This window comes from Clostridium sp., assembly GCF_047718555.1.
Lineage (GTDB): Bacteria > Bacillota > Clostridia > Clostridiales > Clostridiaceae > Clostridium_I.
In genome coordinates, this window is the sequence record NZ_JBDNRK010000007.1 from 1 (window position 1) to 115,343 (window position 115,343).

Below are 115,343 nucleotides of genomic sequence, written 5' to 3' on the forward strand. Positions count from 1 at the left end.
GAAAAGCAGAGAACCAAAATCTTCGATTTTGTGTGAATCGCTTTCACTGTGTGCGATGGGAGTATTACAGATGGTAGTCATCGGATAAATGTGCAATATTGACATTTATAAAAAGCTATGATATATTTTCACTAATATATTTATGTTTTAAACAAATGCTGACTGGAAAACCAGAGGCTTTGTGCGGAATGTTATAATTCTGCCCAAAGCCTTTTTTTATTTCTAAAATTCAATGTAGTAAGATTATATTTTAAAATGCAGAAAGGGAGAAAGAAGATATGAGTATTAATTTAAATGATACTGCAGCACCCCTTAGAGAAAAGAGATTGGGTTCTGTTTCAGGATACAGTGGAAATGCTGAGGAATTATATAAAAAATCTCATGATGGCAGCTTAAAGGATACAGATAGATCATTTTCTCAGTGTACCTCCTGCAGTGCAAATCAAGTTAAAAATCAGCTTGTGTACATACAAGATGCAGCTGTGGTAGAGCACGGTCCTGCAGGCTGCAGTGGAGATATACCAAATAGAAATATGGTTGGGAGATCAGGAAGAAAGAAAAGGAGACTTCCTATTAGAAATTTACACTATATAAATACAAATTTAACTGAAAAAGATACAATATACGGAGGAGCTAAGAAATTAGAACTTTCAATAAAAGAGGCTAAAAGGAGATTTAATCCTAAAGCAATTTTTGTAACTACTACCTGTGCATCGGGAATAATTGGAGATGATGTGGAAGCTATATGTAATAAGGTAGAAAGAGAAATAGGCATACCTGTTATTACTATAGTTTGTGAAGGCTTTAGATCTAAAATTTGGGCATTGGGGTTTGATGCAGCTTATCATGGAATACTTAGAAAAATAGTAAAGCCTGCTGTAAGGAGAAGGAATGACTTAGTCAATATAATTAACTTTCAAGGAAAGGATATTTTCACAGAACTTTTGGAAGATTGGGACTTAAGGTAAACTATCTTGTTCCCTACACCACTATTGAGCAGCTATCGCATATTTCTGAAGCGGCTGCTACGGTGCAGATATGTGCTACACTGGGTACTTATTTTGCAGCAGGACTTGAAGAGCATTTTGGAGTACCAGAAGTAAAGTCACCACCACCTTATGGAATAGCTGGTACAGATGCTTGGTTTAGAGAACTTGGAAAAGTAGTTCATAAGGAAGAAGAAGTGGAAAAGTTAATAGCGGAGGAGAAGGAGAGAATAGCTCCTAAACTCGCAGAATTAAAAGAAAAATTAAAGGGAAAGAAAGTATATATAGGTGCTGGAGCTGCACATGGGCATGGGATGATGTCTATTGTTAAGGAACTTGGCATGGAACTTGTAGGAGGCTGTACCTGGCATCATGATGCTAAATTTGACAATGGTGACGATAGAGCTGATAGTCTTAAACATGTTGTAGAGAATTATGGTAATTTTAAATTGTCAATTTGTAATAAACAATCCTTTGAATTGGTCAATACATTGTATAATTTAAAACCAGATTTATTTATAACTAGGCACGCCAGCACTATATGGGCAAGCAAATTGGGTATTCCCTCTTTGGAAATGGGAGATGAGCATTTTGCCATAGGCTATCAGGGTTTACTAAATTATGGAGAGGTTATTTTGGATACTATAAGTAATCCTATGTTTGTAAAAAAAATTGCTGAACACAGTAAGCTTCCCTATACGGATTGGTGGTTAAAACAAAATGCCTTTAAATTTTTAGGAGGTGAAGCCTAATGAGTGAAATACTTCAGGAACCAAGACATTTTTGTGCATTGGGCGCTCAACAGACAGTAATTGCTATTGAAAGGGCTATTCCAATTGTTCATGCAGGTCCAGGCTGTAGTGCAAAACTTACTACTGCCATGTCTTCCTCGGGAGGAAATCAAGGCTCGGGATATGCAGGGGGAGATGCTATTCCCTGCAGTAATTTGATTGAAAAAGATGTAGTGTTTGGTGGTGAAAAGAAGCTAAGAAAGCTCATTGAAGGAACTCTACAGGTAATGGACGGAGACTTTTTTGTTGTACTTACTGGATGTATTTCAGATATAGTAGGAGACGATGTAGGAAGTGTAGTGAAAGAGTTTACTGGAAGAGGGATACCTATTGTATATGCAGAAACAGGGGGATTTAAAGGTGATGCATATAAGGGGCATGAATTGGTTTTAGAAGCTATAATAAATCAATATTTAAAACCTTCACAGGAGAAGATTAAAGGATTTGTAAATGTATTTGCATCAGTACCCACCCATGATCCTTTCTGGGAAGGAGATCTAAATGAAATTAAAGAATTATTGAAAAGCATTGGACTTCAGGCAAACATATTATTTGGTCATAATAGTGGGGGAATAGATGCTATAAACAACATACCAAAGGCAGAATTTAATCTTGTAGTTTCACCCTGGATAGGTGTAAAGGCAGCTAAACTTTTAGAGAAAAGATTTGGAACGAAATATTTACACTATCCAGTATTGCCTATAGGTGGAGTGGAAACCAGTAAGTTTCTAAGAACAGTAGCGGATTTTGCTGGAGTCAATAAAGACTTAGTTGATAAGGTTATTAAGGAAAAAGAAGAGGAGTTTTATCATTATCTAGTTCGTTCTGGTGAATTCCTTGTAGCATCTAGATATGATCTGCCAAAGAAATTTTTTATAATAGATGATTCTTCCTATACTCTTGGAATAACTAAATTTTTAGTAAATGACTTAGGACTTTTACCAGCACATCAATTTATTACCGAAGATGTGCCAGATCAGTTTAAAGATAAAATTATAGAATATTTTAAGGAGTTTGATATTGAAATAACTGCTGATGTTACTTTTTCACAGGATGGTGGAGTTATAAATGAAAAATTAAATAAGTACGAAATTAATACATACCCATTAATATTAGGAAGCTCCTGGGATGTAGATATAGCAAATGCAATAAGCGGTTTACATTTGAGTGTGGGACTTCCCATAACAGATAGACTTATATTAAATCATACTTATGTAGGCTATAGAGGCGGATTGAATTTAATTGAGGATATCTATACTAAGCTTTTATCTTTACAGATTTAAATTATTAATAGAATATTTTCATTGAAAATGTGGGCTTATATCAAGTTATATTTTGTGTACAAGAATTTGACTAAAATTTTATAATTAAAAAAGCACTATGAAATTCATATAATTTTAACTGATTTCATAGTGCTTTTTATTTTAAACTTAATTGTGAATGTAGTTTTAGAAATCATTAATTAAGTCTGGATTTTTTAGACATACTTATATTTTAAGTTATTTAGTTAGTGGAAATATATTTTTTTAATTTAAATACAGTTCATATAAAGCCTGTGTTCCAAGATCTTCTTTTCCCTGTTCTATAAGTTTATCATAAAGTTTTTTTGAAAGGCTTAGGGCAGGAGTATCTAGACCCATGGCATCTGCTTCCTCTAAGGCTATTTTCATGTCCTTTACAAAATGTTTAATATAAAAACCAGGTGCGAAATCACCTTTAAGTATTCTTGGAGCATAAGCACTTAATTGCCAGCTGGCAGCTCCACCAGCGCCAATGGATTTCAAAACAGTTTCTGGATCAAGACCAGATTTTTTTGCATATACTAAGGCTTCACATACGCCCATTATATTGGAAGCTATAGCTATCTGATTACACATTTTAGTATGTTGACCGGCGCCAGCACCACCCTGCAGTACTATGTTTTTACCCATTAACTCAAATATTGGCTTTAAATTTTCAAAAGCTTCCCTATCTCCACCTATCATTATGGATAAGGTACCTTCAGCAGCACCTACATCTCCTCCTGATACGGGAGCATCTAAAGCAAAAATTTCTTTTTCTTTTGCAGCCTCATATATTTTCTTTGCAAGAGACGGTTTAGAAGTAGTCATGTCTATAACGTAGCCGCCTTTTTTTATATTATTAATAATTCCATTTTCACCTAGATATACTTCTTCCACATCCTTGGGATAACCTACTATTGTGATAACTATATCTGAATCTTTAGCTAGTTCAGCTACAGAAGTTTTCCAGATTGCACCTTTATTAATTAAAGCTAATGCTTTTTCTTTAGTTCTATTATAAACTGACAGTTTATAGCCTCCATCTAATATATGAGAAGCCATAGCAGCCCCCATTACTCCTGTTCCAATAAAACCTACTTTTATATCTGATTTTGACATATTAGAAATTCTCCTTTCCTTTACATACTAATTTAATTATAAGCATTTTTTAGTGCTTATACAAATTGATTTGCATTGTATGCTCATATATAATAAAATTATAAAATTAAATAAAAGTAAAGTTTATTAAGGAAAATATATCCATGAGATTATATAAAAATGGGTATTAAAAATAAAATAGATGGAATAGCTAATAAATAATAATATTTTTGAAAATATTACAGATAATAATAAGGAAACTATATATAGATATTTAATTAAAAGGGGTATTTAAATGAAAATTGAAGAAGGTAAAATTGAAGATATAAATGAAATAATGGAAATAATTAAAGCCACTGTATCTGATATGCATGAACAGAAAATATATCAGTGGGATCATACTTATCCAAGCAAGGAAATAATAACTGAAGATATGCATGAAGAAAATCTTTATGTATATAGAGATGAAAACATAATTAAAGGTTTTGTTGTACTAAATGAGTATGAAGATAAAGAATACGAAGAATTGGATTGGAAATATAATAAAGGTAGACATTTAGTCATACATAGACTATGTGTTAATCCAAAATACAAAGGTAAGGGTATTGCAACTAAGCTTATAGAATATGCTGACATATATGGAAGAGATAATAATTATTCAGCAATACGTTTAGATACATTTATAGACAATAAACCTGCCCGTAAATTATACGAAAAGAAAGGCTATAGTGTAGTAGGTGCATTGGAATTTAGAATGGGTGTATTTTATTGCTTTGAAAAAGCACTTGAACAAATTACGACTTATATATAGTACTATATAAATAGTATATTAGTTTGCGGTTAGAATTGTACATTTGATCAATAACAATTAAACAAAATATATATTTTACAATGAAGTTAATTTATTGCAGCATATATATTACAATTAACAATTGATATATAAAGGAGGTTTTTTATATATGAAGTACGAAGGAATTGTATACAGGCCACCTAGCGAAGCAGACAGTCTAATAGTTCAGGTGACTATAGGCTGTGCACATAATAAATGTAGTTTTTGTAGTATGTATAAGGATAAAAAATTTAGAATAAGAAGCTTGGAAGAAATAGAAGAAGATTTGCAGGATGCCAGAGAAAAATATAATTACGTAAAACGTATATTTTTAGCAGATGGTGATTCTATTGTTTTATCCATGGATAGATTAAAACACATATTATTTAAAATAAAAGAACTGTTTCCAGAATGCGAAAGAGTTGCAGCCTATGCCGCTCCTAAGGATATTTTGAGAAAAACTGCTGAAGAGCTTAAGGAACTAAAACATTTAGGCATAGGTATACTTTATATGGGAGTAGAAAGCGGCAGTGATATAATATTAAGAGAAATACAGAAAGGTGTTACTTCCTCTGAAATAATAGAGGCAGGAAAAAAGGTTAAAGCTAGTGGAATTAAGCTTTCAGTTACGTTTATTTCTGGTATAGGGGGAAAAGGCAGATGGAGAGAAAATGCTATAGAATCTGCAAAGGTTATAAATTCTATTAATCCTGATTATGTGGGCCTTTTAACACTTATGGTTGAGCCTAAAACAGATATATATGATGGCATTAAGTCTGGTGAGTTTAAACTTTTAAGTCCTGAGGACGTTATGTTAGAAACCAGAGAACTTATTAAAAATATTCAGGTGGAAAATTGTATTTTTAGAAGTAACCACGCCTCTAATTATGTGTCTATAGGGGGAACATTACCACAAGATAAAGAAAAGTTAATTGATATGATTGATGATGTATTAAGTGGAAAGTATGGGTACAAGCCCGAAGAACTTAGAAGATTATAGAGAATAATTTATATAGATCTATTTTGAGGATAAACTTTAAATAAGTAAAATTTATTAATTCTAAGAGGAGATTAATGTTCTTACATCGGTGCATCATGGAAATACTGAGAAGATTGCAAATGTAGATATTTTTACTAGTTTAAAGACAACTGAGAATTAAATGATATAATAGAATTTAGATAGGGGTGGTGTAATATGTCAAAAATTAAAGTATGTAAGCATACAGTTGATTATGATGAATTGGTAAAAGCGTTAAAGGATAATAAAATAAATTTTGAAACAAAGAGTTGTATTCATAAATGTTCTAAATGTCATGAGAAAGTTTTAATTAAAAAGGATGAGGATTATATATCAGCAAAGACTGTAGAAAAATTAATATCAAAATTAAATGATGAAAATTAGTAAAGAGTATTTAAAGCTAAATTTATTAATGTTTTTTAATCCTATAATTTAATAACTATTTAAAGTATAGTAAAAAGCCTTTGATTATAATAAAAAGACTCTAGCCAAAGTTTGTAGCTAGAGTTTTTTAATGGCAAAAATTCTGTCTATAAGGTTGGATTTGCAAAATTTTTTATAAACAGAATTCTTGGCATCGGATAAATTAGAAATGGGCTTTATTAGTATTTTATGGAAATTATTTTATGCTTATAGCATATATATGATGTAATATCAATGATTGGGGGAAAATATGTTATATATACATGATTTTATAAAAATACTTATTGCTTGTTTCTTAGGTGGAATAATAGGATATCAAAGACAAAAAAAGGGTATGTCTATGGGCATGAGAACACATATTATTGTTTGTGTAAGTGCTACTTTAGTACAAATAATATCTATAGATTATAATAGCTTAAATAAAAGTAACGCAGATGTAATGAGACTTGGAGCACAGGTTATATCTGGAATCGGTTTTTTGGGAATGGCAAGTATAATTAAAGAAGGCGGAAATGTTGTGGGATTGACAACAGCAGCAAGTGTATGGTTTATTGCATGTGTTGGTTTGGCCACTGGAAGTGGTATTTATGTTCCAGCAGCAATTGCTACAGTAATTGTTTATTTTATTCTTAGAGATGTATTTAAAATAGATAAGAGAATAAAAAAAATTAAAGGAAATGATAATAGTTATGAACTGGAAATTGTGTTAAATGGTATTATTGCTGATAGTAATAAAATAAATATAATTTTTAATACCATAACTAAAGAAAAATTTAAAATTTCTGCAATAAATGTAAATACAGAAGATAGAAGTAATATAATAATCTACATGAATGTAAATTTGCCTCCAAATAAAGAAGCAAATGATATATTGGATGAATTGCTTAAATATGAATATGTTAAAAAGATCTGTATAATGTAAATTAAAAAATATGTAGTGAAACTTATTTATCATATAATATGGCATAAAATGGATTTTCGTATTTGCAAGAATATGATAGAATTAGTTTGCACTTTTGAAGGAATATGATATAATTAATCATTGTGTAAATCAACTAAATTTTATTAAAGTATAGGTTCATTATATGAGGTTTGTAGTAAGATTGTTGATATTAATAAATAGTAGTTTTTGTTAATTTGTTAATAAAATGTCAATTATTGCAAAAAATCATAGGTGAACCAAAATATTTTATTCTAATGTAAAGGATTAAAATAAAAACTTTAATTGGCATAAAAATTATATGCAGGAGGAAAACGATGAACAAGAATTTTAAAAATATGATAATTATTTTTATAGGCTTCTTTTTTTTATCTCTATTTTCTAATACCTTATCACCTTTCATAACTACAATAAAAAATACTTATGGGGTATCAAATGATGCTATTGCAATACTACCGCCAGTAGTTTATGGTGCATCTTTTATAATGAGTATAGTTAGTGCTAGATTACAATCTTTAATTAGTCTTAAAAGAGGAGTACATATAGGGTTTTTATTCGCAATTATTGCCAGTGTTGTAATTTTGGTTTCAAAGTCATTTTACATACTTTTGGTTGGATACTTTATATCAGGGTTAGCAGTGGGTATGGGAACTGTATTTTTAACTACCATGCTTTCATTACTTCCTAAAGAGTATCAGAAGTTCAGTTTTGCCAATGCTTGCTTTGGATTAGGTGGTATTTTAATCTTACCTATAGATAGGTTTATTTTAAAAAACAGCATAAATTTTAACTACACTTATATTATTCATATAGTTTGCGTAGTTGTATTTATTATTATATCTTCAAAAATTGAAATTTTTACTTCTTGTGAAAAGGGAGAAGAGTGCAATAATACTTTTTCCGTATTAAAAAATCCATTAGTTTTAATATTATCTCTTGCAATATTCTTTTATGTAGGAGCAGAAATATCAACAACAAATTGGACAGGAACTTTCCTTGAAAATTATTATGGAATTACCAAAGCTGATGTTCCAGGAATTTTATCTAGCTTTTGGATTCTCTTTACTTTAGGAAGGGTTGTGGGAGATAAGTTCTTAGAGAAGGTTGGACAACTGAAATTTCTTTCAATTTCTCCTATAATATCTGTTATAGGAATATTAATTATTTTATCCGGTAATACTAAAACTCAAGCATTAATAGGTATCGCTGTTATGGGCTTGTCTATGTCATTAATATATCCGGCATTACAAGGCTATATCATACAACATGTACAAAAGCAATATGTACCAGCAGCTTCAGCAATTGTAACAATATTTAATAATTTAGGTGCTACATTTTTAACCTATGGAATAGGTTTTGCAGGTGGAATAAAGGTTAGCTATGTATTTATAATTCAGATATTCTTTTATGCATATATACTAATAGTATCAATGCACTATTTAGTTTCCAAGACTAAAAGGCAATTAAATTAATATAGAGGTTTGTTAAATTTAGGCTTTCAGGAATTTTCTGAAAGCCTTTTACATATATTGGTATAAAACCTATATTTATTTGTTATCTTTTTTATTATTTATAGGCGCGTCTGTCTGAATATAGGTAAGCTGTCCACCAGGGTACACTCCATCATTAGTAACTTTATAGTCATCATGATTGTGCATTGGATAAAATTGAGGGAAAAACTTTTTGTCAGGATTGCATTCATCTTCGGCACAAATTTCAATATAGTTAACAGTATCAGGATTATCAGGATTGTTTATAGGTTCAGTTGGTATATTTGCTATTGTATCTGGTGCCAGTTTATAAATTGAATGCATTTGACTGCATAAATAAGAAATACCATTTTCCCCGTTTACAATATCTGAAAGAAGCATAACATATTCTTTGTCAAAATAACTGTCAATATCATTGTATGCGAAATTTCTATTGGTAGCCGTCTTTGGAATATTAGGCTGAGGAATATCATAATAGCTCCATATGTCATTTTTATTCTGTTTTATTCCTGATTTTTTTAAGCTTTCTTTGGAAGGGTAAATAATAAGTGCCCCATACATACCCATTTGTACGTGTTCAGAAGCTTCTATATGATATTGTAGCTATGTCTAAATTTAATATAGACAAGTATTTTGATTTTATATCTAGAAGTAGGGAATGTCTCAAATTGTATTAATATACATCAGAGACTCCCCTTTTCTTCACTTTTAATGATATATGGGCATTAACTTTATTGAAATTAATACTATTAAAATCCTTTTTACAAATTAATACATGTTTACTACAGATATTTTGTATAAGGTATTCATTTTGAGAAAAGCACTTATAATATAGAAGTTACTGTAATTATAACTTTAGTTTTTCATCAAAATCATCATTTTCATTTATGACTATTAAATTTTCATGAATTTCATCAAAAATTCTAAATATTCCCCACATTCCTGATTCTACATCCCAACGGAATATTCCAGATCTATATGAATAATCACCTGGGTTTTGATTTGCTCCGTTTTCCAGTATAATATTAAATACATTACCAATACTTATTGCTCCTTGTACGGATATAATATTAGAAAATGGGTCAGAATATTGAGATTTCCAGGAATGCCCATGCAATACAAAGCTGTGATTTCTTGGCTTGTCTGCTGGCATAAGGAGTCTTATTCTTATAGGATCACCAGGATAGGATTTAAAAACAGGAGTGGCTGGATCACCATGAATTTCTGAGCTCATTACAAGATGCACCCTTGGGTCTTTTTTTAAACGGTTTTCAAAGCGCTCAGATCTATAGTTAATTCCCTTTTGACCTTGATCTTCAAAATCTAGATGAGGTACATCTTGTCCTACGTCAACGGGATCGAGATGAGCTGCACCATGTCCTACGTCAACAGGATCTGGTATTGGTTTATTATTTTTATCATATAGGCTTATACCATCTTGCATAAACACTACAAATTCCCTAAAGTCCGGCATGCCTGGATTAGATATCACTATTTCTTCGAGATGGCCATTCTTTACTTCTTTACCGGTTCTTGGGTTAATATATTTAGAGCCTGTAGGTTCGATTATAATAGTACCGAAGAGACCGTGATGTCTGTGGTTTCGTATATCTCCAAAGCCAGTAAGGGTACAAGTACCTAATTCTGAGTCGGCAAACCATCTGTAGGTTATACTTTCACCTGGAGCAATGCTTTGATCATAGTTGAAACCTACTGTTGCTCCATCAGAGTTTAAAACATCGTATTTTAGTAATTGTGCATGAAGAGAAACTCTATTTGATGGAGGAAAAGGTGCTTCTACGGGAACCTCAGGATGTTTGTCCTGAATTAATGGTTTAAAAATATGGTTAGTTAAGGTTATCTCTATGCAATCTCCTGCATTTGCTCGTAATATTAATGGTTTAGGTTTCATAGTTCCAGCAATAATTTTCTTTTCATGTTCGGCCAATACAAACATCAAGCCATTTGGATCATGATCTCCAAATTTATTGTATACAATATCCTTTTGTATGGTGACAATATCAAATTTTCTTGTGTTAGCATCTTTAGGACAATGAGCAGGGCATTTTGCCTTAGGTGGCGGATTGCCTGTTTTGCAAGGTAAGGGTTTTGTTCTCATTGGAGGTACAGGTCTATCGTCAAGAGGCAGTAGATGATCAACTTTCTCTTTATGAACTCTTAATATTCCCCATAAGCCAAGCCATAGGTCATCAATTCCTCCAAAATAATATAAATAATCTCCACTTTTATAATCTTCGTCTATTTCTATATTGAAGGCTTCTGATATACCTAAAGTTTGTGACTGAACAAGAGGAGATACTGGATCAGTAGGTTCCTTTCGCCATCTTAAACCATTGAGATTAAAAGAATGTTGTTCTTCATGTGCACCATCAAACAGCCTTATTCGTATAGGGTCTCCTTCGTAAGTCTCAAGCAGAGGTGTAACGGGATCGCCGTGTACATAGGAACTAAAAACATAAGCAGGATCACCTTTACGAAATTGAAAAGGCTCGTTTTTATAGTTTATACCCATAACCCCTGGATCATTCTGAGATCCTGGAAAAGGTGGTGGATTTAAAGGTTTGCCATCTTTATCAAAAAGAAGAGCAAAATCATGAACCGCAAGAACAAACTCTCTAAAGTCAGGTTCTCCAGGTCTTTTTATTATTGCCTTAGTTCCACTTTTTATTTTTTTACCAGTTTTAGGATCGTGAAAAGTGGAGTTAGAGGGTTCAATAATTAATGCACCAAATAGTCCATGCTGCTGATGAGCACTGGGAAATAAGTGATCATGGAAAAATATTGTTCTCAGTTCTGTATCAGCATAAAATCGTTCAATAAGAGTATCACCAAAATTAGCAGAGGCATCATTACACCAACCGTTAGAACTACCGTCTGCAACGATAGTATCAAATTTAACTAGGTGTATATGCCAGCCAGCCTCAGTGGTTTCAGTCTTCAATTGAAAGGCATTTCCACCTATTGTTTTAGGGAGTTTATTTGTAAGTCTAATTTCTATGGAATCTCCTACATTTGCTCTTATAACAAAAGGTTCAGGTTCTTTTTTACCACTTATAACTGCTTCTTCATCCTCTTTTAAGACAAATATCCTTCCTTCAGGGTCATGCCAACATTCATTGTTATATTTTATAGGAACTTGTATAGCGACCACTTCAAAAACTTTAGTAACTGCATCTGGTGGACAAGGATTAGAATATAGGGCTCCTGGTTCTGCATTTGGAACAAAATTTGCTTTTTCTAAAGCTGTTGGACCTCTACCGTTAACTATTCCCAGTGGTGGTTTAAAAGACTTTTTACCAACTTCTCCGGATACAAATCGTGGAAATCCGGGGTGTTTATCGTCTTGGGGCAATGGAGGTGTTCTATCTGGTAGTGGAATTAGTGCTGGTACACAAGTACCGTCGGGAAGCTGACTTGTACCATCTTCCAGTCTGTCAAGTATTCTCCATAGTCCCCACATTCCTTCAGCAAAATGAGGGTAAAGATGACAATGCCATATAACATCACCTATACATCCGTTTAAACTTCCTGCTCCAAATAAAGGTTCAATAGTAAAACTTTGTTGAGGGCTAAAGGATATGGAGTCAATTATAGTTGATTTAGGATCATTAGGTTCTAATTTCCATTGATGATTATGAAGATGGAATACGTGGGTTTCCTTGATTCCACCATGAATTACTCTAATTTTAGCAGGGTCACCTTTATAAGCACGTAATACTGGTGTAGAAGGATCTCCAAAAGCCCATGAACTTAAGGATACTTCCTCACCAACACCTCCAGTACCATGAGGATGACGATTTCTCATAGGTTCTGCTCTGTAATTTATGGGCATTGTTGATTCTGGCATTCCTGTTTCATGATTCATAGGTTGATTCCCATTGATATCTTTTATTTCTGGTTCATCATGAAAGATTGTAACGTATTCTCTGAAGTCAGGTAGTGCTGGATGGTGTATATCTGCGTATAAACCGCTTTTAATATATTTGCCTGTTATAGGATCTGTCCATGTAGCTCCCACAGGCTCAACTATCAGTGCACCAAAAAGTCCATGAACATTTGTGGATTTTTCTGAACTTCTCATATCCCCCATATCATTAAATAAAAATATTCCTTCTCTATCAGCAACCCACTTATATCTTATTTTTCCCCTAGTTGTAGTATCGGGATTAAAACCTATAGAGGCACCATCTGAACGCAAAACATTATAATCTACATCTTGAATGTGAATAGATGCAGGTCTGTCCAATTTGTTTTCAAAATCTATAATTAAAATATCACCTAAATTTGCTCTTATTACTAATGGTTGTACAATATCTACAGGTTTAAATGGCTTTTTTTTCACTTCTTCTCTTAGAATATATTCATTTTCTTTTAAAACATACATTAATCCATTTGGATCGTGATCGCCCTCTTTGTTGTATACTATTTTAGTAGATATAGCAACTATATTGAAGTGTTTAACTTGTACACATCCTCCGTTAAAATAAATTTTATTATCGTTAAGTTTATGATTTTTTAATCTCATTTCATTATCACTACTCCTTGTATTGAAAAAAAAGTAAATAGTATAATATTTGTCGTAATTATATTATTAGGTTTTCTGCCAATACATATTATGAGTTTAATACTATAAATGTGAGGTGAAAATTTATTTAAGTCTATTACTCCAAATTATGTGTTAAAATATAAAAGTGCAATAGCCTTTAGTCTATAGGTAAATTTGCAGATAAATAGTAGCTCATTTGAAATATTTAGTGTATAACTTGATATTCACATAATGTAGTACAAATTGTCAGGGGGATTGCTATGAAAAAAAATTACAATACTATTTTATTTGACTTAGATGGAACTTTAACTGATCCTAAATTAGGTATTACAAAATCTATTCAATATTCATTAAAGCACTTTGGTATATTTGAAAATAATCTTGATGATTTAAAAAAATTTATTGGACCACCTCTTAGGGATTCCTTTAAAGAATACTATAATTTTAGTGATAATGATGCAAATAGTGCAGTAGAGAAATACAGAGAGTATTTTTCTGATAAGGGTATATTTGAAAATAAATTATATACAGGCATAGTTGAATTATTAAATAAACTTTATAGTGAAGAAAAAAATCTAATTATAGCTACATCAAAGCCTACTGTTTTTGCAAAAAGAATATTAAAGCATTTTCATATAGATGAATATTTTAAATTTATAGCTGGTAGTAATTTAGATGGGACTCAAAGTAAAAAGAGTGAAGTAATTTCATATGCATTGAATCAGGGTAACTACTGTGATAAAAATAAAATAATCATGGTAGGAGATAGAAAATATGATATTGCTGGAGCAAAAGAGACAAAAATTAATTCAATAGGGGTATTATATGGTTATGGCTCCTATGAGGAATTGAAAAAAGAAAGACCTGAATATATAGCTAAAAATATTGATGAGCTGAGTAAAATATTAGTTTGATCTTTATTTGCTAAGAGTGATTTGAATCAATTTACTTAAATATTTTAGATAGGAGAATAATTTATGAATTCGTTGATTAAAACAAAGGTAGAAAATTTTAACTTAAGATTTGCTGAAGAAAAAGACGCAGCACTAATTTTAGAATTTATTAATGGGCTTGCTCATTATGAAAACTTGACAGATGAAGTTGTTGCTACAGAAGAAATTCTCAAAGAATTTTTATTTGAAAAGAAAATGGCAGAAGTTATAATTGGAGAATACAATGGGGAATCCGTAGGATTTGCTTTGTTTTTTCACAATTTTTCTACATTTTTAGGCAGACCGGGAATATATCTAGAAGATTTATATATAAAACCTGAAATGAGGGGAAAAGGATTTGGAAAAATAATACTTTCATTTCTGGGAAAACTAGCAGTTGAAAGAAAATGTGGCAGGGTTGAATGGTCGTGTCTTGATTGGAATGAACCATCTATAAAATTTTATAAACAAATGGGAGCAGTTCCAATGGATGAGTGGACTGTATATAGGGTAACTGGCAAGAATTTAAATTCTTTAGCTTCGGAATTTTAACCTAGCAAAACATATAGTTTAATAAGAATACTATATAAATTCTATGATATACTTATTTTGACAGGTGCTAGAATAATATCTGTTTTGTAGAAGAAATATATAGTAGTGAAAGGAGTTTTTATCATGGAGTATAACTTTTTAAAAAAATACGCTAGTCTTATAGTTAAAGAGGGTATTAATATTCAAAAAGATCAAATTCTTGTTATAAATTCGCCAATAGAATGTTCAGAATTTACTAGAGAAATTTCAGAAATAGCGTATAGAGAAGGGGCTAAGGATGTAGTAGTTAGTTGGAATGATGAATTACTTGCAAAAATTAAATATTTAAATGCCCCTGAAGAAGTTTTTGAAGAATTTCCCAACTGGAGAAGAGAATTATATGTGTCTTATGCAGAGCAAGGTGCAGCATTTTTAAGTATTTCAGCTTCAGATCCAGAACTAATGAAAGATGTAAATCCAGAAAGACTTATGAAAGCCAATAAAGCTTCCAGTACCGCGCTAAGAGATTATAGGGAAAGACTTATGAGTGATAAGAATGTATGGTGTGTAGTATCTGTACCTACTAAAGCTTGGGCAAAAAAAGTATTTCCTGAGGTAAGTGAGGAATTAGCTGTAGAAAAACTTTGGAGTGCCATTTTTAAGGCCGTAAGGTCTGATGTAGAAGATCCTGTAGCTTCATGGGAAGAACATAAAAATAATTTAAAAAAGAGTATGGATTTCTTAAATGAAAATAATTTTAAATATCTTCATTATAAAAATTCTTTGGGTACAGATTTAAAAATAGAGCTGCCTGAAAATCATCTATGGTTAGGTGGGTCTTCTCATACACCTGAAAATATTGAATTCATAGCTAATATTCCCACAGAAGAGGTATTTACATTGCCTAAAAAAACTGGAGTAAATGGCACAGTGGTAAGTTCCAAGCCATTGAATTACAGGGGAAATCTAATTGAAGATTTTTCAATCACCTTTAAGGGAGGTAAAATTATAGATTTTACAGCAAAAAATGGTTATAATAGTCTGAAGAGTCTCATAGATACAGATGAAGGCAGTAAATATCTTGGAGAAGTTGCATTAGTTCCCTATGATTCGCCTATTTCAAATTCAAATATATTATTTTACAATACATTATTTGACGAAAATGCTTCCTGTCATTTAGCTATAGGTGAAGCCTATCCTGTATGCATAAAAAATGGAGAGAATATGTCAAAAGATGAACTTAAAAGTATCGGAGTTAATGATTCAATGGAGCACGTAGATTTTATGATAGGAACATCAGATCTCAGCATAATAGGTACTAAAGAAAATGGAGAAGAAATAACAGTATTTAAAAATGGAAATTTTCAGTATTAAAAAGCTATATAAATTATATATATTGATTTACAAATAGGCTTTTACAGTTAAAGACATTATGAAATTAATTTGTTAAAATTGATTTTCATAGTGTTTTTATTTTTTCTAATATAAATTAATTATTTCATATTATTAACAATTAAACATATATTGGAATTTTGAAAGAATATTGGTGAAAATATTAATAATATCTGTCAATAATGATATAATTTAAATAAAAATCTTTTAAGAAGGTGTTTTTATGTATGAATTTTTACCTATAATTTATAATTCTTCAGAGGGAAATGAAATAATTAATGATTATTATTATAATAAAGATAAAAATAATTCTAATTCCCTAGTAGTATTATTTCCGGGAGTCAATTATAGTTGTGAGAAACCTCTATTGCATTATGCAAGAAAAGCAGCAGTTATAGAGGGATATGATGTGCTGTGCGTTAGATATGGATATAAATTATCCAAGGATGATATTGGAAAAGAAATAATTAAAACTGTATCAGAGGAAGTTTTTCAGGCAATAAAAAATTGTGATAATGAAAAGTATAATAAGTTATATTTTATCAGCAAGAGTATAGGTGGGGAAGTGGCTGGTAATATTGCTGATAAAATGGGCTATCATCATGTTAAGTCACTGTATTTAACACCTACACCTAGTACTGTGCAGCACATAATTAAAACTGATTCTTACGTTATTGTAGGAACTAAAGATAAAATATTCCCAGAAGAAAATATACAATTTGTAAAAACTTATAAAAATGTTAAGTTAACATTAATTGATAATGCACAGCATTCTCTGGAGATTGATGACAATATAGAGGAGAGTATAAAAAGTTTAAGCAAAGTAGCTGGTGTTTTTAAAGAATTTCTTGGCGAAGATAAAATTAATAATTGAAGTTTGCATATTTGAATCTAATGTAACTGTAGTTTAAGCAAGAAATATCATAGAGATAATAGGTTTATTAAAGGAAAGCAATGATAAAAAATATGGATTGATTTCAAATAAAAAATGGAGAGGTGGTATATCATGTCAAAAAAATTACCAGCATTGTTTATTGGACATAGAAGTCCTATGAATGCTATATCAGATAATTCTTACACAAGAGCTTTAAAAAAAATTGCAGATGAAATTGACAGACCTGAAGCTATACTCGTAGTGTCAGCTCACTGGCAAACTAGAGGTACATATATTACCTATAAGGATGAACCAACTCAAATTTATGATTTCTACGGATTCCCCGAAGAATTATACAATATAAAATATGAGCCTAAAAATTGTGAGAAATATTCTAAAATTATATTAGAGGAATTAAAGGGAGAAAATATAAAGCCAACAAGTGAGTGGGGATTAGATCACGCCTCTTGGGCTGTGTTGATTCATATGTATCCAAAGGCAGATATACCTGTAATAGAGATGAGTTTAAATATACTTTTAGATGCAGAGGGCCATTATGAGCTAGGTAAAAAGTTGTACAAACTTAGAGAAAAGGGAATACTTGTCATAGGAAGTGGGAATATAGTTCATAATTTAATGAATTTTAAGTCTGAAATAGATGCTGAGCCATTTAAATGGGCAGTAGATTTTGATAAATATATATCAGATGCAGTAAAATATAAACAACATGATAAATTAATTAATTATAAAAGCCTTGGGAAAATTGCACAATTATCAGTACCTACGGATGAACACTATTTACCACTTTTATATACAGCAGCCATGCAATGGGAAAAAGAAGGAGCAGAGTTTGAATATGAAGGTATACAAAATGGTTCCATGTCTATGAGATGCATAAAAATAGAATAGATATTATGATAATATCAATATATCTTATAATTTATAGGTATTATTTGACATAAAGTTTACAGAAGACTATAATAAATTTAATTCCTAGGCTTTAGATATGAAAACTAAGTGTTACTTTATGAACAGGGGGAAGGAATTTTGTCAGATATTATATTAGATATGGATAAAGTTGAGAAGAGATTTGATAGTTTAAAAGTAGTTGATAATCTATCATTGAAAATTAAGGAAGGGGAGTTTTTAACACTTTTAGGTCCTAGCGGTTGTGGCAAAACTACTACCCTTAGAATGATTGCTGGTTTTGAAGCTCCAAGCAGCGGCAGTATTTTATTAGGAAATGAACACGTTGAAAATAAGCAGCCCCATGAAAGAAATGTTAATACAGTATTTCAGAACTATGCACTTTTTCCGCATATGACTGTATTTGACAATATTGCCTATAGTCTTAAAATTAAAAAGATTAATAAAAAAGAAATTGCTGAAAGAGTAAATAATATGTTAAGCCTAGTTCAACTTAATGGTTATGATAAAAGGATGCCAAGTCAATTAAGTGGTGGACAGAGACAAAGAGTTGCTATAGCAAGGGCATTAATAAACAGTCCCAAGGTTTTACTTTTAGATGAACCTTTAGGGGCCTTAGATCTTAAGCTTAGAAAGCAAATGCAGGTAGAGCTGAAAAGACTTCAAAAAAAGCTTGGTATAACTTTTGTTTATGTTACTCATGACCAGGAAGAAGCTTTAAATATGTCAGATAGAATTGCGGTAATGAATAAAGGAATAATAGAACAGGTTGGTACACCAGAAGAAATATATGAAAAACCTAAAACAAAATTTGTAGCTGGATTTATAGGCGAATCTAATTTAATTAAAGCTTATGTTGAAGAAGAGAAAAATAGCAAATTCTTTGTAAGAATTGGTGATAGTATTATGAAGGTTGAAAATATAAACAAAGATATCATCAATAAAGATGTTTATGTTTCAGTACGACCAGAAAGTGTAAAATATTCTATAGATAAAAAACCTTTTAGTCTCAAAGCTACAATAAAAGAACATGGTTATAGTGGCTCATTAATTAAAACAATTGCCACATTAATAAGTGGACAAGAAATATTAATTTATGATTATAGTAAAAAATCATTATTACCTAAAATAGGTACTGAGGTATGGCTATTTTGGGAATCTGGAGACATGACAATGGTTGCAGATGGGTAGGTGAGAAGAATATGAAAGAGAAAAAAGCAGGTATATCAAAATTAGTTACAACAATACCTATTTCACTATGGATGTTGATTTTTGTAGCAATACCACTTTTATATATAATATTTATAAGTTTTATGCAAAGGGGAACAGATGGAGGAGTTATTTATACTCCAACTATTGAGAACTATACGAGAATGGGAAGTCCATTATATTTTAAAGTATTTATGGATTCATTAATTATAGCCTTTGTTACTACATTGTTAACCTTGATATTTGGTTATCCCTTTGCATATTTTTCTTCTAAAGTACCAAAGAAATTTAACATTGTGGTATTAATAATTATAATTGTTCCCTTTTGGACTAATTCTCTTATAAGAACTTATGGCTGGATTATACTTTTAAGATCTCAGGGAATTATAAATCATTTTTTTATGTTAGCAGGAATAATTAAAGAGCCATTAGAAATGTTATATACCTATGGTGCAGTACTTATAGGTATGGTATACACTATGTTTCCATTTATGGTGCTTCCACTATATAATTCCATAGAAAAATTAGATAGAAGTTATATTGAAGCTGCAAAGGATCTAGGTGCCAGCAGATTAAAAACCTTTTGCACAATAACAATTCCACTTACCATGTCAGGTATAATAGCTGGTTGTATACTTGTATTTATACCATCTGTAGGATTGTTTTTTATACCAGATTTAATGGGAGGAAGCAGGGTAATGCTAATAGGTAATTTAATAAGAAATCAGTTCCTGGTGTCAAGAGATTGGCCTTTTGGTGCAGCACTTTCTATTGTTATGATAGTAGTTTCACTTATATTAATAGGAATATATGTAAAAATAGTAGGCAAAAAGGTTGATATGGAGGTATTCTAATGGAATCAAAAGCATTAAAAAGGCTGTCTAATATATACATATTACTTATATTTGCATTTTTATATATTCCCATAATAATTATAGTAATATATTCTTTTAATGCGTCAAAAAGTAATGCAGTATGGACAGGTTTTACCTTTGATTGGTATACAAAATTAATTAATGATGATGATGTATTAAGTGCTATACAAAATAGTTTGATAGTAGCATTTTTTAGTACAGCTCTTTCATCTATTATTGGAACTATAGGTGCCGTTGGATTGCATAAATATAAGTTTAAAGGTAAAGGTGTAGTTAATCTGTTATTATACATACCTATAGTAATACCAGAAATAATTATGGGTATCTCCTTATTAGTATATTTTTCTATGTTTCAAATGAATTTTGGTATATTTACGTTAGTACTTGCTCATACAACCTTTTGTATGCCTTTTGTTCTAATTAACGTTAAAGCAAGGCTGGCAGGTTTTGATTCATCCATTGAAGAGGCAGCTATGGATTTAGGAGCCAATGAATTTACTGTTTTTAGGACTATAACTTTACCAATAATTTTTCCAGCAGTAATATCAGGAGCTATGTTGGCTTTTGCATTGTCTTTAGATGATGTAATAATAAATTTTTTTGTAGGAGGACCAGAAAGTACTACATTACCTATAAAAATATTTTCAATGCTGAGGTTTGGTCTCTCAGGAGAAATAAATGCCATATGTACAGTAATGTTAGTTATAACTTTTTTAGTTCTAATTGTCTCACAGACTATTAAGCTAAAAGTGCAAAAATAAAGTTTTAGGAGTGATTTTCATGTCAAAGAAATTATTTAAAGTTCTCAGTATTCTACTAATATTTTTAGTAGCTATATTGTCATTTGCAGGATGTGCAAGTAAAAATTCTACTACCTCTAAAAATAGTGGAGAAAAAGTGGTAAATCTTTTCACTTGGGCAAATTATGTTCCAGATGACGTAATTAAACAATTTGAAAAACAAACTGGAATTAAGGTTAATTACAGCAATTTTTCTACTAATGAAGAAATGTTAGCAAAACTTCAAGCTGCAAAGGGCTCTCAGTATGATGTAATAATTTGTGCTGATTATATGGTACAGATTATGGGAAAACAAAAAGACCTATTAATTCAGCCTATAAATAAAGCTAATATTCCTAATTATAAGAATGTAGATTCTACTTATTTAGATCAATATTACGACAAGGGGAATAAATATTCCATACCTTATACTCTTGGAAGTGAAATGATTGTATATAATCCTGATAAGGTAAAAAAGGATATTAAGGGTGTTAAGGATTTATGGGATCCTTCACTTAAGGGTTCAGAGGTACTGCTGGATGATCCAAGATCTGTAATAGGTATGGCGCTTACAAAGCTGGGTTATAGTATAAATGAGACTGATCCTAAAAAACTTGATCAGGCAAAAGCAGAACTTAAAAACTTGAAGCAAAATGTGAAGGTATTTGATGCAGATACTCCACATAATAGCTTAATAAGTGGAGATACCTCAATAGGAGTTATGTGGGGATCACAAGCTTCAGCTGCATTAAAGGGAAATCCAAAGCTTAAAATTGTATATCCGGAAGAGGGAATGCAATTTGAAGAAGACAATTTTGTAATGCCAGTAAAAGCCCCACATAAAGAAAATGCAGAAAAATTTATTGATTTCCTACTTGACGGCAAGGTAAATAATGATATAACTAATAATATAGAGTATATAAGTACAAATACAGCAGCTAAAAAATATATGTCAAAAGAATATTTAAATAACAAAGCTGTTTATGTTCCACAGGAGGAATTCAATAAGGCCAAACATCTTGAAGATGTAGGAGATGCTACAAAGCAATACGATTTAATTTGGTCTGAATTTAAACAACAATAATTTAGGGGAAGTGAGGATATGAATATTTATGATTTAGTTATAAGCAATGGAAACATTGTAGATGTAGAACAAAAAAGGATAATAAAAGGTAATATAGGAATTTGTAAAAATAAAATATGCAAAATAACTGATAAAAATATTCAAGGTAAAATAGAAATAGATGCAAAAGGGCTCATTGTAAGTCCTGGTTTCATAGATATTCATGGCCATATTGATGGCTCTATTCCCTGTGGAAAACTTGCAGTACTTCAAGGTGTTACCACTGCTGTTGGCGGTAACTGTGGTGGTGGAATATTAGATATAGAAAAATTTTTTGATGAACAGGATGCTAGAGGATTTTTTATCAATCAAGCTCAATTAATAGGTCATTCCTTTAGACTAAGAGAGGCTGTTGGAATTACTAATCCTTATATTGCAGCAACAGAGTATCAAATTGAAGAAATGTCTAATTTGCTGAGAAAATCCTTTCAAGCTGGTGCCATAGGTCTATCTTTTGGTATTGAGTATGCACCTGGATCTTCCAAGGATGAAATTATAACTTTGAGTAAGATAGCTGAAAAATATGGTAAATTTATAGCCATACACACTAATGTAAATAATCCAAATGATTTAAGCTCTCTTGAAGACGCAATAAAAATATCGGAAATAACAGGAGCAAAGGTTTTAGTATCTCATTTTGTATATCAATATGGAACAGGTATTATGACTGAAGCACTGGAGATGATGGATAAAGCGCGAGATAGAGGATTAAAGGTTTCCGCAGACAGTGGTATGTACAGTGCTTTTTCTACTTTCATTGGTTCTACAATTTATGATGAACAGTATATGAAAAAATTCGGTTGGAAATTTGAAGATCTCTTAGTCGCTACAGGAAAGTATAAAGGAAAAAGATTAACAAGAGAGACTTATGAAGAACTTAGAAAATATTCTAAAGAGGATAGTGTAATTTGCTTCACTGGAATTGAAGATGAAATATATGAGGCTCTAGCTAAAGAATATGTTATATTATCATCTGATATAGGACCTAGTCCAACGGGACGTATAAGTGAAGGACATCCTCAAAATGCTGGTACTTTTCCAAGATTTTTTAGAAAAATGGTTAGAGAGAAAAAAATTCTTTCACTTATAGAAGCTATTGAAAAGTGTACTCTATTTCCTGCTGACAGATTAGGGCTTACTAATAAGGGGAGAATGAAAGTTGGCGCTGATGCAGATATAGTCATTTTTGATATTGATACTATAAGAGATAAAGCTCAATTTCCCGATATTGGTGAACCAGATGCTAAACCAGAAGGGGTACATTTTGTTGTTGTTAATGGTAAAATTGTAGTAAATAATGGGGAATTAATTTTAAACTCTATGCCAGGTAAATCTATAAGAGATTTACCTGCTTGTACTATATGGTAAAATATTCTCATACAATATATAATCTTTTGTCATTAAGACTATAAGTATCATGGGCAATATCTAATAAAGATAAATAATTTTATTATAATGAAGGGATTGTCTCTAGATGTATTAATATGCATAAGAGGCGTCCCTTTTTAATTAAAATATTTTAAAATATTTCAATTAAAAATTCAATGGAATAAAAATATAAAAATTACATATGCTAGTTTGAGTTGCAAGTATATAAAATTAGTGGAAGATGGGATTGATATGACATTACTTAAATGGATAGGTGTAATAGTTATAGTATTTTGGGTCCTAGGGCTGTTATTTAGAATAGGTGGGGTATTAATTAACTGGCTTCTTCTAATAGCTGCAATTGTGTTTATAATAGATTTGCTTATTGGGAAAAGATATATAAAATAATAAAAATGCTGCTGTAAAGCGGCATTTTTATTATTTAAATATACAGATTATTAGACCATATTTGTATTTTGTGATATTCTAATAATAGTATTTAAAATCAAATGGAGGGATTGTATTGGATTTTAAGCAAATAAGTGAGCTGAAAGCAGGGAATAGAATAGACAGTTTTTACGTTATAAAATCTGTTTCCAGCAGAGTTTCATCAAATAATAAAAAATTTCTTGATTTAATTGTTGGAGATAAGAGTGGAGAAATCAGTGCTAAGCTTTGGGATGCATCTACGGAAGATGAAGAATTATATAAAGAAAATAAATTAGTAAAAATAAGAGCGGCTGTAGTAGAATGGCAGAATAATCTTCAGCTAAAAATAGATAAGATAAGACTAGTAACAGAAAAAGATGGAATAGAAATTAAAGATTTTGTACCTTCAGCACCTTATGAAGCTGATGATATGTATATAGTTATGTTAGATTACATAGGGAGAATAAAAAATAAAGATATAAAAAATATTGTAAATTATATTATTGATAATGCTGGGGATAAGCTTATGAATTTTCCTGCAGCAAAAAAAAATCATCATTCCATTAGGTCTGGATTATTATATCATATAACCACTATGCTTAAAGCCGCAGAGGCTCTTAGTAAAGTGTATGTTTTTATAAATACAGATCTGCTCTATGCTGGAGTAATTCTTCATGATATGTCAAAATTAGAAGAAATGGATGCTTCAGAATTGGGAATAGTTACAACTTATACAATAGAAGGCCAGCTTTTAGGTCACATAGTTATGGGTGTTGAAAAAATAGGAGAAGCTGCAGAAAAAATAGGCGCAGATAAAGAAATTTCAATGATACTTCAGCATATGATTTTAGCTCATCATTATGAGCCAGAATATGGTAGCCCTAAAAAACCAATGTTCCCTGAAGCAGAGATGCTTCATTATTTAGATGATATGGATGCCACTATGTTTGATATGAAAAAGGCTGTGGATTCTGTTAAACCGGGGGAAGTATCTGATCCTGTATGGTCTCTAGAAAAGCGAAGAATATATAATTCAAAATTTGATAAAGAATGTATAGATTGTGAAAAGAAATAATAAAAATTTTTAAATATTAGAAATATATAATTTTATTCCGTTTAATGAATTATACAGAAAAAATTATGTTTGTGGTATAATGTGTATATTACTGACTGCAGATTGCAGTCAGTTTTTACTTTATTTATTATACAAAATAGGAAAAATAATATAAAATGAAGCTGTACATAATAGAATAGTGTAATTAAAAAGAAATTTTGGAGGAGAAAAATGAATATAAAAAAGATTTTTAAGGATTATATAATACCTATATTAGTTGCAATTATACTAGCAGTGCTCATAAGACAATTTCTATTTTTTAAGATAATGGTTCCAACAGCATCTATGTACCCAACTATAAAAGATAATGATCAGATAATAGTTACAAGAATTTATAACAGGAATAGCCTTAAAAGAGGAGACATAGTAGTATTCAAATCCATAGAACTTAAAGAAGAATTAATAAAGAGGCTTATAGGCCTTCCAAATGATACTATTAAGATTAATGAAGACGGCAGCGTATATGTTAATGGAGAAAAAATAAATCAGTCTTATGTAGTAAATAATGGGGGAAGATTTGGTACTTTCAAGGTTCCGGCAGGACATTATTTTTTCTTAGGTGATAATAGAAGTAATTCTTTGGATTCTAGGTATTGGCAAAATCCCTATATTGATTGGCATGATATAGAAGGTAAAGCTAGATTTATAGTATATCCTTTTAATAGATTCGGTGATCTTAAATAATAATTCTATATTGAACAAGTAAATATATATAGGCATTGATATCTTCATAATTATTTATCTAATCTTTTTACGGATGATTATATTTTGTAAACAATTTTACTGCATTATTTGAAAAATTAAAATTAGAACCGTCTCTATACATACTAATGTATTTTGAAACGGTTCTTTTTATTTATCATATAAAATTTAATTATTAAAATAGTGATGAATACAGTTCTCTGTATTTATATGCAGAATTCGTCCAAGAGTTATTCTGCCACATACCTCTTAAAATTAAATTGTTCCATATATCTTTTCTATTGTAAAAAAAGTACTCTGCACGTCTTATTGTATGCAGCATATCATGAGCGTTATAGCTGGCAAAAGTAAAACCATTACCTTCTCCATTACTGTCATTATAAGAGAATACAGTATCCCTAAGACCACCGGTTTCTCTTACTATAGGTACAGTACCGTATCTTAAAGAAATTAATTGTCCTATGCCGCAAGGTTCAAATAGGGAAGGCATAAGAAACATATCTGAACCAGCATATATTTTCTGAGCCAATGAATTATTAAAGGTAATGTTGGCCGATAATTTGTTTGGATATTTATATGCAAAATATTTAAACATATCTTCATAGCGTCTATCACCTGTACCTAAAACAACCATCTGAATTCCATCTTGAAGTAATTCCTCCAGAATATATGAGATTAAATCAAAGCCTTTCTGATCAACTAATCTTGAGACAATTCCTATAATAGGTACAGTGCTGTTTACAGGTAAATTTAGCATTTTTTGAAGTTCTGTTTTATTTATATATTTATTTGAATAATAGTTTTTATCGTAATGAGCAAATATGTCTTTGTCAGAAGCTGGATTATAAACATCAAAATCTATACCATTAACTATACCCCAAAAGTCCCAGCTTCTGTTTCTAAGAAGACCATCTAATCCTTCTCCATAGAAGGGAGTTTGTACTTCATAAGCATAGCTGTTACTTACAGTGGATATTTTATCAGAGAATTTAAGTCCACCTTTCATAAAAGATACACCATCGTAAAATTTTAGTGCATCCTCATGAAAGTAGCCTTCATTTAGACATAATAACTCTGATAATATATTTTTATCAAAGACACCCTGATATTTTAAATTGTGTATTGTATATACAGTTCTTATACTATTATGTCTTGGACTAAATCTGAATATATCCTTTAGTAATACTGGAATCATACCGGTTTGCCAGTCATTACAATGAATAACATTAGGAGTAAAATCACCCATATGATGAATAGCTTCAAGCACCGCTCTTGAAAAGAAAGCAAATCTTTCTGCATCGTCATAATAGCCATAGGGATTTTGCCTATAAAAATAGTATTCATTATCTATAAAATAAAAGGGAACAGAATCATGTTCTATATATTCCAAACCACAGAATTTTCCTCTCCAACCTACAGAAACATCAAAACTTTCAATATGATGCATGTTATTTTTAAAATAATCAGATATAGCCCCATATTTGGGAAGTATAACTCTAGCATCAATACCAATTTTTCTTAAAGCTTTTGGTAATGCATAGGCAACATCACCAAGACCACCTGTTTTCAGAAATGGAAAACATTCTGAAGCAGTAAATAAAATCTTCATAAGATCTACCCCTTTAATGTAGTGATTTTTTCTCTATAACTAATGGAAAATCGGTATCACCCTTTAACTCTTTATTTCTGTCAATAATATTATCTTTATCAATTATTACATTGGATAATTTTGCATTGGATTTTATGTGGCAACCTTGCATTATAATACAATTATTCACCTCTGCACCTTCGTCAATTTGTACACGTCTTGAAAGTACACTATTGGTAACATTTCCTTTAATAAGGCACCCATTTGCAATAAGAGAATTTGATACATTTGCAGTACTAAAATGCTTAGTAGGGGATTCATCCATTATTTTTGTATAAATAAGGCCATTATTAAAGAACAATTCTTTGCTTACATCTAAATTCAACATGTCCATATTTGCCTTGTAATAGGAATTAATGGAATTTATATTGGATAAATATCCTTTAAATTCATAAGCATTTACATTTAAGTCAGCTATATTGTTGTAAATGCAATCTTTTAAATCAGCCCAATAGCCTGTTTTTATACAATTATTAAGTATATTAATTAAAGTGTCTTTATCTAAAATAAAGGTTTCCATAGATATGTTTTCATAGCCATCAGAAATTAAATTTTTTCTATTATACAATTCTGTAACTTTTATATTTTTCCCAACACTTATTACGGAATTATCATTATTTATATTTAGAATATTACAATTTCTAAAATAATTATTGCTGGATTTTACCTTCTTGTAAATGATAGTTATATCCTTACCAGATTCTTCATGCAATTTTGCTGCTTCTTGGTAGTCTATATTACAAATCATAGAAGAAGAGCATAGTATAACCTTATCTTGCTTACTTCTATAAATATATTCCATGTTATTTTTTATCATTTCTACATCACTTAAATAAGAGTTTCTTTCTCCAAAATTGAAGATAAAAAGCCCATTAATTTTTCTATCTAAATCCCATGGTTTTCCAGAGCCTATATGGTCAATTAAAGATCTTGCTTTACTCTGAGTGAATATTCCCACGTTTCTAATACCAGAATTTATAAGGTTCGATAATACAAAATCAATGATTCTATATCTTCCAGCTACAGGAATTGAAGCAATTAGTCTGTTTTTTGTAAGACTTTTAATGTTATCCTCATTTTCATTCAAATTTAGTATACCCATGTAATTAGAAAGCATTTTATACACCTCTTTTTTTAATTATACTGCTGCACTTTCTTTTACTTTATTTCCTTCAGCTATTACGGTTATTTCATCTGTATTATCGATTACACAGCCATTTGATATTATAGCATTACTCCCTATAATTGCTCTTCTAATAGTTACATTATCACCTATAATGGCATTTGGCATCACAATAGAATCGTATATGGTAGAATTCTTACCTATATGCACACCAGGGAAGAGTACAGAATTATTAACTTCACCAAGTATTACACAGCCTTCAACTACAAGTGAGCTTTTAACTAATGCATCAGAACCTATATATTGAGGGGGTCTTGTTGGATTAACAGAATAAATTCTCCAATCTGGATCATGCAGATTCAATTCATTATTATCATTAATCATATCCATGTTTGATTGCCAAAAGCTATCTATAGTACCAACATCTTTCCAATATCCACTAAATGGATATGCAAAAAGTTTTTTCCCACTTAAAAGCATCCTAGGGATTATGTTTTTACCAAAGTCATTACTAGATTTTTCATCTAATTCATCCTCATGAAGAAGTCTTTTTAAAGTTTTCCAATTAAAAATATAAATTCCCATAGAAGCTAAATTGTTTTTAGGTATTTTAGGCTTTTCTTCAAATTCAAAAATCTCATTGTTTTCTTTTGTATTCATTATTCCAAATCTACTGGCTTCATTTAAAGGAACTTCAAAAACAGCAATAGTTGCATCTGCATTTTTTTCTTTATGGAACTCAAGCATTTTTGAATAATCCATTTTGTAAATGTGATCTCCGGATAGAATGATTACATATTCTGGTTCGTAGGAGTCAATAAAACCCCTATTTTGATAAATGGCATTTGCAGTTCCCTTGTACCAATTACCACCATTTTCTTTCATATACGGTGGTAAAAGAAAAACTCCACCATTTGATCTGTCTAGATCCCAAGGACTACCTATACCAATATGATTATTTAATATAAGTGGCCTATATTGTGTTAATACTCCAACGGTGTCAATACCTGAATTTGAACAATTACTTAAAGTAAAGTCTATAATCCTGTATTTACCGCCAAATGGAACCGCAGGTTTTGCTGTTTTTTTAGTAAGAATCCCCAATCTACTGCCCTGTCCACCTGCTAGAATCATTGCAATCATTTCTTTCTTTGACATCTTGTACCCCCCCATTATAAGCAAATTTTTAAGAATTAATTGAATAAATAACATATTTATCTATATATATATTACCTTATTTTGTGAAAAAAGGCACTACTAAAAAATATAAATTTTGTGAATTAATAAAAATTTTTTTTGTTGCGAATTATAATTAGTCATAGATCATATAATTATAATTGCCCATAATTTTCAAATGTTAAAATTGCATAAATAAATATTACTCTTGAATTATAAAAAAGTTATTGATTAGAGAATAAAAACTTATTGATTACGAAAAATATATAATGGAGGTGTTTATAATGTCAAAACGTTCAATGGCCAAAACTTCACCAGATAAGGTTAAACTCTATGATGACAGAAATCCTGAAAATAAAGATGTTCAATCAATACAAACTAATGAATTAAATGAATCCGCTTACGCTTTTGGAAAAACTACTGCAGAAAATTTTAAAAATCCTATAACTAGATAATATATAACAAAAAATCGAAGTAAATATTACTTCGATTTTTTTACCTGTTTTTGTAAAAAAAATAAATGATTAAAAAATTCAAATATTATTATTAAGCTGGAAATAAATAAAGTAGGAAAAACAGCTATATGGGAGTCATTAAAAATATATTGAGATAAATATATAAGTAAAAAGGCTGCTATATAATCAATGCCAGTATTTATCCAGAGGGTTCCTTTTTTTAGTATAATAGTTTCTAGCATGTGGGACAAAAGAGCTAGTAGTAAACCAATTATAATAGGTTCATAGGCATTAGAATAATCTATACCAGACAATATTATATTGGAAATCAATAAAGCGGCTGGATAGAGGATAAGTTTATTTATTAATCTTATCAATAAGAAACCTCCTTCCTAACTTTAGTTATTTCCATATTGTACTTTTTTATTCCTTAGTTTATTTCGAGAAAGTTTCGATTGGATAGCATAATTTTTTAGAAATATTATTTTCGTATGATAAATTAAGAAAAAAAGGGTAGAAATAATAATCATTATTATATAAAGAATGATATATACTGCTATCAAAATAATTATTTTCTGTAGTGTCGATTTTATTTGATATATCATGATCTGCAGAAGTTGTATTCACTATATTGTACATTTGTTGCCTCCTTAAAATTGGGATATATTAATAGAATATGAATACATTACTAATAGAGTGCTATATTCTAGAATAAATTGTACTAAAATCAAATAAAAATTAGTAGATAAAATACATAAATTTTTTTTTATTGCTAATAATATTTTTGTCTTAAAAAAAGGAGGAATGTTCAATGCATAGTCACAATGATAGTATTGGATGTACAGTTACTGAGTGTAAGTACAATGATAGAACAGATAATTACTGTACTCTACAAAAAATTGAAGTTGTAAAACATGAATCTGTGGCAAAAACAACAGAGTGCACAGATTGCGGCAGTTTTGAAAAATTAAGCTAACACAAAAATCAATAAAGTAAAAATTAATGGAGTAATATTAAAATTTTAATATTGCGCCATTAATTTTTTGTTAGTATATTTTATTAACGAATATTATATAGCTATTTATCATTTTTTGTATGGCAGAATATATTAAAGTTTTTCACTAAATTTGGATTAGAACTAATAAAGTCAACGAAATTTTTAAGATATATAAGTGTATCATTACTAATGGTATGCTCAATTTTTTCTGTTTGCTCCAGAATATTATGAGAAATTCCAAGTAATTTTAAAAATTTTTCTATAGTATTGTGCCTGTCTAGAAGAAAGTTGCCCAGTCTTTTCCCTTTTTCAGTTAATGTTATCATGCCATAGCGCTCATAATTTATTAATGTATATTCTGAAAGCTTTTGCACCATTTTTGTAGCAGAAGGTGGCTGAACATTTAAGGCATTTGCTAGATCATGAATTCTAGTGAACTTTGTTTCTGAAGAAAGTCTATATATCATTTCAAGATAATCTTCCATAGAGGCTGTAAGCTTATCTTCCTCTTTTTTCATATATTCGTTAAATGTGTGGAAACTTTCTTTTGACATATTCACACCTACCTGAGAATTAACTTATTTAATAAATTATATACATAATATTTATTTTAAAGAACAGAAGGCAGCACAAAATCTTTTTTAGAATTATATAATAAGTTGCAATTAAAATTGTTTATTTAATAAATAAAATTTATTTAGAATCTGCTTAAATGAAATTAATATAATTTATTGTAATATATTAAAAATAAAAGGATTTTGTGCAACCTAAAATTATTTCGCTACATATTAGTTGGATTTTTCATTTCCTTTCTTTTCATTTCTTTTGCCCGTAAATTTGCCTTTTCAGCGGAAATAGTAATTATTATTTCACCAACGGAAATCATAAAATTTCCTATAACAGCTAATTCTTCAATACTTTTGTTTTTGGAAAGAGCAGTTGCTACGATACTTATAAGCAGAGAAATATCTTCTGGATCAAATGAATTAAAATCTTCCATAATGCTATACCTCTTTAATTGCATTAAAGTGTTTATATATCAATGAATCTTACTCAGTGGGAGTTTGTATTCCTACTGAGTTTAGATGAATTATCCAGGGACGTGCCGATGTTATCTCCACCTTTAGAAGGTGGAGTGTTACAGCGGCTAGTCATCGGATAAAAATTTTTTTATAATACTTGCTTAGATACTACTATTATTATATGCATAACTTTCTTAATGTACAATTTTGTTTAGTTATCTGAAAATAAATAACAATATAAAGTTGCTAGGTTTATAATCCAACGCACTTTCGTAACTATCTAGTCATTTCTTTAAAAATGCTTTATAATAATTATTATTAAGAAAAACTAATGGAATAAGGAATAAGGCGGTCGTAAGATAACTGAGTGAACTCATTTCAGCAAGCTGAAACATCGGTAAATCAGGTGGGGAGTCTACCCCACCTGATTGGAAAATCCCACCTTCGCTTCGCTTAGAGGCGGAGGTCTGAACCTTTCAGTCAGGAAAAGATCAATATAATATGTCAATAACAAAAATGGAAATTGTAGTAAAATGTTTAAAAGGTAGGTGATTTTATGAATATATATTCATGGAATGTTAATGGGTTAAGGGCAGTAAGCAAAAAAGGTTTTTTTGAATTTGTTAATAGTGAAAATCCAGATATATTGTGTATACAGGAGACTAAGCTTCAACTAGACAATCTAAGTGAGGAAATTAAAAATATAAATGGATATTATTCATATTTTTCCTGTGCAGAAAAAAAGGGATACAGTGGTGTGGCAACTTATACTAAGGAAAAACCTATTTCTGTAAAGCATGGTATAGGAATAGAAAAATTTGATAGTGAAGGAAGAATACTGATTACAGAATTTACAGATTTTATATTGTTTAATATATACTTTCCAAATGGACAGAAGGATGAAGAAAGACTTAAATATAAATTAGACTTTTATGATGCTATATTGGATTATTTGAATAAGCTCAAAGCTGAAAATAAAAAACTTATTATATGTGGGGATTATAATACTGCCCATAATGAAATAGATATTAAGAACGCAAAAGCAAATGAAAAATATTCAGGTTTTTTACCGATAGAACGTGCTTGGATTGATAAATTTATTTCACAAGGGTACGCTGATACATTTAGGTCAATACATAAAGATGTAGTTAAATACTCTTGGTGGAGCTATCGCTTTAAGGCTAGAGAAAGAAATGCAGGCTGGAGAATCGATTATTTTTTTGTTACTGAAAATTTAATGAAAAATATAAAAAGTGCAGAAATATTAAATGAGGTTATGGGGTCAGATCATTGCCCTGTTACAATATACTTGGATATATAGAAGAACATTTAGTTGATAACATAGAATGGAAGTTATAGGCAGTTTAGAGATGAGAATTAAGAGCTGATTAAGATTTTTGCCATTAAGAAAAAATTAGTTAAAAATTATTGTATCTTAGGCAAAATTCCCCATACTCTTAATTCTCAGTTATTAATTATTACTTAAAGAAGTATTATTTTAAATTTGTTCCATCTTTACTTTGAGTAATAAGTCCTTGTTTCATAAGTCCACCTAAGGCATTTTTAAAGTAATTCTTGCTTTGATGAAATACTTTTTTTATGTCCTCAGGAGAACTTTTATCATTGTAAGGCATAAATCCATCATGATTTTTCAGATATTCTAGAATTGTGTCTTCAAGAGATAGCCTTTCATCTTTGGGAGTCTTTCTTGGAGTTAGGGACATTTTTCCGTCTTCAAAATGTCTTTTAACTCTTAATTTTAAAACTTCTCCAGGTATAATTCTTGAAAAATACTCATTTTTAAGAATTACTCCTCTATATTTATTCTCAATAGCTACCATAGCACTGCCATTTGTTTGAAAGCCGTATACGGTTCCCTCTACATCATTTCCAACTAGATAATCCTCTGTGTTTTCCAAATATTCATCTATAAAAGTAGTGGCTGCCAATCTATTGGTTTTATCTACATATATATAGAATAAATATTTGTTTTCTGGAACAAGTAAGTAATTCTGTTCTTTTATAGGGACAAATAAATCTCTTTCAAGTCCAAAATCTATAAAAGCACCTATTTTAGTCACAGAAACAACTTTTAAATAAGCTAATTGGAAAGCAGTAGCATAAGGTTCTTTTAAAGTAGCAACAAGTCTATCTTTAGAATCACGATAAATAAAAGCATTTACACTATCACCAATGTTAATTTGTTTATCAGTACAATTACCTTTTGGAAGTAGAATATCGTCGTTTGTAGTATCTGTTTTTGCATCTAGAAAATATCCAAAAGAAGATTGTCTTATTACTTCTAATTTATTAAATTTACCTATTTCAATCATAAATTGAATTTCCTCCTTGAAATAACTATGAAAATTAAATAAGGTTATGTTATGATTAACTTTCATAGACTTTATCTAATAACATGTTTCTTCATTTTATCACATTTTAATAAATTATGTTATAAGTATTTTAATAATTAAAATGATATAGCTAAACTAAAAATATTTTAAGCAATTGTCTTATTTTATTAATAGTTAATGTAATATTGCCACTATATTAGAGGCAAAGTGAATAAATATGAAATAAATTATGATAGTATTTTACAATCTAAATTATTCCCATTAATATTGACATTATGTTATAATGACTTGATGATTGAAAAATATTTAATACAAAAATTAAGTATTTTATTTTCAGTAAAATAAAAAATTTTTTGATAAGGATGGTTGGTATTTTAATGATAGTTGCAAATAATGTAAGCCTTAGTTATGGTGGTAGAAAATTATTTGAAGATGTAAATATAAAATTTACTCCTGGCAATTGTTATGGAGTAATTGGAGCAAATGGAGCTGGAAAATCCACATTTTTAAAGATATTGTCCGGGGAAATAGAACCTAATACAGGGGATGTTAGTATGTCTCCGGAGGATAGACTTGCAGTATTAAAACAGGATCACTTTCAATTTGATGAGTTTGAGGTTTTAAAAACTGTTATCATGGGTCATTCTAAACTGTACAATATCATGGTAGAAAAAGATGCTATATATGCAAAGCCAGACTTTTCAGATGAAGATGGAATAAAGGCATCGGAACTGGAAGGTGAATTTGCAGAATTGAATGGTTGGGAAGCAGAGTCAGAGGCAGCTACTCTTTTAATGGGGCTAGGAATACCTGTAGAAGACCATTCTAAGAATATGAGTGAATTAAGTGGTGCAGAAAAGGTAAGAGTATTACTAGCCCAAGCTTTGTTTGGCCATCCTGATATTTTGCTTTTAGATGAGCCTACAAACCATTTAGATATGCAGTCTATAAATTGGCTTGAGGAATTCTTAATAAATTTTGAAGGTACAGTTATTGTAGTATCCCATGATAGACATTTTTTAAATAGTGTTTGTACTCATATGGCAGATGTGGATTTTGGTAAAATACAATTGTATGTAGGAAACTATGATTTCTGGTATGAATCCAGTCAGCTGGCATTACAGATGGCAAAGGATCAAAATAAAAAGAAGGAAGAAAAGATGAAAGAGCTGCAAACTTTCATTGCAAGGTTTAGTTCAAATGCATCTAAAGCAAAACAAGCTACTTCAAGAAAAAAATTACTGGATAAAATAACTTTAGAGGACATAAAACCTTCTACGAGAAAATATCCATTTGTTGGCTTTAAACCTGAGAGAGAAGCTGGAAATGATATTCTAACTGTAGAGAATATAAGTGCCACAGTGGATGGTGTAAAAGTGCTGGATAATGTTAGCTTCATAGTTAATAAAGGTGACAAAATTGCTTTTGCTGGTGAAAGCGAAATAGCTAAAACTACACTGTTTAAAATATTGATGGGAGAGATAGAACCAGATAGTGGTTCCTTTAAATTTGGAGTTACTATTACCACTTCTTATTTCCCAAAAGATAATTCAAAATATTTTAATGAAGTAGATTTAAGTTTAGTTGATTGGCTAAGACAATTTTCAGAGGAAAAATCTGAAAGTTTTATTAGAGGATTTTTGGGTAGAATGCTTTTCTCTGGGGAAGAGGCACTTAAAAAAGCAAATGTGCTTTCAGGAGGAGAAAAAGTTAGATGTATGCTGTCAAAGATGATGCTTAGTGGAGCAAACTTAATTATTCTTGATGAACCTACAAATCATCTTGATCTAGAATCAATTACAGCATTAAACAACGGACTTATTGATTATAAAAGTGAATTGCTATTTGTTTCCCATGATCATCAATTTATAGAGACAATTGCTAATAGAATTATAGAGATTACGCCGAAGGGAATAATAGACAGAAAGATGACCTTTGACGAATATTCAACAAGTGATGATATAAAGAAACTTTCTGCAGAATTAAATTCTTAATAGTGGGAAAGGGCGAACTAACTATAAAGATTGATTAAGATAATAAATAATAAATGGTAATTTTGCTCATTAACTAGTGAAAGCTTTTCACCCGGTTGGCGCGGTGAAAAAGTGAAAGATTGCCGCAGGGGCGTCAAGGTGAAAGATTTAACTTTTTGTGGCTGTAAAATCCCATGTTTTTGGGGATTTTACAGCCACAAAAGCTTTCAATGGTTCATGGACAGAAACCTTCAATTTAGTTTGCAACATTCTTAAATTACGTTTTTTAATTTATTCTTCTTCAAATGCAAATTTTGCTGCTGGAAAGGGTTTTAAAGCTCTTTCAAGAATTCCATGAACATAAGCTATCAGCACTCCATAATTAACTATGGGAACACCGGCTTCTATTGATGATGAGATTCTATGAAGCATAGCTTTTCTATTTAGCATACAGCCAGCACAGTGAACTACAAGGGCATAGTCCTTCAAATTGTCAGGGAAAGAAAAACCACTGGAAAATTCAAAACTAAGATCCTTACCAGTACTTTGTCTAAGCCATCTTGGTATCTTAACTTTTCCAATATCGTCTGACTGTCTATGATGAGTACACGCCTCAGAAATAAGTATTTTATCTCCATCTTTAAGTTTATTTATAGCTTTTGCTCCCTTTACCAGTTCTGTTAAATCTCCTTTATTTCTTGCCAGGAGTATAGAGAAGGAAGTAAGCAGGATATCCTTAGGGGTATCTGCAGATACTTTTAAAAATGCCTGTGAATCTGTTATTACAAGCCGGGGCTTTTTATTTAAGTTTTCAAGTGTTTCACGAAGCTCATATTCCTTTGTAACAATGGAAATGGCATCACTTTCTAAGATATCTCTAATTACCTGCTGCTGTGGAAGTATAAGTCTTCCCTTTGGAGCAGCCTTATCTATAGGAGTTACAAGGACTACAAAATCTCCTGGAGAAATCAAATCCCCTACAATTCTGAATTTATCTTCTTCTTCTGGAATTGACTTTATAAGTTCAGTTTTTATATCATCTATACCTATATTGTTAGAAGCAGAGGCTTTTATAATCTTTATTTTAAGTTTGTCTTCCAATTCCTTAACAGCAGCTGCATCTATATCTTTTAGATCTAATTTATTTAGCACAGTAATTACCGGTATATTTTTTGATTTTATTTCGGCTATAGTTTCAATATCAAAAGTAGACATACCAGCATAACTATCTATTATTACTAGGGCTATATCTGCTTTATTTAGTACATCCATGGTTTTCTTTTTTCTAAGTTCTCCAAGTTCCGTTTCATCATCAAGACCGGCTGTGTCTATTAAAACTACGGGACCTAAAGGAAGGATTTCCATAGATTTATAAACCGGGTCTGTAGTGGTTCCCTTTACGTCTGACACAAGAGCTATATTCTGCCCTGTAAGTGCATTTATAATACTGGATTTACCAGCATTGGTTTTCCCAAATAGAGCGATATGCAGTCTATTAGAACGAGGTGTTTCATTTAAATTACTCACAGTATCACCATCCATTATATTTTTTTATCAATGAATCTTACTCAGTGGGAGTTTGTATTCCCACTGAGTTTAGATGAATTATCCAGGGACGTGCCGGTGTTATCTCCACCTTTTGAAGGTGGAGTGTTACAGCAGCTAGTCATAGGATAAATTTGTTTATTTTCCAGGAATACCTGGACTGGTAAGTGAAAAGGGATTTAATATTTTATCCAGTAAATCTGTTGAGAGAAGCTTTTCATCAACAACTATTTCTCTTATGGATCTATTTTCATTAATAGCTTTTTTTGCAACTTCTGAGGCCTTATCATAGCCAATATAGTACTGAAGAGCTGTTACTAGAGCCGTAGAGGCATCTAAATTAAATTTGCATTTATTTACGTCTACTTCTATATTATTAACACAATTCTTCGTAAGAGAAATTACTGAATTGTTTAAAATTTCTAAGGACTCCAGTATACTTTCTGCAATCAGTGGTGAAAAGGCATTTAATTCTAATTGACCACTAGAGGCTGCAAAAGTTATAGAGGCATCATTTGCAATTACTTTCATTGAAACCTGAGAAACCATCTCCAAAATTACAGGATTTACTTTACCGGGCATTATGGAGGAACCTGCCTGAACTGCTGGAATTAAAAGCTCTCCAAAACCACCTTTAGGACCGCTGCCTAAAAGTCTTAAATCATTAGAAATTTTTATAAGATTTACTGCAGCAGCTTTCAAAAGTCCAGATACTTCGCAAAATACATCCATATTTTGGGTAGTGTCTACTGGAAAGTCACTTCTGGAAAGACCTAATCCTGTAATGTCCTGTAATATGTCTGTAATTAAAAATATATATTTTTGAGGTGCATTCATGCCAGTTCCGATGGCAGTACCGCCTATGTTTATTTCTCTTAGCCTTTCTTCTACTTTATATAATCTCCAGCGATCTCTTGCTACAGCTCGTGCATAGGCTCCAAATTCTTGTCCAACCGTTATTGGAAGGGCATCCATCAGCTCTGTTCTACCTAGTTTTAAAATATGAGAAAAATCATTTTCCTTTACCTGTAGAGCTGTTTGCAGCTGAGAAAAGGAATCTGCTGCAAATCTTAAAAGCTTTATAGCCGCTATTCTTAAAGCTGTAGGATAGACATCATTGGTGGATTGACACATATTAACGTCATGTATAGGATGTATTAAAGAATAATCACCTTTTTTACCACCAAGAATTTCTATTGCAATATTACTTATAACTTCATTTACATTCATATTAGTGGAAGTGCCTGCACCTCCTTGAAGTGAATCTGTTATAAATTGGTCTTTAAATTCTCCTTTTAATATTCTGTCACAGGCCTTTATTATTGCTTGTGACTTTTCACTGGAAAGTAAATTTACTTTTTCATTTGCCAGTGCAGCAGCTTTTTTTACAATTACTAAAGCTTTTATTAGCTTAAAATTAACTTTTTTACCACTTACATTAAAATGCTCAGAAGCTCTTAAAGTGTTAATGCCATAATATACGTTACAAGGAAGCTTTCGCTCACCTAAAAAATCTTTTTCCAGTCTGAAATTTTCCATTGTGAAAGTCCTCCACATTAAATTTGCAATGAGGCATGTTTTATTTTCATATGCCTAACTTGTAAAGTAATTTTAGCAAAGTTTGCATTTAATTTCAAATTACTAAGTTAATTTAAGGATTAAAATGTTAGAGTAATGTGAAATTTTGATTTTAAAAATATATAAAATTTAGAAAATATTAATTTATATAAATAATTATTATATAAAATGAAGAATAATAATATATACTAAACAATATATTGAATTGACTACTTTTAAAAAGTATATTACAGTTAATTAGTATAGCAAGCAATTTTTGAGGTTATATGAAAATTTTACTTATAATGAAATTCAGAAAATATTATTAGGAAAATGCTTATTCTTTATTTGTATGTGAAGATTTCTCCGATGACTACTCACTCTAATACTCATCTTCTTCAAAGTGGGAGTAAAGAGTGTCTACATCTCTGGATAACGACTTCTAATCATCAGATGGAATAAAAAAACTCCGCCTGATGTCAAGAATTCTGTTTATATAAGTAAAGATGAATGCTATTAAAGTGCTAAATATAGAGAGGGGCAAATAATACATGAATTTTGAAATCAATAAAAATTATTATGGCTTTAAGCTTTTGGAAGAAAAGAAAATTGATGATATAAGTTCAATGGTAAGGCTCTTTTCTCATGAAAAGAGTGGAGCTAAACTTGTAAGTATAGAAAATTCTGATGATAATAAAGTCTTTTCTATAAGCTTTAAAACATTACCGGATAACAGTACTGGTGTTTTTCACATATTAGAGCATTCAGTCTTATGTGGATCAAGAAAATTTCCATCAAAAGAACCCTTTGTGGAACTTGTTAAAGGTTCACTTAATACTTATTTAAATGCTGCCACTTATCCCGATAAAACTATGTATCCTGTGGCAAGTAAAAATGATAAAGATTTTAGAAATCTTATGGATGTATATCTAGATGCAGTTTTTTACCCCAATATATATAAATATCCAGAGATAATGAAGCAAGAGGGATGGCACTATGAAATAAATAATAAAGAGGATGAATTAAAATATAAAGGAGTAGTATATAATGAAATGCAGGGTGTATATTCTTCACCGGAATCACTACTTTTTAGAGGAATAAATAGTAATTTGTTTCCTGATACTCCTTATGGTTTTGATTCAGGAGGTGATCCTGATGAAATACCTGAGCTTACTCAGGATCAGTTTTTAAATTATCATAAAAAATTCTATCATCCATCTAACAGCTACATTTACTTATATGGGGATATGAATATTGAAGAGGATCTCAAATTTATAGATGAGAATTATTTGAGTAATTTTGATAAGGTAGATTTAAATATTGAAATACCTGCCCAAGAGCCTTTTAAGGAAATGAAGGAAAAATTTATAAATTATCCTATAGCCAGTGAGGAAAGTGAAGTTGATAAAACTTATTTAAGTTTAAATTTTACTATAGGAGATGTAAAAGACAGAGAACTTTATTTAGCTTTTGATTTATTGGAGGATATGCTGCTTGAAACTTCAGCCTCACCTTTAAAGAAAGCTTTAATAGATTCAGCTATAGCAAAAGATGTATTTGGTATCTACAATAATGGCTCTCTTCAAACCTCTCTCAGTATTATTGTTAAAAATTCTAATGAAGATAAAAAAGAAAAATTTAAATCAGTTGTATTTGAAACTCTACAGGATATTGTAAAGAATGGTTTTGATAAAAATTTAATTGAAGCAGTACTCAATGCTAAAGAATTTGAATTAAAAGAGAGTGATTACAGCAGTTATCCAAAGGGACTTGTTTACTGTGAAAAGGTACTTGGCAGTTTACTTTATGGTGGAAGTCCTTTTCAAAATCTAGAGTTTAATGAGGTACTCAATGCTATAAAAAATAATATTCACAAGGGATATTTTGAAAAATTAATTGAAGATTATATATTGAATAATAATAATAGTTTATTATTTATGGTTATTCCCAAAAAACATTTAGCAGAAGAAAAAATAAAAGAAGATATAGAAAAACTTCAAAATTATAAAAACTCTTTAACAAAAGAAGAAATAGAAAAGCTTATAGAAGAGAATTCTATATTAACAAAAAGACAATCTTCTCCAGACACTCAGGAAGATTTAGAAAAAATTCCACTTTTGTCAATAGAAGATGTGAAGAAGAATTTGGATACTTATAATACTGTAGTTAAAGATTTAGATACTTATAAAATACTTTATACGGAACTTGTAACTAATGGAATAGATTATGTAGATTTTTATTTTGATACCAGTTACGTAAAGCAAGAGCAAATACCATATATAACCTTACTTTCTTATTTACTAGGAAGAGTTGATACAGAAAAATATTCCTATGAAGAGCTTTCTAATGAGGTTAATAAGAATACTGGGGGTATAGATTTTGATGCTGAAGCTTATTCAAATTTAGATAAAATACAAGAATACTATCCTAAATTTATAATCAAGGGAAAAGCTCTTCATACAAAATCAGAAAATTTACTTAATCTAGTTTTTGAAATAATTAATTCAAGTAAATTTGATAATCATAAGAGAATTAAAGAAATATTATCTGAGCTAAAATCTAGAATTGAAATGATAATTGTAAGTGGGGGACATAGAATTGCTTCCTCTAAAGTAACTTCTTATTATTCGGAATTGGGTAAATATGTAGAAACTATTAATGGCTTTACCTTTTATAAATTTTTAGTTGAAGTTGAAAAAAACTTTGATGACAAAAAAGATGAGTTTGTAAAAAATTTACTTGAAGTGTCAGAAAATATATTTACAACTAGTAATCTAATTGTAAATTTAGGTTCCAGTAAAGAGGATTATAATGACTTATCAAATAATATAGAGAATATTATTTCAAGAAAATTAAAGGCTAATAATAACGAGAAGATTCAGTATAAATTTGAATTGAAGAAAGAAAATGAGGCTTTAGTCACTTCATCAAAGGTACAATATGTGGCAAAAGGCTATAATTTTTCTGAGTTTGGTTTTAAATATAGTGGTAAGCTTCAAGTGTTGAGAACTATATCAAATTATGATTATCTTTGGAATAATGTAAGGGTAAAAGGAGGAGCTTATGGAGTGTTTATTAACTTCAGGAGAAATGGCAATATGAATATTACTTCTTACAGAGATCCTAATTTAAGTGAAACTATAGATGTATATGATAATTTTTATAAATATATAGAAAACTTTTCTGCAGATGGAAGGGAAATGACAAAATATATTTTAGGAACTATAAGTAATCTAGATACACCTCTTACAAATTCAATGATTTGTGATAGGCAGGCAGTCCTTTATATCAGTAACATAGATGATGATTTCTTGCAAAGAGAAAGAGAAGAGATTCTGAAAACAAAGGTAGAGGATATAAGGGAATTTGCAACTCTAATAGATAAATGCATGAAAGAGAATTATATTTGTGTTTTAGGTGGAAAAGATAAGATAAATCAAAACTCAAATATATTTGGAAGTGTAGTTAATGTATTTAATTAGATTTAAATAATAAAAAGTTACCATAAAAATTAAAATTAATGGAGCATTTTCAAGAGTCTGATAATAATTAGAACAAAATAATAAAGACACTATGAATCACTAAATTCATAGTGTCTTTTAGGATTATCAATTTTAAAAACAAAATGTCTAAATATCTACATGTATTCTTTCTGTCTTCCAAATTTCCTTTGAATACTGCTGTATGGTATTATCACTAGAAAAAATTCCGGAATGAGCAATATTACATATACACATTTCACGCCATTTAGCTGTATTTCTATATAATTGATCTATCTTCCCCTGAGCTTTTATATAGTCGTCGAAATCCTTTAATACAAAATATTCATCATTATTAGCTAGTAAGTATTTATGAATATCGCTAAATTCAGAATTTGCTACGCCAAGAGAACCATTTATCAGATTATCTAGTATTTTTTTTAGTCTAGGGTCAGAATTATAGAATTTATAGGAATTATAATTCTTATTTTTCTCATAGTCCAATACTTCATCTTTCTTCATGCCGAATATGACAATATTATCATCACCTACAGCATCATGAATTTCTACATTAGCACCATCTAAAGTAGCGATGGTAACAGCTCCATTCATCATAAATTTCATATTACTTGTACCAGAAGCTTCCTTGGTGGTGGTAGATATTTGTTCACTTACATCTGCACAGGGTATAATTTTTTCAGCAAGAGAAACAGAATAATTTTCAAGAAAAAATACTTTAATTTTATTATTTACACTGTTGTCTGTATTTATTTTATTTGCCACAGTATTTATTAATTTTATTGTCTGCTTAGCCAAATAATAGCCTGGGGCAGCTTTAGCACCGAAGAAAAATGTCCTAGGTACAATATCCAAATTTGGATTATCTTTAAGTCTATAATATAAGTCTAAAATATGAAATACATTTAATATCTGCCTTTTATAGGAATGAAGCCTTTTAACTTGTATATCATAAATTGAGTTTGTATCAATTTCAATACCATATTTATTTTTTACATATTTAGCAAAGTTTATTTTATTATTTTGTTTAATTTTATGGATGCTATTTTGAAAATCTTCGTTTTTAGAGAAAGCTAAAAGGTTAATAAGATTATCTGGCTTAGTTATCCAACTTTCACCTATGGTTTTAGTGATAAGTTCAGATAAAGCGGGATTAGCTTTCATTAGCCAACGTCTATGTGTTATTCCATTAGTCTTGTTATTAAATTTAAAAGGATAGAAATCTGAGAAATTTGATAGTTCTTTGCTTTTAAGTATTTCTGTATGAAGTTTTGCTACACCATTTACTGAATGGCTGCCTACTATTGCTAAGTATGCCATTTTCACATTTCCGTCACTTATTATGGACATATCATGAACTTTTCTCTCATCCTTATATTTTTCCCATACTTCATCACAAAATCTTCTATTGATCTCTTCAATTATCATGAAGATTCTTGGTAAAAGTTTTTTAAATAAATCAATAGGCCATTTTTCAAGAGCTTCACTTAATATAGTGTGATTAGTGTAGGCAATAGTATTAGTTGTTATCTTCCAAGCATCTTCCCAGGATAAGTTTTCCTCATCTATTAATATTCTCATCAACTCAGCAACAGCTACAGAAGGATGGGTATCATTTATATGAATTGCTATATAGTGATCAAACAAATTAATAGGCAATCCGTTTTTTTTGAATCGTGCAATAATACTTTGAATACCTGCACTTACAAAAAAATACTGCTGCTTTAAACGTAATAATTTACCTTCAATTCTAGTATCATCAGGGTAAAGTACCTGAGAAATAGATTCCACCGAATATTTATGCTCTACAGCCTTACTGTATTCACCTCTACTGAAGGAATCTAAATCAAAATCTTTATCTATAGTTTGAGCGTTCCACAGTCTTAAGGTGTTCACTGTATTATTATTATATCCAATAATAGGTGTATCATAGGGAATCGCTAAAACAGCTTCATAGTTTTCGTGTTTAAAGGAAAGTTTATCATTTTCCAATACTGGAGTTACAGTACCACCAAATTTTACTATGGCTGCTTTATTTTCCTTTCTTATTTCCCAAACATTGCCTTGCCTTAACCAATTGTCGGGAATTTCAACTTGATAACCATTTATTATTTTTTGTTCAAATAGTCCATAGCCATACCTTATTCCGCAACCGTGACCGGGGATTTCAAGAGATGATATGGAATCAAGAAAACATGCCGCAAGTCTTCCAAGGCCACCATTTCCAAGACCTGCATCGTTTTCAACCTCTTCAAGCTCTGAAAGATCTATCCCTAAATCATCAAGAGCTTCTCTGCATAAATCAGTTATACCTAGATTTAGAAGGTTACTGCCAAGCAGTCTTCCTATAAGAAATTCCATTGAAAAATAATAGACCTGTTTTACATGATTTTTTGAATACCGTTCATTAGTTTTCATCCATTTTTCAGATACATATTCTCTTACAAGAGAACCTAGAGTTAAATATAAATGGAGTTTTGAAGATTCTGTGATATCTTCAGAATAAAGATTCATGAGCTTTTTTTTAAAGTCATTTTTAATGCGGTCTTTAGTCAAATTCATATTATTCCTCCTGATAATTTTAGTATCCTCAATCCAGTAAGTAATACAGCAAAGTATTAATGTCTTTGAATTTATGGACAAATATCTTTTACAAACAAGTACATAGGGATTAATGCTTATAGCTATTACTTTAGGAATAGGGGATTGTTTAAATGCTAGATGATTAAATAGGATGAAAGGTTTTAATTAATAAAAATATTTCTAAGTAAATATTACATCTTTTGGTTTATATAGTCAATATGTCCTATATTTATTGGTAAACAATATTATTTATTAATTATTGACTATAAGTATGAATTTTAAAATTTATTTTGATAATAATATATATAATTATATTATTTGGAGGTAATGATGATGAAACAGGGAACAGTTAAATGGTTTAATGATGAAAAAGGTTTTGGATTTATTTCTGTTGAAGGTGAGGACGATGTATTTGTACATTATTCTGCTATAAAGGAGGAAGGAAAAAAGAAAAACTTAGATCAGGGGCAAGAAGTAAAATTTGACGTGGTGGATGGACCAAAAGGATTGCAAGCATCAAATGTTCAAAAAGTATAAACTTAATTATAATAGCTACAATTGAAAATTAATTAAAGAGAGCCCCTTAAATGGATGTAGTTAAAAACTTGTATAAATCTATTTACGGGGTGAATTTTTATATTAAATTACAAATTAAAGTTTTTTATCGTAGGTATATTAATTTTTCTACAAAGGTGGTAATATATTTTTGGTCGGTATTCTATTGAAACCGGACTTAATAATACAATAAAAAAACAGCGGGGAAGATATGAGCATGAAGAAAAAAATTCGTATCATATCCTTGTGGAATGAAAACGAAGGGGGCTGAAAATTTTGAAACAAAACATTGAAACAAATAAAAAATTTGGAGTTAGGCAGCTAACAGTAGTAGGAATGCTGTCAGGTATATCAATCATGTTAGGAATAACAGGGTGGGGATATATAAAATTACCTATACTTCAGGCAACCATAATGCATGTACCAGTAATCATTGGAGCAATTATAGAAGGACCAATGGTAGGTATGTGTATAGGACTTATATTTGGAATATCAAGTATCGTTCAAAATATTATGACGCCAAGTTTACTATCCTTTGCACTAATTAATCCGTTGGTTTCAGTTTTACCAAGGATTTTAATTGCATTAACTTCTTATTATGCTTATAGATTTATGGTTGGTAATAAGACTTTGAAAATTGGTATAGGGGCGGCAGTAGGATCTATAACCAATACAGCAGGAGTACTTGGCATGATATATTTATTATATTTAAAGGAGTATGCAATGCATATGAAGATAAGTTCAGCAGCTGCTGATAAAGTTATATTTGGTATTGCTATTGCCAACGGAATACCTGAAATGATAGCGGCAATTTGCATAACAGTACCCATAGTACTTGCAGTAACTAGGGTTAGAAAAAACCAATAGAGGAGGAAATATTTTGGACTTATTTACAATGGCTATGGAAAATAACAGATCAAATAAACCCCTAGCTGAAAGAATGAGACCCAGAAATTTAGATGAGTTTTATGGTCAGGAGCAAATAGTAGGTAAAGGGAAAATTTTAAGGAGACTTATAGAGGCTGATAAACTAACTTCCATAATATTATACGGCCCTCCAGGGGTAGGTAAGACTACTTTAGCATTCATAATTTCTAAAGAAACAAAATGTGAATTTGTAAAACTCAACGCTGCCACTATAAGTGTAAAAGAGATTAAAGATTATATAAATAAATCTGAAGAATTACTAAAGCTTTACGGAAAAAGAACTATCTTTTTTATAGATGAAATTCATGCCTTGAAAAAAGGATCTCAGCAGGATGTACTTCTGGATGCTATTGAAAGGGGTATAGTGGTGTTAATTGGTGCTACTACTGAGAATCCGTATTTTGAAATAAATAATGCGCTTTTAAGCAGATCAAAAATATTTCAATTAGAAAGTCTCAGTAATGAAGAAATAGTTAAAATATTAAATAATGTTTTAAAAGATAGAGAAAGAGGCTATGGCAGTATAAAAATAAATATAGAAGAAAAATCTTTATCTTACATAGCAGAATTATCTGGTGGAGATGCAAGGGCCGCTATAAACACTTTAGAAATAGCAGTTCTATCTACAGTTAGAAATAAAGAAGGTATAATAGAGATAGACGAAAAATTAGTACAGGAGTCTATGCAAAAAAGAATTATAAACTATGATAAATCAGGGGATAACCATTATGATATGGCTTCAGCTTTTATAAAAAGTATGAGAGGATCAGATGCAGATGCAGCTCTCTATTGGTTTGGAAGAATGATTCTTGGTGGAGAAGATCCTAAATTTATTGTAAGAAGAATAATAGTGCATGCTTCTGAAGATGTAGGTATGTCAGATCCTAGAGCAATGCTTATAGCTCATGCTGCCTGGAATGCACTTGAAACTATAGGTATGCCAGAAGCAAGAATACCTATAGCTGAGGCTATAATATATATATCAAAAGCACCTAAGAGCAATTCTGTGGTAATGGCAGTAGACAAAGCTTTTCAGGATGCTAAAGATTTTCAGTACAGAGTTCCAATTCATTTGAGAGATACTCATTACAAGGGTTCAAAAAATTTCGGAAATGGAATTGATTATAAATATCCTCATAACTATCCAGGACATTATGTAGAACAAAAATATTTTCCTGATGAAATGGAAGATGGGAAATATTATAAGGATGATGAGAAATTTTAAGTATGGATAATATAACTAAGATAAGTGTATCTGTAAGGGATCTAATTGAATTTATTTTGAGAAGTGGGGACTTGGTGTCTAGTTTTTCTGGAAGTAACAGAAATACAGAGGCAATTAAGGTACATCAGAAAATACAGAAGAGTTCTGGTGATAATTATAATAGAGAAGTCACTATTTCACATACTGTAATTAAAGACAATATTTCCTTGGAAATAAACGGAAGAATAGATGGAATAATTACAAAAGATAATGTTACTATAATTGATGAAATTAAAACTACTACTAATGATTTAAATAATATTATTGAAGATTATAATATGCTGCACTGGGCACAGGTTAAATGTTATGCTTATTTTTACTGTGTACAGAATGATATTAAAATCATTGATACAAGGCTAACCTATTACCAAATGAATAGCGGGGAAATAAAATATTTAGTTAAATCTCATACTCTAGTTCAATTGGAAGAATTTTTTAATGACATAATTGATAAATATATATATTGGGCAAAACTACAAAAAAATTGGATGGAAAAGAGAGATTTCTCTATAAAAAAGCTTATGTTTCCATATGGAGAATACAGATTAGGACAAAGAAAACTGGCGGTAGCTATCTATACTTCCATTAAAGAAAATAAAAATATTTTTGTAAAAGCACCTACAGGGATTGGTAAGACAATATCAACTATTTTTCCTGGGGTTAAAGCACTAGGGGAAGGTATTATATCAAAAATTTTTTATGTTACAGCAAAGAATACCACGGGAGAAGAGGCAAAAAAGGCTTTTTTTCTTCTAGCAGAAAATCACCTGGATTTTAAAACGGTATGGATTACTGCAAAGGATAAAATATGTTTTAAGGAAGAAACTAATTGTGATCCAGAGTTATGTGAGTATGCTAAAGGTCATTTTGACAGAATAAATGAAGCCATAACTGATGTATTGGATAAAAATATAATAACTAGAGAAGTAATTGAAAAATATGCAGAGAAACACAGAGTTTGCCCTTTTGAATTCTCTCTAGATTTAACAAATTGGTGTGATTGTGTAGTTTGCGATTATAATTATGTTTTTGATCCAAAAGTATACCTAAGAAGATTTTTTTCAGAAAAGGGCGGAGATTACTGCGTTCTTGTAGATGAGGCCCATAATCTAGTTGATCGGGCAAGAAATATGTATTCAGGAGAATTATACAAGAAAGAGATTTTGGATTTAAAAAATAGATGTAAAAATATATCTTCTGTTTTATATAAAAGTCTAAATAAGATAAATACATTTTTGGTAAAGGAAAGAAAAAAATGTGAGGAAAATAATACTGGAGTAAATGTACAAAAGGATCCACCTAAAGATATAATAAAGCTTTTGAATAATTTTATTTATGAAGCAGAAAGATTTTTAATAGCAAATGATAAGTGTGATATTAAATCAGAGATTTTAGATATTTATTTTAAATTAAATTCATTTGTTAGGACTTACGAAGATTATAGTGAAAAATATATTACCTACAGCGAAAAAATTAAAGATGATCTATTATTAAAGATGTTTTGTGTTGATACATCAGAAGTTATGAAAAAATGTTTAGAAAAAGTGAAGTCTACAGTGTTCTTTTCTGCTACACTGACACCTATGAATTATTTTATAAAGTTATTAGGGGGAGATAATGATTCTTATAAAATCAGCTTGCCTTCACCTTTTAAAAGAGAAAATTTATGTCTGCTATTAAACGATGGAGTATCTACAAAATATAATAACAGACGGTTTACCTATAAAGATATAGTTTCCATTATAACAAACTGTGTATCTCAAAAGGTAGGAAATTATTTTGTATTTTTTCCCTCCTATAATTATATGAAAAGTGTCTTGGACATATTTCATGAGGAAAATAAAAATATTAATGTAGTATATCAGAAAAATAATATGACTGAAGAGGAGAGAAATAATTTTATTGCACTTTTTTCCGAGCATAACAGAGAAACATTACTTGGATTTGTAGTTATGGGTGGGGTGTTCAGTGAAGGTATCGATTTGGCAGGAGAAAAGCTAAGTGGTGCCTTTATTATTGGAGTTGGTCTTCCTAAAATATCTTTAGAAAGAAACTTAATTAAAGAACATTTTATAAAAAACAATGAAAATGGTTTTTTATATTCCTATGTCTATCCGGGCATAAATAAAGTGCTGCAGTCTGCAGGAAGGGTTGTGAGAACCGATAAAGATAGAGGAGTTGTAGTATTAATAGATGAAAGATATTCCGAAAATATTTATAAAGAGTTATTACCTGAAGAATGGTCACATATGAAAAAAATAAATACTTTTCTAAATAAGAATAATAATGTTATTTTAGAATTTTGGAGTAAGGCATATTCAAAAAATAAATAGGCCAGTATGCTAGTATATTTTAAATTCTACTGCGTCAACAGAACCCTCTGATAGCCCACTATCATCAGAACCTGTTTCCTTGTTTAATTTAAAATATACGTCGCATCTTTGATCTATTATTTATTTGAATATGCCTAAAAAATAATATTTCATTGTGAATATTTCAACAATATATATTTCATTGATAGAATCTTCTTTTAAATAACAAATTTTAAAAAAATTAATATATATGCATTAATTTTCTAAGAACCTTATTCAAAAGAAGGGCTTATAGACAAATTAACAATGAAATAAATTGAAATTATTTATAATTATGCTTCTAAATGTATATATTTTAAAAATTAAAATAAAAAATCTTTTAAGATAATAATAATTATAGTGTAAAATGCAAGTTTCCAGTTGAAAAGCGTCAAAAATACAATTATAATATATAACAAACGGATTTGTTAAAGTAAATAGATTAAAAATCCATTCAATATATAATTTTAATTTATATTTATGGATTGGAAATAAGCTTCTATTGATGTTATATTAATAGAACATATGAGTATAATTTAAAAATTCAGGGGGGCTAAAGTAATGAACGTAAAAACTGGTTATCCAAAAAACCAAGGCCTGTATGATTCACAATTTGAAAAAGATAATTGTGGTATAGGGTTTGTGGCAAATATAAAGGGTGAAAAAACCCATGATATTATAAAAAAAGGTATAGAAATATTAGTAAATTTAACTCATAGAGGTGGAGTTGGATCTGATGTTAAAACTGGTGACGGTGCTGGAATTATGTTTCAGATACCACATGAGTTCTTTAAAATATCATGTGAAAATTCAGGGATAGCTTTACCGGAAGAAGGTCAGTATGGGGTAGGTATGTTGTTCTTACCTAAAGAAACTACCCTTTGTCACCAATGCGAAGGTATAGTAGAAAGAGTAATAGAAGAAGAAGGTCAGGATTTTCTTGGATGGAGACATGTACCAACTGATAGTAGAATAATAGGAAGAACTGCAAAGGGTTCAGAACCTATAATAAAACAAATTTTTATAGAAAATAAATGTGCAACTCAAGATGAGTTTGAAAAAAAATTATATATAATCCGTAAGAGAGCTGAAAGTGAAGTAAAAAGACTGCTGGATAGTGGATCAAATTATTTTTATGTTTGCAGTTTATCCAGTAAAAAAATCATATATAAAGGTCTGCTTCTCCCAGATCAAATTACAAGTTATTATATGGATTTAAATGATATAAATTTTAAAAGTGCTATTGCTTTAGTTCATCAAAGATTTAGTACAAATACTTTCCCAACTTGGGATTTGGCTCAACCTTTTAGATATTTAGCTCATAATGGAGAAATAAATACTATAAGAGGTAATAGAAATTGGATGCATGCAAGAGAAGGAGTTTTAGAGTCAAAGATTTTTGGAAAGAATATAAGCAAATTATTTCCAATTATTAATCCTGATGGAAGTGACTCTGCTTCATTGGATAATGTATTTGAACTTTTAGTTATGGATGGAAGAACTCCTGCTCATGCAATGATGATGCTTATACCAGAGGCTTGGGAAGCAAATGATGAAATGGATGAGGATAAGAAGGCCTTCTATGAATATCATGGTTCACTAATAGAGCCTTGGGATGGTCCAGCAGCTGTTACTTTTACAGATGGAACACAGGTTGGAGCAGTTCTTGATAGAAATGGATTAAGACCAGCTAGATATGTAATAACTAAAAGTGGAACAGTAGTCCTTTCTTCTGAAGCAGGAGTTTTAGATTTCCCAACAGAAGATATAATTAAAAATGGCAAATTAGAGCCAGGAAAAATATTCTTACTTGATACTAGTAAGGGAAAGATAATAAGTGATGAAGAAGTTAAAAAATCTATATGTTCTGGTAAACCATATAAAGAAGCCATAGCTAAATATAAATTTGTTTTAGATGATTTAAATGGTTTTGAAGATGATACACAAATAATACCGGAAGCATTAAAGGAAAGACAGCAGGCTTTTGGATATACTTTAGAAGATTTAAAAATAATATTAAAAGGTATGGCAAGTACAGCTAAAGAACCACTTGGCTCAATGGGTAATGACACTCCACTTGCAGTTTTATCAAATAGACCCCAGGTATTATTTGCATATTTCAAACAGTTATTTGCTCAGGTTACAAATCCTCCAATAGATCCAATAAGAGAAGAGCTTGTAACTTCACTTATAAATTATATAGGATCACAGGGTAATATATTAAATAAAGAGCTTTACAATAATCCTTTTATAGAAATACATTCACCTATTTTAACAAATTTAGAGACATCAAAAATAAAGGTGCTAAGCAATAATGATTTTAAAACAATAACTATACCAATTACTTTTAAATACGATACTGGGGTAGCAGGTTTTAAAGAAGCTTTAGAGAAAATATGCGAAAGGGCTTCTAACGCAGTAAATAAGGGCTACAATATTTTAGTTTTAAGTGATAAATCCGGTAGTTCTTTTGAGGCAGCTGTTCCAAGCCTTTTAGCAGTATCAGCAGTACACCATCACTTAATTAGGGAAAAAACTCGTACTAAGGTTTCAATTATAGTAGAAACTGGTGAAGCTAGAGAAACTATGCACGCAGCTCTTCTTCTAGGATATGGTGCAACAGCAGTAAATCCATATATTGCTTATGAATCCATAAAGCAATTGGTTAATAATGGCGAAATAAAAGATATATCTTATAAAGAAGCTGTGGATAATTATATATATGCAGTAAATCATGGATTATTAAAGATTTTGTCTAAAATGGGTATTTCTACTTTAAGAAGTTATCATGGAGCACAAATTTTTGAAGCTATTGGACTTAAAAGTGATTTTGTAGATAAATATTTTGAGGGAACACCTTCAAGAATAGAAGGTATAGATATAGAAACAGTAGCAGAAGAAGTTTTAATTAGACATAAAAATGCTTTTAATAATATCAGAAAACCAGTTTCTGAATTAGATGTAGGCGGAAGTTATGCATGGAGAAGTAATGGAGAATTCCATCTTTTCAATCCTGAGACAATTTATAAACTTCAAGTTTCTACAAGAAATAATGACTATAGTTTATATAAAAATTATGCTGAACTTATAAACAATCAGGATAAAAATCTATGTACTATTAGAAGTATGTTTAAATTTAAAACCGATAAACAGATTCCTATAGAAGAAGTAGAACCAGTAAGTGAAATTCTTAAAAGGTTCTGTGCAGGGGCTATGTCCTTTGGTTCTATAAGTAAAGAAGCACATGAAGCAATTGCTATTGCCATGAACAGAATAGGCGGTAAGAGTAATAGTGGAGAAGGTGGAGAAGATCCAATAAGATACAAAAAAAGTGCCAATGGAGATTGGAAGAGAAGTGCAATAAAACAAATTGCTTCAGCTAGATTTGGAGTAAATGCTGAATATTTAGTAAATGCAGATGAACTGCAGATTAAAATGGCTCAAGGAGCTAAGCCAGGTGAAGGCGGACAGTTACCAGGAAGAAAAGTTGATGAAGCTATAGCAAAGGTTAGACATTCAACTCCAGGAATAGATTTAATATCACCACCACCTCATCATGATATTTATTCTATTGAGGATTTGGCACAACTAATTTATGATTTGAAATCTACAAATCCTGAGGCAAGAATAAATGTAAAATTGGTATCCGAGGTTGGAGTTGGTACAGTAGCTGCTGGAGTTTCAAAGGCACATGCAGATGCTATATTAATAAGTGGACATGATGGAGGTACAGGTGCTTCACCAGTATCATCCATTAAGCATGCAGGTATACCATGGGAGCTTGGCCTTTCAGAGGCACAGCAGGTACTTTTATTGAATGATTTAAGAAGCAGAGTGGTACTTCAAACTGACGGACAGCTTAAAACTGGTAGAGATATAGTTGTTGGAACTCTTTTAGGAGCAGAAGAATTTGTATTTGCATCAACACTTTTAGTAGTACTCGGATGTACAATGCTTAGAAATTGTCATTTGAATACCTGTGACATGGGAATTGCGACTCAGGATCCAGAATTAAGAAAGAATTTCAAAGGAAAGCCAGAACACATAGTAAACTTCCTAACATTTATTGCAATGGAAGTTAGAGAGTATATGGCAAAGCTTGGATTTAGAACTATGAATGAAATGGTTGGAAGAGTTGACAAAATAGAAGTAAAGGATGAAAGCAGCCATTGGAAAGCAAAGGGAATAGATCTTTCAAAGATATTATATAAACCTGATATGCCAAGTAGAATAAAGCCATATTGTGTGAAAAAGCAGGAACATGGCATTGAAAATTCTATGGATCGTAAATTGATAAAGATAGCTCAGGATGCTTTAAATAATCAAAATAAAGTAGTTGCTAATTTCGAAATTAAGAATACTGATAGAGCAGTTGGAGCTATGATAAGTGGAAAGATTGCTAAATTATACGGCAATAAAGGACTTTTAGAAGATACAATACAATTTAATTTTAAAGGAGCTGCAGGGCAGAGTTTTGGTGCCTTTGGTGCTCACGGTTTAACACTTAATCTTGAAGGAGAGGCAAATGACTATGTAGGTAAAGGCTTGTCTGGAGCAAAGATAATAATTAAAACTCCAGCTAATGCAAGCTATAAGCAAGATGAAAATGTTATAGCAGGTAACACTATTCTATATGGAGCAACTGAAGGACAGCTTTATATAAATGGGCTGGTAGGAGAAAGATTTGCAGTTAGAAACAGTGGTGCTATTGCAGTAGTAGAAGGCGTTGGTGATCATTGCTGTGAATACATGACAGGTGGAACTGTGCTTGTTCTTGGCAATTTTGGTAGAAATTTTGCTGCTGGAATGAGCGGGGGAATAGCTTATGTATTTGACGAGGATAATTCATTGAGAAATAAGATTAAAAATAATACTGTAGATATAGATGAATTAGAGGAAGATGATATAGACGAAGTTTACAGCTTAATTGCAGCACATGAAAATTATACTGGAAGCTTAAAGGCTGCTAGTTTGATTAAAGACTGGGATAATGCACAGAAAAAGTTTAAGAAGATCATACCAACTGCTTATAAGAAAATTTTGCTAGAGAAAAATAAAGAAATCTCTGCTTTGAGAGCATAGGAGGTATAATAATATGGGAAAAACAACTGGTTTTAAAGAATATAAAAGACAGACTGCTAAAAAACGTCCAGTTAAAGATAGAATAAAGGACTATAAACAAATTTACCTTCCAATGGAGGAAGAGGAATTACGCAAACAAGGTGCTAGATGTATGGAATGTGGTACACCCTTCTGTTCCTGGGGGTGTCCTCTTGGAAATTTAATGCCTGATTTTAATGATATGGTTTATAATAATGATTTTGAAGCTGCTTTTAACAGATTGTATTTAACAAGTAATTTTCCAGAGTTTACTGGAAGAGTTTGCCCAGCACTTTGTGAAGGAGCATGTACTCTTGGCGTTAATTCTGATGCAGTATCAATAAAAGAGCTTGAACTTGGGATTATTGAGAAGGCTTTTAAAGAAAATTTCATAAAACCTAATCCACCAAAGGTTAGAACAGGGAAGAGTGTGGCAGTAGTAGGTTCTGGTCCATCAGGACTTGCTGTGGCTGCTGAATTAAACTCAGTAGGTCATACTGTTACTGTATTTGAAAGACATGACAGAATAGGAGGACTTTTGAGATACGGTATACCAGATTTTAAACTTGAAAAAGACGTAGTAGATAGAAGAATAAATTTGATGGAAGAAGAAGGTATTATATTTAAAACTAATACCGATATAGGTATTAATTATGATGTTAAAACTCTTTCAGAGGACTTTGATGCAGTAGTTCTTTGTGGTGGATCTACTGTTCCAAGAGATTTACCAATAGAGGGCAGAGAGCTTGAAGGTATACATTTTGCTGTGGACTTTCTAACTTATATAAATAAAAAGGTTGCTGGTGATGATGTATCAAAAGAAGCTATAGATGTAAAAGGTAAAAATGTTTTAGTTATAGGCGGTGGAGATACTGGTTCAGATTGTATTGGTACTTCTATAAGAGAAGGGGCAAAAAATGTGTATCAATTTGAAATAATGCCTAAGCCACCTGAAGAAAGAGATAATACAATGCCATGGCCACTTTATCCAAAGACATTAAAGGTTTCTACTTCCCATGAAGAAGGTTCAATTAGAGAATGGTGTACAGAAACTAAGAAATTTATAGGTAAAGATGGAAAGGTTACTGCTATAGAAGGGATTAAGGTTCAATGGGGAAAAGATGCATCAGGAAGATTTGTTCCTACAGAAGTACCTGGTTCTAGGTTTACGAGAGAGGTAGATTTAGTATTATTAGCAATGGGATTTGTTCATCCTCAGCATGAAGGTCTTATAAACACCCTAGGTTTACAATTAGACAACAGAGGAAATATTTCTGCTGATGAAAATCATATGACTAGTGTAAAGGGAGTATTTACTGCTGGAGATATGAGAAGGGGTCAATCACTTGTAGTTTGGGCTATGAATGATGGAAGACAGGCAGCAAAAGCTGTTGATGAGTATTTAATGGGTGAAAGTGTACTAAGAGGATAATTATAAAATAAATGGGCTGTCACACAATGTGTATCTATGCATTGTGTGGCAGCTTTTTAACTAGTTGCTAATAAAAATAATTATTTATATGTGATTTTTAATAAGATAGAGACAAACTGTAACCTATAGGATAGATGCGGGTTACCTCTTTGTTTTGTTAATTTATCAAAGATATCTATTATTTATTAAATTTTATTTAATATAACATAAAAAAAATACAAAATTATTGTTGACAGTTTTACTCTGGTTTGATATTATAATCCTATAAAGTTTAGTAAAACACTCAAGTTTAAAATTAGTGGGTTATACCATAAAGGAAGTGAGCTAATGAAGCTTTCAACTAAAGGAAGATATGGTGTAAAAGCCATGGTTGACTTAGCCATAAACTATGGAAAAACACCTGTTTCAATTAAAAGTATTTCTGAAAGACAAAGTATTTCTGAATACTATTTAGAACAACTATTTTCAGCTCTTAGAAAAGCAGATTTAATAAAGAGTATTAGAGGAGCTCAAGGTGGTTATGTTCTAAATAAAGATCCAAGGGAAATAAGTGTTGATCAGATCTTAGATATACTTGAAGGACCTATAGAGATTTCAGAATGCATTGAAGAAGATGGAATCTGTAGCAATAGCAGCTGTTGTGCTACCAGACTTCTCTGGGCTAAGCTTAAAGAAAGCATAGACAATGTAACTAAATCTATAACATTACAAGATATGGTTGATGATTACAAAAGTATAAAAGTTAGAGGAGTGAATGTACATGAGTGAAAAAAGAGTTTATATGGATTATGCAGCTACCACCTATACAAAACCAGAAGTTTTAGAGGAAATGTTGCCATATTTTACAGAGGAATTTGGTAATCCTTCTTCATTATATACTTTTTCAGACAATACAAAGAAAGCTATAAATACTTCTAGAGAAAGAGTAGCTAAAGCTATTAATGCTGAAAAAGATGAAATATACTTTACTGGAGGTGGTTCTGAAGCAGATAACTGGGCATTAAAGGGTATAGCTCTTGCACATAAGAATAAGGGAAATCACATAATTACTACTGCAATTGAACATCATGCTATTATACATACAGGTAAATTTTTAGAGAAAAATGGATTTGAGGTTACTTACCTCCCTGTAGATGAAGAGGGATTTGTTAAAGTAGAAGATGTAAAAAATGCCATAACAGAAAAGACTATTTTAGTTTCTATTATGTTTGCAAATAATGAAATTGGAACAATTGAACCTATAAAAGAGATTGGCCAGGTCTGTAGAGAAAAGAAAGTATTGTTTCACACAGATGCAGTGCAGGCAATTGGTCATGTGAAAATTGATGTTAAGGACATGAATATAGATTTATTATCCTTAGCAGGTCACAAATTTTATGGACCAAAGGGTATAGGTGCTTTATATATAAGACGTGGTATTAAAATAGAAAATTTAATACATGGCGGAGGTCAGGAGAGAGGAAGAAGAGCAAGTACAGAAAATATTGCCAGTATTGTAGGTATAGGAAAGGCTATAGAACTTGCCACATCAGAGCTTGAAGAAGAAGCACAAAGACTTAATAATTTAAGAAATAAATTAGTTAAGGGAATAATGGAAAAAATACCTTATACAAAATTAAATGGTCCTAGTGATGATAGAAGACTACCAGGAAATTCAGATTTTAGTTTTATTGGTATAGAGGGTGAAACTTTACTGTTAGATTTAGACTATGCAGGCATATATGCTTCCACAGGTAGTGCATGTGCATCAGCTTCCTTGGATCCTTCTCATGTGCTTTTAGCCATAGGATTACCTCATGAAACAGCTCATGGATCACTTAGACTGACTCTAGGGGCAAAGAGTACAGAAGAGGATATAGATTATGTTTTGGAGACTTTGCCAGAAATAGTTAGAAAAAGAAGAGAAATGTCACCACTTTGGGAAGATTTTTTAAAAGAGAAAGGGGAAAGATAATTATGATGTACAGTGATAAAGTAATGGATCATTTCAGAAATCCAAGAAATGTTGGAGAAATAGAAAATGCCAACGGTGTTGGTGAAGTTGGAAATCCACAGTGTGGAGATATAATGAAGATATATATAAAGGTAGAAGATAATAAAATAGAGGATGTTAAATTTAAGACATTTGGTTGTGGATCTGCTATAGCTTCATCAAGTATGGCAACAGAACTTATAAAGGGAAAGACTATTGAAGAAGCATGGGATTTAACTAACAAAGCTGTGGCAGAAGCACTTGATGGTCTTCCACCAGTGAAGATGCACTGTTCAGTTTTAGCAGAAGAAGCTATTCATAAGGCAATAAATGCTTATAGAGAAAGTATAGGACTTGAAGCGTGGGAGATGAAGACTCATTCAGAGTGTATACACGAACACGTTCATGGTAATTAATTCAATTAAAGTTGATAGTTTATGAAATTATATGTAGGCTGTTTTAAAAGCAATTTAATGCTTTTAAAACAGCCTATTGTGCATTAAAAATATATTTACTGGTTACAATACATTTAGGTGGTAATATGTATAAGAGAAAAGATTTTATATGGATGGATGTATATAATTTAAGGGGAAAGAAAATTGGAGTTATAACAGATTTGCTTATAAACATAAATGAAAATGTTGTGAAGGGATTTGTTATTTCAGGTATAAGTATTTTAAAAAGATCTTCAACTGTTTTAGTTGAAGATATAGTTTCTTTTAATCAATATATGATTATAGAAAAATTAAATAAGGACCATTTTTATTTTAGCTTTGATAATCTTCGTGGATTAGAGGTTGTGGATGATTCAGGTGAAATAGATGGCATAATAGAAGAGATAATATTTGATTCATCAAGCTTTAAGATTAAAGGATTAATCATATCTAGAGGGATTTTACAAAACTTTACACAGGGGAAAAAGGTTATTTTACAAAATGATTATATAATTGGAGATAAAAATGTATTTCATATCAATAAAAATAAAAAATTTAATTTTGTAACTATTTTTCATAAATTAAATTTAGAAGATGGTGGAAATGAAAAATAAACTTAAATATATAATAAGTATTTTAATAATATTTATATTAGCTTATATATTTTATACTAGTGAAATCATAAGAAACATATTCTATATTGTATTTATTAGTTTCATAGTAGCATATATGTTAAAGCCTTTTAATGATTACCTAGTTAGAAGAGGCATTAAAAGGGAAATTGCATCAATTATCTTATTGTTAGGTGTATGCACCTTAATAATAGGCTCAATAGTATTTTTAATACCTTCTATGCTTAAGGAAAGTATTAGTATAAATAAGACCAGTAGAGAAATTTTAAGATATATTACTCTCATTAATGAAAAGATAAAATTAGTGAGAGATAACCCTTCAGAAAATAGAGCCTTTTTTATTTTATACAATAAAATTGATTATATAGTAAAAGGATTTGTAAGCGGCTTAATTGAGTTAAGTATGAAAGTAGGACAGAATTTGCTAGCCATTGCAGTTATACCAGTTATTTCTTATTATTTTCTATCAGATGGTAATAGTATAAAAAATAAGTTTTTAATTTTATTTAGTGTAAAATGGAGAAATATAATTAGAAAAACTATGGAAGACATAGATAAGAATCTGAGTAGATATATAGTTGGTCAATTAACACTATCTTTTATAATAAGTATACTCACTTTTATAATATTGCTCTCTCTAAAGGTTGACTATCCAATAATACTATCAGTATTAAATGGAGTCTTTAATATTATACCTTATTTTGGACCTATCTTTGGAGCCATTCCTGCAATAATTGTAGCATTTATGGAATCACCTAAAGAAGCATTGTGGACAGCTATCTGGCTTTATATACTGCAGCTAGTAGAAGGTAATATAATATGTCCTAAAATTACTGGAGATTCTATAAACATGCATCCTCTCTTAGTTATTGTATTATTGCTAATTGGTGAAAAACTTGGAGGCTTTGCAGGTATGATACTTATAGTACCCATTTCAGTAGTAATAAAAGTTATATACGAAGATTTAAATTATTATCTGTATTGAGTTAAGGCATAGTAAAAAATAGTCAGCAGTAACTTGTTATTTATTTTTCGATTACCCTATTTGATTAATATTGACATAATGGATAATTTTAAATATAATCGTATGTAGCTAATATTTTAAAGTGATGATGAGAAGTAGTAGATATTTATTGATATATTTAGAGAGGAAGTGGCTGGTGAAAACTTCTTAATCAATTTATCGAAGCAGTCTCTGAACTATATTATTTAAGTGACACAATTATGTGTAATTAGGGTGGTACCGCGGAATTATAGCTTTCGTCCCTTGGATTTTCAGGGATTGAAAGCTTTTTATTATATATGAACTAACTAATGCAATAAGCTGCTAAATAGAGTATGACAAAAGCACGTACCTAGATAATTCATCTAAACTTCCATTAACTTTAGGTGGATTAATAGTTTGCCTTATAACAGGAGGAGATAACCATGGATAAAATAGGATTGAATGAAATAAGAGAAGCATATTTAAGTTTTTTTGAAAGTAAAGGTCATTTAAGGTTACCTAGTTTTTCACTAGTGCCTAAAAATGATAAAGGATTACTTATTATAAATGCAGGTATGGCACCTTTAAAGCCTTATTTTACAGGCCTTCAAGTGCCACCGAGTACAAGAGTTACTACCTGCCAAAAATGCGTCAGAACCGGAGATATAGAGAATGTTGGTAAAACTTCAAGACATGGTACTTTTTTCGAAATGTTAGGAAACTTTTCTTTTGGAGACTATTTTAAGGAAGAAGTAATCCCTTGGGCATGGGAATTTATAACTGAAATATTAAAGCTTCCAAAAGATAAATTATATGTTACAATATATTTAGATGATGATGAAGCTTTTAAGATTTGGACTGAAAAAGCTGGAGTGGATCCAAAACGTATATTCAGATTAGGTAAGGAAGATAATTTTTGGGAAATAGGTGAAGGACCCTGCGGACCTTCTTCTGAAATTCATTATGATAGAGGAGATGGGGTTGTCACTACTGTAGATGAATTTGTAAAGGCTGCTGATGAAGACAGAATTATTGAGTTTTGGAATCTTGTGTTTACTCAATTTGATAAAGATGAGCATGGAAATTATAACAGATTGCCAAAGCCTAACATAGACACAGGCATGGGACTTGAAAGAATAGCAGGTATAATGCAAAACAAATACAGTATATTCGAAGTTGATACTATTAAAAAAATATTGGATGAAGTGTGTAAAATATCTAAAAAAGTATATGGAGAAAACAAAAATAATGATATTTCTATTAGAATTATAACTGATCATATTAGAAGTACAACTTTCATGATTAGTGATGATATACTCCCATCAAATGAAGGAAGAGGCTATGTACTTAGAAGACTTTTAAGAAGGGCTTCAAGACATGGAAAGATTTTAGGAATAGAAGGAAATTTCTTAGGCAGGTTATGTGATGTAGTAATCGAAAATTCATCTAAGGCTTATCCTGAATTGAAAGAAAAGGGCAATTACATAAAAAAAGTCATAAAACTTGAAGAAGAAAGATTTGCTGAAACTATAGATAGCGGTATGGCTATTTTAAATGAATACATATTAGAAATTAAAAATGAAAAGGCTAATATTTTATCCGGTGAAAAGGCATTTAGATTATATGATACCTATGGTTTTCCATTAGAGCTTACTGAAGAAATACTTGAGGATAAGGGCATAAGGATTGACATAGATGAATTTAACAAAGAAATGCAGCAACAGAGGGAAAGAGCTAGAGCGGCAAGAGAAGAATTAAGTTACATGGGAGTAAATAATGGTATTTTGGATAAAATTCCATCTGAGATAAAGACTGAATTTGATGGATATAATAATTTGGAATTAGTATCTAAAGTTGAACTGCTAATCTCAAAAGAGCAATTCGTTAAAGAAATATCTGAAGGGGATAGCGGAATTCTAATTACTGAAAAGACTCCATTTTATAGTGAAATGGGTGGTCAGATTGGTGATAGGGGAATAATTTTTGGAGATAATTTTGAAGGTATAGTAACTGATTGTAAAAAAAATATTTCCAATAAAATTATCCATATTGTAGAAATAAAAAAGGGTACAGTTAAATTAAATGAAAAAATAACTTTAAAAGTGGATAAAGAAATAAGAAATAGAGTGTCAAAAAATCATACAGCAACTCATATGCTTCAAAAAGCACTTAGAATAGTGCTGGGAGAACATGTTCATCAATCAGGATCATATGTAGATGACGAAAGATTGAGATTTGATTTTACACATTTTGCTCCTGTAAGTGAAGAGGAGTTAAAAAAAGTTGAGTTTTTGGTAAATGAAAATGTGATGGAGACATTTAATGTGAAAACTAAAGTTATGACTTTAGATGAAGCTAGGGAATCAGGAGCTACGGCATTATTTGACGATAAATATGGCGAGGCTGTAAGAGTGGTATCTGTAGGTGACTTTAGTAAAGAACTCTGTGGAGGAACTCATGTAAATAATAGTGGTGAAATAGGGTTGTTTAAGATTGTCTCCGAATCTGGCGTGGCAGCTGGTATAAGAAGAATTGAAGCTGTTACGGCTTTAAAAGCACTAAAAAACATTGATGAGAAAATTGAATTGATAAAAACTATTGAAAAAGATTTAAAGTGTTCTGAGAAGGATATTCTAAATAAAATTAATATAATTACAAATGAAGTTAAAGAAAAGGAAAAAGAAATAAATAAATTAAAGTCAAAATTGGCTTCAGGTTCTGAAGATGATATAATAAAGTCTGTTAAAGATGTTAAGGGAATAAAATTTGCAGCAATGGAATTAAAAGATGTTGATAGTAATTCTCTCAGAGATTTAGCTGATAAAACAAGAAACAAAATAGGTGAGGGAGTAGTTGTTTTAGGCAGCAGTATTGATGGTAAAGTACAGTTAATAGCAATGGCAACAAAGGGTGCTGTATCAAGAGGCGTCAACTGTGGCAAGATAATAAAAGAAGTAGCTGCAATTTGCGGCGGTGGTGGTGGCGGAAGGCCAGATATGGCTCAAGCTGGAGGTAAGAACCCAGAAAAGCTTAAGGAAGCCATAGCAAAGGTTGAAAGTATAATGGGAAAATTAGTTAAATAGTATACTTTTTCTTGAATATGATTTATAATATAAATATCTAGTTTGATACCATTTCACAAAGGGGTGAAAGTTTAAATGGGAAATAACAATGATAATACTATCCAATTTGATGTATTAAAAAATAAAAAAGATTTGACAAAGGCTATATTAAGTGAAGTATATGATTCTTTGAAAGAAAAAGGATATAATCCTATAAATCAGCTAGTAGGGTACATAATATCAGGTGATCCTACATATATAACTAATTATAATGGTGCACGTGCTCTAGTGAGGAAACTGGAGAGAGATGAGATACTGGAGGAAGTATTAAAATCTTATTTAAATGTAAAATAAAAGTGCCCATTATGGGCATTTTTATTTTTATTTTACGCATAATAAAAGGAGTCAATTATGAGAATTTTAGGATTAGATATTGGAGATAGAACTATAGGTGTAGCAATAAGTGATCCGCTGGGCTATACAGCTCAAGGAGTTACTACTATAAGAAGAAAAAATGAGGATAAGGATATAGAAGAATTGGCAAAGTTATGCAAAGAATATAATGTGGAAACTATTGTTTCAGGTTTACCTAAAAATATGAATGGTACGGTGGGTCCACAAAGTGAAAAGGTTTTAGCCTTTTGCGAAATTTTAAAGAAAAAAATAGATATACCTGTAAAAATGTGGGATGAGAGACTTACAACAGTTGCTGCTGAAAAAGCTATGCTGGAAGCTGATCTCTCAAGGGCGAAACGTAAAAAAATAATAGATAAAATGGCTGCTACCTATATTTTACAAGGATATTTAGATAGTTTATCAATGAATCTTACTTAGTGGGAGTTTGTATTCCCACTAAGTTTAGATGAATTATCCAGGGACGTAGCCACTCTTTACTCCCATTTGAAGAAAAGCAGACAAAACAAAATTTATTTTGTATTTGGCCGCTTTCACAGAGTGCAGTGAGAGTATTAGAGTGGGTAGTCATCGGATAAAAGTAAAATTTGACAAAGTTCATTGTAATATTTAAAATAGTAATAAAATGGAGGTACGGTTTGTTATGGAAAATGATGTGACGAATATTACTCTCTTAGATGAAGATGGTAATGAAGTAGATTTTGAAGTGATAACTAAATTAGATATTGAAGAAAGTGAATACGTAATAGTTGCACCTAAGGATGATAACGATAATTCTGAAGCTGTAGTACTTAGAATTGATATAGATGAAGATGGTAATGATATTCTCTATACCGTAGAAGATGAGGATGAATTTAACATGGTAAGTGAAGCCTATGAAGCGCTATTCCCAGATGGAGAACTAAATTAGGAAAATTTTATTTAAGGTCTGTAATTTAGGCTTTATTTACTTACGAAATGGGGGATTTATGTGCCTAAGTTATCAATAGATGAAATAGAAAAATTAAAAAATAATCTAAAAGAAAAAGGTTATAAGCTCACACCTCAGAGAAGAGCTGTTTTGGATACAATAATACAAAGTGAGGGCCAGCACCTTACTGCGGAAGAAATTTATGAATTAGTAAAAGTAGATTGTCCTGAAATTGGATTAGCCACAGTATATAGAACTGTACTTTTACTTGAGGAACTAGGTGTTATATGTAAGCTTGATTTAAATGACGGCTGTAGTAGATATGAGCTTGTTCACGAAAATGAAAATCATCAGCATCACCACCTTATTTGTACAAATTGTGGTAAGGTTATAGAGGTGGAAGGGGATTTATTAGAATCTTTAGAGCATACTATTGAAGAAAAGTATGTGTTTAAAATAAAAAATCATAGTGTTAAATTTTACGGATTATGCAGTGATTGCAATAAATCTAGTAAATTAAAATAAATTTGAAAATATTTATAATTAATATATAAATATTGGCATGTGAAAGGAGATAGTAAGGTAAATGTACAAGATGCATTTTGTATTAGATTAGGCCGCGGTTTTGCTTATGATTGTACTGTGAATTTTTATCAATTAAATGGGATGCAAAATATAATCTGTATACTAACCTTCTAATTCTTTGAATATGACTTAAGCAAAAGGAGGGTAGAGTTATGCGTAAAGAAAGAGACAAAATAAAAATTATGCCATTAGGTGGTTTAAATGAGATTGGGAAAAACATAACAGTTATAGAATATAAAAATGAAATAGCAATAATTGACTGTGGATTGAAATTTCCAGATGAAGAAATGTATGGAATAGATATAGTCATTCCAGATGTGACCTATTTAGTTAAAAATATTGAAAAAGTTAAGGGAATATTTTTAACACATGGACATGAAGATCATATCGGAGCACTTCCCTATGTTTTGAAACAATTAAATGTTCCTGTTTATGGAACAAAACTCACCTTAGGTATAGTTGAAACAAAATTAAAGGAGCACGGTCTTTTAAGCGTTGTTAAGCTTGTATGTGTTAAACCAAGAGATATTATTAAACTTGATACTATGTCAGTTGAGTTTATAAGAACAAGTCATAGTATAGCGGATTCAACTGCTATAGCTATTCATACTCCACTTGGTGTAATTTTCCATACTGGTGATTTTAAAATAGACTATACTCCAATTGATGGATGTGTTGCGGATTTCGCTAGATTTGCTGAATTAGGTAAGAGGGGAGTCTTACTTATGCTGGCTGATAGTACTAATGTTGAAAGATCCGGATATACTATGTCTGAAAGTACAGTTGGAGAGACATTTCAAAAGATATTTGCTAAAGCTACTGGAAGAATAATAGTTGCTACTTTTGCATCTAATATACACAGAATTCAGCAAGTGGTGGAGGCAGCAGAAAAATTTGATAGAAAAGTAGCTGTATCAGGTAGGAGTATGGAAAATATTTTAGCAGTTGCCATTGAATATGGATATTTAACAGCTAAAGAGGGAACCATGATCAGTATAGATGCCATAAACAGGTATCCTGCTGACAAGGTTGTGATAATAACAACAGGAAGTCAGGGAGAACCTATGTCTGCACTTACAAGAATGGCAGCCTCTGAACACAAAAAGGTAAATATTGTTGAAGGCGACATGGTTATTATTTCAGCATCACCAATACCTGGAAATGAAAAATTAGTTTCTAGAGTAATAAATCAATTATTTAAAAAAGGTGCAGATGTTATATATGAAGCATTAGCAGATGTACATGTATCTGGTCACGCTTGCCAGGAAGAATTAAAATTAATTCATACTTTAGTGAAGCCAAAATTTTTCATGCCAGTTCATGGAGAATATAGACATTTAAAGCAGCATGGTGAGCTTGCAGCAAGGCTTGGTATGGAAAAGAAAAATATACTTATAGCAGACAATGGAGATGTAATTGAGCTTACAAGAAGTTCTATAAGAAAAAATGGCAGTGTAGTTTCAGGTCAAGTATTTGTAGATGGATTAGGTGTTGGAGATGTGGGAAATATTGTTTTAAGAGATAGAAAACATCTATCACAGGATGGAATTCTCACTGTGGTTGTTACTATTGAAAAACAAAGTGGCAGTGTTATTGCTGGACCAGATATTATTTCCAGAGGTTTTGTTTATGTAAGAGAATCAGAAGATCTTATGGATGAAGCAAGAGAAATTGTTAAAAATGCTCTAAAGGAATGTGAGGAAAATCATGTAACCGAATGGGCTACAATAAAATCCAATATAAAGGATGGTTTAAGGTTATTCTTATATGAAAAAACTAAAAGAAAGCCTATGATACTACCTATAATTATGGAAATATAATTGACTTAATTATTTTCTTTAAGTTGACTTTTTATAGACATAATATTAGAATAAGTATGATAAAAGTAAAATTGGATGCTAATCAGTATCCAATTTTTATTTATGACTCTTGCAATTATAAATGCAATACTTAGGATTGTAATACAATTACCATAAGGTATTAAAAAAATAACCAGCCAATTTGCTAGTCCAGTTTGACTTGTTATTTATTTTCAGATGCCTAAATTAAGTTTGGAGGATAAAACATGGAATTATTTACTAGAAATGACATAAGAAATATAGCTATAATAGCTCACGTTGACCATGGTAAGACAACACTTGTAGATTCACTTTTAAGACAAAGCCATGTATTTAGAAATAATGAAAAAGTTCAGGAAAGAGTCATGGACTCTAATGATCTTGAAAAAGAAAGAGGAATAACAATACTTTCAAAGAATACATCCGTAATACACAAGGGTATTAAAATTAATATCGTAGATACACCAGGACATGCAGATTTTGGTGGAGAAGTTGAGCGTGTATTGAAAATGGTTGATAGTGTTCTTTTACTAGTGGATGCTTTTGAAGGACCAATGCCACAGACAAAATTTGTTTTGAAAAAAGCTTTGGAACTTGGACTTAAGCCTATAGTTGTTGTAAATAAGATAGATAAACCTAATGCTAGGCCTACTGATGTTATTAATGAAGTCTTTGACTTGTTTGTAGAACTTGGTGCTAGTGATGAACAGCTTGAGTTCCCAATAATTTATGCTTCTGCAAGAGATGGAATAGCAAAATATGAAGTCGAAGATGAAAGCGATAATATGGAGCCATTATTCGACACAATAATTAAGCATGTAAAGGCTCCAATTGGATATTTAGAAGCACCTTTTCAAATGCTTGTAACTACTATCGATTCCAATGAATATGTTGGAAGAATTGCTATAGGAAAAGTAGAAAGAGGTCGTTTAAAGAAAAATCAGCAAGCTACTGCTATTAGAAAAGATGGTTCTACACAAAATTTTAAAATATCTTCACTCTTTGTTTATGAAGGATTAAAAAGGGTAGAAACTGATGAAGTAATGATAGGAGATATAGCTGTTGTTTCAGGTATACAAGACGTAAATATTGGTGAAACTATAGCAGATGCAGCTAATCCAGAGGCACTTCCATTTGTAGATATAGATGAACCTACTTTGAGTATGTATTTTATGGTAAACAATTCACCTTTTGCAGGTAGAGAGGGCGACTTTGTTACTTCAAGGCACATAAGAGATAGACTTAATAAGGAACTTGAAACTAATGTAAGTTTAAAAGTTGAAGAAACTGATTCAGCTGATTCCTTTAAAGTTAGTGGAAGAGGAGAATTACATCTTTCAATTCTTATTGAAACAATGAGAAGAGAGGGTTATGAATTCCAGGTTTCAAAGCCAATGGTTATCTATAAAGAAAAAGATGGTAAAAAGCTTGAACCAATAGAAAATTTAACTATTGATGTACCAGAAGAATTCATGGGCGTAGTTATGGAAAAATTGGGACCAAGAAAAGCTGAACTTAAAAACATGACATCAGCTATAAATGGTTACACAAGATTGGAATTCAAAATACCATCAAGAGGTCTTATTGGTTTTAGAAATGAATTTATGACTGATACTAAGGGTAATGGTATAATGAATAGTGTACTTGATGACTATGAAGAGTACAGAGGAGAAATCCCAGAGAGAAGTAGAGGCTCAATTGTAGTATTTGAACCAGGAACTGCTATAACTTATGGCTTATATAATGCACAGGAAAGAGGAAAACTTTTCATTGAACCGGGTACAGAAGTTTATGCCGGAATGATAGCTGGAGAATGTTCAAGAGCTGATGATATTGATGTTAATGTCTGCAAGAAAAAGCATCTTTCAAATACAAGATCGTCTGGTGCCGATGATGCATTAAAATTAGTTCCTATAGGAGAAATGAGTTTGGAAAAATGTCTTGAATTTATAGCTTCTGATGAATTAGTTGAGGTTACTCCAAAAAGTATAAGAATGAGAAAGAGAGAACTTGATTCAAACCTTAGAAAAAGAGCAAGTAGAAATAAATAGGAATATGTAGGATGGTAGCGATATGGGAAATATATATAAAGGAAAAAATAAGGTAGTTATTAATATTTCTATAGTTATTATGATATTACTTGTTTTATTCGTATATATATCAGATTCATTAAATCATCCTTTTATAGTTAATAGTGATAAAGAGTTTGAGATAAAGAATGGAGATACACTTTATAGTGTAATATCAAGACTTGATTCACAAGGGCTCATTGGGAATCCTAACCTTATAAAAGCCTATATAAAGTATAAAAAAGCTCCCGGTAATATTAAACCGGGACTTTATACTCTTTCAAATAGCTTAAGTATAGATAAATTTATAAAGAATATAAATAATGGAGTTTTTGATAAAAATACAGTATTTATAACCATACCAGAAGGCTATAATTTATCACAAATTGCAGAATTACTGGATAAAAAAGAGGTTATAACTAAAGATAATTTCATAAAGGCAATCAGTGATTATAAGCTTCCAGATTATATTAAGAATGATAATAATAGAAAATATAAATTAGAAGGATATCTTTTCCCGGATACTTATCAATTGAAAAAGAATATGCATGGAAAAGAAATAATAGATTTAATGTTGTTACATTTTGATAGGCAATTTAGCGGCTTACTTAAAAAAGACAATATTTCTTTAGATAAAAGCAAGTATGACGATATAATTACTATGGCATCTATAGTTGAGGGAGAAGCTGAAAAGGATACAGAAAGAAGTACAATAGCTTCAGTATTCTATAATAGATTAAATAAAAATATGAAACTTCAATCCTGTGCTACAGTAGAGTATGCATTGGGTTATCATAAGGATAAATTATATGATAAGGATTTAGAGATTAAATCCAATTACAATACGTATTATGTGAATGGATTACCGGAAGGACCTATATGTAACCCGGGATTAAAATCCATTGAAGCAGCTTTAAAACCAGGTAATACAAATTATATTTATTTTGTATCAAATAACAATGGAACTCACTTCTTTACAGAGGATTATAAAAAATTTGAAGAAGTTAAAAAGATTACTCAAGGTTCCAATTAGTTTGGAGGAATTTTAATGAGTGGAATTACTTTTGACTATATTGAACAATATATTAAAGGGCTTATTTGTGAGAAATCTGACATATTAAGAGAAATAGAAGAGTTCGCACATAAGAATCTTGTACCTATAGTTCAAAAGGAGACTGCAAGGTTTTTAGAGGTTATATTAACCATAAAAAGGCCTGCAAAAATATTGGAATTAGGCACTGCCATTGGATATTCATCAATCTTAATGAGCATGTATGCCAATGAAAATTCAAAAATTACAACTATTGAACGAGATATTAATATGATAGAAGAAGCTAAAAAGAATATAGAAAAATACGGATTAAGCAGTAAAATTGAAATAAAACAAGGGGATTGCTTAGACGTTTTGAAGGGTTTAAAGGATAAATACGACTTAATATTTATGGATGCGGGAAAGGGGCACTATAATCACTTTCTTCCAGAATGTTTAAGACTTCTAAATGAAGATGGCATTATTGTGGCAGATAATGTTTTATTTAGAGGAATGGTTGCCAATGATGAACTTGTGAAAAGAAGAAAAATTACCATTGTAAAGAGGATGAGAAGCTATTTAGATATAGTTTCTAAAGACAAAGGACTTATAACCTCTGTAATTCCTATGGGAGATGGAATAGCAGTTACTACAAGGAGGAAGATAGTAGATGAATAAACCAGAGATACTTGCACCAGCGGGAAATCTAGAAAAATTAATAGCTGCTATAAATTTTGGAGCAGATGCAGTGTACCTTGGTGGAAGCAAACTTAATTTGAGGGCATTTGCAGATAATTTTACTACAGATGAACTTAAAGAGGGTATAGAATTTGCTCACAGCAGAAATAAGAGAGTTTATGTAACTTTAAATGTATTTCCACATAATGAAGATTTAGAAGGACTAGAAGACTATTTAAAAGAGTTATATGACTTAAAGGTAGATGCTATTATTGTATCAGATCCAGGTATTATTATGACCGCTAGAGAAGTAGTACCAAATTTAGAATTACACCTAAGTACTCAGGCAAATAATGTGAATTGGAAATCTGCTGTATTTTGGTATAAACAGGGAGTAAAGAGAATTGTTCTTGCAAGAGAAATGTCATTAGAAGAAATAAAAGAGATGAGAAAAAAAATTCCAGAGGACTGTGAAATTGAGGCTTTTGTCCATGGTTCCATGTGTATGTCTTATTCTGGCAGATGTCTTCTTTCAAATTACATGACAGGTAGAGACTCCAACAGAGGTCAGTGTGCCCAGCCCTGCAGATATAAATACTATTTAGTCGAAGAAAAAAGACCCGGTGAGTATTTTCCCATAAATGAAGATGACAAAGGTACTTATATAATGAATTCTAAAGATTTGTGTATGATAGAACACATACCGGAACTCATTAATTCAGGTATAAATTCCTTTAAGATCGAAGGTAGAATGAAAAGCGCATATTATGTAGCATCTGTGGTAAAAGCATATAGAGAGGCTGTTGACAAGTATTTTGAAGATCCATCAAAGTATGAATTCGATAATAAATGGATGGAGTATTTAATGAAGCCTAGCCACAGAATTTACTATACAGGTTTTTACTTTGGTGAAGAAAACAAAGAGTATCATAAATCCTCAGCATACATAAGAAATTTTGATATTATTGGAATTGTGCTGGATTACAATATGGAAACTAAAAGAGCTGTCATAGAGCAGAGAAATAAAGCTTTTCAGGGAGATACTGTGGAAGTTTTAAAACCAATGGGAGACAATATTATTATAGAATTACAGGATCTAAAAGATAAAAATGATAAACCTATTGAATCTACACCGGTAGCCCAAATGATATATTCAATAAAAACGGATGTAGTTTTGGAAAAAGGTAATATGATTATTAAAGGAAAAAATCAGGATATATAAAAAGATAAGTACTTTATTAATGGACACAATTTGTTGAAGCGCATATATTTTAAAATTATATATAGAAATTACTTTGTATAAAATACCTTGCTTTAGTCTAGAATTAAGACTAGGGTGAGGTGTTTTTTTGTGAATATAAAAAGCAAAAAATGTTCAATAGTTATGATTGTTTTTTTTGGTATGTTTATTTTTTTAATATATAAATTATATTCTATAGCTTGCATTAAAAATGCTGCTCTTATGACAAGTTTTAATGCTCAAAATACTTCTTTTGAGAGGACAACAGATTTAAATTATAATGTATTAGACACTAATGGTAAGCAATTTTTAAACTATAATCAGGAATATTATGCAGTAATAAATCCATACATATTTCTTAAGAATAACAGTGATACAAATATGTATGATCTTAGAGCACTAACTTATACTTTGAGAAGTTATAACAAGGATTATGATCTGTTTAATGATAGCATCAAAACAGAAAATCAGAAATTGTATTGGAGAATTGATGAAGATACCTACAATAAAATTAAAGATATAAAAGATGTAAATGGATTTTATGACTATATATACAATAAAGTTGACCGCAGCGAAGCGGCAGATATAAGCAATATAATAACTAATATCAAAGATAACAATAATAAGGATAAGGATAAAAATTCTTTAGAATATGAAATTGCAAATAGATTAAAAAATAATTCATATATGGAAAAAGCTTTTGAGAGAGATGTGTATGGAAATCTTACAAATATTCGAGATATAAATAATAATTCTTCAGTAAATGTAAAATTAACTATTGATAAGGAAATGAATGATAAAGTAAATAAAGTCCTAAATGAGGATGAATTTAAGAACTATAATCAGATTAGTGCAGTAGTTATGGAAAGTGATACCGGTAAAATAAGGGCATTGACTCAAAAAAATCCTAATAGGGGTAATGAAAATGCAGGGATAGAAGATGGATATCTTTTCCCAGGATCAATATTTAAAACCATAGTAGAAGAAGCTGCCCTGGAAAGTAATAGTATAACTACTACACAAAGGTTTCAGGATACAGGTAAATACAATCAAGAGGGAAGAACAGGAAGCTATACAGCTAATGAAGCATATATAGTATCTTCAAATGAAGCATTTATGAAAATAGGAAACCTTACTGGCTATGATAATATTTATAAATATGCAAAAGCGCAGGGAATATTTGATAAAGTTTTGGGTTTAAATTATGAACAATATGCTATACCAAAATTAGATCCTAATTCTGTAGGGGATATAAGTCTTATGTCTATAGGTCAGAAGTTCAGAATAACTCCATTAGAGGCCTTAAGTATTCCCAATACGGTTATTAATAATGGAGTATATGTTAAACCAAGTATTATAGAAGAGTATATAGATGGTGATGGTAAGGTGGTTTATACTCCAGACACTACAAGTAAAAATGTATTGAGTACAAATACTGCAAATATAATGAAAGAAGAAATGAGACAGGTAATAGCCAATAAAAAAGGTACAGCACAATTGGCTTATGTACCCAATAATGATATTGGAGGTAAAACTGGAACTTCTACTAGAATTGAAAAAGAAAAGCATGTTGATGGATGGTTTGTGGGATTCTTCAAAATAAAGAATAAGTACTATTCAGCTGTAGTACAGGTACCGGACATAAAAAACAGTGAAGAAGCTGGAAATACAGCTGTACCTGTATTTAAAAAAATAGTGGAAGAACTTAATAAATAGAATCATCAAGAGGGGCAAGAGAGATCTGTAGGCCATCAATGACATCTTATGAGAAATTTCAAGATCATGGAGAAGAAATTTTAAATTTAAAGCTATGTTAAAATAATTAAGTTAATAGTACATGCACTTTTTCCACTAATAAACATAATATATTAACAAGCACTGTTGGGAGGAGCATCTCTGTGTTTATAATATATTGTTTATTAAATATGTTTGGTAGTATAACTTTTTTGACAGCTTATGTTGGGAATGGTGCTTCATTTCCAAAGCCGTTAACAGAAAGTGAGGAAAAATATTACTTAACAAAATTGCAAGAGGGAGATCCGTTAGCTAAAGATATTTTAGTAGAAAGAAATTTAAGATTAGTAGCTCATATTGTTAAAAAATATTCTTACTCAGGAAAGGATTCTGACGATTTAATATCTATAGGAACTATAGGACTTATTAAGGCCATCGATTCATATAATAGTTCAAAAGGCACTAGACTTGCAACATATGCGGCTAGATGTATTGAAAACGAAATATTAATGTTAATAAGAAATAACAAAAAAACAAAAGGTGAAGTATATCTTCAAGATCCAATTGGTGTAGATAAAGAGGGAAATGAAATATCGCTAATGGATATTTTAAGTAGTGAAGAAGATTCTGTTATAGAAATTGTAGAAAATAGAATTCAAGTAAAAAAGCTTTATGAAGAAATAGATAACTGCTTAAAGGGAAGAGAACGATTAATTATTTTAATGAGATATGGATTGAAAGACGGAAGGGCGAAGACTCAAAGAGAAATAGCAAGTTTGTTGGGTATTTCTAGATCTTATGTTTCTAGAATTGAAAAAAGAGCGTTAAAAAAATTGAATCGTCAATTAAATGCCCTGGGCAAGTGACTTGTTAATTAAGGATTAAGAATTAGTAAGTAGTAAATATATAATCAGCCAATGTATTATATATTTTGATCCTTCAATGGCTATTTTTTAGCAAAGTTCTAATATTAATCCTTAATTTTTTTTACTAAATATGAATTTTAGTATATAATCAATATATATTATAAATTTAAGTAATGGAGGACTGGAATTGAAAAAGCTGAATGAGTTATTGAAATTAACATTAGATAATAAAGCCTCAGATTTACATATAACTGTTGGAGTACCACCGGTTATAAGAGTGAATGGTGAACTTAATGCCATAGATGAAGACAAGCTTCTTCCTGCTGATACAGAAAAGTATGTGAGAGAGCTGCTTCAATCTAAGTTTGATGAATACAGCGAAAAAGGTGAAATAGATTTATCTTATTCTGTAGCTGGCATAGGCAGATTTAGAGTTAATGCGTATAAGCAAAGGGGTAGTGATGCTATTGCAATTAGAAATGTAGGTTTAAAAGTACCAGAACTTAAAGAATTGAATTTCCCAAGGGTTATAAATGATGTAATTCAAGCACAAAGAGGTCTAATTTTAGTTACAGGGCCAACAGGAAGTGGTAAAAGTACTACCCTTGCTGCCATGATAAATGAAATTAATTTTACAAGGAAGGCACATATAATAACTTTAGAAGATCCAATAGAATATATGCATAAACACAATAAGTCAATTATAAATCAAAGAGAAATAGGTAGGGACAGCAATAGTTATACATCTGCTTTAAAAGCTATTTTAAGAGAGGATCCCGATGTTATCTTGATTGGAGAGATGAGAGACCTAGAGACAATATCTATAGCTATTACAGCGGCAGAAACAGGTCATCTTGTGTTTTCTACTTTACATACTATAGGTGCAGCTAAAACTATAGATAGAATAACAGATGTATTTCCACCTTTTCAGCAGCAACAAATAAAAATTCAGCTTGCTGCAGTACTTAAAGGTATAATATCTCAACAGTTAATACCTACTGAAGGCAATAAAGGAAGAGTAGCCGCACTTGAAATAATGATTAATACTCCTGCAATACAAAATCTTATAAGAGAGGGAAAAACTCATCAATTACAATCACTTATACAAACTGGTAATAAATATGGTATGAAAACAATGGATATGTCTTTGGCTGAATTATATAAAAGAGGTGTTATATCCCAGGAATCTGCTTTAACATATAGTGTAGACAGGGAACTTATTTCAAAATTATTGATTTTTTAATATTAGCATTCATAACTATTTATACTATAAATTGAATTAGAATAATCTTTAAATTAGAAAATTATTATTTTACGTAAAAAAATAATTTTAAATATAAAGGAAAGTGGATATAATAGATATTAATGGTACTAGTCATGAGGTTATTGTAATTTAAGATATTTTTAATATTTTCTTATAGTAATTAAAATATTTTTGTGCTAAAATAACTTTGTTTAGGGGGGATACATAGTGAATGAACTAAAAAATATAATTCTTATTGGTTCACGCACCTTAACAGGTTTTGTCTTTATTTTTTCTGTATATTGTCTATTTATTTCTTTATTTGGCTTTTACAAAAAAAAGAGTTCTAGTTCTATAAAACCTAAAAAGACTTTTGCCTTAATAGTGGCGGCACACAATGAAGAGGCTGTTATCAGTGATATAGTTTTTAGCTTGAACAGGCTGGATTATCCTAAAGATATGTATGATACCTTTGTAATTGCAGACAATTGTACTGATAATACAGCAAAAAAGGCTAGAAAAAGCGGTGCTTTAGTCTATGAAAGGTTTAATAAGGAAAAAAGAGGAAAAGGTTTTGCGTTGGAATGGATGTTTGGAAAAATATTCAAAATGGGTAAGAATTACGATGCGGTAGTGATTTTTGATGCAGACAATATAGCCTGTAAAAATTTTTTAAATGAAATGAATAAAAAGCTTTGTGAGGGATATAAAGTAGTTCAGGGTTATTTAGATAGTAAAAACCCACAGGATACTTGGATTACTGGAAGTTATTCTATTTCCTTTTGGGCAAATAATAGAATGTTTCAACATTCTAGAAATAACTTAGGTATATCTAGTCAATTGGGTGGTACAGGATGTTGTATTGATACAAAAATTCTTGAAAAGCTGGGTTGGGGTGCAACCTGCTTAACTGAAGATTTGGAATTCACCTGTAAACTGGTAAGTAATGGCTATAAAGTTGGATTTGCTTACGATGCAGTAGTTTATGATGAAAAGCCGCTTACATTAATTCAGTCTTGGAAGCAAAGAAAAAGATGGATGCAGGGTTATGCTGATGTATCAGGAAGATATTTTTTTAAACTATTAAAAAAAGGTATATTAGAAAGAAATTTTACAGCTATTGATTGTGCAATTTATACTATACAACCTGTATTATTTATTTTAATGGGTATATCAACGGTAATTGGAATAGTTAAACTGGGCATAGGTGCTTATGATTACTTGTTTAATGTTCAAACCCTTGTAGATAACTCAAGTGGTAGTTTATTTACTACATTAACAGGATTAATGGCTCTGATAATGTATTTATATACACCTTTCTTACTGCTTTTAGATAAAAAAATTAATTTCAAAATTTTGCTTTATTACATTATATTACCTATTTATGCTATAACCTGGCTACCTATTTCTATTCAAGGTATTTTGAATAGAAATGATAAGGAATGGAGTCATACTCTACATACACGAAGTGTAGATATAAAGGAATTTGAGAAGGCAAATTAATTAGAAAAAGGGGCATAGGTGATACTTGCCTCTTTTTGTTTTTTTAATGATTATCTACGGATGGTAGTCATCGGATAAATATTTATGGTTGAAAATTAAATAAAATCATAAAATAAATTTTAAAAAAAAGAGGAAAAATAAATTATGTGTTGAATATACATAGGGAAAGGGTTCTCTTATAGGGGGGGAAACTGTATGAATGATTATTTAGTAGGAATAGATATCGGATCTTCAAAGATTTGTGCGGCAGTAGGCAGATTCAATAAAAATGGGGAACTTGCAATACTTGGTGTTACATCTGTTGCTTGTCGTGGATTAAAAAAAGCTGTTGTAGTTGATATTGACAATTCAGCAGAATCCATAAGGGAATGTGTAAAAAAGCTTGAAAGAATGGTAGATATTGAAATAAAAGAAGCTTATATTTCACTTCCTGGAGGAATAAGTGAACTTGTACATAATACCGGAATAGTTGCCATATCTTCTGAAGATAGGGAAATAAGAAAGAGTGATGTTGATAGAGTTTTAGAGGCTGCTAAACTTATATCAGTTTCATCCGATAAAGAAATTATAGGTATTGAACCACAGCAATTTATTATCGATGGCTATGATAACATTAAAGATCCAGTTGGAATGAGTGGCTTAAGATTAGAAGTAGAAGCAGAGGTACTTGTGGCACAAACCACCATAGTTAATAATCTTATCAAGAGTGTAAATAAAGCAGGAATTGAGGTTAATGGCATCTGTCTTCAACCAAAAGCAACTGCTAAAGTTGTATTAATGCAAGAGGAAAGAGAAATGGGGGTTGCATTAGTAGATGTAGGCGCCGAGATAATAGATGTAACTGTAATTAAAAATGATAATGTATGTTTTACATCAATAATACCATTGGGTGGTAATAGTATAACTAACGATATATCGTTAGGTCTCAAGATACCTTTGAGTGAAGCAGAAAAATTTAAGATTAAATATGCAAATTTATTAGATAATTCTATAAACTCAGAAAAAGATGATTTCAATATTAAGTCCTCTTACAATGAAGAGATAACAGTAAATTATAATTTTCTAAGGGAAATTATAGAAGCTAGGGTGGAGGAATTAATAACACTTACTAGAAATCAAATAATTAAAAGTGGACATTTTGAGGAGATTACTGATGTTGTATTTGTTGGAGGGGGAATTTCATCAATTAAGGGAGTCATAGATTTATCAAAAAGCATATTAAAAAAACCTGTTAGAATTGGATCGCCTAAATATGTAGGTGCTGCTAATCCTATATATGCTGCAGCAGTTGGTATTGTAAAAGATGCCTCGGATATTTTTAAGCAAGGTGAAGCCTTAGGTAATTACCATGAGGAAACAGAAAATGATAGTATCTGGAATCAAAGTAATAAAAAAAGTTATGAAAATACAAGTGTCTTATCAAAAGTGAGAAATTTTCTTGCAGATTTTTTCTAATGAGGAGGTAATATTGTGCTTGATTTTGATGTTGATGTTCAACAATTTGCGCAGATAAAAGTTATAGGATGTGGTGGAGGAGGAAATAACGCTGTTAATAGAATGATTGTAGAAGGACTTAAAAATGTAGAGTTTATTGCTATAAATACAGATAAACAAGCTTTAGCACTTTCCCAAGCTTCACAAAAGATACAGATAGGAGATAAGCTTACTAAAGGTCTTGGAGCAGGTGCAAACCCTGAAATAGGCCAAAAAGCTGCAGAAGAGAGTAAAGATGAAATATCAGAAGCCATTAAAGGAGCAGATATGGTATTTATAACGGCTGGTATGGGTGGTGGAACCGGAACTGGTGCGGCACCTGTGGTTGCAGAAATAGCTAAATCTATGGGTATACTTACGGTGGGAGTTGTAACAAAACCTTTTCCTTTTGAAGGAAGAAAAAGAATGATTCATGCTGAAGGTGGAATAAAAAGTTTAAAGGAAAGAGTAGATACATTAGTAACTATTCCTAATGAGAGACTACTTTCCATTGTGGATAAAAAGACTACATTAGTTGAATCCTTTAAATTTGCTGATGATGTTTTAAGACAAGGTGTTCAAGGTATATCAGATCTTATAACAATACCAGGACTAGTTAATCTTGATTTTGCCGATGTGCGAACTGTAATGCTAGACAAGGGACTTGCTCATATGGGAGTTGGATCTGGTACTGGAGATACAAGAGCTGCCGATGCAGCAAAGGAGGCTATATCCAGTCCTTTACTAGAAACTTCAATTGTTGGAGCAACTGGTGTGCTTCTCAATGTAACAGGAGGAGAAGACCTAGGACTTCTTGAAATAAATGAGGCCGCACAAATTGTTCAGGAAGCGGCGGACCCTGATGCAAATATAATTTTTGGAGCAGTTATTGATGAAAATTTAAAAGATGAATTGAGAATAACTGTAATTGCTACAGGTTTTGAAAGTGATAAAACAGAGACTACTTTTATAAATAATATTAAAGAAGAAATTAAAAAGCCAGAACAAGAAGTTGCAAGTACAGTGGATTACTCATCAAATATCAAACAAAATGATTTAGATGTCCCAGCATTTCTTAGAAGACAACATAAGGGAAAATTATAGATTGAAATTTTGTTTTTTTTGGAATGCAATTTCTAAGACAAAACAGAATTTTTGTTATTAATAAGAGATTGTAACTATAAATTTTTAAATAGTTTATAGTTACAATCTCTTATTTTATTTGCTCAGATACTTTAAATGAATTTTTATAAGATTTATTATATTTTTTATAAAATTTTTGTATGAGAATGAACTTAATTGATGTTATTTATTGTAAACTGACATATTTAAGAAATAAAAAATGCTGCTTAGAAGTTACAAAGTGACAAAATTTTATAGAATTAAGTTATATAATAAACTCTAAAAGGGGGATTAATATGGTTGTGTTTTTAGATGTACTTATAATTGAAAATTTAATTGTGAATATGTTTCTATTGTACGTAACTTCTCAGACCTTGAAAGTAAAGGTTAAATTAAGGTATTTATTTATAGCCGGTTTGCTGGGAAGTCTATATGTTTTGACTATTATATATCCCGTTCCTAAATTTTTTACTTCTATATTTTTAAAATTTATTGTTGCTGCAGTGATGATATTAGTGACTTTTAGAAAGAGCAATATACTATTTAATATTAAAGCATCAGGTATATTTATTTTATATGCAATGATGACAGCAGGCTGTTGTATTTTTATAGAATTATACTTTAGTAAAGGTTTAACCTTTGATAATATGCCTACTTTCTCTTATAAATATATTTTATGTACACTAATGATTTTGTATATGGTACTCCATAGAATTGTTATATTTGTTAAAGATCGTAAGGAGATTTTAAATTTTATATATGATGTAGATATAGTATTTGGTGAAAAAAAGAAAAGAATAAAGGCATTCTTGGATACAGGAAATGAACTTAGAGAACCGGTGACTAATCTTCCCGTTATGATTGTTGAAAAAGATATTTTATCTGACATAAATATAAAATCAAAAGAAGTATTTTACATACCATTTAAAGTTGTAAATGGCTCAGGTGGGCTTTTAAAAGGATTTAAGCCGGCTGACGTAAATATTTGTAAAAATAATATTTTTGAAAAAACTGAATTGATTGTTGCTGTTTGCGATACTAAGCTCAGTGACTTAAATGATTATAATGCTTTATTATCAAGAGGAATTATTTAGTATTGGGGGAAATGGGTATGTGGTTAAGAGTATTGTTTAATAGGATATTAGTAAAGTTTAAAATTTTTGCGAAAAAAGTTATGTATATTGGAGGAAACGATGCTTTGCCACCACCTCTTACTAAGGATGAAGAAAATGATCTGGTAAACAAATTAGTGGATGGTGATGAAAGTGTACGATCTATTCTTATTGAAAGAAATTTAAGATTGGTGGTTTATATAGCTAGAAAATTTGAAAATACAGGTGTAGGTGTGGAGGATTTAATTTCTGTAGGCACAATAGGTTTGATAAAAGCTGTGAATACTTTTAATCCAGATAAAAAAATTAAATTGGCAACTTATGCCTCCAGATGTATTGAAAATGAAATACTAATGTATTTAAGAAGGAATAGTAAAGTTAAAGCTGAAATATCCTTTTATGAGCCGCTCAATATTGATTGGGATGGAAATGAGTTATTATTATCAGATATATTGGGAACAGAAAATGATGCAGTATACAATTTGATTGAAGATGAAGTAGATAAACAACTGCTAATAATAGCAATGAAAAAATTAACTATGAGAGAGAAGGAAATAGTGGAATTGAGATACGGCTTAAATGGTAAGGGTGAGAAGACACAAAAGGAGGTTGCAGATATGCTTGGAATATCTCAATCCTATATTTCTAGACTTGAAAAGAGAATAATAAAGAGGCTAAAAAAAGAAATTAAAAAAATGTTGTAAGGTTGTCTTTAGTATAAAATCAGTTTTTCAAGGGAATAATTTAAATGCTATTATTCTAAAGGGGCTGATGAGATTGATGATCAATAAAGTAGAAATATGCGGCGTTAATACTTCGAAACTTCCAGTATTAAAGGAAAAAGAAATGAGAGAACTTTTGCTGCAGATGAAAAATGGCGATAGAACTTGTAGAGAGAAATTTATAAGAGGAAATTTAAGGTTAGTATTAAGTGTTATACAAAGATTTAATAATCGTGGGGAAAATGCAGATGATTTATTTCAAGTTGGATGTATTGGATTAATAAAGTCTATAGATAACTTTGATTTAAGTCAAAATGTTAAGTTTTCTACATATGCAGTTCCTATGATAATAGGTGAGATAAGGAGATATCTAAGGGATAATAATTCTATAAGGGTTAGTAGATCTCTTAGAGATATTGCCTATAGAGCATTGCAGGTAAGAGATAAGCTAATTGCTAAAAATAATAAAGAACCTACAGTATCTCAAATCGCAAAGGAACTTAATGTTCCAAGAGAAGAGGTTATATTTGCTTTAGATGCCATTCAGGATCCTATATCTTTATTTGAACCTATATATCATGATGGAGGAGATGCCATATATGTAATGGATCAAATTAGCGATAGTAAAAATCTAGATGATAGCTGGCTTGAAAATATATCCATAAAAGAAGCTATGAAAAATTTAAATGATAGAGAAAAACTTATATTAAATATGAGATTTTTTGATGGAAGAACACAAATGGAGGTGGCAGATGAAATAGGAATATCTCAAGCTCAAGTTTCAAGACTTGAAAAAACAGCTTTGAGGCATATGAGAAAATATGTATAAAATATTCGAAAAGTTAAGTGAAAGAAGACTAAGGTCATATAAATATTAATATCTAGATCGCTATTAAATATAAGTAATAGCGATCTTTTATTTTTATTAAAAAATCATATAATTACTGATAATAAAGTAATTATATACAATTTATGTAATATAATTTAGTATAGGTATTATTCATTTAGGCATGTGAAAATAAATAGTAAGTCAAAGATACGACGAATATTTTGAATCCAACAAGGAAGCAGGTGACCAGGATAGTGGGCTATCTGAGGGTTCTGCTGACGCAGTAGGATTCAAAATAGGCTAGCATACTGACTAGTTATTTATTTGAATATGCCTTTTACAAGGAGGAATATAATAATGGAAAATGGTATGTATTCTTTAAATAGCTTAAGATCTATGGAAATAATAGATATAAATACGGGGTGTAAACTAGGATATATAAAAGATTTAGTAGTGGACTGTGATAATTATAAAATTATCTCTATTCTAGTACCAAATCAAAATGCCGGGTGGTTTTCAAAAAATAATGACATAGAAATTCCATGGCCTCAAATAACTAAGATAGGAGTTGATGTGATTTTAATAGATGGAAGAGATATACTATACAATAATGATTGAAGATTTTAGGATTTTAAGTGTATAATATATGTATTATTCTATACAAAGGACGTGAAAATATTGAAATGCCCATTTTGTGGATTTGAAGACAGTAAAGTTATTGATTCTAGAGCTACAGAAGATAACATGGCTATCAGAAGAAGAAGAGAATGTTTACAATGTAATAAAAGATATACTACCTATGAGAAGGTAGAAGATATTCCTATTCTTGTAATAAAGAAAGATTCAAGTAGAGAATTTTTTGATAAATCCAAGATAATTAGCGGACTTATAAAAGCATGTCAAAAAAGACCTATATCTAGAAAGCAAATAGAGGATATTGCCAGTGAAGTTGAGAAGAGTCTTAGTAATGAGATGTTAACAGAGGTAAAATCTGATATGATTGGTGAAGTTATAATGGAAAAATTAAAAGAAATAGATGAGGTCGCTTATGTAAGATTTGCATCAGTATATAGACAATTTAAAGATATTAATACCTTTATGAAAGAAATAAGTAATTTATTAACAAATAAGAAATTAAAATAATGAGTTTTACTGTTAAATTCTTGTTAATAATATTAAATTTAAATTTTAAAAGTGTTATATATGCTAATATAATAGAGGTGGAAAATGAATATTACCGTTGATAATTACGAATTTATAAATTTTGAAGATGACAATATAGGAATTAATTTTTCTACTGCAAAGAGTAATTTAGATTTCAATATGTCAACTTCTGAAGGATTAGAAAATCTTGAAAACATAAAGATGTGGTTCCAAGTGGATGAGGTAGGCTATCTTAAGCAGACTCATAGTGACAAAATATATTTATATGATGGTATTGTTCATGAAGGTGATGCAATTATTACGGACAAGCCAAATGTGGCAATTGGAGTATTTACTGCTGATTGTGTGCCGGTTTTAATTTATAGTAAAGATAGATCTATAATAGCGGCGGTACACAGCGGTTGGAAAGGTACATTTCTTGAAATTGTATATAAAACTGTAAAAAGAATTGTAAATATGTATTCTGTAGATGTAAAGGACATTAAAGTTTATATAGGTCCTCATAATAGGGAATGCTGTTACGAATTTGGAAAAGATATAGCTGCAAAATTTTATGAAAAGGACATATACAAAAACATAAAATTTTATAATAATGGTAAACTTAATTTAGAGGCTTGCATAATAAAGCAACTTGTAAAAATTGGAGTGCTTAAAGAAAATATAAAAAGTTTAAATATTTGTACATTTTGTAATGATAGATATGAGCTCTTCTCCTATAGAAAACAAAAGGTGGGTTATGGGAGAATGTATTCTTTTATATATATGAAGTGATGATATTGGAGGTACAATTTTATGGCTGGAGAAAAAATATTAATTGTAGATGATGAAGAACATATTATAGAACTAATAAAATTTAATTTAGAGAACAATGGTTATAAAGTAATATGTGCTAATAATGGAAATGACGCAGTTAAACTTGCTAAAAGTGAAATCCCTCAACTTGTATTATTGGATCTGATGCTTCCTGGATTGGATGGTTATGATGTTTGCAGAGAGATAAGAAAAGATCCATCTATCTCAACTGTACCTGTAATTATGATTACAGCTAAAGGTGAGGAAATTGATAAAATATTGGGCTTGGAATTGGGTGCAGATGATTATATAACCAAACCATTTTCCATAAGAGAAATGATGGCAAGAGTAAAGGCCATGTTAAGGAGAGCAAAAACTCAATATCATGATGATACTTATGCAATTGCTGACATAAATATTGATTTCCAAAAACATGAAGTTATAAAACAAAATAAAAAAGTAGAATTGACTTTAAAAGAATTTGAATTACTTCAGATTCTTATAAAAAATAAAGGCAGAGTTATGACTAGAGACTTTTTACTGGATAAGGTTTGGGGATATGAGTATATGGGGGAAACTAGAACGGTTGATGTACATATAAGGCATTTAAGACAGAAGATTGAGGATGATGATAAAAATCCAAAATATATTGAAACCATTAGAGGCATCGGATATAGATTTAATTACAATGGGGAATAATATGAAAAAGAAGATTATACTTTACACTTTAGCTACTGTGTTTTTTACATTAATAATAGTAACTTTACTTTTTATATCTCTAGTCAATTATCAATATGAACAGAATATTAAATCAAATCTTAAAAGCAATAATGAATTTATTATAAAGGTTCTCGATTTTAACAATTTAAGTAAAAACAGAGAATTTTTAATTAAAGAATATGGCAATTCTAATATAAGTGTTACTTTTATAGATAAATATAATAATGTTATATTTAATTCAGATAAAGATTTTAAGAAATCTACTGAAAATTCTTATTTTGAAATTAATACGGCTAAAGAAAATAACGATTCTTATGCTATAAGATATAGTAATACATTAAACGAAAATGTTATGTATGCTGCAATTAAATATAATGATTATATTATTAGAAGTGCACAACCATTGAATTTTATAGAAACATTAAAAATGTCTTATTTAAAATATTATTCTCTTATGATATTAATAACCTTTTTAGTATCTTTATGGTTTGCAAAAAAATTATCTAACATTATTATAAAGCCAATAAAGGATTTAGAGACTATGGCGGATATGGTAGATAAAGGAGAAATTAAAAAAACTATCATGATTGATTCTGATGATGAATTAGGCAGTCTTGGAAAAAAATTCAATAATATGGCAGAAAAATTGAAGCTTACAATGAAGGATTCACTAGATAAACAAAATAGGATTGAGGCTATACTAAAAAGTATGGAAAGTGGAGTTGTTGCAGTAGACAGAAAGCGTAAAGTTATAATGATTAATCCTTACGCTGAAATGTTATTTGGTATAGAAAAAAATATTATAGGTGAAAATCTAATGGACAGCATCAGAGATTTTGAAATTGAAGATGTATTTAAATCTGGTTCTAATGGATTTAAGGAAATTAAAATATTGTGGCCAGAAGAGAAAGTTATTAGAATTAAAACTGCAGATATAGTTAATGAGGAAAAAAATATTGGTAAAGTAGCTGTGTTCCAAGATATAACTGATATTAGAAAACTTGAAAATATGAGGTCTCAGTTTGTGGCAAATGTTTCTCATGAATTAAAAACACCTCTAACATCAATAAAAGGATTTACGGAAACCTTAAAATATGTGGAAGACAATGAAAAGAGAATTCAATTTTTAGATATAATTGATGAGGAAGTGGAGAGACTAACTAGATTAATAAATGATATTTTAAGTTTATCACACATAGAAGCGCAAAAGGAAATGAAGCAGGAAATGTTTTCTGTAGATGAGATAATAGATAATGTGTACAATTTAATGAAGAATACAGCTGAAAATAAGAATATATCTTTAGCTGTTGTAGAAAATTCACCTATAAAACTTTTAGGAGATAAAGATAGGTTTAAGCAGATGCTAATTAATTTAGTTGATAATGCTATAAAGTATTCTGAAAACAATGATAGTGTCTATATTTCTTCAAGTATAGAGAAAGATATATGCATTTTATACGTTGAAGACACAGGTTTAGGTATATCACAAGAACACATTAAGAGGCTTTTTGAAAGGTTTTATAGAGTAGATAAAGCACGTTCTAGAGCAAAGGGAGGAACTGGTTTAGGCCTTGCCATTGTAAAACACATAGTTTTAAACTTCGGTGGAACTATTGAAGTAAAAAGTGAGCTAGGCAAGGGAAGCAAATTCATTATAAAATTGCCAGTATCAATGAATCTTACTTAGTGGGAGTTTTTATGACCCTCTAATGCTTACTAATAGAGTTCTTAATATCGCTAAGCTTAAATGAATTATCTTTTATAATTAACATGTAATTAACATTGGCTAAAATTAAATTAACATAAATAGGTTAATATTTAGTTGTTAATTATTACTCATTAGAGGGGAGATACTGCATGAAAAAATCTAATTTAGCATTAAAACTGAAGAAATTTGTATCAATGTTGAAATTTAAAGAGCCTGCATTAATATTGAAATTAAAAAAATCTATGTCAACATTAAATTTTAGGAAGTCTATATCTTTGAAAATAATAGGAATTGTATCTTTAGCTATAATATTTGTTATGATATTAGTAGGGGGAATTATATATTTTATAACTTATAATAAAATGTTAGATATGAGCAAAGAAAATATGAAGATTCTATCTCAGGAAATAAGTAATAATTTTGATAGTTTAATATTAATACAGACTAGTGATATGGGAAAAATAGCTTCTGATATCGGTGTGAATAAAGTTGCCCTTGCAAATGCCAGTAATCCAAAAGAAGTTTTTCAGAAGAATTATGGTGGTGATGTAGAAGAACTTAGGAGTAATCTTAAGCAATATGCAGCTTCAAATAAATACAATGAAAATATATTTGTTACAGATAAAAATGGATTAGTTATTACTTGCAGTAATGATGATTTTTTGAGATTTGATTTAAGTAATAATGACTATATTAAGCAAGCCTTAACAGGAAAAAGTGTTATGAGTAGTGTATATACTTCAGTAATATCAATTAAGCCAGTAGTTACTTTTGTACAACCTATAAAGGATGATAAGGGTAATGTAATTGGAATTGTGGGCAAGAATATTTTTACTGATTATTTTTCTAACAAGCTTGATAATTTTAAATTTTTGAATTCAGGCTATGCATTTATAGTGGATGGATCTCAAAATACCATATATAGTCCTATAAAAATAAATATCAATAAAAAGGTAGATATTAAGTCCATTTATGATTTGTCTAAAGATAAAAATTTTTTAGGGACTAAGAATTCAAAAGATATGGAATATAATTACGGCGGTAAAAAATATTACTCCAATTCTACAAGTATACCTGAATTAAATGCCATGGTAGTTCTTACAGTTGGACAGAACGAAATTGAAAGGTCACCAAAAACTATAGGTACAGTTATATTAATATTGAGCTTATTGTTAATTATAGTAATAACTCTGTGTTTAAATGTAATAATTAGAAAGATTTTTGAACCAATGAATTTATTAATTAAAAATACACACGAAATATCAAAGGGAAATCTTACTGTAATAAATGAAATAAAATCTAAAGATGAAGTTGGAAAACTTACTTTAAGTTTTAATAATATGACTCTCGATTTAAAAAATCTTTTAATTGAGATAAAGAATACTATTAGGGGTCTTATACATATAAATAGTGTGGTAAAGAGTGCTCAGCAAGATACTGTTACAGGTATGGAAATAATAAATAAAAGTACTGAAAGTATATTAGAAGATACTATGAAAATGTCTAATGCAGTTGAATGGAGTTTTAACTCCTTTAGTACAATAAAGGACAGGCTTTTAAATATAAAAGATCAATCTGGAAAAGTTTTAAATGAGGCAACTAAAATTAGAGAAATAAATAAACAGGGAATTTATACTATAGATGAATTGAAAAATGTTAATGTAGAATCAAATAGGAGAATGAATGATGCCAGTGACTCCTTTAAAAAATTAAATGACAATTTAAAGAATATAACAAACATAGTAGAAGCAGTAACCGATATATCAAAACAGACACATATACTTTCTTTAAACGCATCCATAGAAGCAGGAAGATATGGGGAAATAGGAAGAGGATTCAATGTAGTAGCTATTGAAATAAAGAAATTGTCTCAAAATATTTTTTTACAAATGAATAAAATAGAGGAAATTGTAGAATCCTTAAATTTAGATATGCATTCTGCTGAGAAAAAAATACAAAGTGCAAAGCAGGTTACCTTATCTCAATCTCAATTTGTGAAGAATACCATAGATAACTACAATAATATGCTTAATTCTACAGAAGGTATAGTTAATTACATAGATGAGGTAGATAAGAGCATAGAGGACTTAAATGATAAAAATGATTCTATGTATGAAAAGTTAAATGAAGTTAAAGAAGCTTGTGAGGACTTTAATGACTCAATAGAGATAGTAAAACAAGTAGTAGCAGAGCAATATGATGGCACAAAAAATATGAATAATATTATAGATAAAATGGGGAAAAATACAGAAAATATAGTTGTTAGCATAAATAAATTTACTGTATAAAATTGGAATGTTAAATTAAATTAACATAGGTATAATATTGTATTAACCTTGTTTTGATATTATAATTTTGTAAGGTAAATGATAATAATATTTTTTATAGTTTGAATGGAGGTACCCTTATGAAAAGTAAAAAACTTAAACTTGTGGTTACAGCAATGGCAATTACAGTGGTTGCTGGACTATTTGCTGGATGTGGAAACAGCAGTAGTTCTTCAAATAATGCTGCAAGTAATGCAAGTAATTCTTCAAGTACATCACAAGCAGTTTCAGGTTCAATAACACTTTCTGGATCTACAGCTCTTCAACCTTTAGCAGAAAAAGCCGTAGATGGATTTAAAGCGAAAAATCCAGATGCAACAGTAAATGTACAAGGTGGCGGTAGTGGAACTGGATTAACACAGGTAAGCCAGGGAGCAGTAGATATCGGAAATTCAGATATTTTTGCTGAAGAAAAATTAGATGCGACTACTGCTAAGACTTTAGTTGATCACAAGGTCTGCGTTATTGGATTTTCAGTAGTTACAAGTAAGGATGTAGATGTTACAAACTTAACTAAAAAACAAATTCAAGACATATTTACTGGTAAAATAACAAACTGGAAAGATGTTGGCGGTAAAGATTTAGCTATAAATGTTATTCATAGACCAAGCAGTTCTGGTACTAGAGCTACATTTACAAAAACAGTTATGGATGGAACTAAGGAAAAAGATGATTTAGGAACTACTCAGGATGCAAATGGTTCAGTTAAAACCGCTATGGAAAAAACAACAGGAAGTATTAGTTATTTAGCTTTATCATATTTGACTGATGACGTTAAAACTAGTATAAAAGAATTACAAATTGATGGAGTTGCTCCAACTACAGCAAATATAACTTCAGGAAAATATCCATTCTGGTCATATGAACATATGTATACAAAAGGTGAAGCTACTGGTGTAGCTAAAGCATTTATTGATTATATTCAAAGTGCTGATGCTAAAGATACGGTTGTGAAGTTAGGATATATTCCTTCTAGTGAAATGAAAACTAAATAGTACATATTAGGCTGGCTGTTTATTACAGCTAGTCTAATGTATTTTATAAAATAAAATTGTTTGAGGTTGATTATATGGATAAAAGAAGTTATTGGAAAAAGATTAAAACAGAATATTTAGGTAGAGGCTTTTCCATATTATGTGGATTATTAATACTAGTATTAACACTAGCTATAATATTTTTTATTTCAGCAAAGGGAATAAGATTATTTACAAAAGATCATTATTCTATACTGAAATTTATTTTTAGTTCTAGTTGGAAGCCTGATTACGATAAACCTGAGTATGGTTCATTAATTTTTATTGTAGGTTCTACTTTAGTGTCCATAGGTGCAGTAATAATAAGTGCACCTATAAGTATAGCTTTAGCCATATTTATAAATTTAATATCACCTAAATTAGGAGAAAAAATTCTTCAACCAGCTATGGAGTTATTTGTTGGTATACCATCGGTTGTATATGGGTGGATTGGAGTTTTAGTCTTAGTCCCTTTTATTAAAAGTATATTTGGTGGTGTTGGATTTAGTCTAATAGCAGGAATAATAGTGCTGAGTATTATGATATTACCTACAATCGCTAGTATATCTTCTGATGCAATAAAAACTATACCTAAAGATTACATAGAAGCTTCTTATGGACTTGGTGCTACTAGATGGCAAACCATTTACAAAGTTATTGTTCCTGCAAGTAAAAGTGGCATTTTAACTGGTATTGTACTTGGACTCGCAAGAGCTTTTGGTGAAGCGCTAGCTGTCCAAATGCTTATAGGTAATACATTGAAATTTGCACAAGGCTTAGGAACACCTACAACTACCTTGACTAGTATATTAACTATGACCATGGCTAATACTGTTAATAATACACCGTGGAATGATGCACTTTGGTCATTGGCACTTTTACTTTTATTGATATCATTTCTTTTTATTGTTATAATAAGGCTAATTGGCAAAAGGGGTGAAGCATAATGAAAGCTAAAATATACGATAAAATAGCAACTATAATATTATATTTAATATCTTTATTTATAGTTATATTATTAGTTAGTTTTATAGGGTATATTATTTATAATGGTAGAAATTCATTGAATTTTCACTTCTTATTTGGAGATCCTAAAATAGCTGAAGCTGGCGGTGGAATTGGACCACAGTTATTTAATTCCTTCTATATGCTTATAGTATCTCTTATAATAACTATACCTATCGGAATAGGTGCTGGAATATATATGTCTCAGTATGCTAAAGAGGGGAAAATATTAAATATACTCAGATTGTGTATTGAAACTATAGCATCTCTTCCTTCAATAGTAGTAGGTTTATTTGGATTATTAGTTTTTGTAACTATAACTCACTGGGGCTATACTTTATTGTCAGGAGCCTTGGCCATTACTGTTATAAATCTACCTTCAATGACAAGAGTATCTGAAAATGCTATAACTGCTTCTGCAGCAAAGGTTAAGGAAGCTAGTCTTGGTTTAGGAGCAACACAATGGCAAACAATACAAAAGGTAATAGTTCCTTCTGCAATGCCTCAAATATTAACAGGTATTATATTGGCTGCTGGTAGGATATTTGGAGAAGCAGCAGCACTTTTATATACTTCTGGTATGAGTGCACCTATCTTAAAATATAGTAATATAAGTTTGGTTGATAAAGCTTCACCTTTTAGTCTTTTTAGACCTGCAGAAACCCTTGCTATACATATATGGAAGTTGAATTCAGAGGGCATGGTTCCTGATGCTGCACAAATAGCTACAGGTTCTTCAGCAGTATTAGTAATTATGGTTTTATTATTTAATGTTTTAGCAAGAATAATTGGAAAGAAAATATATAATTCTTATAGCGGAAAGTAAGGGGGAAATAAAATGGGCATAATTAAGACTAATAATTTAAATTTATACTATGGAAATGTACAAGCATTGAAAAATATTAATCTTGACATAGAAAAAAATTCTGTAACTGCACTAATTGGACCTTCAGGATGTGGAAAGTCTACTTTTTTGAGAACTATTAATAGAATGAATGATCTTATTGAATGTGTAAAAATAGACGGAGAAGTATTATTTGAGGATAAGAACATATATAAAGATTATGATGAAATTCAATTGAGAAAGAGAATAGGCATGGTATTTCAAAAGGCAAATCCTTTTCCTATGTCTATATATGATAATATTGCCTATGGGCCAAGAATACATGGTATAAGAAATAAAAATAAATTAGACGAAATTGTAGAAAGAAGCTTAAAGGGTGCTGCACTTTGGGAAGAAGCAAAGGATAGATTAAAAGAAAGTGCTTTAGGACTTTCAGGAGGTCAGCAGCAAAGATTATGCATAGCTAGAACTTTGGCAGTGGAGCCAGAAGTGCTTCTTATGGATGAACCTACTTCGGCATTGGATCCTATATCAACCTTAAAAGTTGAGGAACTGATGGATGAATTGAAAAAGGAGTATACTGTAATAATTGTAACCCATAATATGCAGCAAGCTGGTAGAATTTCAGATTACACAGCTTTTTTCTTAAATGGAGAAGTTGTTGAAGATGGAAAAACGGAAAGTATATTTTATAAACCAGTAGATAAGAGGACAGAGGATTATATTACAGGTAGATTTGGTTAAATTTTTTATTTTTTATTCTATTTAAGGAATTAATTTAATAATGTATATGGTATATGAAAAAAAGAGGTGATTTTAATGCCAAGAAAAGTTTTTGACTCACATTTGGAAGAAATGCATACAGATCTTTTGAGAATGGGGAGTATGGTTGAAAAACAGATATTTCAATGTATAGAATCTTTAGTCAATCAAAATGAAAAATTAGCACAACAGGTTATAGATAATGACGATGTAATTGATGATATACAAAAGGAAATTGAAAATAAGGCTATAAAACTTATAGCAATGCAGCAGCCTTTAGCAGTGGATTTGAGAAATATATTTACTACTACTAAAATAGTAACTGATCTTGAAAGAATAGCTGATCATGCTGTAGATATAGCAAAAGTGACTAAAAGATTAAAAACGGACGATTACGTAAGCCAGCTAACAGATATTACCCGTATGTCTACTTTGGTTAAAGAAATGCTTAAAGTTTCTCTTGATGCATATGTACAGGCTGATGTAAAGCGCGCCTATGCTATATGTAAAAAAGACGATGAAATAGATGCTCTATATAAACAGATTTTTAGTGAATTTTTAGTAATGATGATGGATAATCCAAAAACTATAAATCAGGCTACACAATTTCTATTTGCTTGCAAATATCTAGAACGAATAGCAGATCATACCACTAATATTTGTGAAGGTACTATATATCTAGTTACCGGAGAACAAATAGATTTAAATGAATAATTAATAAAATCTCCTTATAGTAATATTGAGGGAGATTTTATTTTTTTCATTTTCTATTTCTTGACTAAAATTTTTTATTAAGGTAATATAACTTAAGATATGAGAAAATAAATAAGATTATTTATTTGATATATAATGAACATAATTATTAAAGGTAATATATTAATGTATGTTTTGATTTGGGAGCGTAAGATATGCAAAATGAAATTTCAAAGGTTTACAGTGGAAGTATTGCAGAAGAGTTAGGTGTTCAGGCCGGGGATAGAATTATAAGTATAAATGGTAAAGAAGTAAAGGATATAATTGATTACAGATTTTTAATGGCAGATGATTATGTCATTGTTGAGGTAGAAAAAAAAGATAATAATGAAATATGGGAACTTGAAGTAGAGAAAGAATTTAATGAAAAATTTGGTGTAGAATTTAAAAATGGAATAATTGATAAAGCACAAAGCTGTAGAAATAAATGTATATTTTGTTTTATAGATCAATTACCAAAAGGTATGAGAAAGTCTCTATATTTTAAGGATGATGATTCAAGATTATCTTTCCTTCAGGGGAATTTTGTTACTTTGACAAATATGGAGGATGAAGACATTGATAGGATAATAAATTATAAGATAAGTCCCATAAATATATCTGTACATACAACAAATGCTCAGCTTAGAACAAAAATGCTTAATAACAGATTTGCTGGCAATGTTATGGAGAGACTTGAAAGGTTATCTCAGGGTGGTATAACTATGAACTGTCAATTGGTGCTTTGTCCTGGTGTGAATAATGGTAAAGAACTAAAAAAAACCATAATGGATTTATACAAGTTTTATCCTAATATAAAAAATGTTGCAGGAGTACCTGTAGGTGTAACAAAGTATAGAGATGGACTATTTGATTTAAATACTTATGATAGGAGTATGGCAGAAGAAGAGATAAACTTAGTTTCACAACTGCAGAAGAATTTTATAAGGGAAATAGGTGTACCCTTTATAAGACTTTCTGATGAATTTTATATTTTGGCGGATATGGATATACCAGAAAAGGAGTTTTATGAAGATTTTGATCAATTAGAAGATGGAATAGGAATGGTCAGAATTTTTAGAGAAAATATAAAAAGCACATTAAATAACTTAAAGAAAGGAATTAAAGGTGAATTTACTTTAGTAACAGGGGTTTCAGCTTTTAAAGAAATAAAGTCAGCAGGAGATGCAATTTCATCTGTAAATAAGAATTTAAATGTAAATACCATTAAAATATTAAATGATTATTTAGGTCACACTATAACGGTGGCGGGACTTATTACAGGGCGAGATATTATTAAACAGCTTAAAAAAGTTAAATATGGGGAATATATTGTAGTGCCAAAAAATATGCTGAAGGTAGATACAGAGATGTTTTTAGACGATATACTTATTGAGGATATTGAAAAGGCTTTAAATACAAAAGTTTTAGTTTGTGAATATACAGGAGAAGATCTAATAGAAATTATAAATGAACACGCCGGGAGGAATAATATATGTCAAAACCAATAGTAGCAATAGTAGGAAGACCCAATGTTGGAAAGTCAACTTTATTTAATAAATTAGCAGGAAAAAGAATTTCCATTGTAGAAGATACACCAGGTGTAACTAGAGATAGAATATATGCTGAAGCAGAATGGCTCAGCAATTTATTTACCATTATTGATACAGGTGGTATAGAGCCTGAAAGCAGTGATATTATAGTAGCCCAAATGAGAAGGCAGGCTCAGATGGCTATAGAAACTGCTGATGTTATTGTATTCATAGTTGATGGAAAGCAGGGACTTACAGATGCAGATAACGAAGTGGCCTTGATGCTTAGAAAATCAAAAAAACCAATTGTACTTGTGGTAAATAAAATAGATAAATTAGCAGATGAGCAAAATTCTTTTGAATTTTATAATTTGGGGATTGGTGAGCCAATAGCAATCTCAGCTTCTCAGGGATTGGGTCTTGGAGATATGCTTGATAAAATAGTAGAGCATTTTAAAGAGATAGATAATATTGATGAGGAGAATGAATATACTAAGATTGCAGTAGTAGGTAGACCAAATGTGGGCAAATCTTCATTGATTAATAAATTACTTGGAGAAGATAGAGTTATAGTAAGTGATATACCTGGTACTACTAGAGATGCTGTAGATAGTTACCTTGAAACAGAGGAAGGAAAATTTATTTTAATAGATACAGCTGGGCTTAGGAGGAAGAGCAAAGTAAAAGAAGAAATTGAAAGGTACAGCGTTATAAGAACTTTAGCGGCTATAGAAAGAGCTGATGTATGTATACTTATATTAGATGCAACTGAGCAGCTAAGTGATCAGGATGAAAAAATTATTGGTTATGCCCATGAATTAAATAAAGCAATAATGGTTCTAGTAAACAAATGGGATCTTATAGAAAAAGATGATAAAACTATGAATTTATTCAAGAAGAATATACAATATAAATTATCCTTTATGGCCTATGCACAGTATCTGTTTATTTCTGCAAAAACAGGTCAAAGAGTTAATAAGGTGTTAGAAGAAGTAAAGAAATGCTATGATAACTATTCTAGAAGAATATCCACAGGTGTTTTAAATGATGTAGTTAGCAAAGCCGTACTTATGAAAGAACCACCTGTAGTAGCTTTAAAAAGACTTAAAATTTATTATGTAACACAGGTAGCCATAAAACCCCCTACTTTTATCTTTTTTGTAAATGATACAGAAGCTATTCATTTTTCTTATGAACGATATTTAGAGAATAAATTAAGAGAAAGTTTTGATTTTAGAGGAACTGGAATTAAAGTTATTTTCAGAGAAAGGAAGGAATGATATGAAAAGAGTTACTTTCCTTGGAGGTGGAAGTTTTGGAACTGCCTTAGGTATACTGTTAGCTAACAAAAGATATGAGGTAACTATATGGGATAGGAATCCAAATGTAGTGGAGGAAATAAATAACAGTAGAACTAATCATAGATATTTATCCAACATTACTATTCCAGGTGGAGTTATTGCCACTAATAGCATAGAAGATTCAATACAAGAAAGTGATTGTATAATTTTATCTGTTCCCTCTTATGCAATAAGAGCCGTATGTGGTCAGATAAGCAAAAAGGTAAGTAAGGATCAAATTATAGTTAGTATTGCAAAAGGAATAGAAGAAGAGACTAAAATGAGACTTTCTAAGGTAATTAAAGAGGAATTACCTTTAAATCCTGTAGTGATATTATCCGGTCCAAGTCATGCAGAAGAGGTGTCAAAAAATTTGCCAACTACAGTTGTAGTTACTTCTGAAAACATGGAATATGCCCACAAAGTACAGGATCTTTTTATGACCAATACTTTTAGAGTATACACTAATGATGATATAATTGGTGTAGAAATAGGAGGTGCAGTTAAAAATATAATTGCACTAGCTTGTGGAATTTGTGATGGATTAGGTTATGGAGATAATACTAAGGCTGCACTTATGACAAGAGGTATGAGTGAAATAGTGAGGGTTGGGACTTTACTTGGAGGCAGGCGTGAAACCTTTTATGGGCTCACTGGTATGGGAGATTTAATAGTTACCTGCACAAGCTTACATAGTAGAAATAGAAGGGCAGGTATTTTAATTGGAGAAGGTGTTCCACTTAAAGAGGCTTGCCAGAGGATTGGTATGGTAGTTGAGGGTGTTAAAGCCTGCGAAGCTTTTTATGAATTAAAAGACAAACTAAATGAGATAATGCCTATAACAGATATGTTATACAAGGTTTTATTTAAAAATAAAGATGTAAAAGCAGCTGTAAAGGAACTTATGGAGAGAGATAAAAAAGATGAAATGTACTAAGCAAACTATGTAAGATATGCTCATAGAATAGGCGCTATTAAAATGATTAAATAAAACACATTTTAATAGTGCTTTTTTATTATAAAAAATATTAATTATAAGGTACAAATAGGTATATTTAATAATATACACCAATATATATATACTGTTAATATTAAGACACAGGAGGGTACATTTTGGATAATTTTGATATATACAAAGATATAGCAGAAAGAACCCAAGGAGATATATATGTTGGGGTAGTAGGCCCGGTTAGAACAGGAAAATCCACATTTATTAAAACATTTATGGATCTTATGGTTATCCCTAACATAGAAAATTCCTACAAAAAGGAAAGAGCTAAGGATGAACTTCCTCAAAGTGGTTCAGGAAAATCTATTCATACTACAGAACCTAAATTTATACCAAATGAAGCTGTAGAAATAGGCATTGGTGAAGGTATAAAATTCAAAGTAAGAATGGTAGATTGCGTTGGTTATATAGTAAAAGGCGCACTGGGATATAAAGAGGGAGATAGAGACAAAATGGTAACAACGCCTTGGTATGATCATGAAATACCTTTTGAAGAAGCGGCAGAAATAGGGACAAAGAAGGTAATAAATGAGCATTCTACTATAGGTCTTGTAATAACTACAGATGGCACTATAACAGATATCCCTAGAGATGAATATTTAGATGCAGAAGAAAGAGTGGTAAAGGAACTTAAAGCTATAAATAAACCTTTCGTCATTGTACTTAATTCTTCTAGAGCAAATGATCCTAAGACTTTGGAACTTTCTAATGAATTGGAAAATAAATATGATGTTCCAGTGCAAATAATGGATGTACTTAATATGAAGGAAGAGGATATAACTAATACATTTAAAAGGGTATTAAAAGAATTTCCTATTAAAGAAATAAACATAGATATGCCGGAGTGGATTGAAAAACTGGAATCAAAACATTGGCTTAAGGATAATTACTGGGGATTAGTTAAGGAAATATGCAAAAATGTAGACAAAGTAAGGGATATCAGTAAAATCCTTAATAGCTTTACTGATACGGATTTTCTTGATTCATCACAGGTAGATGAGATGAATATGGGTAGTGGAGTGGCAAGAGTTAGTTTGAATCCTAAAAAAGGTATATTTTATAAGGTGCTAAGTGAGTACTGCGGAGCGGATATTTTAGGGGAAAGCCAATTGTTAAATACCATTAAGGATTATCATAAGGCAAAGGTTGAATATGATAGAATTTCTGATGCATTAAGAGATGTAAAGGAAACGGGTTACGGTCTTGTGGCTCCGCAGCTTACAGAAATGAAGCTTGAAGAACCTAAAATAGTTAAAAATGGATCTAGATATGAGGTTAAATTAAAGGCCAGTGCTCCATCTTTTCATTTTATAAGAGCAGATATTGAAACAGAAATATCGCCTATAATGGGAACGGAGAGAGAAAGTGAAGAGTTGGTAAAATCACTATTAGAGGAATTTGAAAGTGATCCTTCTAAAATTTGGGAAAGTAATATGTTTGGTAAATCCTTTGATTTGGTAGTAAAAGAAGGATTGCAAAAAAAATTATTTAAAATGCCAGAGGATGTTCAGATAAAAATTCAGAAAACCTTAGAGAAAATAATTAATGAAGGCAATGGCGGACTTATTTGCATAATCCTTTAAATATATTAAAGAGCTGTCTTATAATGCATTAATATGCATTAGAGATGGCCTTTTTTGTTTTGAAATATCTTATTTCTGTAACAATAAATATAGTAAGGCATATATTAAAATGATAGACAGAATTCTAGGAGGAATAAAAGTGAAAATTAATAATAGAATTGCTACACTTGGAGAATATCATTTTAAAAAAATTGATGATGAAAAAAATAAGATTTTATCAGAAGGTAAAAAAATAATTGATTTAGGTATAGGAGACCCTGATCTGCCAGTTCATCCTAGTATTTTAAAAGAATTAGTTAGTGCATTATCAATAAAAGATTTTAATAAATATTCACCTTATGATGGAGTAGAAAAATTGAAAAAACAAATTATAAAATATTATGCTGATGTATATTCTGTAGAGCTTGATTTAGATGAAGTATTAGTACTTATAGGTTCTAAAGAAGGTATCAGCAATATTATACCTGCAGTTTGTAATTTTGGAGATGGTGTTATAATGACAGATCCATCTTATCCAGTATATGAAACAGCAACAAAGCTTTGGGGAGCAGTGCCGTATAAAATTCCCCTGAAAGAAAAAAATGGTTTTTTACCGGAATTAGATTATATTTTAAATGGTGATATATTAAGATCAAAATTATTTATAATAAATTATCCTAATAATCCCACAGGAGCAGTAGCTAGCGAGGATTTCTACAGGGACGTAATAAAATTTTGCAGTCATAATGATATAATACTTTGTAACGACGCCGCCTATAATGAAATAATAGAAGAAAACAAAGCACCTATCAGCCTTCTTCAATATGATAGGGATAAAAGAAGCTGTATTGAATTTGGAACTATGTCCAAAACTTATAACATGACAGGTTTTAGAATTGGTTATGCTGTGGGAAACAAAGATGTTATAAAGGCATTGTTAACTATAAAAAGCAATCTGGATTCTGGGCAATTTAAACCGATTCAATATGCTGCAATTAGAGCATTGACATTAGATAGGAATTATATAAATTCAATTAGACATATATATGATGGTAGAAGAAAATCAGCAGAAATTATATTAAAAAATAAAAATATAGAGTTTTTTAAAACCACAGGAACTTTTTATATATGGTGTAAAGTTCCTAACAATTATACAACCTATGAGTTTTGTAGTGAAGTCTTAAAAAAATATCAAATAGTTATTACTCCTGGATACAGCTTTGGAAATTTAGGACATGAATATTTTAGAATAGCACTTACAAGAGATAAAGTTACAATTGAAGAAGCACTAAGCAAACTTAACAGGTATAAATAAATATTAAAAAAGTATTATATAGCAGAAAAAATGTGATATAATCATTAAAGTCGAATATAACACTTGAATTTATACTTATAGTTTTTGTATAATAATAAGTATGAATTGTTGGCAGAACAATGGAAGGATGATTTACCATGGTAAGTAGTATGACAGGATATGGTCGAGCTTTTTATGAATGTAGAAATAGAAATTTCACCATAGAGATAAGAAGTGTAAATCATAGATATCTTGATTTGAATATAAAAATGCCAAGGAGTATCACTTCTCTTGAAGATAGGATAAGAAAAAAATTACAAGAGAAGCTTAGCCGGGGAAAAGTAGATATTTATGTAACACAGACTGTTTTAGAAACGGAAAGTTCTAAAGCTTTGCTAAACAAAAATTTGAGCGATAGCATTGTAAAATGTCTAGAGGAAATAAATGAACGTTATGGACTTAAGGAATCGTTGTCACTTTCATTAATAGCCAAATTCCCAGATGTAATAACTATTGAGCAAAAAGATGAAGATTTTGAGGAAATTTGGAATAATTTAAAAATTCCCTTAGATGAAGCAATAACAACTTTAGTTTCTATGAGATTAAAAGAGGGTGCAAAATTAAGGGAAGATATAGAACATAAATGTTACTCTATAGAGCAGTCAGTTAACAATATAGCTGAAAAGTCTGGATTGGTTGTAGAACAGTATAAAGCAAAGCTTAATGATAGAATTAAGGAACTTATTGGAGACAATAATGTAGATGAAAATAGATTGGCAATGGAAGTGGCAATCTTTAGTGATAAAGCCTGCATAGACGAAGAAATTGTAAGACTTAGAAGTCATTTGCTGCAGCTTAGAGAAAGTCTAAATAGCAATGAGCCCATAGGAAGAAAATTAGACTTTATAGTTCAAGAAATGAATAGAGAAGCTAACACTATTGCCTCTAAGGCCAATGATGTGGACGTAGTTCATTTGGTTCTAGATGTAAAGAATGAAATAGAAAAAATAAGAGAACAAGTTCAAAATATACAGTAGTCTTAAGGAGGATAAAAATGGGTATACGGTTAATTAATATAGGATTTGGCAACATAGTTTCTGCCAACAGATTAGTTGCTATTGTTAGTCCTGAATCTGCACCTATTAAAAGAATAATACAGGAAGCTAGAGATAGAGGTATGCTTATAGATGCAACCTATGGTAGGAGAACAAGGGCGGTTATAATTACTGATAGCGATCATGTTATACTTTCAGCAGTTCAGCCAGAAACCGTAGCTAATAGGCTTGCTTCTAAAGATGAAGAAGCCATAGACGAGGTTGAAGAATAATGAAAAATAAAGGACTTTTAATAGTACTATCTGGGCCTTCAGGAGCAGGAAAGGGCACTCTTTGTAAAGAATTACTAAATAGAGAAAATTTTTGGTTATCTGTTTCGGCTACTACAAGAGAGCCGCGAAAAGGAGAGGTTCCAGGTAAAAGTTATTACTATTTAAGTAAAGATGAGTTTAAAAATAAAATTCTAAACGATGATTTTTTAGAATACGCAGAAGTATATGGAAATTTTTATGGTACTCCAAAATCTAGTGTTATAGAAAGATTGGAAAATGGAGAAGATGTAATATTGGAGATAGATATTCAGGGAGCTTTAAAGGTAAAGGATAATTATCCAGAGGGCGTATTTATATTTATATTACCACCATCCATGGAAGAACTTAAAAATAGAATTATTGGCAGAGGAAGTGAAACAGCAGAATCCCTAGTAACAAGGTTTAAAGCTGCCTATAGAGAAATTAATTATGTTTCAAAATATAATTATGCTGTTATAAATGATACCGTAGATGAGGCTGTAATAAAAATAGAAAGTATTATAGCCGCTGAAAGGTGTAGAGTAGATAGAATAAAAGATAAAATATTAAATTCTAAGGAGGATTTGATTCATGAACAATTCAATGATTAGTCCATCAATAGTTGATTTAGTTAAGAAGGCTGGAGATAGGTATTCTGTAGTTGTAATAACTTCAAAAAGAGCAAGGCAAATTATAGGTGGAGCTAAACCACTAACGGATATTGATTCAAATAAGCCTCTTACTATAGCAATAAATGAGTTAGATCAGGGTAAATTTGGATATGAAACTAGGAAAGAAGGAAGCAAGTAATATGTCCTCAAAAACTGTGGTTGTGGGTGTATGCGGTGGCATAGCAGCTTATAAGGCATTGGATATAATAAGCCGCCTTAAAAAGAAAGATATTAATGTCCATGTGATTATGACTAAATCTGCTATAGAGTTTGTAACACCTTTAAGTTTTCAATCTCTAAGTCAGAATATGGTGATTTCTGATATGTTTGAAGAACCAAGAGCTTGGGAAATTCAGCATATTTCACTGGCTAAAAAAGCAGATTTGATGCTTATAGTACCTGCTACAGCAAATATTATAGGAAAAGTAGCAAATGGTATAGCTGATGATATGTTATCTACAACCATAATGGCAACTAAAGCTCCTGTGGTATTTGCACCGGCTATGAATACAAATATGTATAAGAATCCTATAGTTCAGGATAATATTAAAAAATTAAAGAATTTTAATTATGAATTTATATTACCTAGCAGTGGTAGACTTGCTTGTGGAGATATAGGGGAAGGTAAACTTCCTGATACGGAGTACATTTCAGAGATTGTTTTAAGTATGATCTATGATAAAAAAGATCTATGCGGTAAAGAAGTGCTTGTTACAGCCGGTCCCACTGTATCTTATATAGATCCTGTTAGATATATTACTAATAGATCTTCAGGAAAGATGGGTTATGCTATTGCAGAAGAGGCAAGGGATAGGGGGGCAAAGGTAACACTTATTTCAGGCCCGTGCTCTTTAAAAAGACCTCATGGTATAAATCTAATAAATGTTAATACGAATGAGGAAATGTACAATAAAGTCTTAGAATATTATGATAAAAGTGATATTGTAGTAAAATCGGCAGCTGTTGCAGATTATAAACCCCAAAATTATTCGGAAAAAAAGATTAAAAAATCTGAAGATGATTTGAAAATTACTTTTGTAAGAGATTATGATATTCTTAAAACTTTAGGTGAAAGAAAGAAAAATCAAGTTTTAGTTGGTTTTGCAGCGGAAAGCAATGATTTAATTGAAAATGCTCAGGCTAAAATCAGTAAAAAGAATTTAGATTACATAGTAGCAAATGATATAACATTGGAAGATACAGGATTTTCTAGCGATAATAATCTAGTAACTATTTTAAGTAGTGATGGTAAAGTATATAATTTAGATAAGATGTCTAAGAGAGAAATAGCAAGGGAATTATTTGATTTGTTAAACAAAAAGCGCTAAAGGCGCTTTTTTGCTCTAGCAAAAGCTAGGTAATTGTTTATTTGTCAATACAAAAGGGTGATTTAGTGTTTAAATATGCAGGAATCGTAATAAATAATGAGTCTAGTGAAGTAGATAAAATATTTACATATGAAATTCCAGAGGACTTAATGGATCTTATTAAAATAGGTCAAAGAGTGAAAGTTCCCTTTGGAAAGGGAAATAAAATAGTTTTTGGATTTATAATTGAGCTCTATGAAACTTATGAAAGCACATATAGTATTAAAAAAATCCAATGCTTCTGTGACAACTTTACAGTGCTCAGGGAAGAAGACATAGATCTTATAAAGTTAATGAGAGAAAAATACATATGTACTTATTTAGATTGCATAAAATTAATAATACCAACAGGCATTAATAGAGGAATGAAACAAAAAACTAGCAGCAAAATTTCAGTGAAAAATCAATTAACAGGTAAATATAATAAAGAACCCTATAATAACATATTTTCTATAATAAATGACAATAATGGAAAGTATACTAAAAATCAATTGAATAAAAATTTTAAATTATCTTTATCATCTATAAATACTTTAATAAAACATAGTTTTTTAAGTGAAGAGGAAAGGATAATTGATAGGTATAATGAAAGAAATTATGAAAAATATAACGAAAAGAAATTAAATGATGCTCAGCAGCTGGCTGTGAATACAATAATGAGTAAAAATGAAAATAAATTTTTGATACATGGTATAACTGGGAGTGGCAAAACAGAAATATACATGAAGTTAGTCAGTCTAATGATTGAAAATGGTAAAGACTCCATTATTTTGGTGCCGGAAATAGCTCTCACACCGCAAACTGTAGAGCGATTTAAAGGTAGATTTGGTAAAAATATAGCTGTATTTCACAGTAGACTTTCCGATGGAGAACGATATGATGAATGGATTAGAGTAAAAAGTGGTAAAGTAAAGGTAGCTGTTGGAGCCAGATCTGCAATATTCTTACCCTTTTCAAATCTAGGATTGATTGTAATAGATGAAGAACATGAAAGTAGTTACAAATCAGAAATAACTCCTAAGTACACTGCAGTGGAAATAGGGACTATGAAAAGTGATTTGGAAAATTGTAAATTAGTTTTAGGTTCGGCTACACCTTCATTAGAAACATATTATAAATGTCTTCATAATGAAATGTTTCCTATAACTATTACAGAGAGGGCTGATGGAGCAAAACTTCCAAAAGTAAGTATTGTGGATATGAAAGAAGAACTGCGTAGTAATAATAGATCTATGTTTAGCAGACGCCTTTTGGATGAGGTTAATAATGCTCTCAATAATAATAATCAGATCATATTATTTTTGAACAGAAGAGGACATTCTACGTTTGTTTCCTGCAGAAAATGCGGATATGTTTTTAAATGTGAACATTGTGACATATCTCTTACTTATCATAGTGAAAGTAAGAAGCTTATCTGTCATTATTGTGGAAATACTAAGGAATTGACTTCTACTTGTCCAAAATGTGGTAGTAAATATGTAAAATATTTTGGAGTAGGTACTGAAAAAATAGAAGAGGAAATAAAAAGAATTTTTCCATCTGCTAAAACTTTGAGAATGGATTATGATACTACCAGGCAGAAAAATTCTTATGAGATAATATATAATAAATTTAAAAATAGAGAAGCTGATATATTGATTGGTACTCAAATGGTAGCCAAAGGTTTAGATTTTAAAAATGTAACTTTAGTTGGAGTTATTGCAGCAGATTTATCTCTAAATTTACCGGATTACAGAGCCAATGAAAGGACCTTTCAACTGATCAATCAGGTTTCAGGAAGGGCTGGCAGAGGAGTAAAAGAAGGGAAAGTAATTATACAAACCTATAGCACTGAAAGTCATGCTATAAGGGCAGCAGCTGATAATGATTATTTGGGATTTTATGAAGAGGAAATAAAAATAAGAAAATCTATGGAATATCCCCCTTTTAGTGACATATTCTTAATTAATATAAGCAGTAAAAATGAAAATTTATTAATAAAAAATACACAAAATATTGGTATGTTATTAAAGAATATAATAAAGGAATATAGTAATATAAAGATGTTAGGGCCCTGTCCCTGTATAATATCTAAGATAAAGGAAATGTTTAGGTGGCAAATAATTTTAAAGGGTAATATTAATTATGAATTTGCCAGCTATATAAAAAAATATGTTTATGAATGTGTTAAAAATGATTATAATGATATAAGAATTAGTATGGACATAAATCCTGTTAATTTATTATAAAATAATAATTAATCTTATTTTGGAGGTTATTGATATGGCGTTGAGAAATATAAGAACTTTAGGAGATAATATTCTAAGAAAAAAAAGCAGAAGTGTTGATAAAATAAATGATAGAATACTTACTTTGATAGAAGATATGAAAGAAACTATGTACGAAGCCCATGGGGTTGGACTGGCGGCACCTCAGGTAGGTATATTGAAAAGAGTAGTAGTTATAGATGTAGGAGAAGGTCCTATAGCACTTATAAATCCTGAAATTATTGAAACTAAAGGCAGTATAATTGATGAGGAAGGCTGCTTAAGCATACCAGAAAGAGAAGGAAAGGTTGAAAGGCCGGAGTATGTTAAAGCAAAAGCTTTAAATGAAAAAGGAGAAGTTATAGAAATAGAAGGTAATGGCCTTTTAGCTAGGGCAATTTGTCATGAATTAGATCATTTAGAAGGAGTACTATTTATTGATAAGCTATTTGAAGGAGATGAACAATAATTTGAATATAGTATTTATGGGAACTCCTGAGTTCTCTGTACCTTCACTTAAGAAACTTATAGATAATTTTAACGTAAAGGCTGTTTTTACTCAACCTGATAAACCTAAGGGCAGAGGTAAAAAAATAGCTATGTCAGCAGTGAAAGAAGTAGCTTTAGAAAATAATATACCGGTTTATCAGCCCGATAGAATAAAAAAGCATCCTGAAATAATAGAAAAATTAAAAGAAATAAATCCGGATTTCATTATAGTTGTAGCTTTTGGTCAGATACTGCCAAAGGAAATACTAGATATTCCAAAGTATGCTTGTATAAATTTGCATGCATCCATTTTGCCAAAGCTTAGGGGAGCTGCTCCAATAAATTGGGCAATAATAAATGGAGAAGCTGTATCTGGTAATACTACTATGCTTATGGATGTTGGATTAGATACAGGGGATATGCTTTTAAAAGATAAGGTAAGTATTACAGAAGATATGACTGCTGGAGATTTGCATGATATTCTTATGGAAAGAGGAGGGGATCTTCTGGTAGAAACTATCAATAAATATGCTAAAGGCGAAATAGTGCCAGAGAAACAAAAAGATGAAGATTCCAATTATGCACAAACATTAAATAAGGAAAGTGGAAAAATTAGCTGGAACAATAGCAGTAAAAATATTGTAAATTTAGTTAGGGGTCTTAATCCACATCCACTGGCCTATTCAGCTTATGAGGAAAAAAATATGAAAATACACAAAGCTAAGGCTTTGGATAAGGTATATGATAAACTGCCTGGTACAATAATAGAAGTGAAGGATGAAGGAATAGTAGTTGCCTGTAAAGATGGCAGTGTATTGATTGAAGTAATACAATTTCCAGGTAAGAAGGCAATGCTGGTAAAGGATTATATTAGAGGTAATGCAATTGAAGCAGGAGTTGTATTAGGTTAGATTTAATTTTTATGAATAATTAATAAGTGTTTTATAAATTAATACAGAAATACTACGATTTAAATGGTAACATGGAAAGTTTGGAGTTAAGTGAAAAAAGAAATTCACAAAAATTATTTTGGGAGATGTTATTATGTTTTTCGATAGAACGTTTATTTTATTAATTCCGGCCATAATTATATCCTTTTGGGCACAGGCAAAAGTAAGCTCAACTTTTGAAAAATACTCGAGAATCAGGAGTAGAAATGGATATACGGGATCAGAAGTTGCTAGAAGGATTTTAGATGCAGCGGGTTTAAGTGATATTCCTATTGAAATTATACCAGGTAAGCTTACAGATCACTATGATCCATCAAATCGAGTTATGAGATTATCTCCAGAGGTATTTCATGGGGATTCTGTTTCTGCAATTGGAGTGGCGGCTCACGAATCAGGTCATGCCATACAACACAAAGAACATTATGCACCACTAGAAATTAGAAATTCTATAGTTCCTGTTGTAAATTTTAGTTCTGGAGCATCATGGATAATATTTTTTCTAGGTATAATATTTTCAATACCTTTTTTAGCTAGAATTGGTGTTATACTTTTTGCAGCAGTGGTTATATTTCAACTTATAACATTACCTGTAGAATTTAATGCTTCAAACAGGGCTGTAGATATATTAGAAAGTAGGGCAATACTAATGGGTGAGGAAGTAAGAGGAGCTAGAGAAGTATTAAGTGCAGCAGCTATGACCTATGTAGCAGCGGCTCTAATGGCCGTGTTAAATCTTATTAGACTTATTGCTATAAGCAGGAGAGATTAAATTGAGGTTATATAATGGATAAAAGTAGAGAAATAGCAGTAAAAGTTTTAACAGGAGTTTTTAAAGATAAATCTTATTCAAATATACTTTTAGGAAGCTTACTAAATAAGTCTAATCTAGAAAGTAAAGATAAGGCTTTGACTACTGAAATAGTATATGGTACTTTAAAATATAAATATACAATTGATAAAATTTTGTCTTATTTTGTTAAAAAGGATCTTAAGAGTATAGATATTTATATATTGAATGTTTTAAGATCCTCTGTATATCAAATTAAATATCTAGATAAAATACCTGAATTTGCAGCTGTAAATGAAGCGGTTGAAATGGCAAAAAAAGAAAAAGGTATAGGACCTTCTAAGTTTATAAATGCTGTTCTTAGGAATTACCTTAGATCAAAGAGCATAAATTTTATAGAGAAGGATGAAAATGATATAGATAAAATTTGTTTTGATTATTCCTTTGAACCTTGGATGGTAAAACTATTTTTAAAACAGTATGGTAAGGAAAATGCTATATCAATAATGAAAGGACTCAATGAAGTTCCGGGTATATCTGTGAGAATAAATCCTTTAAAGGGAAGTTATGATGAGATTTTCAGTAAACTTTTAGATTGTGGATTTAATATCGAAAAAGGATACATAAATAAAGAAGCTATTAATATTATAAAAGGCGGGAATATTGAACAAAATGAATTATTCAGAGATGGATTTATAACTGTTCAAGATGAAAGTGCTATGCTGGTAGCCTCTTCCATGGAAATTCAAAATGATATGACTATTCTTGATTTATGCAGTGCCCCTGGTGGTAAGACTACTCATATTTGCGAGATATTAAACAACACGGGAGTAGTTAAAGCCTTTGATCTTCATGCAAATAAACTAAAATTAATAGAAAAAAATGCAAAGAGGTTAGGTATAAAGAATTTAACCTGCAGTGAGATGGATAGCAGAAAATATAATGATAAATATAAGGAGATTGCCCATAGAGTTTTGATAGATGTTCCCTGCTCGGGGCTAGGTATTATAAAGAAAAAGCCAGAAATAAAGTGGAATAAATCCTTAAAGGACTTAAAAAGTTTAATAAAAACTCAGAGAAGTATTATGATAAATGCAGCAGAATATGTTAAAAGCAATGGATATTTGATATATTCAACCTGTACTTTAAATGTAGAAGAAAATGAAAAAAATATTCAGTGGTTTTTGGATAATAATAAAATATATAAGATTGAACCTTTATATTTTGGAGAATATGATAATATAATATATAGTAAAGAAGGATGGGTAACTATAATGCCCAATAAGTACATGGATGGTTTCTTTATTTGTAAATTGAGGAAAATTGGATAGGTGCAGTTATGATTAACATATTAGATTTTGATTTAAAAGCTTTAAAAACCTGGATGAAGGAAAATGGAGAGAAAGAATTTAGAGCAAAACAAGTATTTAGTTGGATTTACAATGAAGTTTGGGATTTTTATGAGATGAACAATATACCTAAAGCTACAAAGGATAAATTAAATTCTTTTTTTTACATAGGTATTCCGGAATTGCTTGAAGTTTATGACTCAGAGGATAACAATACAAAAAAATTTTTGTATAGATACAAAGACGGAAGTATAATTGAATGTGTGTCAATGGAATATACTTATGGCAATTCAATTTGTGTTTCTACCCAGGTAGGTTGTAAAATGGGATGTAAATTTTGCGCTTCTACTATTGGCGGCATAATAAGAAATTTAACAGCTGGTGAAATTACAGCTCAAATACTTAAAACTCAAAGTATAATTCATAAGAGGATTTCCAATGTAGTACTTATGGGCAGCGGGGAACCTTTAGACAATTATGAAAATGTAATTGCATTTATAAATGATATAAATAATGATTATAGCTTAAATATAGGTCAAAGGCATATAACTTTGTCTACCTGTGGTATTGTTCCTAAAATATATGCTTTAGCAGATTTAAAGCTTCAAATAACCCTGGCAATATCTCTCCACGCATCCAGTGATGAGGAAAGAAGAAAAATTATGCCTATAGCCAATAAGTACAATATTCATGAACTTATTGAAGCATGCACTTATTATATAAGTAAAACAAATAGGAGAATAACCTTTGAATATGCCCTTGTAAAGGGTATAAATGATAATGAAGATAGTGCAAGGAAGCTTGGAAAACTGCTGAAAAATATTCTTTGTCATGTAAATTTAATACCGGTTAATACGGTTACAGAAAATAACTTTAAGAAGCCATCTAAGGAAAATATAAACATTTTTAGTAATATACTAAAGGATTTTGGTATTAACAATACTGTAAGAAGAGAAATGGGAAGTGATATTAATGCCGCTTGTGGTCAACTCAGAAGAAATTATGTAAAGAGTATGGAAGAGAGGTGTTAAAATGCTTGGTATCTTAAGCGATATAGGATTATCTAGGAAGCTAAATGAAGATTATGTAGGAACTTATGAAGATGATTTGAAGAAGGTTTATATAATTGCAGATGGAATGGGTGGACATAATGCAGGAGAAATTGCCAGTAAAATTGCAGTGGATTCTACTATTAATTATATAAAAAATTTGAGGGAATTTGATGATCCTGAAACTATTTTATGTGAAGCAATTAAGTCTGCAAATATAGATATTTATAATGAGTCTCAGGAGAACTCAAGTATGGCAGGAATGGGAACTACAATTACAGCTTGTTTAATAATAAAAGATAGGTTATTAATTGCAAATGTAGGCGATAGCAGTTGTTTTATTGTAAAACCAAATAATATTACTAAAATTACTAAAGATCATTCACTAGTACAACAATTGGTTGATTCTGGAAGTATTACAGAAGAAGAAGCAGTAAATCATCCTAATAAAAATATTATAACTAGAGCTTTGGGAACTAATATATCTGTAGATGTAGATTTATTTGCTATAGACATAAAGGACATTTTGAAAGTTATTTTGTGTACTGATGGCTTGACAAATGTTGTAAGTAAACATGAAATATATGATATAATAATAAAAAATAATAATAAGGATGCTTGTAGTCAACTGGTTGAACTTAGTAAAATGAAGGGCAGTAAGGATAATATATCTGTTATTATTTTTGAAGGAGAGTGTGAAAATGTTAGTAGGGACTACACTGAATAATAGATATGAACTTCTTGAAAAAATAGGCGAAGGTGGAACAGCAGTAGTATATAAGGCCAAATGCCATCTTTTAAATCGTTTTGTTGCAGTAAAAGTTTTAAAGGATGAATTAGCTAGTGATAAGGAATTTGTAGAAAAGTTTAAGAGAGAAGCATCATCTGCCGCTAGCTTATCAAGTAATAATATTGTAAACACTTATGATGTTGGAACAGAAAATAATATAAATTACATTGTACTAGAATATATTAAAGGTAAAACTTTAAAACAGATTATCAATGAAGAGGGAAATTTAAGCTGGAAAAAAGCTGTAAATATAAGTAGACAAATTGCTTCAGCTCTTGATTGTGCACATAAAAACAATATCGTACATAGAGATATAAAACCACATAATATCTTAGTTACGGAAGATGGTATTGTAAAGGTTGCTGACTTTGGAATAGCCAAAGCATCTGATTCGGTTACTATTACTAATAGTAATAAAATAATGGGTTCAGCTCATTATTTATCTCCGGAGCAGGCTAAGGGAATAGTGGTTGATGGAAGAACGGATATATATTCACTAGGTATAGTTATATATGAAATGCTTACAGGAAAGGTTCCCTATGATGCTGAAAGTCCAGTGTCTGTTGCATTAAAGCATATTCAGGATCCAGTTATACCTCCACAGAATATTAATTCTAATATACCAAATAATTTAAATAATCTTGTATTAAAGTGCATGGAGAAAAATCCTGTGTCTAGATATCAAAGTGCCAAAGAACTTATAGAGGATTTAGATAAATTAAATAATAATTCAAATTTTGATAATCAAACTCTAAAAGATGATTATACTAGAGTGATGGATCCAATTAAGGACACTGCACAATTTACTCCTTTGGGAAATACTAATAATTTAAATAAAGAAAATTTGCAGGATGAAATAAAAAAGAATTCTTATACTCCAGAAGAAAGTAAAGAGAACGAAGAAAGCAAACCAGATAAAGAAATTGAACATAAGAGAGTAAATCCAGTATTAAAGAATAAAAAAAGTTTAATAATGGCTACAATTATTGCCATAGTGGCTATTGTAGTGGTGGTGGCAGGCTTAAAATTAGGTGAAAGTGCAGCAAATGTTGCAGTCAAAAGCGGAAAAGTTCCTGATATTAGAGGAATGATGCAAGATAAGGCTAAAACTCTTGTAGAAAGCCAAGGTTTTAAATTTACTATAGCTGGAACTGAAAAAAATGATCAGCCTAAGGGAACTGTAATCTCCTGTTATCCTAATGTGGGAGATGCTATTAATAAAGGCGATGCTGTAAGAGTAACTATAAGTTCAGGTCCTGACCAATCCACCGTGCCTGATGTGAGGGGATTGGATTTGGAGAGGGCAAAGGAAGTAATTCAAAATGCTGGATATACTGTAGGAGATGCAAGCAAAGACTATAGCGACAGTCCGGTTAATACGGTTATAAGCATTAATCCTAATGCAGGTACTACTTTAGACAAAGGTAGTGCTATTAGTATGGTTATAAGTATAGGACCAAGAATAAAACAATCTGATGTACCTTCTGTAAAAGGGATGACACAGGATAAGGCAGTAGCACAATTAAGCAATAGAAATCTTGTAGCCATTGTAAGTTATACGGATACTCAGGATAGTAATCAAAATAATATTGTAGCAGATCAGGATATACCGGCAGGAACTAAGCTGAATCAAGGTGCTAAAGTAACTATAACTGTTTATAGATATACTCCACCGGCAGCTTTAAATAATTCAGCTGGTCAGAATGCTAGTAATAATGCTTCACCGTCTAATAATAGCATTAGTAATCAAGTTGATAATAAAACAGATACTCAAAATAATACTGCGGCAGGAACTGCTGGAACAGGTGGAAATAATGTAACGAGTGGAAATACTGGAGGAAATGGAAATACTGGAGCAGGCGGAAACAATGTATCAAGTGGAAATACTGGAGCAGGCGGAAATAATGGAAATGGCAATGGTAAAAAATGAAAGTTACATTTTTTTAGAAGATAAACGGTACTTGTAAAATTGTATAACTATTAAAACCTCAGGAGGCATAATGCAAGGAATAATTGTAAAAGGTATAGGCGGTTTTTATTATGTAAAAGTAGCTAATGAAATATATGAATGTAAGGCAAGGGGAAAGTTCAGGCATAAAGAACTTTCTCCCTTAGTAGGAGATAATGTTGTACTAGAGCTGGACAGTGATAATAAAGGTTTTATTAAGGAAATATGTACTAGAACTTCAATGCTTATAAGACCATCTATAGCAAATGTAACTCAAGCTTTTATAGTATTTGCTGTTCGTAATCCTGATTTTAATATGGACTTATTAAATAAATTTCTAGTTCTCTGTGAAATCAATAAATTAAAGGCTGTAATATGTTTTAATAAAATTGATTTGGCTGATGAACATGAAATAGAAGCTACTGTCTCATTAGTAAAAAGCATAGGTTATGAAATAATCTATCTGAATGCAAAATTAGGTCAGGGCATAGATAATATTAAAAACCATCTAAAAGAAAATATTACTGTATTTTGTGGACCTTCAGGAGTAGGTAAATCTACTATATTAAATTCTGTAGTAGGTCATTCAGCTATGGAAACAGGAGATATAAGTGAAAAATTAAAGAGAGGTAAACATACTACAAGGCATTGTGAACTTTTAGAAATAGAGGGTGGGTATGTAGCTGACTCACCTGGCTTTTCTTCTTTAGACATAGGTTTTATAAAAAAAGAAGAATTACAAAAATGTTTTCCTGAATTTAAAGATTATTATGACGAATGTAAATTTTCAACTTGTATGCATTATAAAGAGCCAGGATGTGCAGTAAAAGAAGCTGTAGAAGCTGGTAAAATAAAT

98 protein-coding genes, 1 pseudogene and 1 other annotated feature (1 of these 100 running past the window's edge) are annotated in these 115,343 nt (G+C 30.5%); of the genes and pseudogenes, 85 read left to right on the forward strand and 14 right to left on the reverse strand.

The window, feature by feature from the left end:
* The first annotated feature begins 278 nt into the window (after window positions 1-278).
* A pseudogene (locus tag ABF633_RS04400) lies at window positions 279-1,738 on the forward strand (nitrogenase component 1).
* Window positions 1,738-3,060: a nitrogenase component 1 gene (locus ABF633_RS04405; protein WP_415522403.1), complete on the forward strand. Its 1,323-nt coding sequence runs from the start codon at window positions 1,738-1,740 to the stop codon at window positions 3,058-3,060. The pseudogene ABF633_RS04400 and the gene ABF633_RS04405 overlap by 1 nt, the downstream one beginning before the upstream one ends.
* Before the next feature lie 243 nt (window positions 3,061-3,303).
* On the opposite strand, the gene ABF633_RS04410 is transcribed toward ABF633_RS04405, so the two are convergent.
* Window positions 3,304-4,179 carry an NAD(P)-dependent oxidoreductase gene (locus tag ABF633_RS04410; protein WP_415522405.1) on the reverse strand — a complete coding sequence of 292 codons (876 nt, stop codon included), beginning with the start codon at window positions 4,177-4,179 and terminating at the stop codon, window positions 3,304-3,306.
* Between the two features lie 274 nt (window positions 4,180-4,453).
* On the opposite strand from ABF633_RS04410, the gene ABF633_RS04415 reads away from it, so the two are divergent.
* From ABF633_RS04415 to ABF633_RS04435, 5 genes are all read left to right on the forward strand, one after another.
* Window positions 4,454-4,969, forward strand: coding sequence for a GNAT family N-acetyltransferase (locus ABF633_RS04415; protein WP_415522406.1), 516 nt, complete (start codon window positions 4,454-4,456; stop codon window positions 4,967-4,969).
* Window positions 4,970-5,117: 148 nt separating this feature from the next.
* Window positions 5,118-5,987, forward strand: a complete 870-nt coding sequence (locus ABF633_RS04420; protein ID WP_415522407.1) for a radical SAM protein — start codon at window positions 5,118-5,120, stop codon at window positions 5,985-5,987.
* A gap of 195 nt (window positions 5,988-6,182) precedes the next feature.
* Window positions 6,183-6,389 carry a hypothetical protein gene (locus tag ABF633_RS04425; protein WP_415522409.1) on the forward strand — a complete coding sequence of 69 codons (207 nt, stop codon included), beginning with the start codon at window positions 6,183-6,185 and terminating at the stop codon, window positions 6,387-6,389.
* 289 nt (window positions 6,390-6,678) lie between these two features.
* Complete coding sequence (locus ABF633_RS04430) at window positions 6,679-7,350, forward strand: MgtC/SapB family protein (protein WP_415522410.1); 672 nt, start codon at window positions 6,679-6,681, stop codon at window positions 7,348-7,350.
* A 335-nt stretch (window positions 7,351-7,685) separates the two neighbouring features.
* Complete coding sequence (locus ABF633_RS04435; protein ID WP_415522411.1) at window positions 7,686-8,840, forward strand: MFS transporter; 1,155 nt, start codon at window positions 7,686-7,688, stop codon at window positions 8,838-8,840.
* A gap of 75 nt (window positions 8,841-8,915) precedes the next feature.
* Here the strand turns inward: ABF633_RS04435 and ABF633_RS04440 are convergent, their stop codons facing one another.
* Together ABF633_RS04440 and ABF633_RS04445 are read right to left on the reverse strand one after the other, a co-directional pair.
* On the reverse strand, window positions 8,916-9,425 hold the full coding sequence (locus ABF633_RS04440; protein ID WP_415522413.1) for a hypothetical protein: 510 nt from the start codon (window positions 9,423-9,425) through the stop codon (window positions 8,916-8,918).
* Between the two features lie 280 nt (window positions 9,426-9,705).
* Window positions 9,706-13,404, reverse strand: a complete 3,699-nt coding sequence (locus tag ABF633_RS04445; RefSeq protein ID WP_415522414.1) for a multicopper oxidase domain-containing protein — start codon at window positions 13,402-13,404, stop codon at window positions 9,706-9,708.
* A gap of 281 nt (window positions 13,405-13,685) precedes the next feature.
* Here ABF633_RS04445 and ABF633_RS04450 point away from each other — a divergent pair, with 281 nt between their 5' ends.
* From ABF633_RS04450 to lepB, 13 genes are all read left to right on the forward strand, one after another.
* Entirely contained in the window at window positions 13,686-14,339 is a 654-nt protein-coding gene (locus ABF633_RS04450; protein WP_415522415.1) for an HAD family hydrolase, read from the forward strand.
* Window positions 14,340-14,402: 63 nt separating this feature from the next.
* Window positions 14,403-14,909 carry a GNAT family N-acetyltransferase gene (locus ABF633_RS04455; protein WP_415522416.1) on the forward strand — a complete coding sequence of 169 codons (507 nt, stop codon included), beginning with the start codon at window positions 14,403-14,405 and terminating at the stop codon, window positions 14,907-14,909.
* A gap of 123 nt (window positions 14,910-15,032) precedes the next feature.
* Entirely contained in the window at window positions 15,033-16,262 is a 1,230-nt protein-coding gene (locus ABF633_RS04460; protein WP_415522417.1) for an aminopeptidase, read from the forward strand.
* 241 nt (window positions 16,263-16,503) lie between these two features.
* A complete protein-coding gene (locus ABF633_RS04465) occupies window positions 16,504-17,154 on the forward strand; it encodes an alpha/beta hydrolase (protein WP_415522418.1) in 651 nt (216 codons plus the stop codon).
* A 132-nt stretch (window positions 17,155-17,286) separates the two neighbouring features.
* The gene (gene ygiD, locus ABF633_RS04470) at window positions 17,287-18,063 is read left to right on the forward strand and encodes a 4,5-DOPA dioxygenase extradiol (protein WP_415522420.1); all 777 of its coding nucleotides are present in this window, start codon (window positions 17,287-17,289) and stop codon (window positions 18,061-18,063) included.
* Between the two features lie 138 nt (window positions 18,064-18,201).
* Window positions 18,202-19,272 carry an ABC transporter ATP-binding protein gene (locus ABF633_RS04475; RefSeq protein WP_415522422.1) on the forward strand — a complete coding sequence of 357 codons (1,071 nt, stop codon included), beginning with the start codon at window positions 18,202-18,204 and terminating at the stop codon, window positions 19,270-19,272.
* A gap of 11 nt (window positions 19,273-19,283) precedes the next feature.
* Entirely contained in the window at window positions 19,284-20,144 is an 861-nt protein-coding gene (locus ABF633_RS04480) for an ABC transporter permease (RefSeq protein ID WP_415522424.1), read from the forward strand.
* Window positions 20,144-20,926 carry an ABC transporter permease gene (locus ABF633_RS04485; RefSeq protein ID WP_415522426.1) on the forward strand — a complete coding sequence of 261 codons (783 nt, stop codon included), beginning with the start codon at window positions 20,144-20,146 and terminating at the stop codon, window positions 20,924-20,926. The genes ABF633_RS04480 and ABF633_RS04485 overlap by 1 nt, the downstream gene beginning before the upstream one ends.
* 19 nt (window positions 20,927-20,945) lie before the next feature.
* On the forward strand, window positions 20,946-22,028 hold the full coding sequence (locus ABF633_RS04490) for a spermidine/putrescine ABC transporter substrate-binding protein (protein ID WP_415522428.1): 1,083 nt from the start codon (window positions 20,946-20,948) through the stop codon (window positions 22,026-22,028).
* An 18-nt stretch (window positions 22,029-22,046) separates the two neighbouring features.
* Entirely contained in the window at window positions 22,047-23,435 is a 1,389-nt protein-coding gene (locus tag ABF633_RS04495) for an N-acyl-D-amino-acid deacylase family protein (RefSeq protein ID WP_415522430.1), read from the forward strand.
* Between the two features lie 252 nt (window positions 23,436-23,687).
* A complete protein-coding gene (locus ABF633_RS04500; protein WP_415522432.1) occupies window positions 23,688-23,843 on the forward strand; it encodes a lmo0937 family membrane protein in 156 nt (51 codons plus the stop codon).
* 115 nt (window positions 23,844-23,958) lie between these two features.
* Window positions 23,959-24,939: a 3'-5' exoribonuclease YhaM family protein gene (locus ABF633_RS04505; RefSeq protein WP_415522434.1), complete on the forward strand. Its 981-nt coding sequence runs from the start codon at window positions 23,959-23,961 to the stop codon at window positions 24,937-24,939.
* A gap of 210 nt (window positions 24,940-25,149) precedes the next feature.
* On the forward strand, window positions 25,150-25,662 hold the full coding sequence (gene lepB / locus ABF633_RS04510; RefSeq protein WP_415522436.1) for a signal peptidase I: 513 nt from the start codon (window positions 25,150-25,152) through the stop codon (window positions 25,660-25,662).
* Window positions 25,663-25,855: 193 nt separating this feature from the next.
* Here lepB and glgA read toward each other — a convergent pair whose 3' ends face one another.
* Genes glgA through ABF633_RS04525 form a run of 3 tightly spaced genes read right to left on the reverse strand, consistent with a single transcriptional unit; the run spans window position 25,856 to window position 29,609 of the window.
* Entirely contained in the window at window positions 25,856-27,289 is a 1,434-nt protein-coding gene (glgA, locus tag ABF633_RS04515; protein ID WP_415522438.1) for a glycogen synthase GlgA, read from the reverse strand.
* Between the two features lie 13 nt (window positions 27,290-27,302).
* Window positions 27,303-28,445, reverse strand: a complete 1,143-nt coding sequence (gene glgD / locus ABF633_RS04520; RefSeq protein WP_415522440.1) for a glucose-1-phosphate adenylyltransferase subunit GlgD — start codon at window positions 28,443-28,445, stop codon at window positions 27,303-27,305.
* Between the two features lie 21 nt (window positions 28,446-28,466).
* Complete coding sequence (locus tag ABF633_RS04525) at window positions 28,467-29,609, reverse strand: glucose-1-phosphate adenylyltransferase (protein ID WP_415522442.1); 1,143 nt, start codon at window positions 29,607-29,609, stop codon at window positions 28,467-28,469.
* A 302-nt stretch (window positions 29,610-29,911) separates the two neighbouring features.
* Between ABF633_RS04525 and ABF633_RS04530 the strand changes: the two genes are divergently transcribed.
* A complete protein-coding gene (locus ABF633_RS04530; protein WP_415522444.1) occupies window positions 29,912-30,082 on the forward strand; it encodes a hypothetical protein in 171 nt (56 codons plus the stop codon).
* Between the two features lie 26 nt (window positions 30,083-30,108).
* Here the strand turns inward: ABF633_RS04530 and ABF633_RS04535 are convergent, their stop codons facing one another.
* Entirely contained in the window at window positions 30,109-30,459 is a 351-nt protein-coding gene (locus ABF633_RS04535) for a DUF2512 family protein (RefSeq protein ID WP_415522446.1), read from the reverse strand.
* Between the two features lie 58 nt (window positions 30,460-30,517).
* Complete coding sequence (locus tag ABF633_RS04540; protein WP_415522448.1) at window positions 30,518-30,721, reverse strand: hypothetical protein; 204 nt, start codon at window positions 30,719-30,721, stop codon at window positions 30,518-30,520.
* Window positions 30,722-30,893: 172 nt separating this feature from the next.
* On the opposite strand from ABF633_RS04540, the gene ABF633_RS04545 reads away from it, so the two are divergent.
* On the forward strand, window positions 30,894-31,058 hold the full coding sequence (locus tag ABF633_RS04545; RefSeq protein WP_415522450.1) for a DUF1540 domain-containing protein: 165 nt from the start codon (window positions 30,894-30,896) through the stop codon (window positions 31,056-31,058).
* Between the two features lie 101 nt (window positions 31,059-31,159).
* On the opposite strand, the gene ABF633_RS04550 is transcribed toward ABF633_RS04545, so the two are convergent.
* Together ABF633_RS04550 and ABF633_RS04555 are read right to left on the reverse strand one after the other, a co-directional pair.
* Window positions 31,160-31,633, reverse strand: coding sequence for a metal-dependent transcriptional regulator (locus tag ABF633_RS04550; RefSeq protein ID WP_415522452.1), 474 nt, complete (start codon window positions 31,631-31,633; stop codon window positions 31,160-31,162).
* Between the two features lie 227 nt (window positions 31,634-31,860).
* Window positions 31,861-32,079 (reverse strand): hypothetical protein, encoded by a 219-nt coding sequence (locus tag ABF633_RS04555; RefSeq protein WP_415522454.1) that lies wholly within the window; start codon window positions 32,077-32,079, stop codon window positions 31,861-31,863.
* A gap of 578 nt (window positions 32,080-32,657) precedes the next feature.
* Here ABF633_RS04555 and ABF633_RS04560 point away from each other — a divergent pair.
* Window positions 32,658-33,422 carry an exodeoxyribonuclease III gene (locus ABF633_RS04560; RefSeq protein ID WP_415522456.1) on the forward strand — a complete coding sequence of 255 codons (765 nt, stop codon included), beginning with the start codon at window positions 32,658-32,660 and terminating at the stop codon, window positions 33,420-33,422.
* Between the two features lie 172 nt (window positions 33,423-33,594).
* Here the strand turns inward: ABF633_RS04560 and ABF633_RS04565 are convergent, their stop codons facing one another.
* Window positions 33,595-34,434 (reverse strand): S1 RNA-binding domain-containing protein, encoded by an 840-nt coding sequence (locus tag ABF633_RS04565; protein WP_415522458.1) that lies wholly within the window; start codon window positions 34,432-34,434, stop codon window positions 33,595-33,597.
* Window positions 34,435-34,832: 398 nt separating this feature from the next.
* Here ABF633_RS04565 and ABF633_RS04570 point away from each other — a divergent pair, with 398 nt between their 5' ends.
* Window positions 34,833-36,449, forward strand: coding sequence for an ABC-F family ATP-binding cassette domain-containing protein (locus ABF633_RS04570; protein ID WP_415522459.1), 1,617 nt, complete (start codon window positions 34,833-34,835; stop codon window positions 36,447-36,449).
* Between the two features lie 270 nt (window positions 36,450-36,719).
* Here the strand turns inward: ABF633_RS04570 and hydF are convergent, their stop codons facing one another.
* Both hydF and ABF633_RS04580 read right to left on the reverse strand, forming a co-directional pair.
* The gene (gene hydF, locus ABF633_RS04575) at window positions 36,720-37,955 is read right to left on the reverse strand and encodes a [FeFe] hydrogenase H-cluster maturation GTPase HydF (RefSeq protein ID WP_415522461.1); all 1,236 of its coding nucleotides are present in this window, start codon (window positions 37,953-37,955) and stop codon (window positions 36,720-36,722) included.
* A gap of 156 nt (window positions 37,956-38,111) precedes the next feature.
* On the reverse strand, window positions 38,112-39,512 hold the full coding sequence (locus ABF633_RS04580) for an aspartate ammonia-lyase (RefSeq protein ID WP_415522463.1): 1,401 nt from the start codon (window positions 39,510-39,512) through the stop codon (window positions 38,112-38,114).
* A 569-nt stretch (window positions 39,513-40,081) separates the two neighbouring features.
* Here ABF633_RS04580 and ABF633_RS04585 point away from each other — a divergent pair.
* Window positions 40,082-43,012, forward strand: coding sequence for an insulinase family protein (locus ABF633_RS04585; protein WP_415522465.1), 2,931 nt, complete (start codon window positions 40,082-40,084; stop codon window positions 43,010-43,012).
* A gap of 147 nt (window positions 43,013-43,159) precedes the next feature.
* Here the strand turns inward: ABF633_RS04585 and ABF633_RS04590 are convergent, their stop codons facing one another.
* The gene (locus tag ABF633_RS04590; protein ID WP_415522467.1) at window positions 43,160-45,589 is read right to left on the reverse strand and encodes a glycogen/starch/alpha-glucan phosphorylase; all 2,430 of its coding nucleotides are present in this window, start codon (window positions 45,587-45,589) and stop codon (window positions 43,160-43,162) included.
* A gap of 354 nt (window positions 45,590-45,943) precedes the next feature.
* Between ABF633_RS04590 and ABF633_RS04595 the strand changes: the two genes are divergently transcribed.
* From ABF633_RS04595 to rsgA, 60 genes are all read left to right on the forward strand, one after another.
* Window positions 45,944-46,147, forward strand: a complete 204-nt coding sequence (locus ABF633_RS04595; protein ID WP_015615563.1) for a cold-shock protein — start codon at window positions 45,944-45,946, stop codon at window positions 46,145-46,147.
* Window positions 46,148-46,441: 294 nt separating this feature from the next.
* Window positions 46,442-47,032, forward strand: coding sequence for an ECF transporter S component (locus tag ABF633_RS04600; RefSeq protein ID WP_415522469.1), 591 nt, complete (start codon window positions 46,442-46,444; stop codon window positions 47,030-47,032).
* 13 nt (window positions 47,033-47,045) lie between these two features.
* Window positions 47,046-48,317, forward strand: a complete 1,272-nt coding sequence (locus ABF633_RS04605) for a replication-associated recombination protein A (RefSeq protein WP_415522471.1) — start codon at window positions 47,046-47,048, stop codon at window positions 48,315-48,317.
* 2 nt (window positions 48,318-48,319) lie between these two features.
* Entirely contained in the window at window positions 48,320-50,689 is a 2,370-nt protein-coding gene (locus tag ABF633_RS04610) for an ATP-dependent DNA helicase (protein WP_415522472.1), read from the forward strand.
* A 579-nt stretch (window positions 50,690-51,268) separates the two neighbouring features.
* Window positions 51,269-55,789 carry a glutamate synthase large subunit gene (gltB, locus tag ABF633_RS04615; protein WP_415522473.1) on the forward strand — a complete coding sequence of 1,507 codons (4,521 nt, stop codon included), beginning with the start codon at window positions 51,269-51,271 and terminating at the stop codon, window positions 55,787-55,789.
* Between the two features lie 13 nt (window positions 55,790-55,802).
* Entirely contained in the window at window positions 55,803-57,239 is a 1,437-nt protein-coding gene (locus ABF633_RS04620) for a glutamate synthase subunit beta (protein WP_415522474.1), read from the forward strand.
* A gap of 327 nt (window positions 57,240-57,566) precedes the next feature.
* On the forward strand, window positions 57,567-58,007 hold the full coding sequence (locus tag ABF633_RS04625) for an RrF2 family transcriptional regulator (RefSeq protein ID WP_415522475.1): 441 nt from the start codon (window positions 57,567-57,569) through the stop codon (window positions 58,005-58,007).
* Window positions 58,000-59,193, forward strand: a complete 1,194-nt coding sequence (nifS, locus tag ABF633_RS04630) for a cysteine desulfurase NifS (protein WP_415522476.1) — start codon at window positions 58,000-58,002, stop codon at window positions 59,191-59,193. Before ABF633_RS04625 ends, nifS begins: the two co-directional genes overlap by 8 nt.
* Before the next feature lie 5 nt (window positions 59,194-59,198).
* Window positions 59,199-59,627, forward strand: coding sequence for a Fe-S cluster assembly scaffold protein NifU (gene nifU / locus ABF633_RS04635; RefSeq protein WP_415522524.1), 429 nt, complete (start codon window positions 59,199-59,201; stop codon window positions 59,625-59,627).
* A 125-nt stretch (window positions 59,628-59,752) separates the two neighbouring features.
* Window positions 59,753-60,259 (forward strand): PRC-barrel domain-containing protein, encoded by a 507-nt coding sequence (locus tag ABF633_RS04640; protein ID WP_415522477.1) that lies wholly within the window; start codon window positions 59,753-59,755, stop codon window positions 60,257-60,259.
* A complete protein-coding gene (locus tag ABF633_RS04645; RefSeq protein WP_415522478.1) occupies window positions 60,249-61,262 on the forward strand; it encodes an AI-2E family transporter in 1,014 nt (337 codons plus the stop codon). The genes ABF633_RS04640 and ABF633_RS04645 overlap by 11 nt, the downstream gene beginning before the upstream one ends.
* A gap of 115 nt (window positions 61,263-61,377) precedes the next feature.
* Window positions 61,378-61,548: a binding site (T-box leader), on the forward strand.
* A gap of 157 nt (window positions 61,549-61,705) precedes the next feature.
* Window positions 61,706-64,345, forward strand: a complete 2,640-nt coding sequence (gene alaS / locus ABF633_RS04650) for an alanine--tRNA ligase (RefSeq protein WP_415522479.1) — start codon at window positions 61,706-61,708, stop codon at window positions 64,343-64,345.
* Between the two features lie 75 nt (window positions 64,346-64,420).
* Window positions 64,421-64,678 carry an IreB family regulatory phosphoprotein gene (locus ABF633_RS04655; protein ID WP_003441965.1) on the forward strand — a complete coding sequence of 86 codons (258 nt, stop codon included), beginning with the start codon at window positions 64,421-64,423 and terminating at the stop codon, window positions 64,676-64,678.
* Window positions 64,679-64,735: 57 nt separating this feature from the next.
* Window positions 64,736-65,158, forward strand: a complete 423-nt coding sequence (ruvX, locus tag ABF633_RS04660) for a Holliday junction resolvase RuvX (protein ID WP_415522480.1) — start codon at window positions 64,736-64,738, stop codon at window positions 65,156-65,158.
* A 223-nt stretch (window positions 65,159-65,381) separates the two neighbouring features.
* A complete protein-coding gene (locus ABF633_RS04665; RefSeq protein WP_415522481.1) occupies window positions 65,382-65,648 on the forward strand; it encodes a DUF1292 domain-containing protein in 267 nt (88 codons plus the stop codon).
* 60 nt (window positions 65,649-65,708) lie between these two features.
* Complete coding sequence (locus ABF633_RS04670) at window positions 65,709-66,173, forward strand: Fur family transcriptional regulator (RefSeq protein WP_415522482.1); 465 nt, start codon at window positions 65,709-65,711, stop codon at window positions 66,171-66,173.
* 212 nt (window positions 66,174-66,385) lie between these two features.
* A complete protein-coding gene (locus ABF633_RS04675) occupies window positions 66,386-68,053 on the forward strand; it encodes a ribonuclease J (protein WP_415522483.1) in 1,668 nt (555 codons plus the stop codon).
* A gap of 245 nt (window positions 68,054-68,298) precedes the next feature.
* The gene (typA, locus tag ABF633_RS04680) at window positions 68,299-70,122 is read left to right on the forward strand and encodes a translational GTPase TypA (protein ID WP_415522484.1); all 1,824 of its coding nucleotides are present in this window, start codon (window positions 68,299-68,301) and stop codon (window positions 70,120-70,122) included.
* 22 nt (window positions 70,123-70,144) lie between these two features.
* On the forward strand, window positions 70,145-71,173 hold the full coding sequence (gene mltG, locus ABF633_RS04685; protein WP_415522485.1) for an endolytic transglycosylase MltG: 1,029 nt from the start codon (window positions 70,145-70,147) through the stop codon (window positions 71,171-71,173).
* A 15-nt stretch (window positions 71,174-71,188) separates the two neighbouring features.
* Window positions 71,189-71,848, forward strand: coding sequence for an O-methyltransferase (locus tag ABF633_RS04690; RefSeq protein ID WP_415522486.1), 660 nt, complete (start codon window positions 71,189-71,191; stop codon window positions 71,846-71,848).
* A complete protein-coding gene (locus tag ABF633_RS04695) occupies window positions 71,841-73,070 on the forward strand; it encodes a peptidase U32 family protein (RefSeq protein ID WP_415522487.1) in 1,230 nt (409 codons plus the stop codon). Before ABF633_RS04690 ends, ABF633_RS04695 begins: the two co-directional genes overlap by 8 nt.
* 180 nt (window positions 73,071-73,250) lie before the next feature.
* Entirely contained in the window at window positions 73,251-74,804 is a 1,554-nt protein-coding gene (locus tag ABF633_RS04700) for a penicillin-binding transpeptidase domain-containing protein (protein WP_415522488.1), read from the forward strand.
* A 182-nt stretch (window positions 74,805-74,986) separates the two neighbouring features.
* A complete protein-coding gene (sigK, locus tag ABF633_RS04705; protein WP_415522489.1) occupies window positions 74,987-75,688 on the forward strand; it encodes an RNA polymerase sporulation sigma factor SigK in 702 nt (233 codons plus the stop codon).
* A gap of 187 nt (window positions 75,689-75,875) precedes the next feature.
* Entirely contained in the window at window positions 75,876-76,931 is a 1,056-nt protein-coding gene (locus ABF633_RS04710) for a type IV pilus twitching motility protein PilT (RefSeq protein WP_415522490.1), read from the forward strand.
* Window positions 76,932-77,177: 246 nt separating this feature from the next.
* The gene (locus ABF633_RS04715; RefSeq protein WP_415522525.1) at window positions 77,178-78,434 is read left to right on the forward strand and encodes a glycosyltransferase family 2 protein; all 1,257 of its coding nucleotides are present in this window, start codon (window positions 77,178-77,180) and stop codon (window positions 78,432-78,434) included.
* A 195-nt stretch (window positions 78,435-78,629) separates the two neighbouring features.
* On the forward strand, window positions 78,630-79,889 hold the full coding sequence (gene ftsA, locus ABF633_RS04720) for a cell division protein FtsA (protein WP_415522491.1): 1,260 nt from the start codon (window positions 78,630-78,632) through the stop codon (window positions 79,887-79,889).
* Window positions 79,890-79,904: 15 nt separating this feature from the next.
* Window positions 79,905-81,011, forward strand: coding sequence for a cell division protein FtsZ (gene ftsZ / locus ABF633_RS04725; RefSeq protein ID WP_415522492.1), 1,107 nt, complete (start codon window positions 79,905-79,907; stop codon window positions 81,009-81,011).
* Between the two features lie 314 nt (window positions 81,012-81,325).
* Complete coding sequence (gene spoIIGA, locus ABF633_RS04730) at window positions 81,326-82,123, forward strand: sigma-E processing peptidase SpoIIGA (RefSeq protein WP_415522493.1); 798 nt, start codon at window positions 81,326-81,328, stop codon at window positions 82,121-82,123.
* Between the two features lie 11 nt (window positions 82,124-82,134).
* Window positions 82,135-82,845, forward strand: a complete 711-nt coding sequence (sigE, locus tag ABF633_RS04735; protein ID WP_415522494.1) for an RNA polymerase sporulation sigma factor SigE — start codon at window positions 82,135-82,137, stop codon at window positions 82,843-82,845.
* Between the two features lie 73 nt (window positions 82,846-82,918).
* Window positions 82,919-83,692 carry an RNA polymerase sporulation sigma factor SigG gene (gene sigG, locus ABF633_RS04740; RefSeq protein ID WP_415522495.1) on the forward strand — a complete coding sequence of 258 codons (774 nt, stop codon included), beginning with the start codon at window positions 82,919-82,921 and terminating at the stop codon, window positions 83,690-83,692.
* A gap of 357 nt (window positions 83,693-84,049) precedes the next feature.
* Window positions 84,050-84,310, forward strand: coding sequence for a YlmC/YmxH family sporulation protein (locus ABF633_RS04745; RefSeq protein ID WP_415522496.1), 261 nt, complete (start codon window positions 84,050-84,052; stop codon window positions 84,308-84,310).
* Window positions 84,311-84,370: 60 nt separating this feature from the next.
* On the forward strand, window positions 84,371-84,835 hold the full coding sequence (gene nrdR, locus ABF633_RS04750) for a transcriptional regulator NrdR (RefSeq protein WP_415522497.1): 465 nt from the start codon (window positions 84,371-84,373) through the stop codon (window positions 84,833-84,835).
* Window positions 84,836-84,919: 84 nt separating this feature from the next.
* Window positions 84,920-85,627, forward strand: coding sequence for a peptidoglycan editing factor PgeF (gene pgeF / locus ABF633_RS04755; RefSeq protein ID WP_415522498.1), 708 nt, complete (start codon window positions 84,920-84,922; stop codon window positions 85,625-85,627).
* A 21-nt stretch (window positions 85,628-85,648) separates the two neighbouring features.
* Window positions 85,649-86,347, forward strand: coding sequence for a winged helix-turn-helix domain-containing protein (locus ABF633_RS04760; protein ID WP_415522499.1), 699 nt, complete (start codon window positions 85,649-85,651; stop codon window positions 86,345-86,347).
* Window position 86,348: 1 nt separating this feature from the next.
* A complete protein-coding gene (gene pnpS, locus ABF633_RS04765; RefSeq protein WP_415522500.1) occupies window positions 86,349-88,055 on the forward strand; it encodes a two-component system histidine kinase PnpS in 1,707 nt (568 codons plus the stop codon).
* A 170-nt stretch (window positions 88,056-88,225) separates the two neighbouring features.
* A complete protein-coding gene (locus tag ABF633_RS04770) occupies window positions 88,226-90,364 on the forward strand; it encodes a methyl-accepting chemotaxis protein (RefSeq protein ID WP_415522501.1) in 2,139 nt (712 codons plus the stop codon).
* Between the two features lie 119 nt (window positions 90,365-90,483).
* Window positions 90,484-91,398: a phosphate ABC transporter substrate-binding protein gene (locus ABF633_RS04775; RefSeq protein ID WP_415522502.1), complete on the forward strand. Its 915-nt coding sequence runs from the start codon at window positions 90,484-90,486 to the stop codon at window positions 91,396-91,398.
* Window positions 91,399-91,472: 74 nt separating this feature from the next.
* A complete protein-coding gene (gene pstC / locus ABF633_RS04780; RefSeq protein ID WP_415522503.1) occupies window positions 91,473-92,363 on the forward strand; it encodes a phosphate ABC transporter permease subunit PstC in 891 nt (296 codons plus the stop codon).
* A complete protein-coding gene (gene pstA, locus ABF633_RS04785; protein ID WP_415522504.1) occupies window positions 92,363-93,247 on the forward strand; it encodes a phosphate ABC transporter permease PstA in 885 nt (294 codons plus the stop codon). The genes pstC and pstA overlap by 1 nt, the downstream gene beginning before the upstream one ends.
* Window positions 93,248-93,259: 12 nt before the next feature.
* Window positions 93,260-94,009 (forward strand): phosphate ABC transporter ATP-binding protein PstB, encoded by a 750-nt coding sequence (pstB, locus tag ABF633_RS04790; RefSeq protein ID WP_415522505.1) that lies wholly within the window; start codon window positions 93,260-93,262, stop codon window positions 94,007-94,009.
* Between the two features lie 75 nt (window positions 94,010-94,084).
* The gene (gene phoU, locus ABF633_RS04795) at window positions 94,085-94,741 is read left to right on the forward strand and encodes a phosphate signaling complex protein PhoU (protein ID WP_415522506.1); all 657 of its coding nucleotides are present in this window, start codon (window positions 94,085-94,087) and stop codon (window positions 94,739-94,741) included.
* Window positions 94,742-94,935: 194 nt separating this feature from the next.
* Window positions 94,936-96,270: a DUF512 domain-containing protein gene (locus ABF633_RS04800; RefSeq protein WP_415522507.1), complete on the forward strand. Its 1,335-nt coding sequence runs from the start codon at window positions 94,936-94,938 to the stop codon at window positions 96,268-96,270.
* Window positions 96,255-97,571 carry a ribosome biogenesis GTPase Der gene (gene der / locus ABF633_RS04805; RefSeq protein ID WP_415522508.1) on the forward strand — a complete coding sequence of 439 codons (1,317 nt, stop codon included), beginning with the start codon at window positions 96,255-96,257 and terminating at the stop codon, window positions 97,569-97,571. Before ABF633_RS04800 ends, der begins: the two co-directional genes overlap by 16 nt.
* A 1-nt stretch (window position 97,572) precedes the next feature.
* Window positions 97,573-98,568, forward strand: coding sequence for an NAD(P)H-dependent glycerol-3-phosphate dehydrogenase (locus tag ABF633_RS04810; RefSeq protein WP_415522509.1), 996 nt, complete (start codon window positions 97,573-97,575; stop codon window positions 98,566-98,568).
* Between the two features lie 176 nt (window positions 98,569-98,744).
* Window positions 98,745-100,223, forward strand: a complete 1,479-nt coding sequence (gene spoIVA, locus ABF633_RS04815) for a stage IV sporulation protein A (protein ID WP_415522510.1) — start codon at window positions 98,745-98,747, stop codon at window positions 100,221-100,223.
* 139 nt (window positions 100,224-100,362) lie between these two features.
* Complete coding sequence (locus tag ABF633_RS04820; protein WP_415522511.1) at window positions 100,363-101,517, forward strand: aminotransferase class I/II-fold pyridoxal phosphate-dependent enzyme; 1,155 nt, start codon at window positions 100,363-100,365, stop codon at window positions 101,515-101,517.
* Between the two features lie 137 nt (window positions 101,518-101,654).
* A complete protein-coding gene (locus ABF633_RS04825; protein ID WP_415522512.1) occupies window positions 101,655-102,533 on the forward strand; it encodes a YicC/YloC family endoribonuclease in 879 nt (292 codons plus the stop codon).
* A gap of 17 nt (window positions 102,534-102,550) precedes the next feature.
* Window positions 102,551-102,823: an extracellular matrix/biofilm regulator RemA gene (gene remA / locus ABF633_RS04830; RefSeq protein WP_003442079.1), complete on the forward strand. Its 273-nt coding sequence runs from the start codon at window positions 102,551-102,553 to the stop codon at window positions 102,821-102,823.
* Entirely contained in the window at window positions 102,823-103,452 is a 630-nt protein-coding gene (gmk, locus tag ABF633_RS04835; protein WP_415522513.1) for a guanylate kinase, read from the forward strand. The genes remA and gmk overlap by 1 nt, the downstream gene beginning before the upstream one ends.
* The gene (gene rpoZ / locus ABF633_RS04840; protein WP_415522514.1) at window positions 103,433-103,651 is read left to right on the forward strand and encodes a DNA-directed RNA polymerase subunit omega; all 219 of its coding nucleotides are present in this window, start codon (window positions 103,433-103,435) and stop codon (window positions 103,649-103,651) included. The genes gmk and rpoZ overlap by 20 nt, the downstream gene beginning before the upstream one ends.
* Window position 103,652: 1 nt before the next feature.
* Window positions 103,653-104,840 (forward strand): bifunctional phosphopantothenoylcysteine decarboxylase/phosphopantothenate--cysteine ligase CoaBC, encoded by a 1,188-nt coding sequence (gene coaBC, locus ABF633_RS04845; protein ID WP_415522526.1) that lies wholly within the window; start codon window positions 103,653-103,655, stop codon window positions 104,838-104,840.
* A 65-nt stretch (window positions 104,841-104,905) separates the two neighbouring features.
* Window positions 104,906-107,107, forward strand: a complete 2,202-nt coding sequence (gene priA, locus ABF633_RS04850) for a primosomal protein N' (RefSeq protein ID WP_415522527.1) — start codon at window positions 104,906-104,908, stop codon at window positions 107,105-107,107.
* Between the two features lie 34 nt (window positions 107,108-107,141).
* Entirely contained in the window at window positions 107,142-107,594 is a 453-nt protein-coding gene (gene def, locus ABF633_RS04855) for a peptide deformylase (protein ID WP_415522515.1), read from the forward strand.
* Window positions 107,584-108,525 carry a methionyl-tRNA formyltransferase gene (gene fmt / locus ABF633_RS04860; RefSeq protein WP_415522528.1) on the forward strand — a complete coding sequence of 314 codons (942 nt, stop codon included), beginning with the start codon at window positions 107,584-107,586 and terminating at the stop codon, window positions 108,523-108,525. Before def ends, fmt begins: the two co-directional genes overlap by 11 nt.
* Before the next feature lie 133 nt (window positions 108,526-108,658).
* Window positions 108,659-109,333 carry a zinc metallopeptidase gene (locus ABF633_RS04865; RefSeq protein ID WP_415522516.1) on the forward strand — a complete coding sequence of 225 codons (675 nt, stop codon included), beginning with the start codon at window positions 108,659-108,661 and terminating at the stop codon, window positions 109,331-109,333.
* A gap of 14 nt (window positions 109,334-109,347) precedes the next feature.
* Complete coding sequence (rsmB, locus tag ABF633_RS04870) at window positions 109,348-110,682, forward strand: 16S rRNA (cytosine(967)-C(5))-methyltransferase RsmB (RefSeq protein WP_415522517.1); 1,335 nt, start codon at window positions 109,348-109,350, stop codon at window positions 110,680-110,682.
* 8 nt (window positions 110,683-110,690) lie between these two features.
* A complete protein-coding gene (gene rlmN, locus ABF633_RS04875) occupies window positions 110,691-111,731 on the forward strand; it encodes a 23S rRNA (adenine(2503)-C(2))-methyltransferase RlmN (RefSeq protein WP_415522518.1) in 1,041 nt (346 codons plus the stop codon).
* A gap of 1 nt (window position 111,732) precedes the next feature.
* The gene (locus ABF633_RS04880; protein WP_415522519.1) at window positions 111,733-112,476 is read left to right on the forward strand and encodes a Stp1/IreP family PP2C-type Ser/Thr phosphatase; all 744 of its coding nucleotides are present in this window, start codon (window positions 111,733-111,735) and stop codon (window positions 112,474-112,476) included.
* Window positions 112,451-114,469: a Stk1 family PASTA domain-containing Ser/Thr kinase gene (gene pknB, locus ABF633_RS04885; RefSeq protein ID WP_415522520.1), complete on the forward strand. Its 2,019-nt coding sequence runs from the start codon at window positions 112,451-112,453 to the stop codon at window positions 114,467-114,469. Before ABF633_RS04880 ends, pknB begins: the two co-directional genes overlap by 26 nt.
* Before the next feature lie 70 nt (window positions 114,470-114,539).
* Window positions 114,540-115,343 carry the 5' portion of a ribosome small subunit-dependent GTPase A gene (rsgA, locus tag ABF633_RS04890; protein ID WP_415522521.1) on the forward strand. It continues 66 nt past the right edge of the window, so the window shows 804 of its 870 coding nt (coding positions 1-804); it begins with the start codon at window positions 114,540-114,542; its stop codon lies off the right edge, out of view.

Coding starts and splice junctions, on each gene's coding strand:
- ABF633_RS04625 (WP_415522475.1), top strand. CDS start 57,567: ATGAAGCTTTCAACTAAAGGAAGATATGGTGTAAAAGCCATGGTTGAC.
- pstA (WP_415522504.1), top strand. CDS start 92,363: ATGAAAGCTAAAATATACGATAAAATAGCAACTATAATATTATATTTA.
- ABF633_RS04525 (WP_415522442.1), bottom strand. CDS start 29,609: ATGTCAAAGAAAGAAATGATTGCAATGATTCTAGCAGGTGGACAGGGC.
- ABF633_RS04865 (WP_415522516.1), top strand. CDS start 108,659: ATGTTTTTCGATAGAACGTTTATTTTATTAATTCCGGCCATAATTATA.
- ABF633_RS04460 (WP_415522417.1), top strand. CDS start 15,033: ATGGAGTATAACTTTTTAAAAAAATACGCTAGTCTTATAGTTAAAGAG.
- nifU (WP_415522524.1), top strand. CDS start 59,199: ATGTACAGTGATAAAGTAATGGATCATTTCAGAAATCCAAGAAATGTT.
- ABF633_RS04500 (WP_415522432.1), top strand. CDS start 23,688: ATGACATTACTTAAATGGATAGGTGTAATAGTTATAGTATTTTGGGTC.
- ABF633_RS04530 (WP_415522444.1), top strand. CDS start 29,912: ATGTCAAAACGTTCAATGGCCAAAACTTCACCAGATAAGGTTAAACTC.
- ABF633_RS04745 (WP_415522496.1), top strand. CDS start 84,050: ATGGAAAATGGTATGTATTCTTTAAATAGCTTAAGATCTATGGAAATA.
- remA (WP_003442079.1), top strand. CDS start 102,551: ATGGGTATACGGTTAATTAATATAGGATTTGGCAACATAGTTTCTGCC.
- rpoZ (WP_415522514.1), top strand. CDS start 103,433: ATGAACAATTCAATGATTAGTCCATCAATAGTTGATTTAGTTAAGAAG.
- gmk (WP_415522513.1), top strand. CDS start 102,823: ATGAAAAATAAAGGACTTTTAATAGTACTATCTGGGCCTTCAGGAGCA.
- ABF633_RS04540 (WP_415522448.1), bottom strand. CDS start 30,721: ATGTACAATATAGTGAATACAACTTCTGCAGATCATGATATATCAAAT.
- glgD (WP_415522440.1), bottom strand. CDS start 28,445: ATGCTTTCTAATTACATGGGTATACTAAATTTGAATGAAAATGAGGAT.
- def (WP_415522515.1), top strand. CDS start 107,142: ATGGCGTTGAGAAATATAAGAACTTTAGGAGATAATATTCTAAGAAAA.
- ABF633_RS04420 (WP_415522407.1), top strand. CDS start 5,118: ATGAAGTACGAAGGAATTGTATACAGGCCACCTAGCGAAGCAGACAGT.
- sigE (WP_415522494.1), top strand. CDS start 82,135: ATGGGTATGTGGTTAAGAGTATTGTTTAATAGGATATTAGTAAAGTTT.
- fmt (WP_415522528.1), top strand. CDS start 107,584: ATGAACAATAATTTGAATATAGTATTTATGGGAACTCCTGAGTTCTCT.
- ABF633_RS04620 (WP_415522474.1), top strand. CDS start 55,803: ATGGGAAAAACAACTGGTTTTAAAGAATATAAAAGACAGACTGCTAAA.
- ABF633_RS04695 (WP_415522487.1), top strand. CDS start 71,841: ATGAATAAACCAGAGATACTTGCACCAGCGGGAAATCTAGAAAAATTA.
- pgeF (WP_415522498.1), top strand. CDS start 84,920: ATGAATATTACCGTTGATAATTACGAATTTATAAATTTTGAAGATGAC.
- ABF633_RS04455 (WP_415522416.1), top strand. CDS start 14,403: ATGAATTCGTTGATTAAAACAAAGGTAGAAAATTTTAACTTAAGATTT.
- der (WP_415522508.1), top strand. CDS start 96,255: ATGTCAAAACCAATAGTAGCAATAGTAGGAAGACCCAATGTTGGAAAG.
- ABF633_RS04425 (WP_415522409.1), top strand. CDS start 6,183: ATGTCAAAAATTAAAGTATGTAAGCATACAGTTGATTATGATGAATTG.
- pstB (WP_415522505.1), top strand. CDS start 93,260: ATGGGCATAATTAAGACTAATAATTTAAATTTATACTATGGAAATGTA.
- ABF633_RS04410 (WP_415522405.1), bottom strand. CDS start 4,179: ATGTCAAAATCAGATATAAAAGTAGGTTTTATTGGAACAGGAGTAATG.
- ABF633_RS04770 (WP_415522501.1), top strand. CDS start 88,226: ATGAAAAAATCTAATTTAGCATTAAAACTGAAGAAATTTGTATCAATG.
- ABF633_RS04565 (WP_415522458.1), bottom strand. CDS start 34,434: ATGATTGAAATAGGTAAATTTAATAAATTAGAAGTAATAAGACAATCT.
- ABF633_RS04610 (WP_415522472.1), top strand. CDS start 48,320: ATGGATAATATAACTAAGATAAGTGTATCTGTAAGGGATCTAATTGAA.
- ABF633_RS04640 (WP_415522477.1), top strand. CDS start 59,753: ATGTATAAGAGAAAAGATTTTATATGGATGGATGTATATAATTTAAGG.
- ABF633_RS04545 (WP_415522450.1), top strand. CDS start 30,894: ATGCATAGTCACAATGATAGTATTGGATGTACAGTTACTGAGTGTAAG.
- ABF633_RS04465 (WP_415522418.1), top strand. CDS start 16,504: ATGTATGAATTTTTACCTATAATTTATAATTCTTCAGAGGGAAATGAA.
- ABF633_RS04880 (WP_415522519.1), top strand. CDS start 111,733: ATGCTTGGTATCTTAAGCGATATAGGATTATCTAGGAAGCTAAATGAA.
- ABF633_RS04800 (WP_415522507.1), top strand. CDS start 94,936: ATGCAAAATGAAATTTCAAAGGTTTACAGTGGAAGTATTGCAGAAGAG.
- ABF633_RS04655 (WP_003441965.1), top strand. CDS start 64,421: ATGGGAAATAACAATGATAATACTATCCAATTTGATGTATTAAAAAAT.
- ABF633_RS04430 (WP_415522410.1), top strand. CDS start 6,679: ATGTTATATATACATGATTTTATAAAAATACTTATTGCTTGTTTCTTA.
- ABF633_RS04690 (WP_415522486.1), top strand. CDS start 71,189: ATGAGTGGAATTACTTTTGACTATATTGAACAATATATTAAAGGGCTT.
- ABF633_RS04645 (WP_415522478.1), top strand. CDS start 60,249: ATGAAAAATAAACTTAAATATATAATAAGTATTTTAATAATATTTATA.
- ABF633_RS04405 (WP_415522403.1), top strand. CDS start 1,738: ATGAGTGAAATACTTCAGGAACCAAGACATTTTTGTGCATTGGGCGCT.
- ABF633_RS04450 (WP_415522415.1), top strand. CDS start 13,686: ATGAAAAAAAATTACAATACTATTTTATTTGACTTAGATGGAACTTTA.
- ygiD (WP_415522420.1), top strand. CDS start 17,287: ATGTCAAAAAAATTACCAGCATTGTTTATTGGACATAGAAGTCCTATG.
- nifS (WP_415522476.1), top strand. CDS start 58,000: ATGAGTGAAAAAAGAGTTTATATGGATTATGCAGCTACCACCTATACA.
- pstC (WP_415522503.1), top strand. CDS start 91,473: ATGGATAAAAGAAGTTATTGGAAAAAGATTAAAACAGAATATTTAGGT.
- ABF633_RS04445 (WP_415522414.1), bottom strand. CDS start 13,404: ATGAGATTAAAAAATCATAAACTTAACGATAATAAAATTTATTTTAAC.
- typA (WP_415522484.1), top strand. CDS start 68,299: ATGGAATTATTTACTAGAAATGACATAAGAAATATAGCTATAATAGCT.
- ABF633_RS04825 (WP_415522512.1), top strand. CDS start 101,655: ATGGTAAGTAGTATGACAGGATATGGTCGAGCTTTTTATGAATGTAGA.
- pknB (WP_415522520.1), top strand. CDS start 112,451: ATGTTAGTAGGGACTACACTGAATAATAGATATGAACTTCTTGAAAAA.
- rsmB (WP_415522517.1), top strand. CDS start 109,348: ATGGATAAAAGTAGAGAAATAGCAGTAAAAGTTTTAACAGGAGTTTTT.
- ABF633_RS04550 (WP_415522452.1), bottom strand. CDS start 31,633: ATGTCAAAAGAAAGTTTCCACACATTTAACGAATATATGAAAAAAGAG.
- ABF633_RS04595 (WP_015615563.1), top strand. CDS start 45,944: ATGAAACAGGGAACAGTTAAATGGTTTAATGATGAAAAAGGTTTTGGA.
- ABF633_RS04495 (WP_415522430.1), top strand. CDS start 22,047: ATGAATATTTATGATTTAGTTATAAGCAATGGAAACATTGTAGATGTA.
- pnpS (WP_415522500.1), top strand. CDS start 86,349: ATGAAAAAGAAGATTATACTTTACACTTTAGCTACTGTGTTTTTTACA.
- coaBC (WP_415522526.1), top strand. CDS start 103,653: ATGTCCTCAAAAACTGTGGTTGTGGGTGTATGCGGTGGCATAGCAGCT.
- ftsA (WP_415522491.1), top strand. CDS start 78,630: ATGAATGATTATTTAGTAGGAATAGATATCGGATCTTCAAAGATTTGT.
- rlmN (WP_415522518.1), top strand. CDS start 110,691: ATGATTAACATATTAGATTTTGATTTAAAAGCTTTAAAAACCTGGATG.
- glgA (WP_415522438.1), bottom strand. CDS start 27,289: ATGAAGATTTTATTTACTGCTTCAGAATGTTTTCCATTTCTGAAAACA.
- gltB (WP_415522473.1), top strand. CDS start 51,269: ATGAACGTAAAAACTGGTTATCCAAAAAACCAAGGCCTGTATGATTCA.
- ABF633_RS04760 (WP_415522499.1), top strand. CDS start 85,649: ATGGCTGGAGAAAAAATATTAATTGTAGATGATGAAGAACATATTATA.
- ABF633_RS04775 (WP_415522502.1), top strand. CDS start 90,484: ATGAAAAGTAAAAAACTTAAACTTGTGGTTACAGCAATGGCAATTACA.
- ABF633_RS04560 (WP_415522456.1), top strand. CDS start 32,658: ATGAATATATATTCATGGAATGTTAATGGGTTAAGGGCAGTAAGCAAA.
- ABF633_RS04480 (WP_415522424.1), top strand. CDS start 19,284: ATGAAAGAGAAAAAAGCAGGTATATCAAAATTAGTTACAACAATACCT.
- lepB (WP_415522436.1), top strand. CDS start 25,150: ATGAATATAAAAAAGATTTTTAAGGATTATATAATACCTATATTAGTT.
- phoU (WP_415522506.1), top strand. CDS start 94,085: ATGCCAAGAAAAGTTTTTGACTCACATTTGGAAGAAATGCATACAGAT.
- ABF633_RS04570 (WP_415522459.1), top strand. CDS start 34,833: ATGATAGTTGCAAATAATGTAAGCCTTAGTTATGGTGGTAGAAAATTA.
- ABF633_RS04440 (WP_415522413.1), bottom strand. CDS start 9,425: ATGGGTATGTATGGGGCACTTATTATTTACCCTTCCAAAGAAAGCTTA.
- ABF633_RS04580 (WP_415522463.1), bottom strand. CDS start 39,512: ATGGAAAATTTCAGACTGGAAAAAGATTTTTTAGGTGAGCGAAAGCTT.
- ABF633_RS04435 (WP_415522411.1), top strand. CDS start 7,686: ATGAACAAGAATTTTAAAAATATGATAATTATTTTTATAGGCTTCTTT.
- ABF633_RS04490 (WP_415522428.1), top strand. CDS start 20,946: ATGTCAAAGAAATTATTTAAAGTTCTCAGTATTCTACTAATATTTTTA.
- ABF633_RS04555 (WP_415522454.1), bottom strand. CDS start 32,079: ATGGAAGATTTTAATTCATTTGATCCAGAAGATATTTCTCTGCTTATA.
- ruvX (WP_415522480.1), top strand. CDS start 64,736: ATGAGAATTTTAGGATTAGATATTGGAGATAGAACTATAGGTGTAGCA.
- spoIIGA (WP_415522493.1), top strand. CDS start 81,326: ATGGTTGTGTTTTTAGATGTACTTATAATTGAAAATTTAATTGTGAAT.
- ABF633_RS04675 (WP_415522483.1), top strand. CDS start 66,386: ATGCGTAAAGAAAGAGACAAAATAAAAATTATGCCATTAGGTGGTTTA.
- ABF633_RS04485 (WP_415522426.1), top strand. CDS start 20,144: ATGGAATCAAAAGCATTAAAAAGGCTGTCTAATATATACATATTACTT.
- mltG (WP_415522485.1), top strand. CDS start 70,145: ATGGGAAATATATATAAAGGAAAAAATAAGGTAGTTATTAATATTTCT.
- ABF633_RS04415 (WP_415522406.1), top strand. CDS start 4,454: ATGAAAATTGAAGAAGGTAAAATTGAAGATATAAATGAAATAATGGAA.
- ABF633_RS04700 (WP_415522488.1), top strand. CDS start 73,251: ATGTTTATTTTTTTAATATATAAATTATATTCTATAGCTTGCATTAAA.
- alaS (WP_415522479.1), top strand. CDS start 61,706: ATGGATAAAATAGGATTGAATGAAATAAGAGAAGCATATTTAAGTTTT.
- ABF633_RS04665 (WP_415522481.1), top strand. CDS start 65,382: ATGGAAAATGATGTGACGAATATTACTCTCTTAGATGAAGATGGTAAT.
- ABF633_RS04810 (WP_415522509.1), top strand. CDS start 97,573: ATGAAAAGAGTTACTTTCCTTGGAGGTGGAAGTTTTGGAACTGCCTTA.
- ABF633_RS04585 (WP_415522465.1), top strand. CDS start 40,082: ATGAATTTTGAAATCAATAAAAATTATTATGGCTTTAAGCTTTTGGAA.
- ABF633_RS04590 (WP_415522467.1), bottom strand. CDS start 45,589: ATGAATTTGACTAAAGACCGCATTAAAAATGACTTTAAAAAAAAGCTC.